The sequence below is a fragment of the Pseudomonas sp. NFACC16-2 genome (assembly GCF_900119205.1).
GTDB lineage: Bacteria > Pseudomonadota > Gammaproteobacteria > Pseudomonadales > Pseudomonadaceae > Aquipseudomonas > Aquipseudomonas fluorescens_Q.
Window position 1 is genome coordinate 1 of sequence record NZ_FPIX01000019.1, and the last position, 107,733, is coordinate 107,733.

At 59.4% G+C, this 107,733-nt stretch carries 101 protein-coding genes, 4 tRNA genes and 2 pseudogenes; 68 read left to right on the plus strand and 39 right to left on the minus strand.

Going from position 1 to position 107,733, the window contains the following annotated elements:
* Positions 1–225: 225 nt before the first annotated feature.
* Complete coding sequence (locus BT116_RS16570) at positions 226–1,014, minus strand: hypothetical protein (protein WP_063324822.1); 789 nt, start codon at positions 1,012–1,014, stop codon at positions 226–228.
* Positions 1,015–1,120: 106 nt separating this feature from the next.
* Positions 1,121–2,086: an alpha/beta hydrolase gene (locus BT116_RS16575; protein ID WP_072345632.1), complete on the minus strand. Its 966-nt coding sequence runs from the start codon at positions 2,084–2,086 to the stop codon at positions 1,121–1,123.
* A gap of 142 nt (positions 2,087–2,228) precedes the next feature.
* Between BT116_RS16575 and aroC the strand changes: the two genes are divergently transcribed.
* From aroC to BT116_RS16590, 3 genes are read left to right on the plus strand one after another with little or no spacing between them, the layout of a single operon-like run.
* Complete coding sequence (aroC, locus tag BT116_RS16580; protein ID WP_003204486.1) at positions 2,229–3,320, plus strand: chorismate synthase; 1,092 nt, start codon at positions 2,229–2,231, stop codon at positions 3,318–3,320.
* Positions 3,321–3,354: 34 nt separating this feature from the next.
* Positions 3,355–4,500, plus strand: coding sequence for an MFS transporter (locus BT116_RS16585; protein ID WP_072345633.1), 1,146 nt, complete (start codon positions 3,355–3,357; stop codon positions 4,498–4,500).
* A 34-nt stretch (positions 4,501–4,534) separates the two neighbouring features.
* Positions 4,535–5,068, plus strand: coding sequence for a 1,2-dihydroxy-3-keto-5-methylthiopentene dioxygenase (locus BT116_RS16590; RefSeq protein WP_072345634.1), 534 nt, complete (start codon positions 4,535–4,537; stop codon positions 5,066–5,068).
* 204 nt (positions 5,069–5,272) lie between these two features.
* On the opposite strand, the gene BT116_RS16595 is transcribed toward BT116_RS16590, so the two are convergent.
* Positions 5,273–5,551: a DUF3509 domain-containing protein gene (locus BT116_RS16595; protein ID WP_003204481.1), complete on the minus strand. Its 279-nt coding sequence runs from the start codon at positions 5,549–5,551 to the stop codon at positions 5,273–5,275.
* A 353-nt stretch (positions 5,552–5,904) separates the two neighbouring features.
* On the opposite strand from BT116_RS16595, the gene BT116_RS16600 reads away from it, so the two are divergent.
* The 4 genes from BT116_RS16600 to BT116_RS16615 all read left to right on the plus strand — a co-directional run bounded on the left by BT116_RS16600 (position 5,905) and on the right by BT116_RS16615 (position 9,399).
* Positions 5,905–7,743 carry a long-chain-acyl-CoA synthetase gene (locus BT116_RS16600; protein WP_072345647.1) on the plus strand — a complete coding sequence of 613 codons (1,839 nt, stop codon included), beginning with the start codon at positions 5,905–5,907 and terminating at the stop codon, positions 7,741–7,743.
* A gap of 94 nt (positions 7,744–7,837) precedes the next feature.
* Positions 7,838–8,356, plus strand: coding sequence for an ankyrin repeat domain-containing protein (locus BT116_RS16605; RefSeq protein WP_060741139.1), 519 nt, complete (start codon positions 7,838–7,840; stop codon positions 8,354–8,356).
* 249 nt (positions 8,357–8,605) lie between these two features.
* Positions 8,606–9,136: a hypothetical protein gene (locus tag BT116_RS16610; protein ID WP_063324827.1), complete on the plus strand. Its 531-nt coding sequence runs from the start codon at positions 8,606–8,608 to the stop codon at positions 9,134–9,136.
* 71 nt (positions 9,137–9,207) lie between these two features.
* The gene (locus BT116_RS16615; protein ID WP_003204476.1) at positions 9,208–9,399 is read left to right on the plus strand and encodes a PLDc N-terminal domain-containing protein; all 192 of its coding nucleotides are present in this window, start codon (positions 9,208–9,210) and stop codon (positions 9,397–9,399) included.
* Positions 9,400–9,459: 60 nt separating this feature from the next.
* Here the strand turns inward: BT116_RS16615 and BT116_RS16620 are convergent, their stop codons facing one another.
* The 8 genes from BT116_RS16620 to gcl all read right to left on the minus strand — a co-directional run bounded on the left by BT116_RS16620 (position 9,460) and on the right by gcl (position 19,135).
* On the minus strand, positions 9,460–10,662 hold the full coding sequence (locus BT116_RS16620; RefSeq protein WP_072345649.1) for an MFS transporter: 1,203 nt from the start codon (positions 10,660–10,662) through the stop codon (positions 9,460–9,462).
* A gap of 294 nt (positions 10,663–10,956) precedes the next feature.
* The gene (locus BT116_RS16625) at positions 10,957–11,955 is read right to left on the minus strand and encodes a sulfate ABC transporter substrate-binding protein (protein WP_072345651.1); all 999 of its coding nucleotides are present in this window, start codon (positions 11,953–11,955) and stop codon (positions 10,957–10,959) included.
* Between the two features lie 93 nt (positions 11,956–12,048).
* On the minus strand, positions 12,049–12,873 hold the full coding sequence (locus BT116_RS16630) for an ion transporter (RefSeq protein ID WP_072345655.1): 825 nt from the start codon (positions 12,871–12,873) through the stop codon (positions 12,049–12,051).
* A gap of 20 nt (positions 12,874–12,893) precedes the next feature.
* A complete protein-coding gene (locus tag BT116_RS16635) occupies positions 12,894–13,808 on the minus strand; it encodes an urea transporter (protein ID WP_072345657.1) in 915 nt (304 codons plus the stop codon).
* 178 nt (positions 13,809–13,986) lie between these two features.
* Entirely contained in the window at positions 13,987–15,267 is a 1,281-nt protein-coding gene (locus tag BT116_RS16640) for a glycerate kinase type-2 family protein (RefSeq protein ID WP_072345658.1), read from the minus strand.
* 92 nt (positions 15,268–15,359) lie between these two features.
* Positions 15,360–16,250, minus strand: a complete 891-nt coding sequence (locus BT116_RS16645; protein ID WP_072345659.1) for a 2-hydroxy-3-oxopropionate reductase — start codon at positions 16,248–16,250, stop codon at positions 15,360–15,362.
* A gap of 177 nt (positions 16,251–16,427) precedes the next feature.
* Positions 16,428–17,210, minus strand: coding sequence for a hydroxypyruvate isomerase (gene hyi / locus BT116_RS16650; protein WP_072345660.1), 783 nt, complete (start codon positions 17,208–17,210; stop codon positions 16,428–16,430).
* Positions 17,211–17,359: 149 nt separating this feature from the next.
* Positions 17,360–19,135, minus strand: coding sequence for a glyoxylate carboligase (gcl, locus tag BT116_RS16655; RefSeq protein WP_072345661.1), 1,776 nt, complete (start codon positions 19,133–19,135; stop codon positions 17,360–17,362).
* 268 nt (positions 19,136–19,403) lie between these two features.
* Between gcl and BT116_RS16660 the strand changes: the two genes are divergently transcribed.
* Positions 19,404–19,844, plus strand: a complete 441-nt coding sequence (locus tag BT116_RS16660) for a GlcG/HbpS family heme-binding protein (RefSeq protein ID WP_072345662.1) — start codon at positions 19,404–19,406, stop codon at positions 19,842–19,844.
* Positions 19,845–19,976: 132 nt separating this feature from the next.
* Here the strand turns inward: BT116_RS16660 and BT116_RS16665 are convergent, their stop codons facing one another.
* A complete protein-coding gene (locus BT116_RS16665) occupies positions 19,977–20,582 on the minus strand; it encodes a TetR/AcrR family transcriptional regulator (RefSeq protein ID WP_014339596.1) in 606 nt (201 codons plus the stop codon).
* Positions 20,583–20,712: 130 nt separating this feature from the next.
* On the opposite strand from BT116_RS16665, the gene BT116_RS16670 reads away from it, so the two are divergent.
* The 3 genes from BT116_RS16670 (at position 20,713) to BT116_RS16680 (ending at position 23,928) form a co-directional block, all read left to right on the plus strand.
* Positions 20,713–21,627: a DUF808 domain-containing protein gene (locus BT116_RS16670; RefSeq protein WP_072345672.1), complete on the plus strand. Its 915-nt coding sequence runs from the start codon at positions 20,713–20,715 to the stop codon at positions 21,625–21,627.
* Positions 21,628–21,694: 67 nt separating this feature from the next.
* Positions 21,695–22,837, plus strand: coding sequence for an acyltransferase family protein (locus tag BT116_RS16675; RefSeq protein WP_072345674.1), 1,143 nt, complete (start codon positions 21,695–21,697; stop codon positions 22,835–22,837).
* Positions 22,838–22,962: 125 nt separating this feature from the next.
* A complete protein-coding gene (locus BT116_RS16680) occupies positions 22,963–23,928 on the plus strand; it encodes a WaaS/CpsH family glycosyltransferase (RefSeq protein WP_072345676.1) in 966 nt (321 codons plus the stop codon).
* Between the two features lie 178 nt (positions 23,929–24,106).
* On the opposite strand, the gene BT116_RS16685 is transcribed toward BT116_RS16680, so the two are convergent.
* Positions 24,107–24,895, minus strand: coding sequence for an MlaA family lipoprotein (locus tag BT116_RS16685; protein WP_072345678.1), 789 nt, complete (start codon positions 24,893–24,895; stop codon positions 24,107–24,109).
* Positions 24,888–26,186 carry an alpha/beta fold hydrolase gene (locus BT116_RS16690; RefSeq protein WP_072345680.1) on the minus strand — a complete coding sequence of 433 codons (1,299 nt, stop codon included), beginning with the start codon at positions 26,184–26,186 and terminating at the stop codon, positions 24,888–24,890. Before BT116_RS16690 ends, BT116_RS16685 begins: the two co-directional genes overlap by 8 nt.
* Positions 26,187–26,609: 423 nt before the next feature.
* Between BT116_RS16690 and BT116_RS16695 the strand changes: the two genes are divergently transcribed.
* The 3 genes from BT116_RS16695 (at position 26,610) to BT116_RS16705 (ending at position 29,658) form a co-directional block, all read left to right on the plus strand.
* Positions 26,610–27,464 (plus strand): glycine betaine ABC transporter substrate-binding protein, encoded by an 855-nt coding sequence (locus BT116_RS16695; RefSeq protein WP_072345682.1) that lies wholly within the window; start codon positions 26,610–26,612, stop codon positions 27,462–27,464.
* Positions 27,465–27,691: 227 nt separating this feature from the next.
* The gene (locus BT116_RS16700) at positions 27,692–28,003 is read left to right on the plus strand and encodes a DUF485 domain-containing protein (RefSeq protein ID WP_072345684.1); all 312 of its coding nucleotides are present in this window, start codon (positions 27,692–27,694) and stop codon (positions 28,001–28,003) included.
* Entirely contained in the window at positions 28,000–29,658 is a 1,659-nt protein-coding gene (locus tag BT116_RS16705) for a cation acetate symporter (RefSeq protein ID WP_072345686.1), read from the plus strand. Before BT116_RS16700 ends, BT116_RS16705 begins: the two co-directional genes overlap by 4 nt.
* 281 nt (positions 29,659–29,939) lie before the next feature.
* Here the strand turns inward: BT116_RS16705 and gltA are convergent, their stop codons facing one another.
* A complete protein-coding gene (gene gltA / locus BT116_RS16710) occupies positions 29,940–31,229 on the minus strand; it encodes a citrate synthase (protein ID WP_014339589.1) in 1,290 nt (429 codons plus the stop codon).
* Positions 31,230–31,594: 365 nt separating this feature from the next.
* On the opposite strand from gltA, the gene sdhC reads away from it, so the two are divergent.
* The 11 genes from sdhC (at position 31,595) to BT116_RS16765 (ending at position 45,957) form a co-directional block, all read left to right on the plus strand.
* On the plus strand, positions 31,595–31,969 hold the full coding sequence (gene sdhC / locus BT116_RS16715) for a succinate dehydrogenase, cytochrome b556 subunit (RefSeq protein ID WP_003179220.1): 375 nt from the start codon (positions 31,595–31,597) through the stop codon (positions 31,967–31,969).
* Positions 31,963–32,331 (plus strand): succinate dehydrogenase, hydrophobic membrane anchor protein, encoded by a 369-nt coding sequence (sdhD, locus tag BT116_RS16720; RefSeq protein WP_003204438.1) that lies wholly within the window; start codon positions 31,963–31,965, stop codon positions 32,329–32,331. Before sdhC ends, sdhD begins: the two co-directional genes overlap by 7 nt.
* Before the next feature lie 3 nt (positions 32,332–32,334).
* Entirely contained in the window at positions 32,335–34,107 is a 1,773-nt protein-coding gene (gene sdhA / locus BT116_RS16725; protein WP_063324841.1) for a succinate dehydrogenase flavoprotein subunit, read from the plus strand.
* Between the two features lie 11 nt (positions 34,108–34,118).
* Positions 34,119–34,823, plus strand: a complete 705-nt coding sequence (locus BT116_RS16730; RefSeq protein WP_003204434.1) for a succinate dehydrogenase iron-sulfur subunit — start codon at positions 34,119–34,121, stop codon at positions 34,821–34,823.
* Between the two features lie 262 nt (positions 34,824–35,085).
* A complete protein-coding gene (locus tag BT116_RS16735) occupies positions 35,086–37,917 on the plus strand; it encodes a 2-oxoglutarate dehydrogenase E1 component (protein WP_072345688.1) in 2,832 nt (943 codons plus the stop codon).
* A 43-nt stretch (positions 37,918–37,960) separates the two neighbouring features.
* Positions 37,961–39,184, plus strand: a complete 1,224-nt coding sequence (gene odhB, locus BT116_RS16740; RefSeq protein WP_072345690.1) for a 2-oxoglutarate dehydrogenase complex dihydrolipoyllysine-residue succinyltransferase — start codon at positions 37,961–37,963, stop codon at positions 39,182–39,184.
* A 113-nt stretch (positions 39,185–39,297) separates the two neighbouring features.
* On the plus strand, positions 39,298–40,743 hold the full coding sequence (gene lpdA, locus BT116_RS16745; RefSeq protein ID WP_072345692.1) for a dihydrolipoyl dehydrogenase: 1,446 nt from the start codon (positions 39,298–39,300) through the stop codon (positions 40,741–40,743).
* 196 nt (positions 40,744–40,939) lie between these two features.
* On the plus strand, positions 40,940–42,106 hold the full coding sequence (gene sucC / locus BT116_RS16750; RefSeq protein ID WP_003179235.1) for an ADP-forming succinate--CoA ligase subunit beta: 1,167 nt from the start codon (positions 40,940–40,942) through the stop codon (positions 42,104–42,106).
* Positions 42,106–42,990, plus strand: a complete 885-nt coding sequence (sucD, locus tag BT116_RS16755; RefSeq protein WP_003179236.1) for a succinate--CoA ligase subunit alpha — start codon at positions 42,106–42,108, stop codon at positions 42,988–42,990. Before sucC ends, sucD begins: the two co-directional genes overlap by 1 nt.
* A gap of 701 nt (positions 42,991–43,691) precedes the next feature.
* Positions 43,692–45,005, plus strand: a complete 1,314-nt coding sequence (gene brnQ, locus BT116_RS16760) for a branched-chain amino acid transport system II carrier protein (protein WP_072345694.1) — start codon at positions 43,692–43,694, stop codon at positions 45,003–45,005.
* Positions 45,006–45,219: 214 nt separating this feature from the next.
* Positions 45,220–45,957, plus strand: a complete 738-nt coding sequence (locus tag BT116_RS16765) for a DUF599 domain-containing protein (RefSeq protein WP_063324846.1) — start codon at positions 45,220–45,222, stop codon at positions 45,955–45,957.
* A 73-nt stretch (positions 45,958–46,030) separates the two neighbouring features.
* On the opposite strand, the gene BT116_RS16770 is transcribed toward BT116_RS16765, so the two are convergent.
* The gene (locus BT116_RS16770; RefSeq protein WP_072345696.1) at positions 46,031–46,279 is read right to left on the minus strand and encodes a hypothetical protein; all 249 of its coding nucleotides are present in this window, start codon (positions 46,277–46,279) and stop codon (positions 46,031–46,033) included.
* A 157-nt stretch (positions 46,280–46,436) separates the two neighbouring features.
* Here BT116_RS16770 and BT116_RS16775 point away from each other — a divergent pair, with 157 nt between their 5' ends.
* The 7 genes from BT116_RS16775 (at position 46,437) to BT116_RS16805 (ending at position 52,140) form a co-directional block, all read left to right on the plus strand.
* Positions 46,437–46,913 carry a PaaI family thioesterase gene (locus BT116_RS16775; RefSeq protein ID WP_072345698.1) on the plus strand — a complete coding sequence of 159 codons (477 nt, stop codon included), beginning with the start codon at positions 46,437–46,439 and terminating at the stop codon, positions 46,911–46,913.
* Positions 46,910–47,371, plus strand: a complete 462-nt coding sequence (locus BT116_RS16780) for a PaaI family thioesterase (RefSeq protein WP_063324849.1) — start codon at positions 46,910–46,912, stop codon at positions 47,369–47,371. Before BT116_RS16775 ends, BT116_RS16780 begins: the two co-directional genes overlap by 4 nt.
* Positions 47,372–47,791: 420 nt before the next feature.
* Complete coding sequence (locus tag BT116_RS16785; RefSeq protein WP_072345700.1) at positions 47,792–48,553, plus strand: 2OG-Fe dioxygenase family protein; 762 nt, start codon at positions 47,792–47,794, stop codon at positions 48,551–48,553.
* 33 nt (positions 48,554–48,586) lie between these two features.
* Positions 48,587–48,988 carry an adenosylmethionine decarboxylase gene (speD, locus tag BT116_RS16790; RefSeq protein ID WP_083569160.1) on the plus strand — a complete coding sequence of 134 codons (402 nt, stop codon included), beginning with the start codon at positions 48,587–48,589 and terminating at the stop codon, positions 48,986–48,988.
* Between the two features lie 11 nt (positions 48,989–48,999).
* On the plus strand, positions 49,000–49,449 hold the full coding sequence (locus BT116_RS16795) for an ester cyclase (RefSeq protein WP_072345704.1): 450 nt from the start codon (positions 49,000–49,002) through the stop codon (positions 49,447–49,449).
* Positions 49,450–49,480: 31 nt separating this feature from the next.
* Positions 49,481–50,659, plus strand: a complete 1,179-nt coding sequence (locus BT116_RS16800; RefSeq protein ID WP_072345706.1) for an aminotransferase class V-fold PLP-dependent enzyme — start codon at positions 49,481–49,483, stop codon at positions 50,657–50,659.
* A gap of 26 nt (positions 50,660–50,685) precedes the next feature.
* Complete coding sequence (locus BT116_RS16805) at positions 50,686–52,140, plus strand: glutamine synthetase family protein (protein WP_072345708.1); 1,455 nt, start codon at positions 50,686–50,688, stop codon at positions 52,138–52,140.
* Between the two features lie 40 nt (positions 52,141–52,180).
* On the opposite strand, the gene BT116_RS16810 is transcribed toward BT116_RS16805, so the two are convergent.
* Both BT116_RS16810 and BT116_RS16815 read right to left on the minus strand, forming a co-directional pair.
* Positions 52,181–53,038, minus strand: coding sequence for a DMT family transporter (locus BT116_RS16810; RefSeq protein WP_072345710.1), 858 nt, complete (start codon positions 53,036–53,038; stop codon positions 52,181–52,183).
* 20 nt (positions 53,039–53,058) lie between these two features.
* Positions 53,059–53,970, minus strand: coding sequence for a LysR family transcriptional regulator (locus BT116_RS16815; RefSeq protein WP_072345712.1), 912 nt, complete (start codon positions 53,968–53,970; stop codon positions 53,059–53,061).
* 170 nt (positions 53,971–54,140) lie between these two features.
* Here BT116_RS16815 and BT116_RS31845 point away from each other — a divergent pair.
* The 3 genes and pseudogenes from BT116_RS31845 to BT116_RS16830 all read left to right on the plus strand — a co-directional run.
* A pseudogene (locus BT116_RS31845) lies at positions 54,141–54,434 on the plus strand (PaaI family thioesterase); the annotation flags it as partial.
* Between the two features lie 87 nt (positions 54,435–54,521).
* Complete coding sequence (gene htpG / locus BT116_RS16825) at positions 54,522–56,426, plus strand: molecular chaperone HtpG (RefSeq protein ID WP_072345800.1); 1,905 nt, start codon at positions 54,522–54,524, stop codon at positions 56,424–56,426.
* A 70-nt stretch (positions 56,427–56,496) separates the two neighbouring features.
* Positions 56,497–57,225 carry a dienelactone hydrolase family protein gene (locus BT116_RS16830; protein ID WP_072345716.1) on the plus strand — a complete coding sequence of 243 codons (729 nt, stop codon included), beginning with the start codon at positions 56,497–56,499 and terminating at the stop codon, positions 57,223–57,225.
* A gap of 160 nt (positions 57,226–57,385) precedes the next feature.
* Here BT116_RS16830 and BT116_RS16835 read toward each other — a convergent pair whose 3' ends face one another.
* Positions 57,386–58,246, minus strand: a complete 861-nt coding sequence (locus BT116_RS16835; protein WP_072345802.1) for a pirin family protein — start codon at positions 58,244–58,246, stop codon at positions 57,386–57,388.
* Positions 58,247–58,372: 126 nt separating this feature from the next.
* Here BT116_RS16835 and BT116_RS16840 point away from each other — a divergent pair, with 126 nt between their 5' ends.
* Together BT116_RS16840 and BT116_RS16845 are read left to right on the plus strand one after the other, a co-directional pair.
* Positions 58,373–59,383, plus strand: coding sequence for an amidohydrolase family protein (locus tag BT116_RS16840; protein ID WP_072345718.1), 1,011 nt, complete (start codon positions 58,373–58,375; stop codon positions 59,381–59,383).
* A 236-nt stretch (positions 59,384–59,619) separates the two neighbouring features.
* Positions 59,620–60,084 carry a DUF3859 domain-containing protein gene (locus tag BT116_RS16845; RefSeq protein ID WP_063324852.1) on the plus strand — a complete coding sequence of 155 codons (465 nt, stop codon included), beginning with the start codon at positions 59,620–59,622 and terminating at the stop codon, positions 60,082–60,084.
* 95 nt (positions 60,085–60,179) lie between these two features.
* Here the strand turns inward: BT116_RS16845 and fabB are convergent, their stop codons facing one another.
* The 5 genes from fabB to BT116_RS16870 all read right to left on the minus strand — a co-directional run bounded on the left by fabB (position 60,180) and on the right by BT116_RS16870 (position 67,130).
* The gene (gene fabB, locus BT116_RS16850; RefSeq protein ID WP_063324853.1) at positions 60,180–61,400 is read right to left on the minus strand and encodes a beta-ketoacyl-ACP synthase I; all 1,221 of its coding nucleotides are present in this window, start codon (positions 61,398–61,400) and stop codon (positions 60,180–60,182) included.
* 11 nt (positions 61,401–61,411) lie between these two features.
* A complete protein-coding gene (gene fabA / locus BT116_RS16855; RefSeq protein ID WP_003204400.1) occupies positions 61,412–61,927 on the minus strand; it encodes a 3-hydroxyacyl-[acyl-carrier-protein] dehydratase FabA in 516 nt (171 codons plus the stop codon).
* A gap of 248 nt (positions 61,928–62,175) precedes the next feature.
* Positions 62,176–64,077, minus strand: a complete 1,902-nt coding sequence (locus BT116_RS16860; RefSeq protein ID WP_072345720.1) for an ATP-binding protein — start codon at positions 64,075–64,077, stop codon at positions 62,176–62,178.
* The gene (locus tag BT116_RS16865) at positions 64,074–65,006 is read right to left on the minus strand and encodes an ABC transporter substrate-binding protein (protein WP_072345722.1); all 933 of its coding nucleotides are present in this window, start codon (positions 65,004–65,006) and stop codon (positions 64,074–64,076) included. The genes BT116_RS16860 and BT116_RS16865 overlap by 4 nt, the downstream gene beginning before the upstream one ends.
* Positions 65,007–67,130 (minus strand): TonB-dependent receptor plug domain-containing protein, encoded by a 2,124-nt coding sequence (locus BT116_RS16870; RefSeq protein WP_072345724.1) that lies wholly within the window; start codon positions 67,128–67,130, stop codon positions 65,007–65,009.
* A 199-nt stretch (positions 67,131–67,329) separates the two neighbouring features.
* Here BT116_RS16870 and BT116_RS16875 point away from each other — a divergent pair, with 199 nt between their 5' ends.
* The 8 genes from BT116_RS16875 to BT116_RS16910 all read left to right on the plus strand — a co-directional run bounded on the left by BT116_RS16875 (position 67,330) and on the right by BT116_RS16910 (position 73,651).
* On the plus strand, positions 67,330–68,355 hold the full coding sequence (locus tag BT116_RS16875; protein WP_072345726.1) for an NAD(P)H-dependent glycerol-3-phosphate dehydrogenase: 1,026 nt from the start codon (positions 67,330–67,332) through the stop codon (positions 68,353–68,355).
* 25 nt (positions 68,356–68,380) lie between these two features.
* Positions 68,381–68,728: a DUF4389 domain-containing protein gene (locus BT116_RS16880; protein ID WP_072345728.1), complete on the plus strand. Its 348-nt coding sequence runs from the start codon at positions 68,381–68,383 to the stop codon at positions 68,726–68,728.
* Positions 68,725–69,177: a phosphohistidine phosphatase SixA gene (sixA, locus tag BT116_RS16885; protein ID WP_072345730.1), complete on the plus strand. Its 453-nt coding sequence runs from the start codon at positions 68,725–68,727 to the stop codon at positions 69,175–69,177. The genes BT116_RS16880 and sixA overlap by 4 nt, the downstream gene beginning before the upstream one ends.
* Before the next feature lie 52 nt (positions 69,178–69,229).
* Positions 69,230–69,673, plus strand: coding sequence for a hotdog fold thioesterase (locus tag BT116_RS16890; protein ID WP_072345732.1), 444 nt, complete (start codon positions 69,230–69,232; stop codon positions 69,671–69,673).
* Between the two features lie 285 nt (positions 69,674–69,958).
* Positions 69,959–70,753: an alpha/beta fold hydrolase gene (locus tag BT116_RS16895; protein WP_072345734.1), complete on the plus strand. Its 795-nt coding sequence runs from the start codon at positions 69,959–69,961 to the stop codon at positions 70,751–70,753.
* A complete protein-coding gene (locus BT116_RS16900; protein WP_072345736.1) occupies positions 70,750–71,601 on the plus strand; it encodes an alpha/beta hydrolase in 852 nt (283 codons plus the stop codon). The genes BT116_RS16895 and BT116_RS16900 overlap by 4 nt, the downstream gene beginning before the upstream one ends.
* Before the next feature lie 129 nt (positions 71,602–71,730).
* A complete protein-coding gene (locus BT116_RS16905) occupies positions 71,731–72,549 on the plus strand; it encodes a DUF4892 domain-containing protein (RefSeq protein ID WP_072345738.1) in 819 nt (272 codons plus the stop codon).
* Between the two features lie 64 nt (positions 72,550–72,613).
* Positions 72,614–73,651, plus strand: a complete 1,038-nt coding sequence (locus tag BT116_RS16910) for an AI-2E family transporter (protein WP_003204378.1) — start codon at positions 72,614–72,616, stop codon at positions 73,649–73,651.
* A gap of 190 nt (positions 73,652–73,841) precedes the next feature.
* Here the strand turns inward: BT116_RS16910 and xopAW are convergent, their stop codons facing one another.
* The 3 genes from xopAW to BT116_RS16925 form a co-directional block, all read right to left on the minus strand.
* Positions 73,842–74,570, minus strand: coding sequence for an EF-hand domain-containing protein (xopAW, locus tag BT116_RS16915; RefSeq protein ID WP_072345740.1), 729 nt, complete (start codon positions 74,568–74,570; stop codon positions 73,842–73,844).
* 174 nt (positions 74,571–74,744) lie between these two features.
* Positions 74,745–75,788 (minus strand): sensor histidine kinase, encoded by a 1,044-nt coding sequence (locus BT116_RS16920; RefSeq protein WP_072345742.1) that lies wholly within the window; start codon positions 75,786–75,788, stop codon positions 74,745–74,747.
* Positions 75,788–76,546, minus strand: a complete 759-nt coding sequence (locus BT116_RS16925) for a response regulator (RefSeq protein WP_072345744.1) — start codon at positions 76,544–76,546, stop codon at positions 75,788–75,790. Before BT116_RS16925 ends, BT116_RS16920 begins: the two co-directional genes overlap by 1 nt.
* Positions 76,547–76,835: 289 nt before the next feature.
* On the opposite strand from BT116_RS16925, the gene pyrF reads away from it, so the two are divergent.
* The gene (pyrF, locus tag BT116_RS16930) at positions 76,836–77,534 is read left to right on the plus strand and encodes an orotidine-5'-phosphate decarboxylase (protein ID WP_063324865.1); all 699 of its coding nucleotides are present in this window, start codon (positions 76,836–76,838) and stop codon (positions 77,532–77,534) included.
* 56 nt (positions 77,535–77,590) lie between these two features.
* On the opposite strand, the gene BT116_RS16935 is transcribed toward pyrF, so the two are convergent.
* On the minus strand, positions 77,591–78,595 hold the full coding sequence (locus BT116_RS16935; protein WP_063324866.1) for an NADP-dependent oxidoreductase: 1,005 nt from the start codon (positions 78,593–78,595) through the stop codon (positions 77,591–77,593).
* Positions 78,596–78,821: 226 nt separating this feature from the next.
* Between BT116_RS16935 and BT116_RS16940 the strand changes: the two genes are divergently transcribed.
* The 4 genes and pseudogenes from BT116_RS16940 (at position 78,822) to BT116_RS31855 (ending at position 83,255) form a co-directional block, all read left to right on the plus strand.
* The gene (locus tag BT116_RS16940; RefSeq protein ID WP_072345748.1) at positions 78,822–79,583 is read left to right on the plus strand and encodes an SDR family oxidoreductase; all 762 of its coding nucleotides are present in this window, start codon (positions 78,822–78,824) and stop codon (positions 79,581–79,583) included.
* A 205-nt stretch (positions 79,584–79,788) separates the two neighbouring features.
* The gene (locus BT116_RS16945) at positions 79,789–81,177 is read left to right on the plus strand and encodes an aminotransferase-like domain-containing protein (RefSeq protein ID WP_072345750.1); all 1,389 of its coding nucleotides are present in this window, start codon (positions 79,789–79,791) and stop codon (positions 81,175–81,177) included.
* Between the two features lie 992 nt (positions 81,178–82,169).
* Positions 82,170–82,346, plus strand: a pseudogene (locus BT116_RS31850) (HAMP domain-containing protein); the annotation flags it as partial.
* 204 nt (positions 82,347–82,550) lie between these two features.
* Complete coding sequence (locus tag BT116_RS31855; protein ID WP_371914357.1) at positions 82,551–83,255, plus strand: methyl-accepting chemotaxis protein; 705 nt, start codon at positions 82,551–82,553, stop codon at positions 83,253–83,255.
* A gap of 196 nt (positions 83,256–83,451) precedes the next feature.
* On the opposite strand, the gene BT116_RS16955 is transcribed toward BT116_RS31855, so the two are convergent.
* Positions 83,452–84,210, minus strand: a complete 759-nt coding sequence (locus BT116_RS16955) for a hypothetical protein (RefSeq protein WP_072345754.1) — start codon at positions 84,208–84,210, stop codon at positions 83,452–83,454.
* A 371-nt stretch (positions 84,211–84,581) separates the two neighbouring features.
* Here BT116_RS16955 and BT116_RS16960 point away from each other — a divergent pair.
* From BT116_RS16960 to BT116_RS16980, 5 genes are all read left to right on the plus strand, one after another.
* Positions 84,582–84,657 (plus strand) — tRNA-Glu (locus BT116_RS16960).
* Positions 84,658–84,659: 2 nt separating this feature from the next.
* A tRNA-Gly gene (locus tag BT116_RS16965) sits at positions 84,660–84,735 on the plus strand.
* Between the two features lie 105 nt (positions 84,736–84,840).
* A tRNA-Glu gene (locus BT116_RS16970) sits at positions 84,841–84,916 on the plus strand.
* A 3-nt stretch (positions 84,917–84,919) separates the two neighbouring features.
* Positions 84,920–84,995 (plus strand) — tRNA-Gly (locus tag BT116_RS16975).
* A gap of 271 nt (positions 84,996–85,266) precedes the next feature.
* A complete protein-coding gene (locus BT116_RS16980; RefSeq protein WP_072345756.1) occupies positions 85,267–85,899 on the plus strand; it encodes a LysE family translocator in 633 nt (210 codons plus the stop codon).
* A 67-nt stretch (positions 85,900–85,966) separates the two neighbouring features.
* Here the strand turns inward: BT116_RS16980 and BT116_RS16985 are convergent, their stop codons facing one another.
* From BT116_RS16985 to BT116_RS17000, 4 genes are all read right to left on the minus strand, one after another.
* Positions 85,967–87,223 carry an aminotransferase-like domain-containing protein gene (locus BT116_RS16985; protein ID WP_072345758.1) on the minus strand — a complete coding sequence of 419 codons (1,257 nt, stop codon included), beginning with the start codon at positions 87,221–87,223 and terminating at the stop codon, positions 85,967–85,969.
* 62 nt (positions 87,224–87,285) lie between these two features.
* Entirely contained in the window at positions 87,286–88,431 is a 1,146-nt protein-coding gene (locus BT116_RS16990; protein WP_072345760.1) for a PLP-dependent transferase, read from the minus strand.
* On the minus strand, positions 88,428–89,912 hold the full coding sequence (amrS, locus tag BT116_RS16995; protein ID WP_072345762.1) for an AmmeMemoRadiSam system radical SAM enzyme: 1,485 nt from the start codon (positions 89,910–89,912) through the stop codon (positions 88,428–88,430). Before amrS ends, BT116_RS16990 begins: the two co-directional genes overlap by 4 nt.
* A 103-nt stretch (positions 89,913–90,015) precedes the next feature.
* Positions 90,016–90,729, minus strand: coding sequence for a YczE/YyaS/YitT family protein (locus tag BT116_RS17000; protein WP_072345764.1), 714 nt, complete (start codon positions 90,727–90,729; stop codon positions 90,016–90,018).
* A gap of 188 nt (positions 90,730–90,917) precedes the next feature.
* Here BT116_RS17000 and BT116_RS17005 point away from each other — a divergent pair, with 188 nt between their 5' ends.
* Entirely contained in the window at positions 90,918–91,349 is a 432-nt protein-coding gene (locus BT116_RS17005) for an Lrp/AsnC family transcriptional regulator (RefSeq protein ID WP_063324875.1), read from the plus strand.
* A gap of 71 nt (positions 91,350–91,420) precedes the next feature.
* Here BT116_RS17005 and BT116_RS17010 read toward each other — a convergent pair whose 3' ends face one another.
* From BT116_RS17010 to BT116_RS17035, 6 genes are all read right to left on the minus strand, one after another.
* On the minus strand, positions 91,421–92,671 hold the full coding sequence (locus BT116_RS17010; RefSeq protein ID WP_256572612.1) for an MFS transporter: 1,251 nt from the start codon (positions 92,669–92,671) through the stop codon (positions 91,421–91,423).
* Positions 92,635–93,237, minus strand: coding sequence for a DUF1349 domain-containing protein (locus BT116_RS17015; protein WP_072345768.1), 603 nt, complete (start codon positions 93,235–93,237; stop codon positions 92,635–92,637). Before BT116_RS17015 ends, BT116_RS17010 begins: the two co-directional genes overlap by 37 nt.
* A 7-nt stretch (positions 93,238–93,244) precedes the next feature.
* Complete coding sequence (locus tag BT116_RS17020; protein WP_072345770.1) at positions 93,245–93,895, minus strand: HAD family hydrolase; 651 nt, start codon at positions 93,893–93,895, stop codon at positions 93,245–93,247.
* Entirely contained in the window at positions 93,895–94,569 is a 675-nt protein-coding gene (locus BT116_RS17025) for a dihydrofolate reductase family protein (RefSeq protein WP_072345772.1), read from the minus strand. Before BT116_RS17025 ends, BT116_RS17020 begins: the two co-directional genes overlap by 1 nt.
* 29 nt (positions 94,570–94,598) lie before the next feature.
* The gene (locus tag BT116_RS17030; RefSeq protein WP_072345774.1) at positions 94,599–95,627 is read right to left on the minus strand and encodes an alcohol dehydrogenase catalytic domain-containing protein; all 1,029 of its coding nucleotides are present in this window, start codon (positions 95,625–95,627) and stop codon (positions 94,599–94,601) included.
* A gap of 324 nt (positions 95,628–95,951) precedes the next feature.
* Positions 95,952–96,821 (minus strand): response regulator transcription factor, encoded by an 870-nt coding sequence (locus BT116_RS17035; RefSeq protein ID WP_072345776.1) that lies wholly within the window; start codon positions 96,819–96,821, stop codon positions 95,952–95,954.
* 311 nt (positions 96,822–97,132) lie between these two features.
* Here BT116_RS17035 and BT116_RS17040 point away from each other — a divergent pair, with 311 nt between their 5' ends.
* From BT116_RS17040 to BT116_RS17095, 12 genes are all read left to right on the plus strand, one after another.
* Complete coding sequence (locus BT116_RS17040; RefSeq protein ID WP_024616550.1) at positions 97,133–97,330, plus strand: Flp family type IVb pilin; 198 nt, start codon at positions 97,133–97,135, stop codon at positions 97,328–97,330.
* Between the two features lie 151 nt (positions 97,331–97,481).
* A complete protein-coding gene (locus BT116_RS17045) occupies positions 97,482–97,679 on the plus strand; it encodes a Flp family type IVb pilin (protein WP_072345778.1) in 198 nt (65 codons plus the stop codon).
* Positions 97,680–97,705: 26 nt separating this feature from the next.
* Entirely contained in the window at positions 97,706–98,236 is a 531-nt protein-coding gene (locus tag BT116_RS17050) for an A24 family peptidase (RefSeq protein WP_072345780.1), read from the plus strand.
* Positions 98,237–98,238: 2 nt separating this feature from the next.
* Positions 98,239–99,567 carry a P-loop NTPase family protein gene (locus tag BT116_RS17055; RefSeq protein ID WP_072345782.1) on the plus strand — a complete coding sequence of 443 codons (1,329 nt, stop codon included), beginning with the start codon at positions 98,239–98,241 and terminating at the stop codon, positions 99,565–99,567.
* A 15-nt stretch (positions 99,568–99,582) separates the two neighbouring features.
* Entirely contained in the window at positions 99,583–100,398 is an 816-nt protein-coding gene (gene cpaB / locus BT116_RS17060; protein ID WP_072345784.1) for a Flp pilus assembly protein CpaB, read from the plus strand.
* Between the two features lie 69 nt (positions 100,399–100,467).
* Positions 100,468–101,784: a TadE/TadG family type IV pilus assembly protein gene (locus tag BT116_RS17065; protein WP_072345786.1), complete on the plus strand. Its 1,317-nt coding sequence runs from the start codon at positions 100,468–100,470 to the stop codon at positions 101,782–101,784.
* 8 nt (positions 101,785–101,792) lie between these two features.
* Positions 101,793–102,272 (plus strand): TadE/TadG family type IV pilus assembly protein, encoded by a 480-nt coding sequence (locus tag BT116_RS17070; protein ID WP_072345788.1) that lies wholly within the window; start codon positions 101,793–101,795, stop codon positions 102,270–102,272.
* Positions 102,272–102,766 (plus strand): TadE family protein, encoded by a 495-nt coding sequence (locus BT116_RS17075; RefSeq protein WP_072345790.1) that lies wholly within the window; start codon positions 102,272–102,274, stop codon positions 102,764–102,766. The genes BT116_RS17070 and BT116_RS17075 overlap by 1 nt, the downstream gene beginning before the upstream one ends.
* The gene (locus BT116_RS17080) at positions 102,760–103,980 is read left to right on the plus strand and encodes an AAA family ATPase (protein ID WP_072345792.1); all 1,221 of its coding nucleotides are present in this window, start codon (positions 102,760–102,762) and stop codon (positions 103,978–103,980) included. Before BT116_RS17075 ends, BT116_RS17080 begins: the two co-directional genes overlap by 7 nt.
* Before the next feature lie 3 nt (positions 103,981–103,983).
* Positions 103,984–105,426 carry a TadA family conjugal transfer-associated ATPase gene (locus BT116_RS17085; protein ID WP_072345794.1) on the plus strand — a complete coding sequence of 481 codons (1,443 nt, stop codon included), beginning with the start codon at positions 103,984–103,986 and terminating at the stop codon, positions 105,424–105,426.
* Positions 105,423–106,409, plus strand: coding sequence for a type II secretion system F family protein (locus BT116_RS17090; protein WP_072345796.1), 987 nt, complete (start codon positions 105,423–105,425; stop codon positions 106,407–106,409). The genes BT116_RS17085 and BT116_RS17090 overlap by 4 nt, the downstream gene beginning before the upstream one ends.
* Before the next feature lie 27 nt (positions 106,410–106,436).
* Positions 106,437–107,402 (plus strand): type II secretion system F family protein, encoded by a 966-nt coding sequence (locus BT116_RS17095; protein ID WP_072345798.1) that lies wholly within the window; start codon positions 106,437–106,439, stop codon positions 107,400–107,402.
* Positions 107,403–107,733 lie beyond the last annotated feature (331 nt).

Consider the following 107,733-nt stretch of genomic DNA (forward strand, 5'->3'; position numbering starts at 1 on the left):
TCAGCGCCGAGCAGTGCCGCCAGCACCAGGGGTTGTTTGCTTCGCGGGTTTGACCCGAGTGAGCTGACGGAACTGTCCTTGTGGCGAGGGGATTTATCCCCGTTGGGCTGCGCAGCAGCCCCCGCCACTTTCCTGATACACCGCGTGGGCAGGTTTGGGGGCGCTTCGCACCCCAGCGGGGATAAATCCCCTCGCCACAGGGTTATGGGTCAAGCAGCCCTCAATTCAGTGCCGCGTCGCAATCCAGATCAGCAACCCCGCCTGGAACATGGCAAAGGCCACCAGGCAGGTGATGGTGAAGCGCAGGCCGGCGTCTTCGCGCTTGAACTTGGTGACCTTTTCTTCCTGCTGCTTGAGTTTGACTTCCTGTTCCGCCAGGTTCTGCTCGGCCTGTTGCAGCATCTGCGCCGCTTCAAGGATTTCCACGAACTGCAGCTTCTCGGTGTTCCAATCCCCGAGCAGATCGCCAACGTGGGTTGGCTTGACGCTGCCCTTGAGGTGCTGGGCGTCGGCATAGACCACCTCGAAACCCTGGGCCTTGAGAAAGCGGTCGCGGCGCAGGCGAGTGTCTTCGTTCAGGGCGTCCTTGTTATCCAGGTCGGTGCCGTGCACCTGGTAGGCCGACCAGCGTTTCTTGGCCCAGGTAATGCCCTGGGCCGCCAGGAAACGGCCGATGCCACGGTTGGACGGCTCGACTTGCAGGTTGTCCGGGGAAAAAAACAAGCGTTTCTCGACGTGGTCCGCCCAGACGTCCAAGTGGTTCTGTTCCTTGCGCACGCGCTGGTTCGGCAACTGGATGCTCATGCGCAGCAGGCTGCGTTCCTTGCTGTGGCGCTCGGCATAGCTGAACTCGACAAACCGCAATGGCCGCGCACCGGTGGCGCGGTCGGTCTTGAGCGGCGCCAGGCGGAGCATCTTGTGATGCTCGGTATGCACGTCGGCCCACGGCAGTTCCACCGCAGACGAGGCGGGGGCTTCGGCAGCGGTGTCGGGGGAAGCTTGAGTTTCAGTCATAACGGCAAAATCCTGTCCAGGCCGGCGGGTCGGTAGCCATTGCGCTATCCGACACCGGGTTATCGGCTGTTTTTGCCAGTACTGAAGCTAAATCGACTAAAACCGCCTAACGGGCGGCTAACGAGTCAATAAAACGCAAAATCCGCGTACCCAGCTCGGCCGCCAGGGGCAGGTTGGGATCCTTGTAGGAGGCCAGTTGCTGTTTCACGTCGTTGGGCACGATGCGCATCACGTGGTTCATACCCTCGATCAGCGCCAATTCAGCGTCGGGCTTGGCGGCTTTCAACTGCCTGGCGTCATCGACGCTGACCTGGATATCGTTGCTGCCCTGGATGATCAAGGCAGGCATCTTCAATGCCGCAAAGGCCCGGGCCGGGTCCTGGCGGAACAACGAGATCAGGTAGGGCTGTACGCTGGGGCGGAAAATGACCAGCAACTGCGCCGGCACGTTATCGTCGGGCCGACCGGCCTTGAGGCTGTCGAGCAGCTCGTTGCTGCGCAACATCAGCGGCGGTGGCAAGCGGTTGCTCAATTGTTGACGCAGCACCTGGTCGATCGGCCTGGCGCTGCCAGACAACGAAATCACCGCCGCCGCGTTGGCCTGGGGCGCGGCGAGGCTGGCGATCAACGCGCCTTCGCTGTGGCCCAGCAAGATCAATGGGCCAAGGCGCGGATCGGCGGCGAGCTTGTGGCTCCAGGCCACGGCATCGGCCACATAGGCCTCGACGCTCAGGTTGCGCTCGTCCGGGGTCGCCGCGAGGCTGGCGGCCACCCCACGCTTGTCATAGCGTACGCTGGCGATGTTGTGCCTGGCCAGGACCCAGGCCAGGCGCTTGAGGCTGTCGTTGCGTCCGCCGTCGGGGTTGTTTCCGTCGCGATCCGTAGGACCTGACCCGGAGATGATCAGGACAACCGGCACCGGCGTGTCGGACTTGGGCAGCAACAAGGTACCGAAAAGCTCACCGCTGCCTGTATCGAGGCTGATGGGGCGTTGCAGCACCGTGGCCTGGACTAGGCCGGGAAGCAGGCCGGTAAACAGGGTAAGACTCAAGGCAAGCACTCTTAACATCATCACGCCATTAGTTGCGAAGGTGCCGGTTGGACTGGTGGCCGCCGATAAGGTTCGAGGATGAACTACGCGGGGAGCCTGCGTATACTGGCGCCCATTACGAATCCAAGGTTGAGTCTCTCAGCGATTTCACGGAGCACCCTGCATGTCCGGCAATACCTACGGCAAGCTGTTCACTGTCACCACAGCGGGCGAAAGCCATGGCCCGGCGTTGGTCGCCATTGTCGACGGCTGCCCGCCGGGCCTGGAGATTTCCCTGGACGACCTGCAGCGTGACCTGGACCGCCGCAAGCCCGGCACCAGCCGCCACACCACCCAGCGCCAGGAAGCCGATGAAGTCGAAATCCTCTCTGGCGTGTTCGAAGGGCGCACCACCGGCTGCGCCATCGGCCTGTTGATCCGCAACACCGACCAGAAGTCCAAGGACTACTCGGCCATCAAGGATCTGTTCCGCCCGGCCCACGCCGACTACACCTACCATCACAAATACGGTGAGCGCGACTACCGTGGCGGCGGTCGCAGCTCGGCGCGGGAAACCGCCATGCGCGTGGCGGCCGGGGCGATTGCCAAGAAGTACCTGGCCAGCCAGGGCATCGTCATCCGTGGCTACATGAGCCAGTTGGGCCCCATCGAAATCCCGTTCAAGACCTGGGACTCGGTGGAGCAGAACGCCTTCTTCTGCCCCGACCCGGACAAGGTGCCGGAACTCGAGGCCTACATGGATCAACTGCGCCGGGACCAGGATTCGGTCGGTGCGAAGATCACCGTGGTCGCCGAAGGGGTGATGCCGGGCCTGGGCGAGCCGATCTTCGACCGCCTCGACGCCGAACTGGCCCACGCGCTGATGAGCATCAACGCAGTGAAGGGCGTGGAGATCGGCGCCGGTTTCGCCTGTGTCGCCCAGCGCGGCACCGAGCACCGTGACGAACTGACTCCGCAAGGTTTCCTCAGCAACAATGCCGGCGGCATCCTCGGCGGCATTTCCTCGGGCCAGCCAATCGTGGCGCACCTGGCCTTGAAACCGACGTCCAGCATCACCACGCCGGGCCGCTCCATCGACATCCATGGCAACCCGGTGGACGTCATCACCAAGGGCCGTCATGACCCGTGCGTCGGCATCCGTGCCACGCCCATCGCCGAGGCGATGATGGCCATCGTGCTGATGGATCACCTGCTGCGTCATCGCGGCCAGAACGCCGACGTTCGCGTCAGCACCCCGGTGCTGGGGCAGCTTTGATGGTCTGCCTGCCAGCCGCCGTGGCCTGACGACCATGGCGGCACTGCCGTACTGGCGGCTCTCCAGTTTCTATCTGTTCTATTTCGCGCTGCTCGGTTCGACGGCGCCGTTCCTGGCGCTGTATTTCGATCACCTGGGGTTCAATGCGGCGCGCATCGGCGAGCTGGTGGCGATTCCCATGCTGATGCGCTGTGTGGCGCCGAACATCTGGGGCTGGCTGGGGGATTACACCGGCCGGCGCCTGGCGATCGTGCGGTTTGGCGCGATCTGCACGCTGCTGGCCTTCTCGCTGATCTTCATCGATAAAAGCTACGCCTGGCTGGCGATGGTCATGGCGCTGCATGCGTTCTTCTGGCACGCGGTGTTGCCGCAGTTCGAAGTCATCACCCTGGCCCATCTGGGCGGGCAGGCCTCGCGCTACAGCCAGATCCGCCTGTGGGGTTCCATCGGCTTTATCATCACCGTGGTCGTGCTCGGCCGCTTGTTCGAATGGCTGAGCCTGGACATCTATCCGGTGGCGCTGGTGCTGATCATGGCCGGCATCGTGCTCGCCAGCTTCTGGGTGCCCAATGCCCAGCCATTGCAGGGGCCGCGCATCGTGGGGGAGGGGTTCCTACGGCAACTGCGCAACCCTGGCGTGCTGGCGTTCTATACCTGTGTGGGCCTGATGCAGGTGAGTCACGGGCCGTATTACACCTTCCTGACCTTGCACCTCGAACACCTGGGCTACAGTCGCGGGTTGATCGGCCTGCTCTGGGCCCTCGGCGTGGTGGCGGAAGTTCTGGTCTTCCTGCTGATGAGCCGGATCCTGACGCGGTTTTCCGTGCGCCGGGTGCTGCTGGCGAGCTTCCTGCTGGCGGCGTTGCGCTGGTTGTTGTTGGGCTCGCTGGCCGAATTCCTCTGGGTATTGTTGTTCGCCCAGGTGCTGCACGCGGCGACCTTCGGCAGCTTTCACGCCGCTGCCATCCATTTCGTGCAACGCAGCTTCGGGCCTCGCCAGCAAGGCCAGGGGCAGGCGCTGTATGCGGCGTTGGCCGGCACGGGTGGGGCCCTGGGCGCATTGTATTCCGGCTATAGCTGGAACGCCTTGGGTGCCAGTTGGACGTTCAGTCTCGCCAGCCTCGCGGCTTTCGCGGCAGCCGTTATCATTGCCACACGTATGCAAGAGGACCGGCCATGAGCCTTCGAACCGTTAATTTGCTGGAGCCTTTGTCATGAGCAGCCTGTCCGTCTATCACGTTTCGAGCCCTGACATCCCGAACAAGGTGTTGACCCACGTCGAGGACATTGCCGCGACCCTGGCCGAACAAGGTATTCACTTTGCCCGTTGGGAGGCGGCGGTGAAAATCCAGCCGGGTGCCAGTGAAGAAGACATCATTGCGGCTTACCAGGCTCAGATCGATGGGTTGATGACTGAGCGGGGTTATGTTGAGGTCGATGTTGTCAGTGTCAGCAGCGATCACCCGGAACAGGCTGGGGAGCTCGATGAGTATCGCCATAGCCAGGATGAAGTGCGATTTTTCGTTGCTGGTCGTGGCTTGTTTAACCTGCACGTTGGGGATTATGTCTATGCGGTGCTGTGTGAAAGGAGCGACTTGATAACGGTGCCGGCTGGTATGCCGCATTGGTTTGACATGGGGGAGCGGCCGCATTTCGTTACGATTCGTTTGTCTGGTGATTTGCAGGGGTTGGTGGCTGAGGTTACGGGGGATGATATTGCTCGCCGGTTTCCTCGCTTGGAAGACTGACCTGCGTGGGTGGTGCCGTGAGGTTTTTGGGGTGTGTATATCCATTGCTGCGCAACCGTCAGCAGCCATTACCGAAGAAACGGATATAACGACCAAAACCAAAAGCGGACTCGCCCAAAAGAAGCCCCAAAAAAAACGGCGCTTCCCATTTCTGAAAGAAGCGCCGTTTTTTCAAGCAAGCAGCCCCGCGTTTTTCCAGCAGGCTCAAGCGCTATGATAAGTCGGCAAAGCAAACCGATGTTGGCTCTGCAGCAAGGTGATCTGTGGCAACTCGCTAGCCTGTTCAGCCAGGTCACGACGAATCGCGCTGATCGCCCAGGACAACTGATCCCCAGCGTGCAACTGAGCATAGGAAATCGTGCGTTTGAACAGCTTGCCGTCGCTATTACGCAAGGTCAGCAGAATGCCGCCATCGGGGCGGGGCTGGGTGGTCACTTCGTAGTTGGAAAACAGGGACGCAAACTTTTCTTGAATCATGTTCATAGTTGACTGCTCCATGGTATGGCAAACCGTGGAGGGGAGGTTGCACTGTCTGTGCCAGCATTTGGATTTGTATAAAATCCTTTAAAAACAAGTAGTTATGTTTTTACTGTATTTTTTATTTCGTGCATCTTGCATGAATAGCCATCGTGCATCCTGCATTTTGCGTGGTCGGGCAATGATTTTTGGAACCAAATCGTTTTGCGGCGCTCACGCTTCGCCTGTCTCGGGCAGCGGATACAAAACATTGCAAAAACCGCATGTACAGCGCCGCAATCGCCGGCGTACTTTCGAGCCCAATCATCTGCTGCCCATAACAAGAACCGAGACCACGAGGTCGAACGGGGAAGATCACCATGAGTCGTACACCCAGCGACGCGATTACCTGGGGCATGATGCTGCGCAAGCTGCCTGCCATTGCCAAAGCCGTCCCCCGGATCGTCAAAGGCATGAAGCAGGCCAACGTCCAGGACCCGACCCAGCCTTGCGGCCTGGGCTGGTGTTTCGAACAGGCCACGCAACGCAATCCCCAGGGCCCGGCACTGCTGTACGGCGAGACGGTGTTGAGTTATGCACAGGTCAACGCGCAGGCCAATCGCATCGCCCATTACCTGCTGGCCCAAGGCATCGGCAAGGGCGATTGCGTGGCGATGTTCATCGAGAACCGGCCGCAGCTGCTGATCAGCGTGCTGGCGATGGCCAAGGTTGGCGCGGTCAGTGCCATGCTCAACACCTCGCAAACCGGCGATGCGCTGGTGCACAGCCTGGCCTTGGTCAACCCGGTCGCGGTGGTGGTCGGGGATGAACGGGGCGCGGCCTTCAACGACATACGCGCGCGAACCACTCTGTCGAGCAGCAGGACCTGGTGGCTGGCGGATCAGGACTGCGCCGATACCCCGTCCCATGCACCGTCCGGTTTCATCGACCTGATGGCTGGCAGCGAGGATTACCCAAGCGATAATCCGGCATGCAGCCAACAGGTGTTCTGCAACGACCCGTGTTTTTATCTCTACACCTCGGGTACCACCGGCCTGCCCAAGGCTGGGGTGTTTCGCCATGGTCGCTGGATGCGCACGTCCACCAGCTTCGGCCTGATCGCCTTGGACATGCAGCCCGACGATGTCGTGTATTGCACGTTGCCGCTGTACCACGCCACCGGCCTGTGCGTGTGCTGGGGCGCGGCGATCTGTGGGGCATCGGGGTTCGCGATTCGGCGCAAGTTCAGCGCCAGTCAGTTCTGGAGCGACGTGCGCCGTTACCGGGCGACCACGCTGGGGTATGTCGGTGAGTTGTGCCGCTACCTGATCGACCAGCCTGCCGCGGCCGATGACCGTCACCACGGCGTGAAGAAAATGATCGGCAACGGTCTGCGGCCCGGGGCCTGGTCGACCTTCAAGACCCGGTTTGGCATCGACCATATCTGTGAGCTGTATGCCGCCAGCGACGGCAATATCGGTTTCACCAACATCCTGAATTTCGACAACACCATCGGGTTTTCCCTGATGGGCTGGGAGCTGGTGCAGTACGACCATGCCAGCGGCCTGCCGCTGCGCAACCTGCAAGGTCGCATGCAAAAAGTGCCCAGGGGCCAACCGGGCCTGTTGCTGGCGCGCATCGACGAGAAGGCGCCGCTGGATGGCTACACCGATCAGGCCTTGACCGAAAAAGCCATCTGCCGGGATGTCTTTGTCCCGGGCGACCGTTACTTCAATACCGGAGACCTGTTGCGCAACATTGGTTTCGGGCATGGGCAGTTCGTTGATCGCCTCGGCGACACCTATCGCTGGAAAGGCGAAAACGTCTCCACCACGGAAGTCGAAAATGTGCTGCTGCAGCATCCGCAGGTGGCCGAGGCGGTGGCTTATGGCGTGGAGATCAACGGCACCAATGGCCGTGCCGGCATGGCGGCAATCACCCCGTCCGAATCCCTGGCGACCCTGGACTTCAGCGAGTTGTTGCAGTTTTTGCAAGGCAAGCTGCCTGCCTATGCCGTGCCACTGTTCCTGCGCATCAAGGTGAAAATGGACACCACCGGCACCTTCAAGTACCAGAAGACCCGACTCAAGGCCGAAGCATTCGATCCATGCGTTACCGGGGATGAGCCGGTCTACGCCTGGCTGCCGGGCACCGATACTTACGTGCGGGTGGATCGGCAGCTGGCAGTTCGAATTCAGGGCGGACAATTGCGTTATTGATTCTGGCTATGACAGGCACAGTGAAAAAAGGGATGACAGCGCCCGGGTCCCTCGGGAAACTAGCCGCTTTGCGAAGAGCCGAGTGGAGTTTCCCATGTCCGATACAAGCCGCCAGATGACCCCGGAAGAGGCTGCGGAGTTTGCCGAGCAAGTGTTCAACGTCGCACGCCAGGGCGATGCGGCCATGATGGCTGCGTTGCTGAGCAAGGGCCTGCCGCCCAATCTGCGTAACCACAAGGGCGACACCTTGTTGATGCTGGCCGCTTACCACGGTCATGTGGAAACGGTGAAAGTATTGCTGGAGCACAAGGCCGATCCGGAAATCCGCAACGACAACGGCCAGAGCCCGATTGCCGGCGCGGCGTTCAAGGGCGACCTGGCCGTGGTTTCGGCGTTGGTGGATGGCGGCGCGCAAGTGGAAGGTGCCTCCTTCGATGGTCGTACTGCGCTGATGATGGCCGCGATGTTCAACCGCGTGGAAATCGTCGACTACCTGATCGGTAAAGGCGCCGACCCGAAAGCCAAGGATGCCAACGGCGTCTCGGCTCTGGATGCCGCCAGGACCATGGGCGCGGTGGACACCACGGCGCAGTTGGAAAAGATGTTGGGCTGATCTTCCTCCGGGGCCGTGATCCTGGAGTGACATTGCTCTTGTGGCGAGGGGATTTATCCCCGCTGGGGCGCGAAGCGGCCCTAAAACCTGACAACTCGGTGTGGCAAGCTGTCTTTAGGGCTGCTTCGCAGCCCAGCGGGGATAAATCCCCTCGCCACAAAAGCTCCGGGGCCACAGGTTCCTGACTCGACCGATGTGATGCGTTATCCTGCCCGCCCTCAAGACACCCTTCGCCACAGGATCCACCCCATGAAAGCCGCACTCGTCGAACTCATCAGCAAAATCAGCTCCGGCTGCCTCGGCGAGGCGGACATTGCGAAAATCGCTGACGAGGCGGCCCAGGCTTACGCCGATCCGACGGCTTTCCTGGGGGCCAACCCCGATATCAACTACGACGACACGTTCCCGATCCCGTTGGGTGAGTGGGTAGTGGTGGGCAGCCTGCCGGACACCGTGCTGTTCCAGGCCGACACCTACGTGGACCTGTTCGAACAGATCGTCGCCTCGTTCGGCCCCGGCGTGGCGTTCAACCTCAAGCCCAAGCAGCTGGCGAAAACCGAAGCCCTGACCGCGCTAAACCGCATCCAGATCCAGATGAGCAGCCTGAACAAGGAAAACGGCGGCTACGTACTGATGAACTTCAGCCAATTGCTCGACGATGAATTGCAAATGGTGTTGGTGTACGGCAACGATGTACCGCGTGTGCTGGAACTGTGTGCTGAAGTCGGCATCGCCGCGGCGCCCTCCCTGGAAGCCCTCAAGGTCGCGGTCCACGTCTGAAGCAATAAAACGGAACCCTTGCCAGGGGCCCGCTATCCTAAGTGTGCACACCACCATTTGGGAGCGACACCATGGGTTCCACTTTCAACGGCCTGGTCGGCCTGATCATCCTGGCGCTCGATATCTGGGCGATCATCAACGTACTCAAGAGTGGCGCGGAAACCGGGATGAAAATCCTCTGGGTGTTGCTGATCCTGCTGTTGCCGGTACTGGGCCTGATCATCTGGGCGATTGCCGGGCCGCGTGGCAACGTGCGGATTTGACACGCTCCACCAAAAAGCCCGGGCGCTGAAGGCGACCGGGCTTTTTCATGCGTGGGGTATTCAGGCCGTAGCCAGGGACGGCTTGCGCGAGGTACTCAAGAAGCGCAGCAAGGCCAACAGCGGGAAGGCGCTGCCGACGATCACCACCCACAACCAGCCGCCGTTTTCGTACACCGCACTGGCAATCGATGAGCCGAAAGCGCCACCGACGAAGATGCTGGTCATGTACAGCGCATTCAGCCGGCTGCGACTCTTGGCATCGAGGGCATAGATGGTGCGTTGACCCAGGACCATGTTCATCTGCACACAGAAATCCAGGACCACGCCGGTCACCGCCAGGCCGATCACGCTGTAGAACGGATGGATGAATGTCGGCAGGAAACTCAGGCTGGCGAACAGCATCGCCAGCAGCGAGGCGATGCGGGTATGGCCGGCATCCGCCAGGCGACCGGCGATGGGCGCGGCGATGGCGCCAATGGCACCGACCAGGGCGAACAAGGCGATTTCAGTCTGGGACAGGCCATGGTTGCGTGACAGTTCCAGCGGCACGGCGGTCCAGAACAGACTGAACGTGGCGAACATGCAGGCCTGGTAGAACGCCCGTTGCCGCAACAGCGGTTGTTGACGCAGCAGGGTGCCGAGCGAGCCCAGCAGTTGGCCATAAGAGGCGCTATGGTCGGGCTGGCGCTTGGGCACGGTCAGTGCCAGGACGACGCTGATGGCGGCCATCAACGCGGCGGCGATGATGAACATGGCCCGCCAGCCGAAGTGATCGGCCACGATGCTGGAGACCGGCCGCGCCAGCAGGATTCCCAGCAACAGGCCACCCATGATCCCACCCACGACCCGCCCCCGGGATTCCTCTGGAGCCAGGTGCGCGGCCAGCGGAATCAGGACTTGCACCGACACCGAGCTAAACCCCACCAACAGCGAAACCAGCAGGAATACGTTCGGTTGATCGGTGAACGCTGCCCCTAACAAACTGGCGATCGCCACCATGGTAGTGATGATCATCAGCCGACGGTTTTCCAGCAAGTCCCCCAGTGGCACCAGGAAAAACAGGCCCAAGGCATAACCGATCTGTGTCAGCGAGACGATCAGGCTGGCCATGGTGCTGCTCAAGCCGACGTCGGGTGCGATCAGTTCGATGATGGGTTGGGCGTAGTAGATGTTGGCGACGATGGCGCCGCAGCAGAAGGCGAAGAGCAGGACCATGCCGCGGGTCAGGGCGCTGCCGGGCGAGGTAGGTGAATGAGCACTCATGGCAATCTCGTCGATCAATTGAAAGGATGGCGTGAGGCTAAAGACTTGCAGGGCTCAGGAACAGGCTTTGCGGCTGATATCAGACATGCTTGCGGTTGATGATGAACTCATCGGGAGCGCGCTGGCGCTGTCTTTGTGGCGAGGGGATTTATCCCCGTTGGGCTGCGAAGCAGCCCCCAAATGCAGCCGACGCGATTTGTCTGAAACACAGCAGTGTCCGATTTTAGGACTGCTGCGCAGCCCAGCGGGGATAAATCCCCTCGCCACAGGACCGCGCATGACTCATTTGTTTTCTTACTGGCCGCTATAGACCTGGTCGAAAATCCCACCGTCATTGAAGTGAGTCTTCTGCACCGTGCGCCAGTCGCCGAAGGTTTTTTCCACCGACAGGAAGTCCACTTTCGGGAAGCGGTCGGTGTATTTGGCCAGTACCGCCGGGTCCCGTGGGCGCAGATAGTTGGCGGCGGCGATTTCCTGGCCTTCGGGCGACCACAGGTACTTGAGGTAGGCCTCGGCGGCTTCGCGGGAGCCTTTTTTCTCGACAACCTTGTCGACCACGCTGACCGGCGGCTCGGCCTCGGCGGAAACGCTCGGGTAGATCACTTCGAACTGGTCGCGGCCGAATTCGCGGGCGATCATTTCTGCTTCGTTTTCAAAGGTCACCAGCACGTCGCCGATCTGGTTGGTCATGAACGTGGTCGTCGCGGCGCGGCCGCCGGTGTCCAGTACCGGCGCCTGCTTGAACAGTTTGCCGACGAAGGCCTTGGCCTTGTTCTCGTCACCGCCATTTTTCAGCACGTAACCCCAGGCCGACAGGTAGGTGTAGCGACCGTTGCCGGAGGTTTTCGGGTTGGGCACGATCACCTGTACACGGTCCTTGAGCAGGTCGGGCCAGTCTTTCAAGGCTTTCGGGTTGCCTTTGCGCACGATGAACACCGTGGCCGAGGTGAACGGCGCGCTGTTGTTCGGCAGGCGGGTGGCCCAGTTCTCGGGCACCAGTTTGCCGTTGTCCGCCAGGGCATTGATGTCGGTGGCCATGTTCATGGTGATGACATCCGCTGGCAGCCCGTCGATCACCGAGCGTGCCTGCTTGCTGGAGCCGCCGAACGACATCTGCACGGTGATGTTTTCGTTGTGCTCGGCCTGCCAGTGTTTCTGGAAGGCAGCGTTGTAGTCCTTGTAGAAATCGCGCATCACGTCGTAGGAAACGTTGAGCAGGGTCGGGGCGGCGTGGGCCAGGCTGCCAAAGGTCAGGCCGGCGGCGAGAAGGGAGGCGCCAAAGAAGTTCTTCACTGCGAATTCCTTTTTATCAACGGGGGTTCCGGGCAATTAGCCAGCACACTAGCTGCAAGCCTATAGACCTTCAAGCATCAAAAAGTGCTTTGCTTATTCCAATTTCTTAAACAGCGCATTGCCACAACGGGAGCAGAAAGCGGCGCCGTGTTCGTGGTTGTTTTTGCTGCACACCGGGCAATCGTGCTGGAGCTGGTCACCGCGCATGGCGGTGGCCAGTTCAGCCGTGAAAATACCCGTCGGCACAGCGATGATCGAATAGCCGGTAATCATTACCAGGGATGACACCACCTGGCCCAGCGGCGTCTTGGGCACGATGTCGCCGAAGCCCACAGTGGTGAGTGTCACGATCGCCCAATAGATGCCCTTGGGAATGCTGGTAAAGCCATGCTCGGGGCCTTCGATGACGTACATCAGCGTGCCGAAGACGGTCACCAGGGTCGAGACGCTGACCAGGAACACGATGATTTTCTGCTTGCTCCCCCGCAGCGCCGCCATCAGGTAGTTGGCTTGCTTGAGGTAAGGACTGAGCTTGAGCACGCGGAAAATCCGTAGCATGCGGATGATCCGAATGATCAGCAGGTATTGGGCATCGCTGTAGTACAGCGCCAGGATCCCCGGCACGATCGCCAGCAGGTCCACCAGCCCGTAGAAACTAAAGGCATAGCGTAGCGGCTTGGGCGAGCAGTACAGGCGCAGGCCGTACTCGACGATGAAGACGAAGGTGAAGCCCCACTCGATACCGGCCAGCAGGGCCGCGTAGTTTTTATGCACGCTGTCGATGCTGTCGAGCATCACGATCACCAGGCTGGCGAGGATGATCAACAGCAAGGTGCTATCGAAGCGCCGACCGGCGACGGTGTCGGACTGGAAAATGATTACGTAGAGGCGTTCGCGCCAGTTGTTGCTGCTTTGCATAATCGTCGCCTGAACCGGAATCAGCGAAGCCTAGGGCGATTGCCCTGCAGAGCGCAAGGCGTGCTGTCGAGGCTGGCCTGGCGCCACGCCCGGTCGGTGGCCTGGATCAACCAGCACGCGAGGATGAACGGTGCCGTCAGGGGAGGCAGGCCGAGGGCGATAAAACCTGGGGTAAGCATGACCGTCAGGAGAATGCCCGCCAGTGGCAGCCAGGCTTGGCGGCGCTGTTGGCTGAGGGCCAGCGCCACCAACACCGGGTTGTAGCCACCCAGCCCGCAAAGGGCGGTTGCGTTGTCATGTTGCGACAAGGTGAAGGCCAGGCCGACGGCGGAAGCGAACAATGCCCAAGCGCCGGCGCGCCGGTTGGCCAGCAGCAGGCCGGCTGCGATCAGCGCCCCCGCCGCTGGGTGGCCGAGAAACATGACCTGGCCCAGCCCACTCAAATGCGCGGCCAGCAGGTTGGGTACTGTCATTTCAATCGAGGTGGTTGAGAGCGGCGGCGGGGTGAAACTCATCAGCAGCCAAGCCAACCCTACAAAAGGCGCAGTGTAGGCGGGCAGGCATCGAGGGCCTCGGCTGCGCTTGAGCCACTGCTGGGTCAACATTGCGCTGAGACCGCCTGCGGCGATGATCAACGGCGGCAACAGGACGGACCAGGGCAACGCGAGGCTCAGTAGCAAGCCCAGCAGGATGCCGTTGTAACTGAACAGCCCGGCTTGCCGGTCGGCCTTGGCGTAACCGCGTCGCTGGGCCGTGAGCAATCCGGCCACCCCGCCCAGTAACGCGCCGCCGAACAGGGCCGGCGCAGTGAGCAGGATCGCCAGCAGGCACAGCAGGCCGCACAACGGATGGCGTTGGAGGAAGACTTGACTGAAGCCGTTGAGCAGGGCGGTGGCCCAGTCGGGGCAGTGGGTGTTGGAGAAAGGGTTGGGCATGATGGATCGCAGATAAGAGAGCACTGTGGCGAGGGAGCTTGCTCCCGCTCGGTTGCGTCGCAACCGTCAAAAAGAGGGGCCGCTGCGCAGCCCAGCGGGAGCAAGCTCCCTCGCCACAGAAAATTAGATCAACGTCTCAATGCGCAGCGAATCGACCGACCCGCAGCTTCGGGCCTTATCAGGCGTCATGTTTGGGGTTCTCGAGGATCAGGATGGCGCGAAAGTCGTTGACGTTGGTGCGGGTTGGTTCGGTGACGATCAGCGCATCCAGGGCGGCGAAGTAGCCGTAGCCATTGTTGTTGTCCAACTCGTCGCTGGCGCACAGGCCCAGCGCGGCGGCGCGGCGATAACTGTCCGGGGTCATGAGGGCGCCGGCGTTGTCTTCGGAACCGTCGATGCCGTCGGTGTCGCCGGCCAGCGCATAGATGCCAGGATGACCCTTGAGGCTGTCGGTCAGGCTCAGCAGGAATTCTGCATTGCGCCCGCCACGACCGTCGCCGCGCACGGTGACGGTGGTTTCGCCACCGGAGAGGATCACGCACGGTGCTGCCAGCGGCTGGCCGTGCAGGGCGATTTGCCGGGCAATGCCGGCGTGGACTTTCGCCACCTCCCGGGATTCGCCTTCCAGGTCGCCGAGGATCAATGGGCTGAAACCGGCCTGGCGCGCCTTCACCGCAGCGGCTTCCAGGGATTGCTGGGGACGGGCGATCAATTGGAAGTGGTTGCGGGCCAGGCTCGGGTCGCCGGGCTTGACGGTTTCTGACGCGGGGTTGTGCAACCAGTTGCGCACCGAGGGCGGCACCTCGATCTGGTAGCGCTGGAGAATCGCCAGGGCTTCGGCCGAGGTGCTGGGGTCGGCCACGGTGGGGCCGGAGGCGATGACCGTGGCAAGATCGCCGGGCACATCTGATATCGCGTAGGTGTACACCGTCGCCGGCCAGCAGGCCTTGCCCAGGCGCCCGCCCTTGATCGCCGAGAGGTGCTTGCGCACGCAATTCATCTCGCCGATGGTCGCGCCGGATTTGAGCAGGGCTTTGTTGATCGATTGCTTGTCGGCCAGGGTGATGCCTTCGGCGGGCAGGGCCAGCAGGGCAGAACCGCCGCCGGACAGCAGGAAGATTACCCGGTCGTCTTTGCTGAGGTTGCTGACCATTTCCAGCACCCGCTGGGCCACGGCCAAGCCGGCGGCGTCAGGCACCGGGTGGGCGGCTTCCACTACTTCGATTTTCTGGCAGGGCGCGCCATGGCCGTAGCGGGTCACCACCAGGCCAGACACTTCGCCTTGCCAGCAGCGCTCGACCACTTGCGCCATGGCTGCCGCGGCCTTGCCAGCACCGATGACGATCACCCGGCCGCTGCGATCGCCGGGCAGGTAGCGTTCAAGGACGTGTTGCGGATGGGCCGCGTCGATGGCTGTGGCAAACAGCTCGCGCAGCAGTTGTTGCGGATCGACCGACATGGCGGGCTCCCGGTTTTTATTATTGGCTGAAGCGACTCGGTTATCTGTGGGAGCGAGCAAGCACGCTCCCACATGGGGAGTGCAGGGCTTACTTATTTGTCGCGAATGGAGAAATTGGCCATATGCTCCAACCCCTTGATCAACGCCGAGTGATCCCAGTTGCTGCCACCGATGGCCGCGCAGGTGCTGAATACTTGTTGGGCGTTGGCGGTATTGGGCAGGTTGATGTTCAGTTCCTTGGCGCCTTGCAGGGCCAGGTTCAGGTCCTTCTGGTGCAGGCTGATGCAAAAGCCCGGGTCGAAGGTGCCCTTGATCATGCGTTCGCCGTGCACTTCGAGGATCTTCGACGAAGCGAAACCGCCCATCAGCGCTTCACGGACCTTGGCCGGGTCGGCTCCGTTTTTCGAGGCGAACAGCAACGCTTCGGCCACCGCCTGGATGTTCAGGGCGACGATGATCTGGTTCGCCACTTTGGCGGTCTGGCCATCGCCGTTGCCGCCCACCAGGGTGATGTTCTTGCCCATGGCCTGGAACAGCGGCAAGGCGCGCTCGAAGGCGGCGCTATCGCCACCGACCATGATGCTCAGGGTTGCGGCCTTGGCACCGACTTCACCACCGGAGACCGGGGCATCGAGGTATTGCGCGCCTTTTTCATTGATCTTCGCCGCGAAGGCCTTGGTGGCTGTGGGGGAGATCGAGCTCATGTCGATCACCACCTTGCCCGCGCCCACGCCCGCCGCCACGCCATCGGCTCGGAACAGCACGTCGTCGACCTGCGGCGTATCCGGGACCATGACGATGATGAACTCGGCTTCCTGGGCCACTTCCTTCGGGTTGGCCAACGCCACCGAGCCACCGGCCAGCAGGTCGGCTGGAGCCACGTCGTGGTGCTGGGACAGGAACAGGCTGTGCCCGGCCTTTTGCAGGTTCAGTGCCATGGGGTGGCCCATGATGCCGGTGCCGATGAATCCGATTTTAGCCATGGAAAAATCCTCTTGTTGTTGGATGTCCCGGTGTCTCTGGGTTCGGTGTCCCTGTGGCGAGGGAGCTTGCTCCCGCTGGGTCGCGAAGCGGCCCCAGAAATCGTGCCGGGTGAAATCATGCGTCTGCTTCGCAGCCGAGCGGGAGCAAGCTCCCTCGCCACAAAAGCTCGCGCGGGATCAGATCGCGTTATGGGTTTTAAGCCAGCCCAGGCCGGCTTCGGTGGTGGTCAGCGGCTTGTATTCACAGCCGATCCAACCCGTGTAGCCGATGCGGTCCAGGTGTTCGAACAGGAAGCGGTAGTTGATCTCGCCCGTACCTGGCTCGTTGCGCCCCGGGTTGTCCGCCAGTTGCACGTGGTTGATCTCGCCCAGGTGCGCCGACAGGGTCCGGGCCAGGTCACCTTCCATGATCTGCATGTGGTAGATGTCGTATTGCAGGAACAGGTTGGCGCTGCCCACCTGCTCGCGGATCGACAGGGCCTGGGTGGTGTTGTTCAGGTAGAAGCCGGGAATGTCGCGGGTGTTGATGGCTTCCATCACCAGCTTGATGCCTTTGGCCTGCAGCTTCTCGGCGGCGTATTTCAGGTTGGCGACGAAGGTTTTTTCCACCAGGGTTTCACTGCAGTCCTGCGGGCGAATCCCCGACAGGCAGTTGACCTGGGTGTTGCCCAGCACCTGGGCGTAGGCGATTGCCAGGTCGACACCGGCGCGGAATTCCTCGACCCGGTCCGGCAGGCAGGCAATGCCGCGCTCGCCCTTGGCCCAGTCACCGGCCGGCAGGTTGAACAGCACCTGGGTCAGGCCGTTGGCGTCGAGCAGGGCCTTGAGTTCGGCGCAGCTGTAGTCGTAGGGGAACAGGTATTCGACGCCACTGAACCCGGCCTTGGCGGCGGCTTCGAAACGGGCGAGGAAATCCTGCTCGGTGAACAGCATGGACAGGTTGGCGGCGAAACGCGGCATGGTGGTCTCCTGTAAATATAAGGTTGGTTCTGATTGTTCCCTCGCTCTGCGTGGGAATGCCTCTGGGGACGCTCCGCGTTCCGCTTTGGGACGCAGAGCGTCCCAGGCTGCATTCCCACGCAGAGCGTGGGAACGATCAACGTCAGCACTCAATCGAGCAACGAAATGGCGGTCGGTGCATCGTTGCCCACCAGCGCCAGATCTTCAAACTCATTGACGGCGTTGATCTCGGTGCCCATGGAAATGTTGGTTACCCGTTCCAGGATAATCTCGACGATCACCGGCACCTTGAACTCCTCGATCATTTTCTCGGCCTGGCGCAGTGCCGGCGCGATCTGACTCGGTTCGAACACCCGCAGCGCCTTGCACCCCAGGCCCTCGGCCACGGCAATGTGGTCCACGCCATAGCCGTTGAGCTCCGGGGCGTTGAGGTTGTCGAAGGACAGTTGCACGCAGTAGTCCATGTCGAACCCGCGTTGGGCCTGGCGAATCAAGCCCAGGTAGGAGTTGTTCACCACGACGTGGATGTAGGGCAGCTTGAACTGCGCACCCACCGCCAGCTCTTCGATCATGAACTGGAAGTCATAGTCGCCCGACAGCGCCACGACCTTGCGGCTCGGATCGGCCTTGACCACCCCCAGCGCGGCCGGAATGGTCCAGCCCAAAGGACCTGCCTGGCCGCAGTTGATCCAGTGGCGTGGCTTGTAGACGTGGAGGAACTGCGCCCCGGCGATCTGTGACAGGCCAATGGTGCTGACGTAGCAGGTGTCCTTGCCGAATACCTGGTTCATTTCTTCGTACACACGCTGTGGCTTGACCGGCACGTTGTCGAAGTGCGTCTTGCGTTGCAGGCTGGCCTTGCGTTGCTGGCAGTCTTGCAACCAGGCGTCGCGGTTTTTCAGCTTGCCGGCGGCTTGCCATTCACGGGCCACTTCGATGAGCACCGTCAGGGCCGAGGCGGCATCGGAAACGATGCCCAGGTCGGGGGTGAACACACGGCCGATCTGGGTCGGCTCGATGTCCACGTGAATGAACGTGCGGCCTTCGGTATAGACATCCACCGAACCGGTGTGACGGTTGGCCCAGCGGTTGCCGATGCCCAGCACCACGTCCGACTTGAGCAAGGTTGCGTTGCCATAGCGATGGGAGGTTTGCAGGCCGACCATGCCGACCATCAGCGGGTGATCGTCGGGGATGGTGCCCCAGCCCATCAAGGTTGGGATGACGGGGATGCCAGTCAGTTCGGCGAACTCCACCAGCAGTTCGCTGGCCTCGGCGTTGATGATGCCGCCGCCAGCCACCAGCAATGGACGCTCAGCCTGATTGAGCATGGCCAGGGCTTTTTCGATCTGTACGCGGTTGGCCGCGGGTTTGGCCAGCGGAAGCGGTTGATAGGCGTCGATGTCGAACTCGATCTCGGCCATCTGCACGTCGAACGGTAGGTCGATCAGTACCGGGCCCGGACGGCCGGAGCGCATCTCGAAGAACGCCTTCTGGAAGGCATACGGCACCTGGCCCGGCTCCAGCACGGTGGTTGCCCATTTGGTCACCGGTTTGACGATGCTGGTGATGTCCACAGCCTGGAAGTCTTCCTTGTGCAGACGGGCGCGAGGGGCTTGCCCGGTGATGCACAGGATCGGAATCGAATCGGCCGAGGCGCTGTAGAGCCCTGTCACCATGTCGGTGCCGGCCGGGCCCGAGGTGCCGATGCACACACCGATATTGCCGGCCTTGGTACGGGTGTAGCCCTCGGCCATGTGGGAGGCGCCTTCAACATGGCGAGCAAGGACGTGATCGATGCCACCCACCTTCTGCAGGGCGGAGTACAGCGGGTTGATCGCGGCACCCGGGATACCGAAGGCGGTGTCCACGCCTTCACGGCGCATTACCAGAACGGCGGCTTCGATTGCTCTCATTTTGCTCATTGTTTGTGCCTCTTACGTTTTGTAATTGTATACAAGTGGCGGTGTTAAGAGTGTATTCACGGTAAGTGGCGCAGGTCAATCCATTTCCTCAAGCACCTGTTTCACTCGTCGGAAGGCCAGGTTTTGCTGCAGTCATTCATCGAGTGAGGCGTCTTGTGCAAAATTATTGTATACAAAAATGTGGATTGTTGTGTTCTATTTGTTGTGTTCGGTTTTGCTGAAAGTGAAGCCCGCAAGGCTCTCCCATAACAAAAGAAGGACAGCACCCATGAGCGTTCTAACCTTGAAAATCGCCGTTAACCTGGCCGGGCAAGCCCTTGCCATCGGTCGTGAAATCAGCGCTGCACCCCTGACCGTCGCGGTCCTGGACAGCGGCGGGCACCTGGTTGCCTTGCAGCGCGAAGACAGCGCCAGCTTGCTTCGCCCGCAGATCGCCATCGGCAAGGCCTGGGGCGCCATCGCCCTGGGTAAAGGTTCGCGCCTGCTCGCCCAGGACGCCCAGCAACGCCCGGCGTTCTATGCCGCTTTGAATGGGTTGGGACAGGACAACGTCGTACCGGCCCCGGGTGGGGTATTGATCAGGGATCAGGACGGGAAGGTGCTGGGGGCGATGGGGGTCAGTGGTGATGTTTCGGATGTGGATGAGCAGGTGGCGGTCAGGGCGGTGGAGGCGCTGCGGTTGAGGGCGGATGTGGGGGTGGTTGCTTGATTTTTTGGTGAATTGACTGGCGCCATCGTGAGCAAGCGCGCTCCCACAGGTTTGATGCTGGACAGATAATGTCTAGACACCGCAAACCCAGTGTAGGAGCGGGCTTGCTCGCGATTGGAGGCGACTCGGTCTTCAGTCTGGCTCACACCCCTTTAACACCAACCGAATGATCGTCTGCGCCGCCGCTTCGTAATCCGCCTCATCGAGCTTGGCCTTGCCGGTCACGGCGCTGATCTGCCAGTCGAAATCGGCATAGGTCTGGGTGGCGGCCCAGATGCTGAACATCAGGTGGTTGGGGTCGATGGGGGCGATCTGGCCACGGTCGATCCAGGTCTGGATGCAGTCGATGTTGTGCCGGGCCTGGGCGTTGAGTTGTTCCACCAGGTCGGGGCTCAGGTGGGGGGCGCCGTGCATGATTTCGCTGGCGAAGACTTTCGAGGCGAAGGGCAGGTCGCGGGAAATGCGGATCTTGGAGCGGATGTAATGACTCAGTACCTCGCCGGGCACACCGTCGGCATTGAACGGTGTCGAAGCCTGGAGAATCGGCTCGATAATGCTTTCCAGTACCTCGCGGTAGAGGTTTTCCTTGGATTTGAAGTAGTAGTAGACGTTGGGTTTGGGCAGGCCTGCCTTGGCCGCGATGTCGCTGGTCTTGGTCGCGGCGAAGCCCTTGTCGGCAAACTCTTCGCTGGCGGCACGCAGGATCAATTCTTTGTTGCGCTCGCGGATCGTGCTCATAAACCCAGGGGTTCCTTGCCTGTTCTGGCGGTGGCGCATGGTAGCACCGGCCTCGCGCGGCGCTCAAGAATGCCCAAGGCGCCGCGGCTCGCGGTATGCTGCGCGGCATTATTATTCAAGGAGCCCCTCCATGGCCGGAAGCAGTTTGCTGGTACTGATCGACGATATCGCCACCGTGCTTGACGATGTCGCGCTGATGACCAAGATGGCCGCCAAGAAAACCGCCGGCGTGCTCGGCGATGACCTGGCGCTCAATGCCCAGCAAGTCTCGGGTGTGCGTGCCGAGCGGGAGCTGCCGGTAGTCTGGGCAGTGGCCAAGGGATCGTTCATCAACAAGTTGATCCTGGTGCCGTCGGCGCTGGCGATCAGCGCCTTCGTGCCCTGGCTGGTGACGCCACTGTTGATGGTGGGCGGCGCCTACCTGTGTTTCGAAGGGTTCGAAAAGCTGGTCCACAAGTTCCTCCACAGCCCGGCCGAAGACCAGGCTGAACATGCGCAACTGGTCGAGGCCGTGGCGGATCCGGCGGTCGATCTGGTGGCCTTTGAAAAGGACAAGATCAAGGGCGCGGTCCGCACCGACTTCATCCTGTCGGCGGAAATCATCGCCATCACCCTCGGCACCGTTGCCGACGCCGCACTGACCCAGCAGGTGATCGTCCTGTCGGGCATCGCCATCGTCATGACCATTGGGGTCTATGGCTTGGTGGCCGGGATCGTCAAGCTCGATGACCTGGGGCTCTGGTTGACGCAAAAGCCAGGGCAGGCCGCCAAAAGCATCGGCGGCGCCATCCTGAGTGCAGCGCCCTATATGATGAAAAGCCTGTCGGTGATCGGCACGGCAGCCATGTTCCTGGTGGGCGGTGGCATCCTGACCCATGGCGTGCCGGTGGTGCATCACTGGATCGAAAGCGTGACGGCCAGCGCCGGCGGCGCCGGGTTTATCGTGCCGATGTTGCTCAACGCGGTGGCGGGGATCGTTGCTGGGGCGGCGGTGTTGGCGGGGGTGATGCTTGTGGGCAAGGTCTGGAAAACGCTGAAAGGTTGAAGTTGGCAACCGTCAGCAAAGCCCCCACCGCAGGTCGTGAGCCAGCGAATACATTTGGAAAAAATCAATGATCGAAACCTTTCAATTGCTGGCGCTATATGTCCTTTCCGTCAGCGCGTTCTGCTTGATTGCCGGGCGCTTCCCTTTGCTCGCCCCTGAAGCACAACACCGGGTGTCGTCGTTGGACGGTCTGCGTGGAATTCTCGCAACAGCGGTGATGGTTCACCACTTCGCCATCACCTTTGTGTGGCACAGCACCGGAACCTGGCAAGTCACTGATAGCCGCGTGATCAACAATATGGGGGCCGTACCGGTGTCCTTGTTCTTTATGATCACGGGCTATCTTTTTACGCAAAAAGTGATCAGGGGGCAGCCCAATTGGGGCTCGCTGCTTTCCTCCCGACTACGCCGCATTTTCCCAATGTACATCGTGTCTATTCTCTTGGTTGCCGTTATCAGTTTCTACCAGGCAAGGGGGGAACCAAGCCCACTGCTCGATAATTTCGTCGCGCTCGGTCGCTGGTTAATCTTCCTGGGAGGATCAATCAATGGATTTCCAGACAGCAAGTTGATCAACGCTTCTGTGCAGTGGACACTGATGTACGAGGCGCTTTTCTATCTCTCGCTCCCGCTCATGTATTGCCTGTTCCGTCGCCAACTGCCGATCCTCGCCCTGGTGGTGTCCATCGGCGCGATTGCGATCTTATGGCCGGAGTATCACCCCGTATTTCACAAGCGGTTCGTTAAGCTATTTCTGGTGGGTATGGCTGTCGCCTTTCTTGAACCTCGGCTGCGCAAGACGTCAATCAACTTTTCAACTCTCTGGTGTTGCCTCATTGCTGTCGGGGCCCTGCTCGCGAGTCTGAACATGCGCTCATACTCAACGGGGCAGATGTTGATTCTCGGTATCCCGTTCGGGCTATTCGTTCTAGGCAACAGCCTGTACGGACTCCTGGAACACAAGGGGCTAAAGGTTCTCGGAGAAGCAAGCTTCAGTATCTATCTGCTGCACGGTATCGTGATCTACAGCGTGTTCAGTCTGCTGAAAATATATAATTTCACAGAAGGCACACTCGCTGGCTATGCATGGTATTTGCCGCTTATCATTCTGGCGGTGAGCGCGTTGAGCGTTTTGACCTACTGGTCAATCGAGCGACCATTCCTCAGTGCGCCCCGCAGGCGGCTCGATAAGGCAGCCGAAGAAATATGATTCCAAATAACTGCCGAGTGCCCAGATCCAAGCGATCGGTCTGGATTCTGCGTGGCTGATATTCGCAGTTCAGCTACTAATTTTGGAAAGACGCCGCTATCTTCAACCCTTTTTACGAGAACGACATGGCTTATCTGCCTTCCGACATCACATCGAAAAAGCTCCTGATCGTTTGTCGAGATGTCGGCGGTTATATAAAGCGGCTCAGCGATTACTTGGCCCAAAATAATGAGGTCACGTTCGTTGATCTTTCTGCACAGCGCGACGAGATCCGGTTTCTACCTGGAAAGCTGCGACGATGGCTGAAGAAATTCCTGACCGTTCGTGCAGCACACCGCCAGATTCAAAAGGCCGGGAAAGTCGACTCCGTACTCATCATAAATCCCGCACAAATCGACATCGCTCTTGTCGATCAGGCAATGGTTGCAGCACAACAGACCATCGCATTCCTGTCTGACGGCGTTGCAAGACTTGCCATGCCGGTTGCTCAATTGGCCCGTTTCGATAAGGTCTACACCTTCGATGATGCGGACGCCCGGGAATACGGATTCCGGAAGCTCAGCAACTACATTTACGAGCTCGACACTGAGCTTGAAACCACTCGTGAGTACATAGCGTTTGTAGTGATGGCGGGCAAGAATCGCATTGACGTACTGGGCAGAATTGCAGCGGAATTCGATCGTCTTGGCCACACGAATTACAAGTTCCTGGTACAAAGCAAAGTGGTCGAAAATGCCAGTCCGGGTATCACTTTTTTCAGGGAAAGGATGTCGCTCGATGAAGTTGGCGATCTGATTAGACGCTCGGAAATCCTGATCGATATCGTCCGGCCGGGCCATGCAGGCCTGAGCTTTCGCTTCTTCGACGCGTTGTTCTACCGGAAGAAGATCATTACCAACAATCCGTCGGTAATGAATTACGATTTTTATGATGCGCGAAACATTTTGGTCATTGACAGTGACCACCCTGTTATCCCGACGTCATTTCTCGTTGAGGAATATATTGATCCACCCGTGGATGTGGTCCAGAAGTACAGCATGAACCGTTGGGCTGGCGAAGTGTTCGCTCCACTTGCCGATGACCAGCGATAGGTCGCATTGGACAAGCACGCAATGCAACCTATCAAGGTGAGCTGATGATGCTTATCCCATACGCTGAAAAGCCCTCCGTCATCGAGCATGCCGGGGGGCTTTTTGTTTGTGAACGCACATCAAGGGGATCGGTTATTAAGCCAACCCCCATTGGTCACAACCTGCTCTTTCTGCAGGATTACTCGGCAATCTGCAACTTGCGCGATTCGGTGTACACGTAGCGCACCTTCTCATACTCGAACGGCGAGTTCAGTTGCCCGTAGCGGAAGCTGGTCTGGTAGCGTTTGTCGACGCCGCGCAGAAGCAGCAGCTCCGGGTGGTTGGAACTGACTTCGGAGACGTTCAGGAAGTTGATCGCCGATTCGGCTGTGTAGTCCACCAGCAGGCCCGAGGTGTCGCGCAGGTTCGACGGACCGAAGATCGGCAGCACGAAATACGCGCCGCCCGGCACGCCATAGAAGCCCAGGGTCTGGCCGAAGTCTTCGCTCTGGCGCGGCAGGCCCATGGCGGTAGCCGGGTCCCACAGGCCGGCGATGCCGACGGTGGTATTGAGCAGCAGGCGCGCCGTGGTTTCCATCGAACGCTTGCCCTTGAATTGCAGCAGGCTGTTCATCAGGTTCGGCACATCCCCTAGGTTGTTGAAGAAGTTGCTGACGCCGGTGCGCACGAAGCTGGGCGTGACGTAGCGGTAGCCATCGACCACCGGCAGGAAGACCCATTGGTCGAAGCGGTAGTTGAAGTGGTAGACGCGGCGGTTCCAGGATTCCAGCGGGTCATAGACGTTCAAGGCGTTGAGCGTCGAGCGCTCGAACTCACGCTGGTCCAGCCCCGGGTTGAACTTGAGCTTGCTCAACGGCTCCTTGAAGCCATCGGAGTCCACCACCACAGGCGCATTGGCCTTGCTGTTATCGGCCTGGGCCAGGCCAGCACTCATTAACGCAGCGATAAGCAGGAGATATTTAGCCACGGAAGAACTCCAGCATCGCGTCGCTGTTGACGCGGTAATTAATGTTGCCGCAATGGCCGCCCAGTGGATAAACCGTCAGGCGATCGCCAAAGGTCTTGCGCAGGAAGCCCAGGTCGCCCGGGCCGAGAATGACGTCGTCGGCATTGTGCATGACGGCAATCTTCGGGCTGTCGTGCAGGTAATCCTTCAGCGCGTACAGGCTGACCTGGTCGACCAGTTGCAACAGGCTGCCGCCGTCAGTGCGCGCGCGCCACATCGGAATCACCTGCTCGGTGAGGTAACAGTCGAAATCGCATTGCAGCGCACGCTTGAGGAACGGCGTCAGGCTGGTGCTTTCGGTAATCGGGAACTTGGGCGGGATGATCAGCCCGCGCCGATTGATCAGGTCCGAAGTGAACGCGATGTCGGCCGCCGAGAAACGGAACGAGGTGCCGATCAACATGGCCATCTGCTCGTTGCTCAGGTGTTGCTTGGACTGCTGGAAGTCGTAGAGCAGGGCATCGTTGAGGTCGATGTAGCCTTTTTGCTGGAAGTAGCGCGTCAGCTTGTTCAGCACCAACTCATAGAAAGTGGTGGTGTTGTTGATGCCCTTGACCTCGGTCTGGACCAGTTTGTCCAGGTTGGTGATTGAGGTATAGAGGTTCACCGGTGGGTTGAGCAGCAGCACCTTCTTGAAATTGAAGCTGCGCCGGGTTTCGTCCAGGTGTGCGACGAAGGCCGCGTCCAGGGCGCCGAGGCTGTAGCCGGTCAGGTAATACTCGGTCACTGGCAGCTTGGGGTTCTGCGCGCGCACGGCTTGCATCACCCGGTACATGTCTTCGGCATCTTCCTTGGAAATGCCTGGCGTGGCGAAGCGCGAAGCGGCGCTCATGAAGTCGAAGCTGGTGGGCGAGGACAACTGCACCACGTGGTAGCCGGCCTTGTAGTAGAGGCGCTTGAGGTATTCATTAATGCTGCTGTCAAAGCGCGCACCGGTGCCGGCGATGAGGAAGATCAGCGGCGCGGGTTTGTCCTGGGTGGCCATGCGGTAGGTGAGGCTTTTCACCGGCCAGAAGTTGTCCGGCAGGATGAACTCGCGTTCCGGGCGCAGGGTCAGGCTGTGGTCCGCCTGGTCGATGTCTTCGATCAGCGGCAACTCCGGACGCAGGTCCGGTGGCGTGGTGGCGATGGTCGCCTCGAACGGGTTGGTCAAGGGGTAGCCATAGCTGGCGGCGTCAATGTCTGCAGCCAGCGCGGACGCACTCAGGATAAGGCCGCCGAGAAGGGCAGCGAAGCGCAAGGAACGGAGCATGACTGGATCCCTTAGAGGAAGGTGCCGAATGAGGTTCGCAGGCTATGACCACCGAAGCAGAGCCAAGTGCCATGACGGGCACAAAACAGGCACGGACGGGGGTGCGATAGTAGCGGGACGATACACGGTCGTGCGTGCTGGCGGCTAGTTATCTGGCGTTTGCTGGATTTGACTGCTAAATCTCATGTGTGACGGAGCTACAAATGCCCGGAACTGAGAGCTGGCGTTCTGATGTCGTTTCTCGTTGTCTCGACGTCGCAGGCAGAGCAGGTTCCAGATCGGCGCGGGTTGATGATCGACAGGTCAGTACTCCACTGACGTTCGAGCCGGTTTCTAAGCGGGCGTGATGGGGGCGCTGCCACCATAACTATACGTTGACGCCGCTCGGCATCCGCCGGGCGCAGCACTTTCGGGGAAGTAACGATGAAGATGCGACGACTCTTGGGCGCAGGTGCCGCACTGGTACTGGCGATCAGCTCCACACTGGCTAGTGCCGAAACCAAAACCCTGAGCATCGGTTACGTTGACGGCTGGTCTGACAGCGTCGCGACCACTCACGTGGCGGCCGAAGTCATCCAGCAAAAACTCGGTTATGACGTGAAGCTGCAAGCTGTTGCGACCGGGATCATGTGGCAGGGCGTGGCCACCGGTAAACTCGACGCAATGCTCTCGGCCTGGTTGCCCGTGACCCATGGCGACTACTGGACCAAGAACAAGGACCAGGTGGTTGACTACGGCCCCAACTTCAAGGACGCAAAAATCGGCCTGATCGTGCCGGAGTACGTCAAGGCCAAGTCGATCGAGGATCTGAAAACCGACGAGTCCTTCAAAAAACGCATCGTTGGCATCGACGCCGGTTCAGGCGTGATGCTCAAGACCGAACAGGCCATCAAGGATTACGACCTGACCGGTTATCAACTCAAGGCCAGTTCCGGCGCCGGTATGATTGCCGAGCTGACCCGTGCCGAGAAGAAAAACGAATCCATTGCCGTCACTGGTTGGGTGCCGCACTGGATGTTCGCCAAGTGGAAACTGCGCTTCCTGGAAGACCCGAAAGGCGTCTACGGCGCGGCTGAAACCGTGAACAGCATCGGCAGCAAGGAACTGGAGGCCAAGGCGCCGGAAGTGGTCGCGTTCCTGAAGAAATTCCAATGGGCTTCGAAAGACGAGATCGGCGAAGTCATGCTGGCGATCCAGGAAGGCGCCAAGCCTGACGCCGCCGCCAAGGACTGGGTTGCCAAGCACCCGGACCGTGTAAAAGAGTGGACCGGCAAGTAACTCGCCTGGTTTAGCTGGCTCGAAAAACCGCATGACGTTGAGTCATGCGGTTTTTTTGTGCGTGCAATTCTTCGATTGGCTTCGCTCCCACAGGGGGATTACCAGTAATGTGCGGAAAACTGGCAAAACCGTCATGTCGTTCTAATACTAAGGTCGTCTGGAACCTGGCCTTGAGCCGCATAGAGTAGGGCTGTTCCAATTAAATCTGTGCTGCGAGGATAAAAACAATGAACGACAGCATTTACCTCTCGATTCAAAACAGCCCGCGCTTCAAGGAGCTGGTGAGAAAAAGGGAAAGATTCGCCTGGATTCTCTCGGCGATCATGCTTGGGTTGTATTCCGGCTTCATTCTTCTGATCGCCTACGGGCCACACATTCTCGGGGCCAAGATCACGCCTGAGTCCACCATGACCTGGGGTATTCCCATCGGTGTCGGCCTGATTCTCTCGGCCTTCGTTCTGACTGCAATCTACGTGCGGCGCGCCAATGGCGAGTTCGACGACCTGAATAATGCGATTCTCAAGGAGGCTCAGCAATGATCCGGCGTCTACTAGCCCTATTGAGCATCGCAGCGTTCGCCCCGGGGGCCTGGGCGGCTGAAGCCCTGACCGGTGCCGTGCAGAAGCAACCCCTTAACGTCGCGGCGATCCTGATGTTCGTTGCCTTCGTCGGCGCGACTTTATACATCACCTACTGGGCGTCCAAGAAAAACAACTCGGCGTCCGACTACTATGCGGCCGGCGGCAAGATCACCGGCTTCCAGAACGGCCTGGCGATCGCTGGCGACTACATGTCGGCGGCGTCTTTCCTGGGCATTTCCGCGCTGGTTTTCGCCTCCGGTTATGACGGTCTGATCTACTCCATCGGCTTCCTGGTGGGCTGGCCGATCATTCTGTTCCTGATCGCTGAACGCCTGCGTAACCTGGGTAAGTACACCTTTGCCGACGTGGCGTCCTATCGCCTTGGGCAAACCCAGATCCGCAGTCTGTCCGCCTGTGGTTCGCTGGTCGTGGTGGCGTTCTACCTGATCGCGCAAATGGTTGGTGCCGGCAAGCTGATCCAGCTGCTGTTCGGCCTGGACTACCACGTTGCGGTGATCTTGGTGGGCATCCTGATGTGCCTCTATGTGTTGTTCGGCGGCATGCTGGCCACCACCTGGGTACAGATCATCAAGGCGGTGTTGTTGTTGTCGGGTGCTTCGTTCATGGCCCTGATGGTCATGAAGCACGTCAACTTTGACTTCAACATGCTGTTTGCCGAAGCGGTCAAGGTTCACCCTAAGGGTGAGGCGATCATGAGCCCTGGCGGCCTGGTGAAGGATCCGGTCTCGGCCTTCTCCCTGGGCCTGGCGCTGATGTTCGGTACCGCTGGCCTGCCGCACATCCTGATGCGCTTCTTCACCGTGAGCGACGCCAAGGAAGCGCGCAAGAGCGTGCTGTATGCCACCGGCTTCATCGGTTACTTCTACATCCTGACCTTCATCATCGGCTTCGGCGCGATCCTGCTGGTCAGCACCAACCCGGCCTTCAAGGACGCGGCGGGTGCCTTGCTCGGCGGTAACAACATGGCGGCGGTGCACCTGGCCAACGCCGTGGGCGGCAGCATCTTCCTGGGCTTCATCTCGGCGGTAGCCTTTGCCACCATCCTGGCGGTAGTGGCGGGCCTGACCCTGGCCGGTGCCTCGGCGGTGTCCCATGACCTGTATGCCAGCGTGATCAGGAAAGGCAGGGTCAACGAGAAGGATGAGATCCGCGTCTCGAAAATCACCACCATCGCCCTGGCGGTGCTGGCGATCACCCTGGGGATCCTGTTCGAGAAGCAGAATATCGCGTTCATGGTGGGCCTGGCGTTCTCCATCGCGGCGAGCTGCAACTTCCCGGTATTGCTGCTTTCGATGTACTGGAAGAAGCTGACCACCCGTGGCGCCATGATCGGCGGCTGGCTGGGCCTGGTCAGTGCCGTGGGCCTGATGATCCTCGGCCCGACCATTTGGGTGCAGATCATGGGGCACGAGAAGGCGATCTTCCCGTATGAATACCCAGCGCTGTTCTCGATGGCCATTGCCTTCGTCGGCATCTGGTTCTTCTCCATCACCGACAAGTCGCCTGAAGGCGCCAACGAGCGGGCGCTGTTCTTCCCGCAGTTCGTGCGTTCGCAGACTGGCCTGGGGGCGAGCGGGGCGGTTAATCACTGATGCGGTAAGCGTCGTGATTGAAGAAATACCCCGGTCGAGAGGCTGGGGTATTTTTTTGTGCCGGGTTTATGAGGAGTGCCAGGTCTGCCGCCATCGCGAGCAAGCTCGCTCCCACATTGGAGCGCGTTCATCCTGTGGGAGCGAGCTTGCTCGCGATGATGTCGGGTCTGTCAATGCGGTTCTGGACCAGATAAAAAGAGGCACAAACAAAACAGCCCCTGCTCTTATATAAGAAGCAGGGGCTGTTTCAGTGCAGCGTGGGACCTATGGCAAGGCAGGCCTTACTTGCGGTCTTCCAGCTGGGTGATGTCACGCGACTCGTAGCCGGTGTACAGCTGGCGTGGACGGCCGATCTTGTACGGGCTGGAGAGCATTTCCTTCCAGTGGGAGATCCAGCCGACGGTCCGCGCCAGGGCGAAGATCACGGTGAACATGCTGGTTGGAATGCCGATCGCCTTGAGGATGATCCCCGAGTAGAAGTCGACGTTCGGGTACAGCGAGCGTTCGATGAAGTATGGGTCGGTCAGGGCGATCTCTTCCAGGCGCATGGCCAGTTCGAGTTGCGGATCGTTCGTGATCCCCAGTTCCTTGAGCACTTCGTCGCAGGTCTGCTTCATGACGGTGGCGCGCGGGTCGCGGTTCTTGTAGACCCGGTGACCGAAGCCCATCAGCTTGAACGGATCGTTCTTGTCCTTGGCCTTGGCGATGAACTTGTCGATGTTCGAGACATCGCCGATTTCATCGAGCATGGTCAGTACCGCTTCGTTGGCACCGCCGTGGGCTGGGCCCCAGAGAGCGGCGATACCGGCGGCGATACAGGCGAACGGGTTGGCACCCGAGGAGCCGGCCAGGCGCACGGTGGACGTGGAGGCGTTCTGCTCGTGGTCGGCATGGAGGATGAAGATCCGGTCCATGGCCTTGGCGAGCACCGGGCTGATCGGTTTGATCTCGCACGGGGTGTTGAACATCATATGCAGGAAGTTCTCTGCATAGGTCAGGTCGTTGCGCGGGTACATCATGGGCTGGCCCATGGAGTACTTGTAGACCATGGCTGCCAGGGTCGGCATCTTCGCCACCAGGCGGATCGCGGAGATTTCGCGATGCTGGGGGTTATTGATGTCCAGGGAGTCGTGGTAGAAGGCCGAGAGGGCGCCGACAACGCCGCACATGACGGCCATCGGATGGGCATCGCGACGGAAGCCGTTGAAGAAGGTCTTCAACTGTTCGTGAACCATGGTGTGGTTCTTCACGGTGCTGACGAACTGAGCCTTTTGCTCTGCGGTTGGCAGCTCGCCATTGAGCAGCAGGTAGCAGGTTTCCAGGTAGTCCGATTTTTCAGCCAGTTGCTCGATCGGGTAGCCGCGGTGCAGCAGGATGCCGTTGTCGCCGTCGATATAGGTGATTTTCGACTCGCACGAGGCGGTCGACATGAAACCTGGGTCAAAGGTGAAACGGCCCGTGGCCGTCAGGCCCCGTACGTCGATTACATCGGGACCAACGGTGCCGGTTAAAATGGGCAGCTCGACGGGGGCTGCGCCCTCGATGATCAACTGCGCTTTTTTGTCAGCCATGTGGCCTCCTATTAATGCTTGGAATCATCAGACAGACCCCCCACGCAGGGCCCGCACCACTATAGTGAGATAAATCCGAATGTCAATTTGCCTAAAGTCTTGCTCCAGAAGGCTTTAACCGGACTTTTTCCGCGAAATTACCTGCCGTTTACGCCTTTTGCGCCGTATGTGCAATGCGCTATTAGGGGAAGGTGAACGCGTTGTCATTAGTAGCCTAACTGTCTATACTCGGCCACCGACCGCCAGGGGCTTTTGGGCCTGCTTTCTTGGGGGTCGTCACTCCCTGGGTGGTGAGTACCTGACCAGTGCGCGCCCCAACAACTTTGCCCTGATTGTTAGGGGCTCTTCAGTGTGAAAAAAAAGCCGTGAAAAGCCAACGACCTGTAAACCTAGACCTAAGGACCATCAAACTCCCAGTCACTGCTTACACGTCCATTCTTCACCGTATTTCCGGTGTCATCCTCTTCGTCAGCCTGGCCATCATGCTTTATGCATTGGACAAGTCGCTCGATTCGGAAGAAGGCTTCGGTCAGGTGAAAGCGTGTCTGACCAGTCCGCTAGCCAAGCTAGTGATTTGGGGCATCCTGTCCGCCTTGCTGTATCACTTGGTTGCCGGTGTGCGCCACTTGATCATGGACATGGGCATCGGTGAGACGCTGGAAGGCGGCAAGCTGGGCTCGAAAATCATTATCGCCGTGTCTGCGGTGCTGATCGTTCTGGCAGGAGTCTGGATATGGTAACCAACGTCACGAACCTTTCGCGTTCGGGCCTCTATGACTGGATGGCGCAGCGTGTGTCTGCGGTCGTTCTCGCGGCTTACTTCATCTTCCTGATCGGATATGTCGTAGCAAACCCAGGCCTGGGCTACGCCCAATGGCATGAACTGTTCGCAAACAACTGGATGCGTATCTTCAGTCTGCTGGCACTTGTCGCACTGGGCGCTCACGCCTGGGTCGGCATGTGGACCATCGCGACCGACTACCTGACGCCAATGGCGTTCGGCAAGTCGGCGACTGCCGTACGTTTCCTCTTCCAGGCAGTATGCGGCGTTGCGATGTTCGCTTACTTCGTCTGGGGTGTGCAGATTCTCTGGGGTATCTGATCCATGGCTAACATTCCAACGATTTCTTTCGACGCTATCATTATTGGTGGCGGCGGTGCCGGCATGCGCGCAGCGCTGCAACTGGCACAGGGCGGTCACAAGACTGCCGTGATCACCAAGGTTTTCCCTACCCGTTCGCACACTGTTTCCGCCCAGGGCGGCATCACCTGCGCCATCGCTTCGGCCGACCCGAACGATGACTGGCGCTGGCACATGTACGATACCGTCAAGGGTTCCGACTACATCGGTGACCAGGACGCTATCGAATACATGTGTCAGGAAGGCCCGGCCGCGGTGTTCGAGCTGGACCACATGGGTATGCCATTCTCGCGTACCGAGCAAGGTCGTATCTACCAGCGTCCGTTCGGTGGCCAGTCCAAGGACTACGGCAAGGGCGGCCAGGCCGCGCGTACTTGCGCGGCGTCCGACCGTACCGGTCACGCGCTGCTGCACACCCTGTACCAGGGCAACCTGAAAGCCGGTACCACGTTCCTGAACGAGTACTACGCCGTTGACCTGGTGAAGAACCAGGACGGCGCCTTCGTCGGTGTGATCGCGATCTGCATCGAAACCGGCGAAACCACCTACATCCGCGCCAAGGCCACCGTACTGGCGACCGGCGGTGCAGGCCGTATCTACGCATCCACCACCAATGCCCTGATCAACACCGGTGACGGCGTCGGCATGGCCCTGCGTGCTGGCGTGCCGGTGCAAGACATCGAAATGTGGCAGTTCCACCCAACCGGCATCGCCGGCGCCGGTGTACTGGTGACCGAAGGTTGCCGTGGCGAAGGTGGTTACCTGATCAACAAGCACGGCGAGCGTTTCATGGAGCGCTATGCTCCGAACGCCAAGGACCTTGCCGGTCGTGACGTGGTTGCCCGTTCGATGGTTAAAGAGATCATCGCTGGCAACGGTTGCGGTCCGAATGGCGACCACGTGATGCTCAAGCTCGACCACCTGGGCGAGGAAGTGCTGCACAGCCGCCTGCCAGGCATCTGCGAACTGTCCAAGACCTTCGCTCACGTCGATCCAGTCGTTGCGCCGGTTCCAGTGGTTCCAACCTGCCACTATATGATGGGCGGCGTTGCCACCAACATTCATGGCCAGGCAATCACCCAGAACGCCGAAGGCGTGGACGAAATCATCCCTGGCCTGTTCGCAGTGGGTGAAGTGGCGTGCGTATCGGTCCACGGTGCCAACCGCCTGGGCGGCAACTCGTTGCTCGACCTGGTGGTCTTCGGTCGCGCTGCCGGCCTGCACCTGGAAAAAGCCCTGTCCGACGGTATCGAATATGACGATGCCACCGACGCCAACATCGAAGCCGCCCTGGCGCGTCTGTCCGCCCTGAACGAGCGTACCGAAGGCGAAGACGTGGCGACCCTGCGTCGCGAGTTGCAAAACTGCATGCAGAACTACTTCGGTGTATTCCGTACCGGCGAATACATGCAGAAGGGTATTGCCCAGCTGGCGCAATTGCGTGAACGAATCGCCAACGTGAAGATCAACGATAAGTCGCAGGCGTTCAACACTGCCCGTATCGAAGCGCTGGAGTTGCAGAACCTGCTGGAAGTGGCCGAAGCCACCGCCATCGCCGCAGAAGTGCGTAAAGAGTCCCGTGGCGCCCACGCCCGCGAAGACTTCGAAGACCGTGACGACGAAAACTGGCTGTGCCACACCTTGTACTTCCCGGGTGAAAAACGCGTCGCCAAGCGTGCCGTGAACTTCTCGCCGAAGACTGTTCCGACTTTCGAACCAAAAGTCCGGACTTATTAAGGGTGACCGCTATGTTGCAAGTCAGTGTTTATCGCTACAACCCTGATCAGGACGCTGCGCCGTTCATGCAGGACTTCCAGGTCGATACCGGTGGTAAAGACCTGATGGTGCTGGACGTGCTGGCCCTGATCAAAGAACAGGACGAAGGTTTCTCCTACCGTCGTTCCTGCCGTGAGGGCGTTTGCGGCTCCGACGGCATGAACATCAACGGCAAGAACGGCCTGGCCTGCATCACGCCGCTGTCGGCCGTGGTCAAGGGCAACAAGCTGATCGTTCGTCCGCTGCCAGGTTTGCCGGTTATCCGTGACCTGGTCGTCGATATGAGCATCTTCTACAAGCAATACGAGAAGGTGAAGCCATTCCTGCAGAACGACACGCCGGCTCCGGCCATCGAGCGTCTGCAGACTCCTGAAGAGCGTGAGAAGCTCGACGGTCTGTACGAGTGCATCCTGTGCGCTTGCTGCTCGACCTCGTGCCCATCGTTCTGGTGGAACCCGGACAAGTTCCTGGGCCCGGCCGCCCTGCTGCAAGCGTACCGCTTCCTGGCAGACAGCCGTGACACCAAGACGTCCGAGCGTCTGGCTTCGCTGGATGACCCGTTCAGCGTATTCCGCTGCCGCGGGATCATGAACTGCGTCAACGTCTGCCCGAAAGGCCTGAACCCGACTAAGGCCATCGGTCACATTCGTAACATGCTGCTGCAAAGCGGCGTGTGATTCAGCTGCTGTACCCGTAGGACCGTTGTACCCGTAAAGGCCAGGGCGCGGGCTTCAACCCGCGTCATGGCTATAACCAGAACAGCCGCTCACAAAGCGGCAGTTCTTATTTTGAAGAAATGAGACAAGCAGGGGCATCCGGGCTGGTACCCGGACTATCAGCGTGATCCTAAGTGGCTTGTTTTAGTCGCTGCACTCGGACTTCTGCAAGTTTGCTCGGTGTTTTCGCCGGTGGTGTTCCCCTAATCGAGGGTGACCAAGCATGCAAGAAAGCGTGATGCAGCGCATGTGGAACAGTGCCCACCTTTCCGGTGGTAACGCTGCCTATGTGGAAGAGCTTTACGAGCTCTACCTGCACGACCCTAACGCTGTGCCAGAAGAATGGCGCACCTACTTTCAGAAGCTACCGGCCGACGGTAATTCTGCCACTGATGTTTCGCACTCGACGATTCGCGATCATTTCGTGTTGCTGGCAAAGAACCAGCGCCGCGCTCAACCGGTGTCTGCCGGCAGCGTGAGCTCCGAACACGAGAAGAAGCAAGTTGAAGTATTGCGACTGATCCAGGCCTACCGGATGCGTGGCCACCAGGCAGCCCAGCTTGACCCGCTGGGGCTGTGGCAGCGTCCTGCACCTGCAGACCTGTCGATCACTCACTACGGCTTGACCAATGCCGATCTTGATACGACCTTCCGTGCCGGCGACCTGTTCATCGGCAAAGAGGAAGCGAGCCTACGCGAAATTCACGAAGCGTTGCAGCAGACATATTGCCGCACCATCGGCGCTGAATTTACGCACATCACCGATTCCGAGCAGCGCCAGTGGTTCCAGCAGCGTCTGGAAAGCGTTCGTGGCCGTCCGACGTACTCCGCCGACATCAAGAGCCACTTGCTCGAGCGCGTTACCGCCGGTGAAGGCCTGGAGAAATACCTGGGCACCAAATACCCAGGTACCAAGCGTTTCGGCCTGGAAGGCGGCGAAAGCCTGATTCCGATGCTCGACGAGCTGATCCAGCGTTCCGGTTCCTACGGCACCAAGGAAGTCGTCATCGGCATGGCCCACCGTGGCCGCTTGAACGTACTGGTCAACACCTTCGGCAAGAACCCGCGCGAGCTGTTCGACGAGTTTGAAGGCAAGAAGAAGGTCGAGTTGGGTTCCGGTGACGTGAAATACCACCAGGGCTTCTCGTCCAACGTGATGACCACAGGTGGCGAAGTCCACCTGGCCATGGCGTTCAACCCGTCTCACCTGGAAATCGTTTCGCCGGTGGTCGAGGGTTCGGTCCGCGCTCGCCAGGATCGTCGCAACGATCCGACCGGCGAGAAGGTGCTGCCGATTTCCATCCACGGTGACGCGGCATTCGCCGGTCAGGGCGTGGTCATGGAAACCTTCCAGATGTCGCAGACCCGCGGTTTCAAGACCGGCGGCACCGTGCACATCGTGATCAACAACCAGGTCGGTTTCACCATCAGCAACCCGGAAGACTCGCGTTCCACCGAGTACGCGACCGACGTTGCGAAAATGATCCAGGCGCCGATTCTCCATGTGAATGGCGATGACCCGGAAGCCGTGCTGTTCGTGACCCAGTTGGCCATCGACTACCGCATGCAGTACAAGCGCGACGTGGTGATCGACCTGGTCTGCTACCGTCGTCGCGGCCACAACGAGGCCGACGAGCCAAGCGGCACCCAGCCGTTGATGTACCAGCAGATCGCCAAGCAGCGCACCACCCGTGAGCTGTATGCCGAGCGCTTGACCCAGGGCGGTGTTCTGGATGCCGAGCGCGTCCAGGAAAAAGTCGACGAATACCGCAACGCCCTGGACAACGGCCTGCACGTGGTAAAAAGCCTGGTCAAGGAACCGAACAAAGAGCTGTTCGTGGATTGGCGTCCGTATCTGGGCCATGCCTGGACCGCGCGTCACGACACCCGCTTCGACCTCAAGACCCTGCAGGAACTGTCCGCCAAGCTGCTGGAAATCCCGGAAGGCTTCGTGGTTCAGCGCCAAGTCGCGAAAATCTACGAAGACCGGCAGAAGATGCAAGCCGGCGGCCTGCCGATCAACTGGGGTTACGCTGAAACCATGGCGTACGCGACCCTGGCGTTCGAAGGCCACCCGGTTCGCATCACCGGCCAGGACGTAGGCCGCGGCACTTTCTCGCACCGCCACGCGGCGCTGCACAACCAGAAAGACGCCAGCACCTACATCCCGCTGCAACACCTGTACAAAGGCCAGCCACGTTTCGACCTGTACGATTCGCTGCTGTCCGAGGAAGCCGTCCTGGCGTTCGAATATGGCTACTCCACCACCGAGCCGAATGCGCTGGTGATCTGGGAAGCCCAGTTCGGCGACTTCGCCAACGGTGCCCAGGTGGTTGTCGACCAGTTCATCACCAGCGGCGAGCACAAGTGGGGCCGTCTCTGCGGTCTGACCATGCTGTTGCCACACGGTTATGAAGGGCAGGGGCCGGAGCACTCTTCGGCACGTCTGGAGCGCTACCTGCAATTGTGCGCCGAGCACAACGTCCAGGTGTGTGTACCAACGACCCCGGCACAGATCTACCACCTGCTGCGTCGTCAGGTCATCCGTCCGCTGCGCAAGCCGCTGATCGTGCTGACACCGAAGTCGCTGCTGCGTCACAAGCTGGCGATCTCCACGCTCGAGGATCTGGCCGAAGGCTCGTTCCAGACCGTTATTTCGGAAATCGACACGCTGGACGCGGCGAAGGTGACTCGCCTGGTCCTGTGCAGCGGCAAGGTCTACTACGACCTGCTGGAAAAACGTCGTGCCGAAGGCCGCGAAGACATCGCCATCGTGCGTATCGAGCAGCTTTACCCGTTCCCGGAAGAAGACCTGATGGAGGCCATCGCGCCTTACACCAACCTCACCCATGTGGTGTGGTGTCAGGAAGAACCGATGAACCAAGGCGCGTGGTACAGCAGCCAGCATCACCTGCGTCGCAGCATCGGCAACCATAACAAGGCCCTGGGTCTTGAATATGCCGGCCGTGATGCGTCCGCTGCACCTGCGTGTGGTTATGCGTCGATGCACGCCGAGCAGCAGGAAAAACTGCTGCAAGATGCTTTCACTGTTTAAGCCTTCGTGCTGACTGAAACCGAATTTTAAGGACCCACAGATAATGGCTATCGAAATCAAAGCCCCGTCATTCCCGGAATCGGTTGCCGATGGCACCGTTGCCACCTGGCACAAGAAACCAGGCGAAGCTGTAAAGCGTGACGACCTGATCGTCGACATCGAGACCGACAAAGTCGTTCTGGAAGTGTTGGCCGAAGCTGACGGCGTGCTTGGCGCAATCGTTGCCGAAGAGGGCGCTACCGTCCTGTCCAACCAGGTACTGGGCTCGATCGAAGAGGGCGGCGCTGCTGCCGCTGCTCCGGCCGCCGCCGCTGCGCCTGCCGCTGCCCAGGCCGCTGCTCCAGCTGCCGATGGCGAAGACGATCCAGTCGCTGCCCCGGCCGCGCGCAAGATCGCCGAAGAGAACGGCATCAACATCGCCTCCGTTGCCGGCACCGGCAAGGGTGGTCGCGTGACCAAGGAAGACGTGGTTGCCGCCGTTGCCGCCAAGAAAGCCGCGCCAGCCGCTGCTCCGGCCAAGGCTGCTGCGCCTGCCGCTGCCGCGCCAGTGTTCGCTGCCGGTGACCGTGTTGAAAAACGCGTTCCGATGACCCGCGTTCGCGCTACCGTGGCCAAGCGTCTGGTCGAAGCCCAGTCGAACATGGCCATGCTGACCACCTTCAACGAAGTCGACATGACCGAAGTCATGGCCCTGCGTTCGAAGTACAAGGATCTGTTCGAGAAGTCCCACAACGGCGTACGCCTGGGCTTCATGTCGTTCTTCGTCAAGGCTGCCACCGAAGCGCTGAAACGCTTCCCGGCCGTCAACGCGTCGATCGACGGTTCGGACATCGTCTACCACGGCTACGCCGATATCGGTGTTGCTGTTTCCAGCGACCGTGGCCTGGTGGTTCCAGTACTGCGTAACGCCGAACTGATGAGCCTGGCCGAAATCGAAGGCGGCATCGCCACCTTCGGCAAGAAGGCCCGTGACGGCAAGCTGTCCATCGAAGAGATGACCGGCGGTACGTTCACCATCACCAACGGTGGTACATTCGGTTCGATGATGTCGACCCCGATCGTCAACCCGCCGCAAGCGGCTATCCTGGGCATGCACAACATTCTGCAGCGTCCTATGGCGATCAATGGTCAGGTCGTGATTCGTCCGATGATGTACCTGGCACTGTCCTACGATCACCGCCTGATCGACGGTAAAGAAGCCGTGACGTTCCTGGTAACCATCAAGAACCTGCTTGAAGATCCGGCTCGTCTGTTGCTGGATATCTGATTTTCGCCGCGAGGGCCGGTCTGTTGTGACCGGCCTCTTGCTGAAACAACCGGTTTCGTCCCACGACGGTCACCACAAGTGACCGTTCGGTTTGATTCGAAAAGGAATGACTCATGACTCAGAAATTCGACGTGGTAGTGATTGGTGCGGGCCCTGGCGGCTACGTAGCGGCCATCAAGGCTGCGCAACTGGGCCTCACCACTGCCTGCATCGAGAAATACACCGACAAAGAGGGCAAGCTGGCCCTTGGCGGTACTTGCCTGAACGTCGGTTGCATTCCTTCCAAGGCGCTGCTGGACAGCTCCTGGAAGTTCCACGAAGCGCAAGACGGCTTGGCCATTCACGGTATTGGTGGTGTCAACCGCGAAAATGTCACCATTGACGTGCCTGCCATGGTTGGCCGCAAAGCCAACATCGTCAAAGGCCTGACCTCGGGTGTTGCCACCCTGTTCAAGGCCAACGGCGTGACTTCGATCCAGGGCCACGGCAAGCTGCTGATGGGCAAGAAAGTCGAAGTGACCAAGCCAGACGGCTCGGTTGAAGTGATCGAAGCCGAGAACGTCATCCTGGCGCCAGGCTCGCGTCCGATCGACATTCCGCCGGCTCCGGTCGACCAGAACGTGATCGTCGATTCCACCGGTGCCCTGGAATTCCAGAGCGTGCCAAAACGTCTGGGCGTGATCGGCGCCGGCGTGATCGGCCTCGAGCTGGGTTCGGTATGGTCGCGCCTGGGTGCGCAAGTGACCGTACTGGAAGCCCTCGACACCTTCCTGATGGCTGCCGATGCCGCGGTCTCCAAGGAAGCGCTGAAAACCCTGACCAAACAGGGCCTGGACATCAAGCTGGGCGCTCGCGTGACCGGTTCGAAGGTCAACGGCGAAGAAGTCGTGGTGACCTACACCGACGCCAACGGCGAACAGACCATCACTTTCGACAAGCTGATCGTTGCGGTCGGCCGTCGTCCAGTGACCACCGACCTGCTGGCTGCCGATAGCGGCGTGGAAATCGACGAGCGCGGCTTCATTGCGGTCGACGACCAGTGCGCAACCGCAGTACCGGGCGTTTTCGCCATCGGTGACGTGGTTCGCGGCATGATGCTGGCGCACAAGGCGTCCGAGGAAGGCATCATGGTCGTCGAGCGCATCAAGGGCCACAAAGCCCAGATGAACTACGACCTGATCCCTTCGGTTATCTACACCCACCCGGAAATCGCATGGGTCGGCAAGACCGAGCAGGCCTTGAAAGCCGAAGGCGTTGAAGTTAACGTCGGCACCTTCCCGTTTGCAGCCAGTGGCCGTGCCATGGCAGCCAACGATACCGGTGGTTTCGTGAAAGTCATCGCCGATGCCAAGACGGATCGCGTATTGGGCGTTCACGTCATTGGCCCGAGCGCTGCCGAGCTGGTACAGCAAGGCGCGATCGGCATGGAATTCGGCACCAGCGCTGAAGATCTGGGCATGATGGTCTTCTCCCATCCGACCCTGTCCGAAGCCTTGCACGAAGCGGCCCTGGCCGTAAATGGCGGCGCCATCCACGTGGCCAACCGCAAGAAGCGTTAATAGACAATAAGAAACCACGGCGGTATGGCCCGTCGTGAGCCTTGCGAGCAAGACTCACCGCGGAATATCCGCTGGACGCAGCCTTGCGTAGCCGAACCGGTTAACCGGAACGCTACGCAAGCAGCAGTCACAGGTGGTGCGGCACCAGAACGGTGCAGCACCGAATGCGCAGTACCTAACGAAGACGGTAATAAGCATGAATCTTCACGAGTATCAGGGTAAGCAGCTGTTCGCTGAGTACGGCCTGCCAGTATCCACCGGTTACGCGGTAGACACCCCGGAAGCGGCAGCAGAAGCTTGCGACAAAATCGGCGGCAGCGAATGGGTTGTCAAAGCCCAGGTTCACGCCGGTGGTCGCGGTAAAGCGGGCGGCGTCAAGCTGGTTCGCAGCAAAGAAGACGCCAAAGCCTTCGCACAGCAGTGGCTGGGCAAGCGTCTGGTGACTTACCAGACTGACGCCAATGGTCAGCCAGTCACCAAGATCCTGGTTGAATCGTGCACTGATATCGCTAAAGAGCTGTACCTGGGCGCTGTCGTTGACCGTTCGAGCCGCCGCATCGTGTTCATGGCTTCCACCGAAGGTGGCGTGGACATCGAGAAAATCGCTCACGACACCCCTGAGAAAATCCTCAAGGCCACTATCGATCCACTGGTTGGCGCCCAGCCATTCCAGGGTCGCGAGCTGGCATTCCAGCTGGGCCTGGAAGGCAAGCAGGTCACTCAATTCGCCAAGATCTTCGTAGGTCTGGCCAAGCTGTTCCAGGACCACGACCTGGCACTGCTGGAAGTGAACCCGCTGGTGATCAAGGCCGACGGCGACCTGCACTGCCTCGATGCCAAGATCAACATCGACGCCAACGCCATGTACCGTCAGCCTAAGCTGAAGACTTTCCACGATCCGTCGCAAGACGATCCGCGCGAAGCGCACGCTGCCAAGTTCGAACTGAACTACGTAGCCCTGGAAGGCAACATCGGCTGCATGGTCAACGGTGCCGGCCTGGCCATGGGTACCATGGACATCGTCAACCTGCATGGCGGCAAGCCAGCCAACTTCCTCGACGTGGGCGGTGGTGCTACCAAGGAACGCGTAACCGAAGCGTTCAAGATCATCCTGTCCGACACTAACGTCGCTGCAGTACTGGTCAACATCTTCGGCGGCATCGTTCGCTGCGACATGATTGCCGAAGGCATCATCGGCGCCGTGAAAGAAGTTGGCGTGAAAATCCCGGTTGTTGTTCGCCTCGAAGGCAACAACGCTGAGCTGGGCGCTAAAGTACTGGCAGAAAGCGGTTTGAACATCATCGCTGCTACCAGCCTGACCGACGCTGCTCAACAAGTCGTTAAAGCTGCGGAGGGCAAATAATGAGCGTCCTGATCAATAAAGACACCAAGGTTATCTGCCAGGGTATTACCGGTTCGCAAGGTAGTTTCCACACCCAGCAAGCCATCGAATACGGCACCAAGATGGTTGGCGGCGTAACACCGGGCAAGGGCGGCACCGAGCACCTGGGCCTGCCAGTGTTCAACACCGTGAAAGACGCTGTAGCCGCCACTGGCGCCACCGCCAGCGTGATCTACGTTCCAGCTCCTTTCTGCAAGGACTCCATCCTTGAAGCAGCGTTCGGCGGCATCAAGCTGATCGTCTGCATCACCGAAGGCATCCCGACCATCGACATGCTGGAAGCCAAGGTCAAGTGCGACGAGCTGGGTATCACCCTGATCGGCCCTAACTGCCCAGGCGTGATCACTCCAGGCGAATGCAAGATCGGCATCATGCCAGGTCACATTCACTTGCCAGGCAAGGTCGGTATCGTTTCCCGTTCCGGCACCCTGACCTACGAAGCTGTGAAGCAGACCACTGACGCCGGTTTCGGTCAGTCGACTTGCGTCGGCATCGGCGGTGACCCGATCCCAGGCTCGAACTTCATCGACATCCTGAAGTTGTTCCAGGAAGACCCGAAGACCGAAGCGATCGTCATGATCGGTGAGATCGGCGGTTCGGCTGAAGAAGAAGCGGCAGCCTACATCAAGGCCAACGTGACCAAGCCGGTTGTTTCCTACATCGCTGGTGTGACTGCTCCTCCGGGCAAGCGCATGGGCCATGCTGGCGCAATCATCTCTGGCGGCAAAGGCACTGCAGACGAGAAATTCGCTGCACTGCAAGACGCAGGCGTGAAAACCGTGCGTTCGCTGGCAGACATCGGCAAGGCCCTGGCCGAGCTGACTGGCTGGGAAATGAAGAAGTAAGCTTCGGCTGACTTTTTTGTTCCAAGCAACAAAGGCCACCTTCGGGTGGCCTTTGTCGTTTCTGGTCCTTGAGAATTCATGTGGCGGCTCCTGTGGCGAGGGAGCTTGCTCCCGCTCGGCTGCGAAGCAGTCGTAAACCAGGCAACGCGTTTCGTCTGTATTGATCGTTCCCACGCGTGGGAATGCATCCCATGACGCTCTGCGTCACCTTCTAGAAGCGGAACGCGGAGCGTCCCTGGCGGCATCCCCACGCGGGAGCGTGGGAACGATCATTCACCCCTGTGGCGAGGGAATTTATCCCCGCTGGGCTGCGAAGCGGCCCCAGTAGACTGCTGAATTCCTTCAGGCTAATCGTGCTCGATGATCTTGGGGGCGCTCCGCGCCCCAGCGGGGATAAATCCCCTCGCCACAGGGTTCAACATGTGCCCGGCCCAAACAGGATCCTGTTGCTCCCTATGCAACAAGCGCGAGTCGGAAAAATAGATATGTAAACGCGACACGCGAACGTCGTGCATCGGATAGTTCGCCCCTTAACAGTGCGTTTTCTCGCTAAATTCGTTAGGCTAGCAGCCATTTTTGCGACCGCTGCCCACAAGGAAGCGCCGCGCTAAACGGGTCGGTCCCATACGGATCGGCAGCATTTCCCTCACCCATAAGGGAAATCCCTCTCTAAATTCCGATTCAGTAGTGTGGTTTCCTTAATGAAAGTGTTGAAAGGCCAGGACATCCTGGCGCTTGGTTTCATGACATTTGCCCTGTTCGTCGGGGCCGGCAACATCATCTTCCCGCCTATCGTCGGTTTGCAGTCCGGGCCTCATGTCTGGATGGCGGCGCTGGGCTTTTTGATCACGGCGGTCGGTCTGCCGGTCATCACGGTGGTTGCATTGGCCAAGGTCGGTGGCGCGATGGACGCCTTGAGCAGCCCCATCGGCAAGGTCGCCGGCGGGTTGCTGGCGGCGGTGTGCTACCTGGCCGTTGGCCCGTTGTTCGCCACACCGCGTACCGCCACCGTTTCGTTCGAAGTCGGCTTGGCGCCATTGACTGGCGAAAGCCCGCTGGCGCTGTTCCTGTATAGCGCCGCGTATTTCCTGCTGGTGTTTTTCATTTCGCTCTACCCGGGCCGCCTGCTGGACACCGTCGGGCGCTTCCTCGCGCCACTGAAGATCATCGCCCTGGCCGTGCTCGGCATCGCGGCGTTTGCCTTGCCCGCGGGTGATATCGGCGTGGCGACCCCCGAGTACATCGCGGCGCCGTTCTCCCAAGGGTTCATCAACGGCTACCTGACCATGGATACCCTGGGCGCCTTGGTGTTCGGCATTGTCATCGTCAACGCGATCCGTTCCCGGGGCGTCGAGTCGCCGGCCTTGATCACCCGCTACGCGATCATCGCCGGGCTGATCGCCGGGGTGGGCCTGGCGCTGGTCTACGTCAGCCTGTTCCGCCTCGGTTCCGGCAGCCATGAGGTGGCCGCAGGGGCGACCAACGGCGCCGCTGTGCTGCATGCCTACGTGCAACACACCTTCGGCAGCCTGGGCAGCGGTTTCCTTGCCGTGTTGATCTCCCTGGCGTGCCTGGTGACCGCGGTTGGCCTGACCTGCGCCTGCGCCGAATACTTCAGCCGTGTCCTGCCGCTGTCCTACAAGACTTTGGTCGTGATCCTGGCCGCCTTTTCGCTGCTGGTGTCCAACTTGGGCCTGACCAAGCTGATCGCGTTCTCGATTCCGGTTCTCACCGCGATCTATCCGCCGTGCATCGCCCTGGTGGCCCTGAGCTTCTGCAAGGACTTCTGGCACGAGCAGGGGCGCATCGTTGGCCCGGTGATGCTGGTGTCGTTCCTGTTTGGCCTGATCGATGCGCTCAAGGGCGCCGGCCTGGCAGACTGGATGCCAGCGCAACTGGCCCACCTGCCGTTGAGCGAGCAGGGCCTGGCCTGGCTGGTGCCTTCGGTGATGACCCTGGCGGTCGCGGTGGTGTGCGATCGCCTGCTGGGCAAGCGCAGCGAAGCGTTGGCTTAAGCGCTACAGGCAGATTCATCGGCAAGAACCAAAATGCCCCGTATCAATCGATACGGGGCATTTTTTTGAGTGCAGTGTCTTTTTCCGTGGGCTAACGTCGAAGCAGTGTCTTGAAAGGCTTGCACAAAACCTTGTGGGAGCTCGCTCCCACAGGTCGGCATTTCAAGGCAAGTCTGGCTTTAGACGTCATGTTTTTAGACATACAGGAAATCGAATGTCATTCATCCAAGCCAACCTGATCCACCTGCTTGCCGCCGCCTGGTTCATTATCTGCTGGGCGGGCTACACCCGTTATGCCACCTGGAAGGCGCGCGACACGGCGTGCCTGGCCAGCGTGATGCACCTGTACCGCGAAGACTGGATGCGCCGCATGCTGCTGCGTGAGAACCGTATCGCCGATGCCAGCGTGATCGGCAACCTGGAGCGCAACGCATCCTTCTTCGCCTCCAGCACATTGATCATCCTGGCCGGTATCCTGACGGTACTCGGGGCGTCCGATCGAGCGGTGTCGTTGCTGGCGGACATACCCTTGGTGCAGCAGGCGTCCCAGGGCATGGCGGAGGTCAAGTTGCTGTGCCTGGCACTGGTGTTCGTGTATGCGTTCTTCACCTTCAGTTGGTGCATGCGCCAGTACAACTTCGCGGCGGTGCTGATTGGCTCAGCGCCGATGATTGGTGAGCGGCATGTGTCGGAGCAGGAGCGCAAGGCCTTTGCACTAAGGGCTGCGCGGGTCATTTCCATGGCCGCCAACCAGTTCAACTTCGGCCTGCGTTCCTATTACTTCGGCATGACCATGTTGGCGTGGTTCGTCAGCCCCTGGTTATTCATGTTGATGAGTGCTGGCGTGGTGTTCGTGCTGTATCAGCGCGAGTTTCACTCCGATGTACTGGACGTGATGGTCTATACCCCCACCGAAGCACCAGTGTCCGAGGTGGGCAAGGAGGCGGCCTGACAGGCGGTGCCGCCAAATCGCAGGCAAAAGAAAACCCGCATCAGGCGGGTTTTCCTTTACTGCTAAAACCGTATCAGTTGGATTTGGGCGCGGTAGCAGGTGCTTCCTGCTGGGCGGCACTGTTCGATTCAGACTGAGCTTTGGCGGCTTCGGCGTTTTCTTTCGCCGCGTCGTTCACTTTATCCTGTGCTTTGTTCATGTCTTGCTGAGCTTGCTCAGCGTGTTGTTGGGCATCTTGAGCTTTGTCCTCGGATTTTTTATCGCAGGCAGCGAGGCCGAGGGAAGCGGCCAACATCAAGGCAATAGCAAAAGTCTTACGCATGGGGTGTTTCTCCTTATGGAAATAACTACTGGCCTTTTGAACGCCAGCCCTCGGATTAAGTTCCTGTTGCGTAACAGATATATAACTTTGCCCTGCAATGGAACTTTGTGCATCGCGCCTGTTGCCAGGTCTCGTCACTCATTGGAGCGTTGATCGAATGGCCGAAGACCCCGTTTTTGAGCGCGCGACACGTTTTTTATCCGCACTCAGGCATTGCCAGGTGCTGGGCTTGAAGTTGCACAGTGCCAGTCGTGACGGGCTGACGGTCATCCTGCCGTTCAGCCCGCAAATCGTCGGCAATCCCCTGAGGGGCATCATCCATGGCGGGGCGTTGACCTCATTGATGGACACCGCCTGTGGTATGTCGACCCTGTGTGTGCTGCCGCAATTCGAAGTCTGTCCCACCCTCGACCTGCGGATCGACTACATGCACGCCGCCGAGCCCCACAAGGATGTCTACGGCTTCGCCCAATGCTATCGGGTGACCCCGGACGTGATCTTCACCCGGGGTTTCGCCTACCAGGACGATCCCGAGCAACCCATCGCCCATGCGGTGGGCACCTTCATGCGTCTGGGCCAGCATGCCAGGGGAATGGGGAAGGGCGGTCCGATGACCGCTGTGGGCCAGCCATGACCGATATCCTCCAGGAACAACTGCGCCGCGCCTGCGAGCAGGGCGACTACGCGCTGCTGCTCGCCTCGATTCCCTATGCCCAACTCATCGGTGTCGAATGCACGCGCCAGGGCGACGACTTGTTGTTTCGCTTGCCGGCCAACAAAGACAACATTGGTAACCCTTTACTGCCGGCCATCCACGGTGGGGTCATTGCCGGTTTCATGGAACTGGCCGCTGCCGTGCATCTGTTGATCGCCACGGGTACGCCGGGCATACCGAAAATCATCGATTTCTCCCTGGATTACCTGCGCACCGGACAGTTTCGCGATACCTACGCCAAATGCCAGGTCTGGCGCCAGGGCCGGCGAGTCGCCAACGTCGCGATCACCGCCTGGCAAGACGTCGAGGCCGAACCCATCGCCACTGCCCGGGCCCATTTCAAGATCCAGGAGCCGTCGAAACCGGATCGCCCTTGAGTCATCCTCCACAAGGTATGCCGCAACGGCTACAGCGTGTTCTCTCAGGACTTCCTTATAGGCTTTGGTCAATACAGGGGGGGCGCGATTTGATCTCACTGCATGGAAAACAGAGGGCGCAAGTATGCTCGGCTTGTGGTGTTCATTAGCAGATAAATAATTCATTGCGCGGAGCAAAGACTAAAAACTCAATTTAATGCTATTAAAAAATTATAGTTCGTTGTTTTTATGAGATTTTTGTTCGATGCGATTGTTTTGGGAGCGCTTTCTTGGCTGTGGGTGTTGACCGGGTGGTTGCCGGTTGGTCAGGATTGTTCCTATTGAGGTGTCTAATTTCGGGGCGTTGAGCGTTAGTTACGGACTGGGTTTCTACGCCGCCAGACTCTCATCAATTGATAAAACTGGCAAAAGGACTTAAGAATGGATCTTAAGGTATTCGATAAGGTTGTCGTACCCGCTCGCCTTGGTATATATGATTCGTCGATCTCGTTCCTGCATGCGCAAGTTGCACTGAAACAGCATGCCCTGGATAAGCGGGACTCGCTGTACCAAGATTTTATAAGGTTTCAAGCGGCGTTTGGTAACTTGCCCCTCGACGAATATATGAAAGAGGGAGATACCTATCGCCGACGTCGTTTTAACGAAATGCTCCTTCAGGACGAGGGGGAGTGCATTTCACTGACCTTGAAACCGTCAAGAGGTTTCTATCAAGCCGCCACAGTCAATGGCTATTCGGGTGGGATCGATCGGGTCTACCAACCTCTAGAACCCTCGACGTTGAGTAATCCGTTTTTGCATCAACTGATCGTCGATATGTATTTGCTTTTACCTGCCGAACGCCGAGGCATTTCGCGGGTATGGGATATCGGTATCCACCTCTACCGGATTACTGCGCAGCCCCATGTACCAGGCCACCCCGTACCGGAGGGACCGCACCGTGACGGTCACGAGTTCACCTCCATTACCTTGGTCAACCGGCACAATGTAGAGGGTGGCGAGAGTCTGTTTTGCGACACGGCATCCGCCGTGCGGTTACGGCATACCTTGAAGCAACCACTTGAAACTGCGCTGTTTGATGATGCGCAAGGCTTGCACGATGTTACGCCCATTTACTGTCAGGACGCTGCGAGGGATGGGTACAGGGATGTTTGTGGTTTCTCCCTGAACCCGGTCATGGAATAACGTTGGCCTTTATTATTGTTTTGGGGGGAAGTTATGCAGAGTAACGAGTGTGTCGCCGCGAACGTGTATGTGTTGTCGGATCAACAAGGTGTCTATGCGGGTAAACATCTGCTGGTTGATTTCTACGGTGCAAAAAATATCGACAGTGTCGAACATGTCAGTCAAGCATTGGTTGCCGGGGTCAAGGCTGCCGGCGCGACTTTGCTTCATCAGTACTTTCACTACTTTACGCCTAACGGTGGGGTGTCCGGCGTGTGTGTACTTGCCGAGTCCCATGTTTCTATCCACAGCTGGCCGGAGTTAAACTATGCGGCGGTGGATATTTTTATGTGTGGTGATGCCGATCCTCACCGGGCTGTGGAAGTGCTTAAACAATCATTTTTGCCGTCGAGCGTACTCGTTGATGAGGTTCGTCGCGGTAAGAATATCATTTAAGGAGTTGCAGTATGTCCGTTGATCTGGCTCAGGAAGAAATGCGTAACGCTTATGTAAATATCTGGATTGGTGAAGTCTGGAATAAGGGGAATGTTAATTTTGTGGATTCGATTTTTCACCCTGACTTTGAAGACCATCGTCCCATTCCCCAGTTTCCCGGTAATGTAGATGGCCATAAGTTGATGGCTGCCGACTGGCATCAGGCGTTCCCGGACGTGATCTTCAATATCGAAGACATCATTATTCAGGGGAATCTCCTTGCCGCACGTTATGTCGCAGAAGGCACCCACACAGGGGTGATTCTTGGCATCCAGGGCACGGGCGTTCCGGTGAGCTTGACCGGGATAGACATCTTTGGTTTCGAGAACGGTCTGGTGCGCCATTGGTGGCATGAAGAAGATTTCGACACGTTTATCAAACCGATCCTGGCAGCCGACGCCGAACGAAAGAAAGCAATTTAGGCTGCAGAGGACTCTGGGCAGGAGAAACATCATGGGTAATGAAGACAGGTATCGTGCAGCGGAAAAAGCTTATCGACGTGAGAAATTCGTCATGCCCAAGGAGCTCACTTATTTGGCCGGCAATTCATTGGGCCCCGCGGTGGCCTCAGTCGCGGATCGCCTAGTGCGCACCAGTAACGATCAATGGGGACAGCACTTGGCAGGTGCCTGGAAGAAAAACGGGTGGTTAAGCGCCCCGGAGGAAATTGGGGATAGGATTTCCTTGTTATTGGGTGCAGACCAAGGCACGACCCTGGTGTGCGATAGCACCTCCATCAATTTATTCAAACTCTTGAATGCGGCGCTGGCCGTTGATCCCCAACGCAAGGTGATACTGACGGATCAAGGCAATTTTTCCACCGATCTCTACATCGCCAAGAGTGTCGGGCTGATCCATCAGGATGTCACGGTTTGTATAGTGCCACGTTCAGCGCTGATCGAGAGCCTCGACCCGTCTGTTGCCGTGTTGATGTTATCCCATGTCGACTATCGCTCGGGACAAGCCCATGACATGGCCTCATTCAATGAAAAGGCTAGGTCTGTGGGGGCGTTAACGCTCTGGGACGTGTCCCACAGCGTGGGCATTATGGCCTTGGACTTCAACGCAAGTGGCGTCGATATGGCGGTGGGCTGTGGCTATAAATACTTGAACGGCGGTCCGGGTGCCCCGGCCTTCGTTTACGTCAAATCTGATCTTCAGAACACACTGAGCAACCCGATTCAGGGGTGGTTAGGACATGCTGAACCCTTTGTGTTCAGTGAAAATTACATGCCGGCCAGTGGGATCAAACGCTTGCAGGTCGGAACGCCCACGACCTTTTCCCTGGCCGCCTTGGCGGAGGGTGTGGATTTGCTTCTGGAAGCTGGAATACAGCTTGTCGAGCACGACAGCCGGGAGTTGTTTGATGCCTTTATGGCGGGGCTCGAACCCATAGTGCGCAAAGGACACGTCCACTTCTTGCACGATGTTCAACGCAGCAACGTCAGTGGCCATATCGGTTTTAAAGTCAATGACGCCGAGGCGCTGCACCATCGCTTGATGGCGGAAAATATCGTGACGGAATATCGCTATCCGGACTTGCTACGTATTGCCTTCAATCCGCTCTACACGACAGTGGATGAGATCGAGCAAACCGCTGCAAAACTAAAGCATTTGCTGGGCCAGCACTGAAAATTCAGCTAGGGGAGAATGGATCAATGGAGCATGAAATATTCAGGGACTCGCCCGAGCGAAAAGACAAACTGCTCAAGGCCTGGGAATACATCGAGAAAAGCGGAATCGAGTACGTTTATATGCAGTTTCCCTCTCTCACCGGCCGTCTGCAGGGCAAGGGGATTCCGGCCAAGCATTTTGTCGACATGTGCGAGAAGGGCTTCTCAATGGTGTACGGAGCCACAGTGAATGTGGCGCAGGATCGATTCGGCCAGTACCTGGGCTATCCGTCCAACGCCTCGGAACTGCTGGCTTACCCTGAACCTGAAACGTTGGTTCAGTTACCGTGGGATAAGCGCGTTGCACGGGTGTTCTGCACCCTGTTTCGCAACCCCAAGGACCGGGAATTTCCGGGCCAGCGACTCGACGCTGATTGCCGGGGTAACCTGCGGACTATTCACCAAGCCTTTCAAGCCAGGCATGGCCTGCAACTGCGAGCCGGGATGGAACCGGAAATGATGTGGCTACGCAAACTGGAGGGTGAACACCAGTATGTGGGCGTGACCGATCCGCGCTGTTATCACATTGGTCAGTTTGAGACGTTGCGTCCGGTGTATATGAAAGTCCTGGAGTACGCGCAGGCCATGGGTTTGGACATGATTCAAGGTGATCATGAAGATGCACCGGGTCAACTGGAGCTTAATTTTGCTTTTGACGATGTGCTTGGCAGTTGTGACCGACTGATGACTTACCGGCAAATCTGTCATCAGGTTGCGCAAGAGTTCAACTTGGTGGCCTGCTTTTTACCCAAGCCGTTTGCTGGCGTATCCGGCTCCGGATGCCACTTTAACTTGTCGTTATGGGACGGTGGGCGGGCGGTGTTTCGCGAGGATGTGTTTCCCCGGAGGTATGGGATGGAGGATGTTTATTGCCACTATGAAGGCGGCAATAACATGTTTCTGCCGAGCGCAAGCGATTCGGGTCTCACCGATATTGGAAGATACGCAATTGGCGGCATTCAGAAACACCTTAAGGCTTTGACCGTGATTGCTGCACCCACAGTCAACTCATACAAGCGTCTGTGGGAAACCGGTTTCTGGGCGCCGGTACGGGCTAATTGGGGATACCAGAATCGTACCTGCGCGATCCGGGTCTCCGCTCCGGGTAGAGTGGAGTACCGAACCGCTGACTCCCTGGTCAACCCTTACTTAATGGCTGCTTCATTGTTAAAGGCAATGGATGATGGCCTGTCCAACCGACATGAACCGGGCCCGGCAACGGAAGCCGACAGCTATTCGGATCATCCTGCGGCCACGGCCTTCGTTCCCCGAAACCTCGGACAAGCCTTGGAAGCACTGGATAACGACCCTGTTGTTTTATCGGCGCTTCCTGGCGACATGAGTGATTTGTTCCGAAAGATCAAAATGAATGAGTGGGAGGAGTTCTTGGCCACCGTCACCCATTGGGATTTCGACACCTACCTGAATCACACGCCCTAGCAACCTCTCCCGGGATGGGCCATTGTTCATCCTGGGATGCTCAGTTCTTTTGTTCTATTCGAAAGGACAGATAGTTTGAGGCGAAGATAATCAACGCGCCGACTAATACCCAGATTTCAAGGCTCTCGCCGTAGAGAAAAAAACCAACCACGGCAATGAGCGGCACCCTGAAAAAATCAATCGGTATGGCAATGGATGCTTCCATGACGCTCAGTGCTTTGGCCATGGCGAAGTGTGCGCTTAAGCCCGTTATGCCTAACATTAGAATCCATGGGATGCATTCGAGTGTAGGGGTACGCCATTGTGCCAGGGACAGACCAAAACCCAGGGGCAGCTGTAGCAACACCATCCAGATCACGATGAGGGTGGGACTGCTGGTCAACGTCAGTTTCTTAACCATGATGATGGATGTTGCATACCCCACGGCGGCCAGCAGAACGATAAGTGCGGCGGGTTCAATGCTGTCAAGGCCGGGCCTTAGAACGACTAGGACGCCGATAAAACCGCCGATAGCAGCGAGTATCCTGGCGGTGGAGAGTTTTTCTTTCAAGAATAAGAACGCTAGCAGGGAAACCCATATCGGGGTGGTGAATTCCAGCGCAAAAACCTTAACCAATGGAAGCGATGCTACACCAACGGTCCAAGCATATTGTCCTGCGAAATGAATTGCGTTCCTGCCAATCTGCAGGTTTAGATCTGGTGCTTGCCAGAGCTTGATACGTTGTTTGTAAATGATCGGAAAAATAATGATCAATCCGATAAAGGATCTGAAAAAGAGGATCTCAAAGATTGACATGAACATGGACAGCTCTCTGGCCGCGACGGCCATGCCAATGAACGAGAGCAAGCTTGCAGCCATCCATAGTAGCCCGCCTAATGGCAGTTTGACCTGATGCATTTGCTATCCTCTTTGTTTATTCATTGTTCTTGTATTTCATGATGGGTAGTACCCAGTTTAGCGACTAGATAATCAATAAAGCGGCGAGCTTTTATCGGTAATCTTATGCAGTTGGGATAAAGAATGTTTATGGGTGTTGTGCTGAGTTCGTAATTTGGAAATAATCGAACAAGTTTGTTGGTTTTGATGTCGTCGTTGAGCATCCAGGCTGGCAGGATGGCTATCCCAAGGGAAAATAGAGCCATTTGGTGAGTTAGAGTCAACGAGTTGGAGCTGTAACGAATAATAGGTTTTATGGTGAGCTGTTCTGTTTGATCTTTTCTTAGAGATATCTTCCCGTCTTTATGAAGTTTCTCATTTGCAATCCAGGGTAAAGTGTTAAGGCAGGTAATGTTTTTCAGGGAGTGCCGTTCGATGAATTCCGGGCTTGCAATTAGATAATTCCGGAATTCCGATATTTTTCGACACCTGAATGAAGAGTCTTGCAGGATTCCAAGGCAGATTGCTAAGTCATGCTTGCCCTTGGCTAACTTGGAAAACGGTGCGCCAACATCATGAACGATTTTTAACTGAGGGTATAAATTCGCGAACTCTGCGATGATCGGTACAATAAGTCGTGAGCCAACATCTCTGGGTGATACAATTCGCAGTACGCCACAGACGTGCTCCGCTTCGCTTTTTAAGGTTTCAAGAGCACAGTCGATTCGTTGCTTTATGTCGATAAAGTCATCATAGAAGCGCTGCCCTGCTTCTGTTAGGACCAACGATCGAGTTGTTCTGCTGATTAAAGTTGTGCCCAAAGAGCGCTCAAGCTCTTTTATATGGATGCTGACCATTCCGGTGCTAATATTGAGATGTACCGCTGCGCCGGAAAATGATTTGAATTCGGCGACTTTTAGGTAAGCAATAACTCTGTTGTAATTAAAGTCCATTGATGTTCCAGCTCCTGGGGTGTTGAGCTTGAATAGTTGATCAGAGCTCGACACGATATGCCGTAAGATACATGTCGACAATAGGTATGGCAATACCAAGTGATACTGCCAGAAAAAAGTGTTGGATATCTGAAATCTCTGACAGATATCGATGAAGTCCTATTGAGCTACTGTTGTTTTTTCGCTCGTCGACAGTTACAACATTTGGTAACCCTTTACCGCCAAAGACCCATAGTGAGGTCATCGTCATTTTCATGGCCGCTTTCGGCTGCTATTTGTTTTTTGATCGTTACTGGCGCACCGGACAGTTTCGCGACACCTACGCCAAATGCCAGGTCTGGCGCCAGGGCCGGCGGGTCGCCAACGTCGCGATCACCGCCTGGCAAGATGTCGAGGTCGAACTCATCGCCACTGCCCGGGCCCATTTCAAGATCCAGGAACCGTCAAAACCGGATCGCCCTTGAAATCATCCGCGTTGCCCCCACCTTGAGGACATCCCGCCGCCAATCTCAGCGAGGCGGACACCACCATCCACTTGGAGTTTGATGACCATGAGCGTGGAAACTCAAAAGGAAACCCTGGGCTTCCAGACCGAGGTGAAGCAACTGCTGCACCTGATGATTCACTCGCTGTATTCCAATAAGGAAATTTTCCTTCGCGAGTTGATTTCGAACGCCTCTGACGCTGTCGACAAATTACGTTTCGAAGCCCTTTCCAAGCCTGAATTGCTGGAAGGCGGCGCTGAGCTGAAAATCCGTGTGAGCTTCGACAAGGACGCGAAAACCGTCACCCTCGAAGACAACGGCATCGGCATGAGCCGCGAAGAGGTGATCACGCACCTGGGCACCATCGCCAAGTCCGGCACCGCCGACTTCATGAAGAACCTGTCAGGCGACCAGAAGAAGGATTCCCACCTGATCGGTCAGTTCGGCGTTGGTTTCTATTCCGCGTTCATCGTGGCCGAGCAAGTCGAAGTGTTCAGCCGCCGTGCCGGCCTCGCTGCGAGCGAAGGCGTGCACTGGTCGTCCAAGGGCGAGGGCGAGTTTGAAGTCGCCACCGTCGACAAGGCCGATCGCGGCACCCGCATCGTGCTGCACCTCAAGTCCGGCGAAGACGAGTTCGCCGATGGCTGGCGCCTGCGCAACATCATCAAGAAGTACTCCGACCATATTGCGCTGCCAATCGAGCTGCCGAAGGAAGTCACCGCTGCCGAAGGCGAAGAAAAGCCTGAAGTGGAATGGGAAACCGTCAACCGCGCCAGTGCCCTGTGGACCCGTCCGCGCACCGAAGTGAAAGACGAGGAATACCAGGAGTTCTACAAGCACATCGCCCACGACTTCGAGAACCCGCTGAGCTGGAGCCACAACAAGGTCGAAGGCAAGCTGGAATACAACTCGCTGCTGTACGTGCCGGCCCGTGCGCCGTTCGACCTGTACCAGCGCGAAGCGCCACGCGGGCTGAAGCTGTATGTCCAGCGTGTGTTCGTGATGGACCAGGCCGAGTCGTTCCTTCCGCTGTACCTGCGTTTCATCAAGGGTGTGGTGGATTCCAATGACCTGTCGCTGAACGTGTCGCGGGAAATCCTGCAGAAAGATCCGATCATCGACTCCATGAAGTCGGCGCTGACCAAGCGTGTGTTGGACATGCTGGAAAAACTGGCGAAGAACGAGCCCGAGCAGTACAAGAGCTTCTGGAAAAACTTCGGCCAGGTGATGAAAGAAGGTCCGGCCGAGGACTTCGCCAACAAGGAAAAAATCGCCGGCCTGCTGCGCTTTGCGTCGACCCAGGGTGACGATGGCGAACAAGTCGTAGGTCTGGCCGATTACCTGGCCCGCGCCAAGGAAGGCCAGGACAAGATCTACTACCTGACCGGTGAAACGTATGCACAGGTCAAGAACAGCCCGCACCTGGAAGTTTTCCGCAAGAAAGGCATCGAAGTGCTGCTGCTGACCGACCGCATCGACGAGTGGCTGATGAGCTACCTCAACGAGTTCGACGGCAAGAGCTTTGTCGACGTGGCCCGTGGTGACCTGGACCTCGGCAACCTGGATTCGGAAGAAGACAAGAAAGCCGCCGAAGAAGTCGCCAAGAGCAAGGAAGGCCTGGTCGAGCGGATCAAGACGGCCCTGGGCGATGCTGTCAGCGAAGTGCGTGTCTCGCACCGCCTGACCGATTCCCCGGCGATCCTGGCCATCGGTGAGCAGGACCTGGGCCTGCAAATGCGCCAGATCCTCGAAGCCAGCGGCCAGAAAGTCCCGGACTCCAAGCCGATCTTCGAATTCAACCCGGCCCACCCGCTGGTGGAAAAACTCGACAACGAGCAGAGCGAAGAGCGTTTCGGCGACCTGTCGCACATCCTGTTTGACCAAGCGGCCCTGGCGGCTGGCGACAGCCTGAAGGACCCGGCGGCGTATGTGCGTCGCCTGAACAAGCTGTTGGTTGAACTGTCAGCTTAATCAGGTGCAGGAAAAACCCGCTTCGGCGGGTTTTTTCATTTCTGGTGTTCCGATTGAAGAGGAGTCCGTCATGAGTCAGGTTACGGTTCGTTCGCTGGTCTATCAGATTGAAGGTCAAACCTATGAAGGCCGCCTGGCCTTCGACATTAGCCAGCAGGGCTCGCGCCCGGGGTTGCTGATGGCGCCGAATTGGATGGGCGTAGGGGCGGGGGCCGAGGACATCGCCAGATCGGTGGCGGCCAACGGTTATGTCGTGTTGATCGCCGACCTGTACGGGCAGACGGTCCGCCCGAGCAATGCCGATGAGGCGGGAGCGGCGATGATGCCCCTCAAGAACGACCGGGCGTTGTTGCGCAAGCGCATGCAGGCGGCGTTCGAGCAACTGCAGAGCCAGGACGAAGCGCAGGTCGACGCTTCCAGGCTGGCCACGTTCGGCTTTTGCTTCGGTGGCTGCTGCGCCCTGGAACTGGCCCGTAGCGGTGCGCCGCTGAAGGCCGCCATTTCCTTCCACGGCACCCTGGATACACCGAACCCGGCCGATGCCCAGAACATCAAGGGTGCGGTGTTGGTCATGCATGGCGCCTCGGATCCGTTGGTGCCCAAAGAGCAGTTACCGGCCTTCGAAGACGAAATGAACGCCGCCGGGGTGGATTGGCAACTGCTCAGCTACGGTGGTGCGGTGCACTCGTTTACCGACCCACAAGCCAATATGCCGGGCAAGATGATGTACAACGCCAAGGTCGCCGGGCGGGCGTTCCGGTCGATGCATAACCTGTTGGATGAAGTGTTCAAGGGCTGAGGTTGGGTTCTGGATTTGAACCTCTTGTTGTCTGACATAAAGCCATCGCGAGCAAGCTCGCTCCCACAGTGATCCACTGTGAACGCACATTCTGTGGTCACTCAAATCCAATGTGGGAGCGAGCTTGCTCGCGATGGCGGCCTGACAAGCAATCCTGAAATCAGGGCAACTCGATCCGTTCACTTTCCCCTGGCACGGTTGGCCAGTCTCCGGCTGCCCAGCGTCGACGGGCATCATCAATCCGTGCCGGGTCGCTGGAGACGAAATTCCAGTTCATCCGTCGCGGCCCGTCCAACGGTGCGCCGCCGAACAGCACGGCATGGCAGTCGCTCTCTGCAAACAGCGTCATTTCTTCCCCGCTTGGCAGTATCACCAACGAGTGGGGTTCCACCGGCTCGCCGTCCAGCGACGCCTCGCCGCTCAACACATACAGCGCCCGTTCTTCATGTTCGGTAGGAATCAGCAAGGTCGTCGCGGTCTGCAGGTTCAGTTCGGCGTAAAGCGTCGGCGACAGCACCGGCACCGGCGATTCCAGGCAAAAGCCTGACCCGGCGATCATCCGGATGCTGACCCCCAGGTTCTCGCTGACCGGCAGGCTGTGTGCCGGGTGATGGCTGTAGTGCCCGGGGCCTTGTTCGTGGGCCTTGGGCGAGGCCAGCCAGACTTGCAACCCATGCATAACGAATGCGCTGCCCAGCAATGACTCGGGGGTGCGCTCGACATGGGCGATGGCGCTGCCTGCGGTCATCCAACTGACCTCCCCGGCGTCCACCACCTGGTCGGAACCCAGGCTGTCCTTGTGCTGGAGTTTTCCTTCGAACAGGTAGGTGAGGGTGGACAGGCCGATATGCGGATGTTGGCGGATGTTCATGCCTTTGCCCGCTGGGTAGGTGGTTTGCAGCATGTGATCGAAGAACACGAAAGGCCCGACGCTGCGGCATTTGGCGGACGGCAGCGGGCGAAGAATCGGCTGGCCTTCGACATCTTCGGCGCGGGGGCGAACGGTCAGGGGAGTGGTCATGTTGTTTTCCAGGTTGAACAACGGTTGCATGAAGCATAACCCGTCGTCGGCAGGCGCGGCAGATACGCCTTGAACCCAGGCGGGACGGTTGGGGTCTACGCTGTTCAAGGCTTCCGGAGACTGCCCGTGCCCCTGACCCGTTTGATCTGCGCCTGGCTACTGGTCGTTTCCAGCGGCGGCGCCATGGCGCGTGAATATGCCTACAGCGATGCGCACCTGCATTACGTCGATTTCTTCCAGGAAACCGCCGGCATGCCCAAGCTGCTTCAGGCGATGGCGGACAATCGCATCGAGCATGTGATGATCTCCGGCATTCCGGTGGCCAAGAAATGGCATGAGGACGAACCCAAGCGCCCACGTTATTACGCCGGTGACGATGCGGATGCCTATTGGTACAGCGCCACCGACGTGATTGTCGCTGCCGCGGTGAGCAAGCTGACCACCGAGCAACGCCAGCGCTTTCATCCATTCCTGTCGGGCTTCAATCCCAACGACAAGAACTCCGTCGCCCATATCCAGCGCATGCTCGACCTGTACCCGGGGCTGTGGCAAGGCATCGGTGAGGTGTTCACCCGCCATGACGACCTGACTGCGCTGACCTCGGGCGATACCCCGCGGGCCAACAACGAAGCCATGACGCGGATCTATCACTTGGCGGCCGAGAACGACCTGCCGGTGATGTTGCATTCCAACATCACGTCCAAGCGTGAGAAAAATCCGCTGTACCTGGCGGAAATCGAGGAGCCGTTGCGCAATCATCCGCACACGCGCTTCATCTGGGCCCACGCCGGTACCAGCATGGAAATCCATCGCCACCAGACCCGCTTGGATTTTCTGTTGCCGACCCTGACCCGCATGCTCGAGGCCTATCCCAATCTGTACATAGACCTGTCCTGGAGCCTGCTCACGCCGTACTTGCTGGACGAGGCGGGTAAGCCTCGGCAGGAGTGGGTAAGCCTGGTAGAGCGCTTTCCGGAGCGCTTCATGGTGGGGTCGGACGTGGTAGGACGTTTCAACAAGCTTGGTAAGGAGTTGCGCGGTTTCGATCCGTTCCTCGATGCCTTGCCCGAAGACGTGGCGCGGAAGGTGGCGCGGGATAACTTTCTGGCGGTGTTACCTCGTTCTGTCCCGCGATAGGTAAGTACCTTGTGGCGAGGGGATTTATCCCCGCTGGACTGCGCAGCAGGCCCAAAACTTCGACGGTGATCGGTCTGACACTCCCCAGATATCAGGTTTTGGGCCCGCTTCGCGAGCCAACGGGGATAAATCCCCTCGCCACTGAGGACTCTTGGTGTGTGGGCGAATGCTGGTTTGTCATCAGCCTGTCACTCCCGCGTCATACCCTCGCGCTCATCTCAATCAAGGAGCGCACTATGCATCTCACCCGTTCAAGCGCACTGGTCGCGCTGTGGTTGACCTGCGGCCTGGCACAAGCCGAAGTCCGTGTCGAAGGCCCGGTGGAATACGGCGTTTTCGAAGGGCCGCAAGCCGAGTTGCAATCAGGGGAGCGGGTCCTGCGTCGCAGCAACGAGCAGATCCGCCAGACCGAGAGCGTGCCGGCGAAGCTGGGCACCAAGTTCGGCATGCGCTACCAGTTGGCCGGCAAGGTCGCGGATGACCAGCCGTTGACCCTGTTGTACTTCACTCCCGGTATCCGCACCCCCGATGGCGTGCGCCACGACAAGTTCGAAGTCATCCAGAAACTGGTGCCCGGCGCGCCTCAGGATGTCATGGCCTACGAATTCACCGAAAGCCACGAAGTGGTGCCGGGAGAGTGGCGGTTCATGGTGTTCCAGGGCGATCGGCTGCTGACGCAGCAGCGGTTTGTGGTGCGCTGAATCCCATTCACCACAGACCCCATGCGGTGTAATTGAGCAGGCGCAAAAAAGCCCCGAACCAGTCGGGGCTTTTTGTGTGCGGCTGTCGGCGGGGCTTACTTGCCCTGCCAGCGCTTCAGTACCAGGGTGGCGTTGGTGCCGCCGAAGCCGAAGCTGTTGCTCATCACGGTATTGATGGTGGCGTTTTCGCGAGTCTTGGTCAGGATTGGCAGATCGGCCACTTCTGGGTCCAGCTCGTCGATGTTGGCGGAACCGGCCATGAAGTTGCCTTCCATCATCAGGATGCAGTAGATCGCTTCGTGAACACCGGCGGCGCCCAGGGAGTGACCCGACAGGCTCTTGGTGGAGCTGATGGCTGGCGCCTTGTCGCCGAACACTTCCCGTACGCCCTTCATTTCCATCACGTCGCCCACTGGGGTCGAGGTGCCGTGGGTGTTCAGGTAGTCGATCGGGGCATCGACAGTGGCCATGGCCATCTGCATGCAACGCACAGCGCCTTCACCGCTTGGCGCGACCATGTCGTAACCGTCGGATGTGGCGCCGTAGCCAACGATTTCGGCGTAGATTTTCGCACCGCGGGCCAGGGCGTGTTCCAGTTCCTCGACCACCACCATGCCGCCACCGCCGGCGATGACGAAGCCGTCACGGTCGGCGTCGTAGGCACGGGAAGCTTTTTCCGGCGTGTCGTTGCGCTTGCTGGACAAGGCGCCCATGGCGTCGAACAGGAACGACTGGCTCCAATGTTCTTCTTCGCCGCCACCGGCGAACACGATGTCCTGCTTGCCCAACTGGATCTGCTCGACCGCGTTCCCGATGCAGTGGGCACTGGTGGCGCAGGCGGAGGAGATCGAGTAGTTGATGCCCTTGATCTTGAAGGGGGTAGCCAGGCAGGCCGAAACGGTGCTGCCCATGGTCCGCGTGACGCGGTACGGGCCAACGCGCTTGACGCCTTTTTCGCGCAGGATGTCCAGCGCTTCCATCTGGTTCAGGGTCGAGGCGCCGCCGGAACCGGCGATCAGGCCGGTACGTACGTTGGACACTTGCTCTTCGGTCAGGCCGGAGTCAGCAATGGCGTCCTTCATGGCCAGGTAGGCATAAGCCGCTGCGTGGCCGACGAAACGGTAGATCTTGCGATCGATCAGCTCTTCGAGGGGAAGGTCAATGGAGCCGGAAACCTGGCTACGCAGACCCATTTCGGCATATTCCGGGTTGAACCGGATGCCAGGGCGACTTGCACGCAGGTTAGCGGAGACGGTCTCTTTGTCATTGCCCAGGCACGAAACGATGCCCAGACCAGTGATAACGACGCGGCGCATGCGGATAACCCTTAGAAGTTGTCAGTGGAGGTGAAAACGCCGACCCGGAGGCCTTCGGCGGTGTAGATCTCGCGACCATCCACGGCAACCGAACCATCGGCAATGGCCATGTTCAGCTTGCCCTTGAGGACGCGTTTGATATGAATGTTATAGGTGATTTTCTTGGCGGTCGGCAGGACCTGACCAAAGAACTTCACTTCGCCCGAACCCAGGGCGCGACCGCGACCCGGCAGGCCTTGCCAGCCGAGGAAGAAACCGACCAGTTGCCACATGGCGTCCAGGCCCAGGCAGCCCGGCATGACCGGATCACCTTCGAAATGGCAGGCGAAGAACCACAGGTCCGGAGTGATATCCAGCTCGGCGACCAATTCACCTTTGCCGTACTTGCCACCCTCTTCGCTGATATGGGTGATGCGATCCACCATCAGCATGTTCGGGGCGGGCAGTTGCGCGTTACCTGGGCCGAACAGCTCACCGCGACTGCAGCGCAGCAGATCTTCCCGGGTAAAGGCGTTTTGTTTGGTCATGCGAGCTCCTCAATAGTCCCATGCGGCAGGGTGGGGCAAATCTTCCCGGCCGACCGAAGCGTTCATGCCTCGAATCGACAGCCTACTCATAGACTATTGCGTTGTAGTGAAAGTCACAGCACACGGGAAATGAATGTACACCTGTGCACTGAAATTTTTATTCAAGCCCCAATCGAGGCTTGTTCGGGTGCCTAAGACTGCCGCACTTTCGCCTTTCACGCCAGTCACAGATGGTCCAGTGACCTGTTCTAATTCACCCAGCGCTGCAGAATCTGCTGCAGGTCGTTCCTTTTGAACGGCTTGGCCAGGTAATCGTTCATGCCCGCCGCGAGGCAGGCTTCGCGGTCACCCTGCAAGGCGTTGGCCGTCAGGGCGATGATCGGCACCTCGCCGCAGCCCGGCAACTGACGGATCTGCCGCGTGGCTTCGTAGCCATCGATGATGGGCAATCGGCAATCCATGAGGATCGCTTCGAAAATCAGGCTTTCGGCGCTGCGTACAGCCTGGGCGCCATCGGTGGCGATGCTGACGGTGAAGCCCAGGCTGCGCAGCATGGCTTCGACCACTGTCTGGTTGACCGGATTGTCTTCCACCAGCAATACGTTGCGGCCTTCACCATCGCCGCTGCCGGTGGGCAGGCGCGGCGTCAGGGTCGGTGGCGTCTGGCGCGACAGGGCCAGCGGGATTTCGAGGGTGAACACCGAGCCCTGGCCTTCTTCGCTCTGGGCCCGCAGCGTCCCGCCCATGCGCTCGGCCAGGGTGCGGGCGATCGGCAGACCCAGGCCGGTACCGCCGTAGCGCCGGGAGATCGAATTGTCGGCCTGCTGGAAGGCGTCGAACATGCGCTCCAGGCTCTCGGCCGGGATTCCGATGCCACTGTCGCGCACCGCGCAGGTGAACCACAGCAGTTCGTGGTCCAGGGCCTGCCACTGGCATTGCACGGTGACACGGCCTTGCTCGGTGAATTTCAGTGCATTGCCGATCAGGTTGACCAGGATCTGCCGTATCCGCGTCGGATCGCCCTGGACCTGCAAGGCCTGCATGTCGTCCGGGACCAGCAGGTCCAGGCCCAGCTTGCGTTGCGCGGCGCTGTGCTGGAACGATTGCGCGCAACTGCCCACCAGTTCTGCCAGGTTGAACGGGATGTGCTCCAGCTCCAGGGCCGAGCGTTCGATGCGCGAGAAATCGAGAATGTCGTTGATCACCTTCAGCAGGTGTTCGGTGGATTCCGAGGCCAGCGCCGTGTACTCGTGCTGCTCGTCGGTCAGGCGGGTGGTTTCCAACAACTGCAGCATGCCCAGTACGCCGTTCATGGGCGTGCGCAGTTCATGGCTCATCATCGCCAGGAATTCGGACTTGGCGCTGTTGGCTTTTTCCGCTTCTTCGCGGGTCTTGATCAATTGCGCCATGGCCTGGTGCTGTTCGCGGCTGGCTTGCCCCAAACCATCGGCCAGGTTGTTGATGTGCCGCGACAAGGCCCCCAATTCGGCATCATCGACGATGGGTAGCGGGGTGCTGTAGTCGCCTTGCTGGATGGCCTTGACCGCGTTGCCGATGTCGCGGATCGGCCGGGACAGATTGGTCGCCAGCCGGCGCGCCACCAGGAAGGTGAACAGCAGGGCGAACAGCGCCAGGATCGCGGCCTTGAACAGAATCTCCTGTTGCCGCTGACTGAAGGCGTCATTGGACATGCCGACGATCACGCGGCCCAGGTAATCTTCGCCGGAGGCCTCCACGGATGGGCTGTTGCCCTGCAGGAAATCATTGTTCAGGGCGATGCGCTGCAAGCGCACCGGGGCCTGGAAGACTTCGACCTGCTGGGCATGGCTGCGGGTTTGCTCGGGTTGTTCGACGTACACCAAGACCTTGTCGGTGCTGTCCTGGACCTCCAGGAAGCGCACGTGTGGGGTCGCCAGGGTGGCGGTGAGCAGGCTTTCCAACACTTCTTTGTTGCCGGAAATTACCCCGTATTCCGTGGCGGGGGCCAGTTGGTTGGCGATCAGTTGCCCGGTGTGATTGAGTTCCTGGCGCAAGTCCTGGATCCGCACGAAGGTAAAGAAACTGATCAGCAGCACAGTCAGCAGCAACGCCGGGCCGAGGGCGATGAGCTGGGTTCGGGTGTTGATGTCCCAACGGCGACGCAAGGTCATGGGCGGTGTTCTCCTTCGGCCAACGTTGCCGCGACGGATTCGGCATCAATCGGTTCGATCCCCAGTGAACGGGAGACCTGCCGGTTGCCCAGGACCTTGAAACGGTCCGGATACAGGGTGCGCGGCCAAGTGGTGGCGGGGCGGTCGAGCAACTCGTCGAGAATCGCCAGCCAGTCTTGTTGGTCGCTATAGGTGCTGGCCAGGCTGCCGGCCTTGACGAATGCGGCGCTGGGCCCGATCAGGGCGCGTTGCCGGGCGTAGCTGCTGAGCAACAGGTTCTTCACGGTCTTGGGGTTGTACAAGTCGGGGTCATCGAGACCCAGCAGCACGTCGCTCTGGCCCAGCAGGTTTTGCAGGGGACGGCTGTCGTTGGTGTCGTCCCAGCGTTCGCTGACGATGGTCAGGCCCAGCGGTGCCGCGGCCTGTTGAATGTCCTTGAGCAGGAATTCGCTGTGGGTGTCGTAGAGCACGCCGACCCGTCGCACCTGCGGCAGGATGGCGCGGATCAGCCGCAATTGCCGCGCCATCGGTGGATCGCTCCACAGCAGGCTCAGGTGCGCAGGCGTTGCTTCGCCCAGGCGATCGCGGGCTTGCTGGCGGCTGATGCGCAGCACCAGGGTGGCCGGGCCCCGGGCGTCCTGTAGGCGCCAGTCGAGGCTGGGCAGGTCAAGCAGGATCAGGCGGACATTGCCCGGCAGCTTGTCTGGCGCTGGCAGGTCGGCCAGCGGCGTAAACCGCACGCTGTCTTCAGGGCGCAGGGTTTTCAGGGCCTGGGTAAAGGATTGCACGCCGGGGCTGTCCTCGGTGCCGGTCAGCAGGATTTCGGCGCCGCGGGCCTCGATGGTCGCCAGCCATCCGGCAAACACCAGGCATAGGGCTAGCGTCAGGCGGCCATGAAATGGCGTCTTGCGGGGTGGACGTCGAAACATCTAGAAAGACAACTCCGCGCTGAAGTACACGACATGGCGGGAGTCGTAGCGATTGTCGGTAAACGTAGTGGGCTGGTTGTCCAAGCGCTGTTGCAGGACTCCCGCCAGTTCCAGGCTGGCCTTGCCCAGGGAAATGCGCCGGGCGAGGCGGGTGTCTACCCGTTCGTAGCGATAGCCATTGAGGGCGTCGGCGGCGTAATAGAACAGCGCACTGTTCCAGCCTTGGCCCCAGTCCCGTAGCCAGCCGGCCGAACCGCTGTTGCGGGCGGTCAGTTGTTCGTCGAGGGGGTTGCTGGCCCGGGCGTCGACATAGGCGTAGGTCAGGCGCAGGCGGTCGGCGCTGGTCACGCGCCAGTCGACCTGGGTTTCGGCCCCGGAGAATTGCGATTCGTTGCTGTTGCTGGCGATGTACTGATTGTTGCGCAACGGTTCGCTGATCATGCCGGTGATTTCGTCATGGAACAGTTTTACGTCCACCGCCAGCGCCAGGTCCACGAAATAACCGTTGTAGCCCAGCTCCCGGGAGCGCATGTGCTCTTGTTCCAGGTTACCCGGGCCGCGGGTCTGGACGAAGTAACGGGCACTGCTCTGGCCGAAGGCGGCGGGTTGCAGGTTGGTGACTTGATAGCTCCAGTTGACGTTGTTCTCGAACATGTCCGGGGAGCGCACGGCTTCGGAGTACACCGCGCGCAGGCCGTGGCGTGGGGTGATCAGGTAGTTGACCGCGACCCGTGGGGTCAGCGAACTGCCGGTCAGGCGGGTGTCCTCGAACATCGCGCCGCCTTGCAACAACCAATGCTCGGTGGCCCGCCATTCGAGCTGGCCGAACAGGCGCCAGGTGGTGTCGTCCAGGGTGCCGTTGAAGTATGTCTGCGAATCGGCCCGGTCATAGCGATAGTTGGCGCCGGTGACCAGTCGCAGGCTGTCGGACAGGCTCAGCGTGTCCTGGATCTCCAGGTCGTAGCGCGATTCCCGGGCGCTCTGGTCGATATCGCCGCACAGGGTTTGCGAGGCGCCGTTGCGCCACTGGTCGAGCACCTGATTGGCCAACGCCTGTTCCTGTGGAGTGCCGGCTGGCGCGCCGCCGCTGATGTAGCTGGGGATATTGCGCGCCAGCTTCTCGGCATAGTAGGGATTGAGCTGCCACAGGTCGGTCAATTGCGGGCTGAAGGACACCTCGGCGTCGCAGGCGCGCCAGGTCTGCTGGCGATCCCAATGCTGGATCGAGCCCTGTACATAAAGACTGTGGTCGGCGTCCAGGTCCAGGTTCCAGCGCAGTGAGCCGGCGTAGTCCTTGGCGATGACGTCGGAGTTATCCCCAGCGGCGGTAATCCCGGCGAACACCGGGTGGTAGGTGTAGGGCCGCTGATTGGTCCCGTCCTTGGCGTTCAATTGCCAGTCGATACTTTGTTGCTCGTTCAACGTCTGGCTGACGGACAGGTTGAAGCGGTTCAGGCGGCGGCTGTCGCGGTAATCGGCGCCGTTGCGGTCGCTGTCAAAGCCATCGTCTTCCTGGCCGGACAACGACAACCGCAGGTCGCCGCCGTCCCAACCGCTGCCCTGGCTGGCGTACCAGTCGCTGATGCCGCGCTGGCCTCGGGTGATTTTCAGCCGGGTGCCGTGGCTGTTGGCCGGCGCGCGGGTGATGATGTTGACCACCGCCATCAGCGCATTGGCGCCGTAGCTGACGGTGTTGGGGCCGCGGAAGACTTCGATCCGCTCGATGTCTTCCATGGCCACTGGAATATCGCTCCAGTCCACCGTGGCCAGGCCGGCGCGGTACACCGAGCGCCCGTCGATCAGTACTTGCATGCGGCGGGCTTCGCTGGCGTTGGTGCCATGGTAGTTCACGGCAGCCTGGTTGCCGCTGATGTTGCCGACCATCATGCCCGGCACCAGGCGCAGCAGTTCGCTGATGTCGCGGGCGCCGCTGGCCTTGATCAACTCGCTGTCGAGCACGGTCATGCTGCCTGGCACTGCCGCTGGTGATTGCTTGAGGCGCGTGGCCGTCAGCACCTGAGGCAGGGGCTGGCTGTCCACGAACAGGTCGTCGCCCAGCACTGGCGGGCTGATGATCAATGCCAATAGCAGGGACGAGCCTGGACGGGAAGGGCCAACGGACACGGCACAGCCTTTGCGATGGGGTGGATGGCGGGCATGTTAACCGAGCTGAACGACTTTTCCATTCGCGTTGACAGCATTTTCCTAGGAATTGATGGTCAGCTTCCTACAGCTGGTGGTAATTGTTGCCGGGGCTGGTCGCGCTCTGGCCGCTCCGTATAATGCCCCGCATTGCCACTTGGTATGGATGAACGGATTGCATATGACTGAACAGCGCCCGATTGCGGTCCTGGGAGGCGGGAGTTTCGGCACCGCCGTGGCTAACCTGCTGGCCGAGAATGGTCACCCGGTGCGCCAGTGGATGCGTGACCCGGAGCAGGCCGAGGCCATCCGGGTCAATCGTGAGAACCCGCGTTACCTCAAGGGCATCAAGATCCGCCCGGAAGTGGAACCGGTGACTGACTTGCAGGCAACCCTGGAGGGCAGTGACCTGTTCTTCGTCGCCTTGCCGTCCAGCGCCTTGCGTTCGGTGCTGGCGCCCTACGCGGAACGCTTGAGCGGCAAGCTGTTGGTGAGCCTGACCAAGGGTATCGAAGCCAAGACCTTCAAGCTGATGAGCGAGATTCTCGAAGAAATCGCGCCCAAGGCTCGGATCGGTGTGATCTCCGGGCCGAATCTGGCGCGGGAAATCGCCGAGCATGCGCTGACCGCCACGGTGGTCGCCAGTGAGGATGACGAGCTGTGCCAACGGGTCCAGGCGGCCTTGCATGGCCGCACCTTTCGGGTCTATGCCAGTGCCGACCGTTTCGGTGTGGAGCTGGGCGGGGCGTTGAAGAATGTCTATGCCATCATCGCCGGCATGGCGGTGGCGCTGGGCATGGGCGAGAACACCAAGAGCATGCTGATCACCCGTGCGCTGGCGGAAATGACCCGCTTTGCCGTCAGTCAGGGCGCCAATCCTATGACCTTCCTGGGGTTGGCCGGCGTGGGCGACCTGATCGTCACCTGTTCATCGCCCAAGAGTCGCAACTACCAGGTCGGTTTTGCCCTCGGCCAAGGCTTGAGCCTCGACGAGGCCGTGTCGCGCCTGGGTGAAGTGGCCGAAGGGGTCAATACCCTCAAGGTGCTCAAGGCCAAGTCCCAGGAGGCGGGGGTGTACATGCCGCTGGTCGCCGGGCTGCACGCGATTCTGTTCGAAGGGCGCACGCTTGAACAGGTGATCGAGCTGTTGATGCGTGGCGAACCGAAGACCGACGTCGATTTCATTTCCACCAGCGGTTTCAACTGATATTGACCGCAAGCAGGAGCGAGCCATGAACGATCCGCAAGGGCAACCCCAATACGAATCCATCCTGCTGCGTGTGCTGTGGATGGTGATTTACCTGCTGGTCTGGCAGGTGGCGCAATTCATCCTCGGCGCCGTGGTGCTGGTGCAATTGATCTATCGGCTGGTCTACGGCGCACCCAGCGCCAGCCTGATGAATTTCGGCGACAGCCTGAGCCAGTTCCTGGCGCAGATTGGCCGCTTCGGCACCTTCCACAGCGACCAGAAACCTTGGCCGTTCGCCGACTGGCCGACCCCACGCACGCCGGAAGGCGAAGCGCCACACACCGTGGCACCGGCGCCGCATCCCGCCCGGGACGAGGAGCCAAAGCTATGAAACTGTGGGTATTGCGTCACGGTGAGGCAGAGCCCCATGGTGTCCGTCCCGATCCGGAACGGGTCTTGACGGTGCATGGCCGCGAGGAGGTGTTGCTCAGCGCCGGGCGGTTGATGGGCGAGCCGTTGCGGGCCATCTACGCCAGCCCTTATGTGCGGGCCCAGCAGACCGCACAACTGGTGTGCGAAGCACTGGGGTTCGAACCTGAACTGATCACCGTCGATTGGCTCACGCCGGAGACCCGGCCGACGGAGGTGCTAAGGCATCTGGAGGATCAGGACGATGTACTGCTGGTCAGCCATAACCCATTGGTGGGCAGCCTGCTGGGCTTGTTGCAGCACGGCCATCTGCAAAAACCCGAGCAAGTGCAAACGGCTGGCCTGGCTGAACTGGAAGGTGACCTGCCCCTGGCCGGAGCGATGACGCTCAAGGGCATCCGGCACCCATAGGCAGGTTGGCAGCAAGGGTTGAGCACGGTAAAACCATAAAGGAACGACAACCATGAGTCTGTGGCGCACCACCCCCAACATCGAGCAATTGAACGCCGCCGGTAAAAACACCATCAGTGAGGTGCTGGACATCCGGTTCGAGTCTTTCGACGACGAATCCCTGACCGCCAGCATGGTGGTCGATCAGCGCACCCACCAGCCGTTCGGCCTGCTGCATGGCGGTGCTTCGGTGGTGTTGGCCGAAACGGTCGGGTCCATGGCGGCCTATCTCTGTGTCGATGCCAGCAAGTTCTATTGCGTGGGCCTGGAGATCAATGCCAACCATCTGCGCGGTGTGCGCAGCGGACGGGTGACCGCCACGGCCCGGATGGTCCACCTGGGCCGCACTACCCAGGTCTGGGACATCCGCCTGGTCAACGACGAGGGCAAGGTCAACTGCGTGTCGCGCCTGACCATGGCCGTGGTGCCGCTGGGCGAGCAACCGCCGGCGCGTTGAAACCCGAGGTTGATGCGATCCTCTGTGGCGAGGGGATTTATCCCCGCTAGGCTGCGAAGCAGCCCTGAAATCAGCCAACTCGGTGCATCAGACTGATCGAGTAGACCGGTTTGGGGGCGCTTCGCACCCCAGCGGGGATAAATCCCCTCGCCACAGAGGCCGATGTTCACAGTTCCATCCCCCATAGCCCAAGCCCGACTGTCATCATTCCTGTCAGTTACGGTCATTGCCGTGCCGTCGGGTTCTGCGGACAATCTGCCCCAGTTCCCCAATGGATCGGCTGTCATGTCGCAACAGATTTTTTTCGCCCACGCCAACGGTTTTCCCTCGGCCACCTACGGCAAGCTGTTCGCCGCGCTGGCGCCGCAGTACCAGGTTGCGCACTTGGAATTGCACGGCCATGACCCGCGTTTTCCGGTGGACGATAATTGGCACAACCTGGTGGACGAACTGATCCATCACCTGGAGCAGCAACCGGCGCCGGTGTGGGGCGTCGGTCACTCCCTGGGCGGCGTGCTGCACCTGCACGCGGCGCTGCGCTGCCCCGAGCTGTATCGTGGCGTGGTCATGCTCGATTCGCCGCTGCTGACCCGTACCGACCAGTGGGTGATCCTGGCCGCCAAGCGCCTGGGCTTCATTGACCGCCTGACGCCAGCGGGCCGGACCCTGGGGCGGCGTGAGGAGTTCGCTGACCTGGCGTCGGCCCGGCAGTATTTTGCCGGCAAGAGCCTGTTCCGCGGCTTTGATCCGGATTGCTTCGACGCCTACCTGCAACACGGCCTGCAACAAGTCGGCGACCGGTTGCGGCTGCGCTTCGACCCGGCCACCGAAATCAGCATTTACCGCGGCGTGCCGCACACCAGCCCCGGGCGGCCCCGTAAGCTCAAGGTGCCGCTGGCCGTGGTGCGCGGTCGGCAGAGTCGCGTGGTGATGCGTCATCACACCCGTTCGGTGGGACGTATGCTCCATGGCGAATCCCTGAGCATGCCCGGCGGCCATATGTTCCCCCTCGAACGTCCACAGGACACGGCCAACCTGCTCAAGAACCTGTTCCAGCGTTGGGAAGGGCGCAGCGCATGAGTGTGGTCGAGGAAGTCCGCCTGAGCCTGCCGCACATCGAACTGGCGGCCCACCTGTTCGGGCCGGAAGATGGACTGCCGGTCATTGCCCTGCATGGCTGGCTGGACAACGCCAACAGTTTCGCCCGCCTGGCGCCCAGGCTCGAGGGCCTGCGGGTGATTGCCCTGGACATGGCCGGCCACGGTCACTCCGGCCATCGGCCACTCGGTGCCGGTTATGCCCTCTGGGACTACGCCCACGACGTGCTGCAAGTCGCCGGGCAACTGGGCTTGAAGCGTTTCGCCCTGCTGGGGCACTCCATGGGCGCCATTGTCTCGCTGGTGCTGGCCGGCTCCCTGCCGGAGCGGGTGACGCACCTGGGGTTGATCGACGGGGTCATTCCTCCGACAGCCAAAGGCGATAACGCGGCCGAGCGCATGGGCATGGCCCTGCAAGCCCAGTTGGACCTGCTGCAGAAACGCAAGCCGGTCTACAAGACCCTCGAGCGTGCCATCGAAGCACGGATGAAGGGGCTGGTGGCGGTCAGTCGCGAGGCCGCCGAATTGCTGGCCCAGCGCGGCCTGATGCCAGTGCCCGGGGGATATACCTGGCGCACCGACAATCGCCTGACCTTACCATCGCCTTTGCGCCTGACCGAGGAGCAGGCCATGGCGTTCGTGGCGCGGGTCGCTTGTCCGGCGCATCTGGTGGTGGCCGCCGACGGCATGCTGGCCCAGCACCCGGAGCTGCTGGAGCGTCTACCCTTCAGTCATGAGCAGTTGCCCGGCGGCCATCATCTACACCTGAACGACGAGGTCGGTGCCACGCTTGTAGCAGACTGTTTCAATCGGTTCTTCACCGTTCCTTGACTTGCGGCGGGCAACTGTCGAGGCTGGGCGGGTTGAAAGGGAGACAACCATGACAGACCTCTGTTTATCAGCCTCGCGGTGTATCGACGACTTCCGTTGCGTCCAAGCGTCCCAGGCCAAGCCGACCCGATGAAATTATCCGTTCACTCACTCGTCCTGCTGGTGCTGGCCTGCTTCAGCCCGGCGTCGTTCGCCGTCGATGTGCCAGGCAGTCGCGACCTGGAGCGTGTGCCGCGCATACCCGACGCGCAGATTGTCGATTACCGGCAAACCAGCGACCTGGAACGCGTCTATCCCATGGGCTCGATCCGCAAGATCAGCGGCCAGTTGCGCTTCGACGGCCAGGTCGATGCCCGTGGGAACGCCACCTCTGTTACTTACGAACTGCCGCCGGAACATTCCGCCACCCAGGCCTTTACTGCCGCGCGCGAAGCGTTGCAGAAACAGGACGCCGAGCTGTTGTTCTGGTGCCAGGCCCGCGATTGCGGCGAAAGCAGCCTGTGGGCCAATGACGTCTTCGGCAACGCCAAGCTCTATGGCGCCGACAACGGCCAGGCCTTCCTGCTGCTGCGCCTGGCTCCACCGGCGGACAACACGCTGATTGCGCTGTATGCCATCACCCGTGGCAATCGCAAGGCCTACCTGCATGTCGAGCAGTTCGAGGCGAATGCACCGCTGGGGGACTTGCTGCCGACGTCGGCCACGCTGCTGCGCCAGCTCAAGGACACTGGGGTCCTGGATTTGCCGCGTCTTGCCGGTGAGCCAGACGACACCTGGTTGCGGCTGTTGTCCCGGGCGCTGAACCTGGACACGGGCTTGCGGGTCAGTATCGCCGGTCCCCGGGCCGAGGATTGGATTGAGGCTCTGGCGGGCCAGGGCGTTCGGGCGGCGCGCATGGAGGCCGCCAGCGGCGAGGCGGCGGGATTGCACCTGGAGTTGCTGCGCTAAGCTGTCTCGGGGCCGCGGGTTTCACGCCGTTGCCTCGCTCCTGTTCATTTTTTCGAGACCCTACATGATCAATAACGATCGGCTGTTGGTGCAGATCCTGCTCCTGGTGTTGTTCGGCGCAAGCCTCTGGGTCATGGCGCCGTTCTGGTCGGCGCTGTTCTGGGGGGCGGTGCTGGCGTTCGCCAGTTGGCCGCTGATGCGCCTGCTGACCCGCTGGGTCAATGGCCGCGAATCCCTGGCGGCGGCGCTGCTGACAGTAGGCTGGATGTTGTTGGTGGCGGTGCCGCTGGTGTGGCTGGGTTTCAACCTGGCCGACCATGTGCGTGATGCCACTGCGTTCATCAAGGACGCACAGGTCGACGGCCTGCCCGAAGCCCCGACCTGGTTGGCCGGTGTACCGCTGGTGGGCGAACGGTTGGTCGGCATCTGGAACAGCATCGACCAGCAGGGGGCCGCGCTGATGGTGTCCGCCAGGCCTTACCTGGGGCAGGTCGGCAACTGGCTGCTGGCGCGCAGTGCACAGATTGGTGGTGGCATACTCGAGCTGACCCTGAGTATCGTGTTCGTGTTCTTTTTCTATCGCGACGGCCCGCGCCTGGCGGTATTCGTCCACGGGTTGCTGGAGCGCCTGATCGGCGACCGTGCCGGTTACTACATCGAGCTGGTGGCTGGTACGGTGCAACGGGTGGTCAACGGCGTGATTGGCACCGCGGCGGCCCAGGCCGTGCTGGCGCTGATCGGCTTCCTGATCGCCGGAGTCCCGGGGGCGCTGGTGCTGGGTATCGTCACGTTCCTGTTGAGCCTGATTCCCATGGGGCCGCCGCTGGTGTGGATCCCCGCAACGGCGTGGCTGGCGTGGAAGGGTGAGTACGGGATGGCGGTGTTCCTGGGCATTTGGGGCACGTTCATCATCAGTGGCGTGGACAACGTGCTCAAGCCCTACCTGATCAGCCGTGGCGGAAACCTGCCCTTGGTCATCGTGCTGCTGGGGGTGTTCGGTGGGTTGATTGCCTTCGGTTTCATCGGCCTGTTCATCGGCCCGACCCTGCTGGCGGTGGCGTATAGCCTGTTGACGGACTGGAGCAAAAGCCAGGCGCGGTAACCCATCCCAGAGGCAAGCACAAACCTTTGTGGTGAGGGGATTTATCCCCGCTGGGTTGCGAAGCGACCCCCAAAACTGCCGGCTCGGTCAGCCTGACACTCCGGGTCGTCTTATTTTAGGGCTGCTGCGCAACCCAGCGGGGATAAATCCCCTCGCCACAAGTGAGTTTCAATCCAGGCTTGCCGGTGAATCAGGTCGCCACGTTCAGGTGTTTCCCTACAGTGGCGACGTTATCCAGCGAATATTGCCGGCTGAGGTTGGCGATCATTCTGTTCAACGCTTCGCTGACATTGGCCTGTTCGGTGGAGCTGTCGCTGCGGCGACCGGCCTGCAAGGCGCTGCTCAGTTCGCTGGCGGTGACGGTGGCGTCGCCATCGGCATCGAGCTGGCTGAACAGCTCTTCACTGGAGTCCTGTTGCGGTGGTGGCGGTGGTGCAAGGCTGGCGGCGAGTTCGTCGAGGCTGACAGTGCCGTCTTCATTCTTGTCCAACGCCGAGAACACTTGCTGGCTGTCGGCATCGCTGTCCGTGGTGGCCAGGCCGTTGCTCAACTCATCGCTGCTGACCGAGCCATCACCGTCGCTGTCCAGGACGCTGAGCAGCGCATCGGCCAGTTCGGTATTTGGCGCCTGGTTCCGTGGCGGCGGAGGTGGTGGCGCCATTGCGGCCATTTCCTCGCTGCTCAGGTCACCACTACCGTCACTGTCCAGGTCACCGAAGTTGTCGCTCAGGCTGACCAGGATGCCATCGTCGTTTTTTTGCGACAGGGCGGTGCTCAACTCTTGCTGATTGACCGAACCGTCGCCGTCACTGTCGAGCTTGCTCAGCAGTTCCTTTTGAAACTGCTGGCTGCGGGCACTGCTGGTTGCGGTACTGCTGGTGCTGGTATAGGTGGAGTAACTGCTGACGCTACCGATCATGGGCGCTCTCCTTGGGCTGGGATAGCCGGTGGGTGCACCGGCTTATGCAGCCTCTGCGAGGGAGTTGTCTGGGGTGTGTGGAGTTTGTACCGGTGGGGGTACAAACTCAGTCCCGGCGCAGTGTCGAGTGTGGGAGCGAGCAAGCCCGCTCCCACAGAGGGACATCGGTGGGATTCAGGTGCGAGGCAGGCTGATCACCGCTGTCAAACCGCCCCCTGGCGTCTCTTCCAGGGTCAATTGCCCGCCCAGGCGTTCGGTGGCTTCCCGGGCGATGGTCATGCCCAGGCCGACGCCGCCGGAGTTGCGGTTGCGCGAGCCTTCCAGGCGAAAGAACGGCTCGAACACCGCCTCGCGTTTGCCCGCCGCAATACCGGGACCATGGTCGATGACTCGAATCAGCACCTGCTTATGTTGGTCCTCCAGGCTGATCAAGGCATGGCCGGCGTAGCGAAGGGCATTGTCGATGAGGTTGTTGAGGCACGAACGCAGCGCCATCGGTTGCACTTGCAGCGGTGCACAGGTACCGCTGACCTGCACATCGGCGCCCTGGTCCTGGGCGTTTTCGCTCAACGATTCCACCAAGGCCTGCACGTCCATCCATTGCAGCGCTTCACTGGTGCGCTGTTCGTGCAAGTAGGTGAGGGTGGCATCGAGCATGCCGATCATGTCGTCCAGGTCCTGGCGCATCTGGCCTTGCAGCTTGATGTCATCGATCTGCTCCAGGCGCAGCTTGAGCCGCGAAAGCGGCGTGCGCAGGTCATGGGACACCGCGCCGAGCATGCGCGAACGCTGCTGCACTTGCTCAAGAATCCGTTGCTGCATCAGGTTGAACGTATGGGCTGCCTGTCGCGCCTCACGGGGGCCGTTTTCATCCAGCGGCGGGCTGTCGAGGTTTTCGCTCAGGCGCTCGGCCGCATCGCTCAGGCGCTGGATGGGTCGGGTCAGGAGCTTGGCGCCGTACCAGGCCGCGACGATCAGGCACACGAATTGAAAGGTCAGCGGCACCAGCGGGCCGCCGAACCAGGGGCGCGCATGGCGGTTAGGGGGCGGGCCGAAGCGCGGGGGGCCTTCGGCTTGTCGGGAAAATTCCGGCGGTGGCCCGGGAGGCCGCCTGTCGTATTGAGAAAACCAGGCAAACGCCAACAGGTGCGCCAGGACAATCGCCAGCAACAGCACGCCAAACAGGCGACCGAACAGGGAGTCGAGGCGCAGTTGCATCAACCGATGTCCCGTGCGTCGAACAAGTAGCCCTCACCGCGCACGGTCTTGATCAGTTGCGGGGCCTTGGGGTCGTCACCCAGCTTCTGGCGCAGGCGTGATACAAGCAGGTCGATGCTGCGGTCGAAGGCCTCGATGGAGCGCCCGCGAGCCGCGTCCAGCAGTTGTTCGCGGCTGAGCACCCGGCGCGGTCGTTCGATGAAGACCCACAACAGGCGGAACTCGGCATTGGACAGCGGCACCACCAGCCCATTGGCGGAGATCAGTTGGCGCAGCACGCTGTTGAGCCGCCAGTTGTCGAAACGGATATTGGCCCGATGCTCGCTGCGGTCGTCGCGCACCCGGCGCAGGATGGTCTGGATACGCGCCACCAGCTCCCTGGGTTCGAACGGTTTGGCCATGTAGTCATCGGCGCCCAGCTCCAGGCCGATGATGCGGTCGGTGGGCTCGCAGCGGGCGGTGAGCATCAGGATCGGGATGTCCGATTCGGCGCGCAGCCAGCGGCACAACTGCAAGCCATCCTCACCCGGTAGCATCAGGTCGAGCACGATCACGTCGAAGTGCTCGGCCCGCATTGCCTGGCGCATGGCCGCGCCATCGGTCACGCCGCTGGCTCGTATGCTGAAGCGGGCCAGGTAATCGATCAACAGCTCGCGGATCGGCAGGTCGTCATCGACGATCAGCGCGCGGGTGGTCCAGCGCTTGTCATCGTCGGGTACTTTTTGATCGTCAGAATTTGCAACAGGGGTGTTCTGCATGGATGCATCATCTGCCAGATAGGCTGCCAACCGCAAAGAAGGCGGCGAGGTTGAGCCCTCAGCATAGGCTTCGTGCCGCGAGGCGTGAAGCGCTGAAAGGACGGGTTGCGGCGGCGGACGGTAGCGTGTCGACGTGTTGTACGCATGTCATGAATGTATCGGCTTCGACACAAAGGCCGGTATCGTCCATGCTGCTGGGGGACGATGATATTTACCGATCATCGGGTCCCGCACGGGCGCTCGTTCCGCTACAATGCGCGCCGATTTCGACTTGCCTGAGAGCCCGCTCATGTCCGCCTGCCAGACGCCCATTATCGTCGCCCTGGATTTCCCCTCCCGTGACGCCGCCCTGAAGCTGGCCGATCAGTTGGACCCCAAGCTTTGCCGGGTCAAAGTCGGCAAGGAACTGTTCACCAGTTGTGCTTCGGAAATTGTCGGGACCCTGCGCGACAAGGGTTTCGAAGTGTTCCTGGACCTGAAGTTCCACGATATTCCCAACACCACCGCCATGGCCGTCAAGGCCGCTGCGGAGATGGGTGTGTGGATGGTCAACGTGCACTGCTCCGGTGGCCTGCGCATGATGGCGGCCTGCCGTGAAGTGCTGGATCAGCGCAGCGGCCCGAAACCGTTGCTGATCGGCGTGACCGTGCTGACCAGCATGGAGCGCGAGGATCTGGCCGGGATCGGCCTGGACGTCGAGCCTCAGGAGCAGGTGCTGCGGTTGGCGGCGCTGGCGCAGAAGGCCGGCCTGGACGGTCTGGTCTGTTCGGCCCTGGAGGCCAGCGCCTTGAAAGCGGCTCACCCGTCGCTGCAATTGGTGACCCCGGGGATTCGTCCGGCGGGCAGCGCCCAGGACGACCAGCGTCGCATCCTGACTCCGCGCCAGGCACTGGACGCCGGTTCCGATTACCTGGTAATCGGCCGTCCGATCAGCCAGGCCGCCGACCCGGCTCAGGCGCTGGCGGCGGTCGTGGCCGAGTTGGCCTGACCTGACACCGAAGATCCCTAATGTGGGAGCAAGCTCGCTCCCACAGTTGTTTTGTGTCAGACCTTCAATACCAACTTCCCGAAGTTTTCCCCACTGAACAATTTGGTCAGCGTCTCGGGGAAGGTCTCCAGCCCTTCGACAATGTCCTCCTTGCTCTTGAGTTGTCCCTTGGCCATCCAGCCGGCCATTTCCTGCCCGGCGGCGGCAAACTGCGCGGCGTAGTCCATGACCACGAAACCTTCCATGCGCGCCCGGTTGACCAGCAGCGACAGGTAGTTGGCGGGGCCCTTCACCGCGTCCTTGTTGTTGTACTGGCTGATGGCGCCGCAGATCACCACGCGGGCCTTGAGGTTCAAGCGGCTGAGCACGGCATCCAGGATGTCGCCCCCGACGTTGTCGAAATACACATCCACGCCCTTGGGGCATTCGCGCTTGAGGCCGGCATGAACGTCTTCGTTCTTGTAGTCGATGGCGCCGTCGAAACCCAGTTCATCGACCAGGAACTTGCATTTATCGGCCCCGCCGGCGATGCCCACCACGCGACAGCCTTTGATTTTGGCGATCTGCCCGGCGATGCTGCCCACCGCACCGGCGGCGCCTGAGAGCACCACGGTCTCGCCAGCCTTGGGCGCGCCGACGTCCAGCAGGGCGAAATAGGCAGTCATGCCCGTCATGCCCAGTGCGGACAAATAACGTGGCAGCGGTGCCAGTTTCGGGTCGACCTTGTAGAAACCTCTTGGCTCGCCGAGGAAATAATCCTGCACCCCCAACGCACCGTTTACGTAGTCCCCGACCGCGAACCCCGGGTTGTTCGAGGCAATTACCTGGCCGACACCCAATGCCCGCATCACCTCGCCGATGCCGACCGGCGGGATATAGGACTTGCCCTCGTTCATCCAGCCGCGCATGGCTGGGTCGAGGGACAGGTATTCGTTTTTCACCAGGATCTGGCCGGCTGCCGGTTCGCCGACCGGTACTTGCTGATAGGTGAAAGTCTCGCGGGTCGCCGCGCCTACCGGGCGTTTGGCGAGCAGGAACTGGCGATTGGTCTGGGCAGTCATGGCGGGCACTCAAGATGAATGAAGCCTTGTTGATAGACCTTCGAAGCATTTGCCGCAAGGTCTGCTGATACAGCGAATGCAGTTCGATCCAACACAGTGATAGTTCGCCCAGGGGCTTTATCACTGGCGCCCATGAGTGCTCAAACGGCACTTGGATAGTGCTGCCGCGTCCTCGGGACCTGTGGCTAGACTGGCGGCATCTCCCGCATCCTTCGAGGAACAGACAATGAGCATGACGTTTTCCGGACAGGTCGCCGTGGTTACCGGCGCTGCCGCTGGCATCGGCCGGGCCACTGCCTTGGCGTTCGCGGCAGAGGGCCTGAAAGTGGTGGTGGCCGACCTCGACGTGGCGGGCGGCGAGGGCACGGTGCAGTCGATTCGTGATGCGGGCGGCGAAGCGGTGTTCGTGCGCTGCAACGTGACGCTGGAACACGATGTGCAGCAGCTGATGAACGAAGTGATCAAGACCTACGGTCGCCTTGACTACGCCTTCAACAACGCCGGGATCGAGATCGAGAAGGGCAAGCTGGCCGACGGTACCCTCGATGAGTTCGACGCGATCATGGGGGTCAATGTGAAGGGCGTCTGGCTGTGCATGAAATATCAACTGCCATTGCTGCTGGCCCAGGGTGGCGGCGCGATCGTCAACACGGCCTCGGTGGCGGGCCTGGGTGCGGCGCCGAAGATGAGCATCTATGCAGCGTCCAAGCATGCCGTGATCGGCCTGACCAAATCGGCCGCCATCGAATACGCCAAGAAAAAAATCCGCGTGAATGCGGTCTGTCCGGCGGTGATCGACACCGACATGTTCCGTCGTGCCTATGAGGCGGACCCGAAAAAAGGTGAGTTCGCCAATGCCATGCACCCGGTGGGGCGTATTGGCAAAGTCGAGGAAATCGCCAGCGCCGTGCTGTATTTGTGCAGCGACGGCGCGGCCTTCACCACGGGCCATTCCCTGGCGGTGGACGGCGGCGTCACGGCGTTCTGAGGACTTGCCCTTCGGCTTGTAGGACAAAGCCCGCACTGGTTGCGGGCTTTTTCGTGGGCGTTCGAAAAAACCTCGGAGCGGCCCTTCAATGTGTTTCAAAGGGTGAGAATCGGCGGTTTTGGCGACGTTGTCGTACATCGTCCCGTTGCGGCCTGTGCTTAACTGTTTCCGGAAATAAAACAAATGCTTAGGAGCTTGGTTACTCATGGAGTTGAGAATCGACCGACAGGCCTTGGTGCCTGTCGTGCAGCAAATCGTTGACGCGCTGACCGGCTGGATCCGACAGGATGCGGTACAACCGGGAACTCGGCTGCCATCCGTCCGCCAACTGGCGCGGGAGAACCTGCTCAGCCAGTCCAGCGTCAATGAAGCGTGTGAACGCCTGGTCGCCCAAGGCCTGTTGGCTTCCCGCCATGGTTCCAGCTTTTTTGTCGCACCACCCCCGTCGTCCGGGCCCGAGCCCACCGATCGGAATCGACCGCAAGACGCGTTCGCCGACGGGGGCGACAGCTCGCAATGGGAATTGAAGCTGGGGTGTGGCGGGCTGCCCGAGAGTTGGCGTGAAAGCGATGACCTGGGCTATGCGATCCGCCAGGTCACTCGCACCGACATGGCGGGATTGTTCAACTACAGCACGTCGTTAGGGCTGCCTGCCCTGCGTGAGCAACTGTCCAGGCGCTTGAAACAATTCAATATCGAGGTCGATAAAGACCTGATCCTGACCACCACCGGGGCGACCCACGGGCTGGACCTGATCGTACGGACACTGTTGTCGCCGGGTTCCTGCGTGGTCGTGGAGAGCCCCGGTTATTCCAGCCTGTTCGACCTGCTCAGGTTGCACGACATCGACATGATCGAGCTGCCCAGGACCCCGCGCGGCCCGGACGTCGAGGCGCTGCAAGACCTGCTGGCGATGCACCGGCCCACTGCGCTATTCGTCAACAGCGCCTGCCATAACCCGACCGGCACCAGCCTGGCTCCGGCCGTTGCTCAACGGCTGCTGCAATTGACGAGAAAGCACGGCGTACTGGTGATCGAAGACGATGCCTATGGCGATTTCCAGAGCTCGGCGCGGACCCGGCTCGCGGCACTGGATCCCGAGGTGGTCTACGTGGGCAGCTTTTCGAAAACCCTGAGCAGTTCGTTGCGCGTCGGTTTCGTGGTGGCCGGGCCTTCCATCATCGCGCGCCTGAGCGAGGTCAAGGGCATTACCAGCATGGGGGGATCGCGGTTCTGTGAGTCGGTCCTTGCCTGCCTCCTGGCCAATGGCGCCTATCGCAAGCTGGTCCAGCGCCAACGGCAGCGTCTGGGGGCTGATATGGCGGCGCTGTTGCAGATACTGGAAGACGCCGACTGGGAGGTCTTTGGCAAACCGGCCGGCGGGCTTTTCATCTGGGCAAGACCGCCATTGTGTGACTACGCTGGAGTACAACGCCTGGCCAGGCGTTTTGGCGTGCTGCTGTCTTCGCGTAGCGCATTCAGCCCGTCGGGCGCCGACAGTGACTGGCTACGGATCAACGTGGCGTATGCCCGTGACCCCAGGGCGCTGGCGTTCTTCCGGGCAGCGGCTCTGGATCGACCTCTAGTGTCCTGAAAACGACGCAGCTGTAGCTTTTTGCCATTATTCCGACGCCAGCATCTTGTGTTGCAGGGCGTCTCGTTGCGAATCTGCAATCAACACACACTGGCAGAGGACTGAGCGCAATGATTTCCGCCGTGCAAGGAGGTTTTGCCAACCTGGGTATGGCAAAGAAACTGGGTATCGGATTTGTCCTGGTGCTGTTGCTGACCGCAGTGGTCGCGGCCATCGGCGTCTGGTCCCTGCAGACCATCAGCCTTCGCTTCGATGGCCTGAAACAGATGTCGTCCCTCAACAGCGGGTTGCTCAAGGTCCGCCTGCTGGAGCAGGAATACGCCTCGCGCTCCGACCCCAAGACCGCCGATGCCTTGCGCCAGGGGGTCGACGCTCTGGTGGCCCAGGCGAACGAACTCAAGGTGCAGTCGGCTGCCAACGTGCCGGTGATGAACGACGTGGAGCAGGCGCTGGGCGCGTATCGCAAGGCGTTCGACGAATTTGTCGGGTTGAGCCAGAGCAAGGACCTGGCGCTGGAAATGGCCAGTTGGTCGGTGTCCAGCGTCGCCAATAACCTGGATGTGTTGCAGGCCGGGCTGGCGGATGATGGCGCCTATACCTTGAAAGATTCCGAGGGCAAGGAGGGAGCCGAGTTCATCGAGCAGGCCAACCAGGTCAGCGAAGTATCCCGTTTGATGTTGCAGGCCATGAACGAAGCGCGGGTCCGCCTGGACCAGAGCCGCAAAGGCAATGTCGAGGGCGCCGGAGAAGGCAGCATCGAACAGGCCGAGCAGGCGATGAAACAGGCCGAAGTGCTCAAGACCACGGTCAAGGACCCGGGTTACCAGACCGTGCTGAATGAAGTGGCCGGGCATATCGCCGGGTTCAATGAACAATTGGCCGAATACACCGGCCTGCTGGCGAAGGAAAAAGTCGTCTATCAGCAACTGCACGAGCGGGCCGACCAGGTGGTGGCGCGGGTTGACCAGGCCTTCAGTGCCGAAGACCAGGCCATGCAGACTGAACTGAAGAAAAATTCGCTGCTGATCATCGGTTCGTCGGCCTTGGCGTTGCTGGTGGGATTGATCGCGGCGTGGGTCATAACCCGGCTGATCGTGACGCCGCTGCGCAGTGTCATTCGCGTGGCCCAGCAGATTGCGTCGGGTGACTTGAGCGCCACGGTGGAAGTGACGCGCCGGGACGAAATTGGTCAGTTGATGCAGGCGATGCAACAGATGGGAGCGGGGCTGAGCGGTATCGTCAGTGGCTTGCAGGCGGGTATCGAGCAATTGGCCAATTCGGCCCAATCGCTGTCAACCGTGACTGAACAGACCAACCTGGAAGTCAGTAGCCAGAAAGAAGAAACCGAGCAGGTCGCCACGGCGATGAACCAGATGACGGCCACGGTGCATGACGTGGCACGCAATGCCGAAGAAGCCGCACAAGCGGCCCAGACTGCCGACGACAAGGTCGAAAGCGGCCAGCAGGTGGTGCGTCAGAGTATGGTGCGCATCGAACAACTGGCCGATTCGGCCACATCGGCCAGTTCCAGCATCGAAAGCCTCAGTGCCGAGATCCAGAACATCGGTACGGTGCTGAGTGTGATCAAGAGCGTGGCCGAGCAAACCAACCTGTTGGCGCTCAATGCCGCTATCGAGGCGGCCCGGGCCGGGGAGCAGGGCCGGGGCTTTGCGGTCGTGGCCGATGAGGTGCGGGCGTTGGCCAAGCGCACGCAACAGTCCACCGAGGAGATCGAGCGACTGGTGAGCGCCCTGCGTTCAGCGGCCCAGGCTTCCGTGCAGCAGATCCAGAGCAGCGGCGAGTTGGTGAAGATGGCGGTCAGCGATGCACTGCAGACCGAAAGCGCCTTGGGCAGTATTGCGGCGGCGGTGTCGCTGATCCAACAGATGAACCAACAGATCGCAGCGGCGGCCGAGCAGCAGAGTTCGGTGGCCGAGGAGATCAATCGCAGTGTCACCAGCATTCGCGCCAGCGCCGATCAATCGTCCCTGGCGATGCGCGGCAATGCCGCTTCCAGCATCGAGCTGGCGCAGTTGGGGGTTGAGCTTAAGGGGATGGTGGGGCATTTCAAGTTGTGAGTCCGCGATAGCAGGTCCAACATTCCAACAGTTTTGCCTGCCTGGCGGGGTACGGGCATAGTTTACAGGCCCGTGGCGAGGGCACTTGCTCCCGCTGGGCTGCGAAGCAGACCCGAAATTCGTGGGAGCGCTGCGCGCTCCAGCGGGAGCAAGCTCCCTCGCCACAAAAGCTCCACCTGCACAGGGAGGAGCCGTATCAGTCGTAGACTTTCTTCTTCTTCCACTCGTCGTTTATTTCGTCGTCCTTCAGCCCTTCGGTCAACTGGTTGACTTCGCCTTCGACCGGCTGGGTGCTGGCCAGGACCTGGGCATTGGCGCGGGCCAGGAGTTTTTCCAGGTAGGCCAGTTGTTCGGCGTAGACCTGGGGTTCCTGTTGCTTGCGCAGGTACTGCACGCCGCGCTCGAAGGCCAGGCGGGCCTGCCCGGGTTGTTCTTGCTGCAGGGCTTGCTGGCCGAGGTTGTTAAAGAACTCGATGTGCAGCAGCACCAGGATGTGTCGCACTTCGCGAATCCAGCGCTTGGCTTCGTTAGGCGGCAGGAAACCGTCCTGGGCGGCGCGGGTGATCTGGCCGTGCAAGGCCTCGAGCAGAAAACGTACGTCCTTGGCCTTGGCTTCGGTCTGGATCGGTGCCGGTGGATTGTTCACCGGGATCGATTCACCTTGGGCGGCCAGTGCGCTCAATTCGTCCAGGCGTGCCTTGACCGCAGAATTGGTTTTCTCCAGGTTCAGCAGGCGCTGACAGACGTTCATCTCAAGGCGCGTCATCAACAACTTCAGGGCAGGGGTCATCAACTGCCCGGGGAAGGTTTCGGTGAGCTCCCCACAGCGACGCATGCGGTCGTTGAGTTCTACCTTGGTGCGGGCCTTTTCCAGCTTGTTGTTTTCCACCACGTGGTTCATGTAGCCAATGGCGATCAACAGGGCGATCCCGGCTACGACGAGCAGGGTGATCATGAGTGGTGTCACCGGTAAGACCTCTTTATTGTGGTACGCATGTCATGAGTGTAGTGGCTTGGCTTTTAAGCGCATAGGTCCGAGCGACGCGATTAGACGGGCGTCGTGCTGTTTATGGGAAGCATAACCGGATGGGTGCACATTGCCATCATTTGCCGGGCGCGACTATAGCGTCTCGGCGGGTGACAGAATATAGGCGTCAGAGACCGGGCGGGTAAAATGTCCGGATCGCCCCCAAACCGGGCGAAGTCATTGATTTAAATAAATTTATATCTGGGGGTTGACGACCCTTCAATCCATCCATAGAATGCGCGCCACTTACAGCGTAAAGCACTCAGCCAAACGCTATAAGCAGTGAATGTTGTACGTGTGTCCCCTTCGTCTAGTGGCCTAGGACACCGCCCTTTCACGGCGGTAACAGGGGTTCGAGTCCCCTAGGGGACGCCAATGCGGGAATAGCTCAGTTGGTAGAGCACGACCTTGCCAAGGTCGGGGTCGCGAGTTCGAGTCTCGTTTCCCGCTCCAATTTTAAACAGTGTTGCTTTCGAGCAGGGCTGAGTGAAGCCAGAGCCGACATCTTCGGATGCGGATTTGGGCACTGAAATACACACCATGTGTTTCAGTTAGTGTGTCCCCTTCGTCTAGTGGCCTAGGACACCGCCCTTTCACGGCGGTAACAGGGGTTCGAGTCCCCTAGGGGACGCCATTTGCGGGAATAGCTCAGTTGGTAGAGCACGACCTTGCCAAGGTCGGGGTCGCGAGTTCGAGTCTCGTTTCCCGCTCCAAATTCAAAAAAACGCCGCTCATTTGAGCGGCGTTTTTTTTCGCGTAAAAAAGGCCATCTCAATGCCCAAGGTTATGTTTCCGGCGCTCAAGGGGCTTTGACCAGCGATTCGTCTTGTCTGAGGGGGCTGACGACGATTTTCCTTAATATTGAAGGGGAGTGGAGAATACTTCCTGCAAAATTCAAGGGAAAACGCCTAGGAAGATTAATAGTTCATTCCTAAAGAAATGCACTTCTCCTAACCTTCCAGTACCCATTCTGGAGATGCATTTATGCTGATTTTCGTTAAATCGATGGTCATTGGGCTGTGCATTGCAGCCCCTGTAGGACCCATTGGGCTGTTGTGCATACAGCGAAGTCTGATGCTTGGGTGGAGAGCCGGTTTCGCGACGGGATTGGGCGCGGCCACAGCCGATTCGATCTATGGATTCATCGGTGCCCTGGGTGTTACCGCCGTCATTGCGACGCTCATCAGCTTCAAACCCTGGTTGTGCATCTTTGGAGGATTGTTCCTCGCCTACATTGGCTATCAGACAATACGATCGAAGGGTGGCGCGACGGCCATGGCGGGGGAGCGTGCCAACATGTTCAAAGCCTACTCGACCACGCTGTTCCTGACGCTTTCCAACCCCATGACCATCTTGTCGTTTATCGCGATATTTGCTGCGTTGAGTGATGGCATGGCCAGTGACCAAGGCGGCCAGCACGCCTTGCTGCCGATGGTGACCGGTATCTTCCTGGGCTCGGCTGCCTGGTGGCTGGGGTTGAGTGGGTTCTCCTCCATTTTCAAGGCGCGGATTGCCGAATCGAAACTAAGGCTGATCAACTACTTTTCAGGGGCAACCATCGCCCTCCTGGGGGCCTACCAGGTCGCCACTGGCGTCATGCTGGCCACGGCAATCTGACCCAAGCTTTTATGCCTCGCTGAGCGGGGCATAAAAGCTTGGTGTTCCCTACGTGCACGCAGGACGTTTATTGCAGCCTGAACTCGACGTACGCCCTGAAACGGCCTATCGCCTGGGTGATTTGCGAGGTGGTTGCATTGCTGAACGACAGCCTGGCCTGGGTGGTGGCCTCATTCATCAGTGAAAACAAGGTGGCGGGAAATACAATCACCTTGAACAGCCTGGCGCATTCGCGCATTTCAAAATATCCAAAGACGAAAGGCAGCTGCACATTGATGAAGAAGCCGCCTGCCGGATGATTCCAGCTGACTGCTCTTTGAGCGCCGGCTTTGAGTGGAAATTCGCGCTCAAGGCATTCAAGCATGTGATTTCTTTTCTTTGTATAAGACAGCACCCTGGGTTGGTTCAGCTTTCTCAACGAGTAGTTGTGCTCGATCAGCAAGCCTGCGACAACCGCTTGGCACAGGGCGGGGGTGTTCACCGTGATCAGGCTTTTGGCTTTGCACAATCGACCGCTGAAGGACATGACCCCAGTGCCCTCAGGGGCGACCACGTAGCCCATGCGCAAGCCCGGGAAAATCGATTTGGCAAAGGAGCCCAGCAAGAACACCCGACGGCTGTCGATGGACTTCATCGACGCAATGGCATCGCCTTCGTACCTGAAGTAACGGTAGGCAGTGTCTTCGAGGATGAAAAAATTCTTTTCATCGGCCAGAGAGAGCATGGCTCTCCTGTCGTTATGGGAAAGGCTGTCGGCGGTAGGATTGCTAAAGTCCGGAATCGCATAAAGCGCCTTGATTCTTTCACCTCTGGATTCCAGTGCTTCGATGAGCCTGCGCAGGGCAATCGGATCAAGAAAGGCAGCCATGGGGACGGGGACTATTTTTATACCCAGCAGTTTTGCGATACCCGTGATCCCGGAAAACACCGGATCAGGTACCAATAAAACCCCACCGCCTTCAAAAATGGACAGGAGCGTCAAGGTGCAGGCTTCTTGAAAGCCCATGCACACCACAATGCTTTCAGGGTTGGCAACGTTGATCGCTTCATCCACCTGCAGATGGCTGGCGATTATTTCATTGATGATTCCAGCGGTTTTTCCATATTGGCAAAGCAGCGTCGCAAGTGACTGTTCGGTGCCGGCAACGTGATCTTTGTATTGGGTCAGGCCCCTGTCGATGAGCGAAGGGTCGCACTGCTCATCATCGGGTCGACCGGAGGCCAGTGAAATGGCCTCCGGGTTTTCTTGGGCAATCGAGTTTAGTAGGTGAATGACGTTCAGGATGGGGTCGTCGAATATCGTGCTTTCGAGTGCGCTGGACACTTTCGCTTCTCCATAAAAAAGCAACGAGCCATTGAAGGCCCGTTGCTCATGATCAACACCCGCTACGCAGGATCGAGTGAGCTTTCTTGATCGACCTTGCGCTCCATGGCTTCGAATGCCTGCAGCAGGTCTTCCTTGAGGTCATCCAGGTCCTCCAGGCCAAAGCACAATCGAACCAGGCCTTTCTCGATGCCCATGTCCGCTTTTTCCTGATCCGTCATCGAGGCATGGCTGCCACTGAAGGGTTGGGCAACCATCGACGTCACGCAGGCCATTCCCGTGCCCGTGCCAAACCATTTGAGCGTGCTGGTGAACGTTTTGTAGAAGGGAACCAGGTCGGGTCGAATATCAACAAACACGATGCCGCCGTAACCGGTCAGTTGTTTGCCATCGACGCGTGGGTAATAGACATGCTCGATAAAAGGCAGCTCGCGCAGATAGTTGAGCATGCTGGCTGTGGTCTGGCTGTGCTTTTCCATGCGCAGGTTGAACGTCTGCATGCTTCTGCGAAGCAACCATGCGCTATTGGGCGTTAATATCGTGCCTGAATAAAAGCGACCCTCGAGCAGGCGGTTGTAAATCATTTCACTGTTGATCAGAACCAGGCCGCCCATGACGTCGCTATGCCCGGAGAAGTATTTGGTGGCGCTGTACAGTGAAATGTCGGCGCCAAAGTTCAACGGCTTCTGAAATATCGGCGTGGCCCAAGTATTGTCAACCACCACCAGCGCTTGTGGGTTGTTTTGCTTGACGGCCCGGCTGACCGCATGAATATCAATGTCTTTCAGGAACGGGTTGGTCGGTGTTTCGAAAATGACCATGTCGACGTTCGCCGGCAAGGCATTCAACCCGTCTTGCGTGGTGAGATCCAGAATCGTCAGGTGTGCGCCGATGCGTGCTGCATACCGCTGGAACAATTTATAAGAGCAGCCATAAATGTATTTGTTGATGACCAGTGAAGCTCCCGGCTTCAACAGTTCCAACACCATGTAGATGGCGCTCATCCCGGTGCTGTACGCCAGGGCATATTCGCTGCCCTCCAGGGACGCGACAACCTGTTCCAATTCACTCACGTTGGGATTGGCCTTCCTTGAGTAGAAGAAGGCCGAGTCGGCGCTGAAGGCGCTGCACTGATAAATAGGCGTGACCGAAGGACGCGCGTCCCGGTCATCGACCTTGATATGAAGTATTTCAGTAGACACTTTCATGCTTGGCTGACCAGTTTGATGACCTGTTCATACATGTTCTGCTTGCCCTCGTAACCAATGGTCGGGGTAATGTCGTTTTGCGAAATACCAATTTCTTCAATCGATTCCGTGGGGAAGTGAGCCCTGTCGAATACTTCATGAAGGTTCGAGTTCACCCCGTTGGGGAGCCAGACCTCAGGACCGGTTTCGTCGATGCGTGCCTTGGCAATAATGAATCGATAGCTTTCATGTGGCCGCAGCGTCAGTGATTTCCAATCGCTGTTGTGCCCGTCCGTATAGTTGCGCCGCAGGTAGACGGTCTGTTCGAAGTCTTCGGTATTCAGCACTTGAGCGTGCAGCGACACGATATCCCCATGCCACTCGAACTTGCGTTTCTCATAAGCGCTCAGCGCCTCCTCGCGCAGCTCGACAGGAACGTTCGCCTGGTGTTCACCCAGCAATTTGAAATGCGCATCGTGCCCGCATTGAGAGCAGCAACCCTTGCTGTCCAGCCCGATGATTTCAGCGTTCAAACCGTAGCGGGTGACGAGCAGGGCGTTACAGTTGTTGCAACTGGTGTTGGTGCCCTCAACGTCATTCACGTTGCCCAGATAGACATGCTCTACGCCCATGCTCCGAGCAACGTCCCGAGCCTTCAGCAGCCGGTCCACAGGGGTGCGGATGCTGTTGCTCATTTTGTAATCGGGATGGAACCTGACGAAGTGCAACGGCACATTCGGGCCCAGCTCATCCAATACCCACTGGCTGATTTTCCGGGCCGTTTCCTCGTCGTCGCTGATGTCGGTCACCATCAAGGTGCTGACCTCGACATATTTGCCGGCGTCGTAGACCTTCTTGATACCCGCCAGGACTGGCTCTACCCAGCCGGTGGTGACCTTGCGGTAGTATTCCGGGGAAATGGATTTCAGCGAAATCGAGAAAATATCGATGACCGGCAGTAATTCATCAATGGCTTCTTCACTGATAAAGAACGCCGATTTATATAGGTTGATCAGGCCCGCTTCCTTGGCCAGCTTTGCCGTGTCGAGGATGAACTCATGCCAGACAACGGGATCGTTATACGTCCAGGAAATGACGCGTATGCCGTGCTTGAGTGCGGTTTCCACAACTTGTTCAGGGGTGTAGTAGTAAACGTCTTTGTCGGTGACGTACTTGGCTTGCGAGGTCTTCCAGTTGTGGCAATAACCGCAGTTGAGCATGCAGCCGATATTGCCCAGGGACAGGATCCGCTCTCCAGGGGCAAAGTGGAAAACGGCTTCGGTCTCAATCGTTTCTTCCGTGCTGTGAACGCCTTTGCCGTAGTTCAATGTAACGAGCCTGCCGCCTCGGTTTCCGCGCACTTTGCAAAAACCTACCTTGCCCTCCTGTATGACACAGTTTCGCGGGGAGAGATGACACTTGACGACGCCCCCAGGGAGTATTTCTTCCAGTTTTGCCGGGCTGCTTTCCAAGGTCCAGTTTTTATTTTTTGTAGTGTCCATCTTTCTCACTCCTCATCACGGAAGTTGTTATCAATATCATCGGTTGGAAAAAGTCGAGGCGAAACAATCCCGCTGCCATGGATGGCAACTATCTTTATGGGTATTAGTAAGCGGATGAAGCGCGAATCAATCCATAGTTCTTGAGAGAAAAGCGCTTGGCATTCATGTTCATGAAGGGTTGAATAAGCGGGCCGATCACCAGCAGGAATGCAATCGTTCCCACGCCGAACGGACCGCCTAAAAGCCATCCGCTCGAAAAGATGCCGATTTCAATGATCATTTTGGCTCTGGTGAATGACCAGCCCCACTTGGAGACCATGGTCAGGACCACGAGGTCCATGATTCTGATTCCAATACCGCTCATGATGATCAGCGCGGAGGAGTAGGCACATAACATCAGCCCCGTCGCCAATAACATGTACTCATTCATTCTCGCGATCAAATACTCTCCGAGCCCCAACCATGACCAGAGATCAATCAACAGGCCGGTCAGTGTTGTTGTAATAAAGGGACTTATCGGCGGGTATTTTTTGTTCCAGAGCATCCACCATGTCAGGAAGAAGAGCGACACGATAGCCGAGCAAATGCCCATGCCAAGCACAAGTATTTTATCGATGGAAATGATCAAGACGTCTAATGGGTCGGTACCCAGTTGACTGATGATGAAGCACTTGGCGCCCAGTGAAAAGAAACCCACACCCGTCAAGTACATCAGGAGCTGGTCCTTCTTGAAGTGGTGAAAACTTAGTACTTGCGTGCCAATGTACTGAGCGAATGAGTATGACTTTTTTCCACACTTTATCTTCTCATCTTCCATGCGAGCACCATCCCTGGAGAGAATATTTTATTATGAGTGCGTCACGCTAAAGAGCAGGGCTATTGATTGCCCTCAGGCTTTCAGGCTGGAAATAGACTAGCGCTCTGCTTTATTTTGGTGCATGCTTTTTTTAATGAAAAACGCGGGCTTTTCATTAAAATTTATACTTTTAACCGGGGAAAACGCACATGGATCGTATAGACGTCAAAATCCTGGGTAAGGTACAGGACTGTGGTCGCATTTCCATCACAGAGCTTTCCAAGCACGCAGGTCTTTCTATTCCTGCCACCAATGACAGGTTGCGCAAACTTGAAGACTCAGGGGTCATCAAGGGCTATCACGCCCAGTTAGATCCAACCAAATTGGGGTACGGCATATCAGCTGTCGTCGGCATCACCACCCTCAAGCCGGCGAAATCCAAATTAATAGCAACGCTCACCGACATACCTGAAGTCGTTGAATGCCTGCATATCACGGGAAACGATTCCTATCTGATCCGGATCTACGCCAGATCCATGGCTGAAATCGAGGACATCATTGCGAAAATCAACGCATACGGAGAGACGCGTACCAGCATTGTCCTGTCCATTCCCATCGAGAGAAGAAAACTCGCCCCGTGAGTCAGGGGCCTGTCAGGCAGGGCGGGGAGTGCTCGATCGAAGAGGTCGCTCCCCGGCCATGGGCGTGCGGTCTAGCTCTGGCATGGCTGGGGATGCTTATGTGGCCAGCGAGACATCCACACGAGTAATAGCATCATGGCGGCAGGGCAGAGGGTGACCGCCAGTAAGCCGATGTGCAAATCCGAATGCGCTGAAATAATCCCCACAAGCCATGGAATCAGACTGCATCCGGCATTACCCGAGGCTGTCAGTACAGAGAACATGGTTGCTCCACCTTGAGGGTACGCATCTGCGGTAATGGCGAGCATCGTGGGCCATAGGCAACTGCCTGAGAACCCTGCGGCGATGGCAGCGGTTAACGCCAATGCGGGGCTGGGGGTGAAGCTGATCACGAAAAACAGGACGACGGTCACGGCGCAGCAGCCTAGCATCAGTGAAACGGCGGGTATCCGTTCTTGCAGCAGAGCGGCGGCCATGCGCCCGAGGGCCATGCCCACTGAAAAACCGGCGAGCGCAAACCCCCCCACTTCTTTCGAGTAGCCCAATCCTTGTTCAGCGAAGGCGGGCAGCCATTGAGACAGTCCCGTTTCCGTAGCTCCTCCTAGAAAGATGGCGATCATGCAGGCGATGAAATAGGGTTGTCTGATAAGCGCGGGCATGGATTCGCGTTGCACGTGCTCCTGTATCAGCGGTGGCAGGGGCAATCGCAGGAACAATAGAAAGGTTGCAAGCGGGGCAACGATCAAGCCCAAGGCGACCATGCGCCAGGAAACGTCCCATCTCAGCGCGATGCTTGCGATCAGCACGGCACTTACCGCGCCAATGCAGAAATACGAATGCAGCCAGTTCATGGCGGCGCTTCGGCGCTCGGGTTGCAGGGCTGCGACAATGGGGCTGAGGATCATATCCAGCACACCCGCACCGAAACCCATGATGGCAACCGCGAAGAGCAGGAAGGTATAGGAAGGGGCAAAAGCCACAAGGGCCAGACCTGCTGAAGTGGTCATCAGCCCAAAGAGAATGATCCGCCTGGCGTCCCCTCGGTCTGCCAATGGCCCGGTGATCAGAATGGCCACTATAAAGCTGAGGAACATGACCGCCGGAATCCGTCCCAGTTGCTCCGTGGTCAGCCCTGACGAGGGGCCAAAGGCATCACTGAATGTCGTCAGGTACACCGGTAGAAAGTTGAGTGCCATGGCCAGGCACAGCATGGCTGCATAACAAGCGTAAAGCGCGTGTCGATGGGGATTGGGCGCAGACAGCATCAGGTATAAAACTCTTGAAATTAGAAACGTGGGGCGCTGTGCGCTTTCCAACAGCATTCAGTCCATTCAATCTCTGAAAAATGAGCTGCGAAAGATGAATCGCCCGGGCTACTGGCAAAGAACCCGAACCGGACGAGTTCTTCTGCATGGAACAGGTGGAACATACGCATCATGCAGAACTGTGCCCCGTCAACCGAGTTTTCCAGGAGGAAGTCGCTGCCTCTTCGGCTCAGACGGTAATACATGGTCTGGGTGACGCGATCGAAATCAGCCATGGACCAGTCTGAAAAACCATTGTTGGTCACGACAGAGAACAGCTGCTGGAAACCATTGTTCTGGTATTCGATGCCGCTTTTCATCCAGTGGTTTTTATCTTGGTAGATAAACAGGCCGCATTGGTCAAAGTAGGTACTTGAGGCAAAAGATACCTTGGCCTTCAATGTCCAGTATTGTTCCTCGCTGGCAACCACAATGGCCGGCGCATTGTCATACTCCAGGCCGTAATAGGTGCCTCGCCAGAAATCGGTGTCGGGTGTGGTGTGGATAATGATTTCCTGATCGTTGATGGACGATCGCTCGGGTACGTTAATCCAGGTCCAATCTGAAATACTCAGTTTTTTCATGCTTTTATTACCCGAAAAACCAATGGTTTATTTCCCTGTGCTGGTGAACACGTAAGTCCGCCGCGCTCAGGTCCTGCTGCCCTGAATTGGGGTTGAGCAAACCCGCGCAAAACATGCTGGCGGCTTTTGCTGCCGCCACACCATGAGCGGAGTCTTCAATCACCACACAGGATGACGGTGGGATACCCAGGCGTTGGGCGGCCGTGAGAAAAATCTCGGGATCTGGCTTGCTGTGCGTAACGTCATCGCCACACACGATCTCACTGAAAAAAAGCTGTAGCCCAGCGTTACGTAAAATCAGCTCAACGAGTGCTCGCGGTGAAGAGGAGGCGACTGCACAAGGTATTCCCGCTCTCTTTAAGGCGCCGAGAAGTTCTGTCACGCCTGGCATGGGAGGCAGGGGGGCGGAACTCAATACTTCCATCAACTGCCGGTGATGCTCCGCCATGAGGCAGTCCAGATCGTCTGCGAGTCCGTATTCGGTTTTGATGGCGCTCCACATATGACGCTGCGTGGTGCCTACAAAACGAGACAGTTCTGCCTCATCAAGCACCACGCCATGGCGTGCATAGGAATGTCTTTCCTGTTTCATATAGACCGGTTCACTGTCCACCAGCACACCGTCCATATCGAAAATGAACCCCTGGAAAGCCAGCATCAATGCGCACGCCGCTGTTGAGGGTCACGCTTGAAGTGCAGGAAGTTATAGTGTGAGCGTGCTTCAAACTCATGCAGCTTGAAGGCTTTGGTCATTTCAATATCCTGGAATCCTTCGCCATCTATTAGCGTGGTAGTGTCTGAGCCGCCAATGATGATAGGCAATTGCATGAGCATGATTTCGTCGACTAGATCAAGATTGAATACCTGCCAGTTCAGGTAGCCACCCCCTTCAACCATGATGTGATTTATTCCGCGAGCTTCAAGCATCGGGAAGAGCTGTTTGAAGTCGACTCGTGCGGTTCCTGCAAAAAGAACCTCTTTACCCTGCGCGCGGATTTGCTCGACCATCTCGTGGTCACGTGCTTCTTCTGTCGTTGCGATGATAGTGTGTTCGGGAGAACTGAAGATTTTCGCAGAAGCTGGGAAGTTGAGCGATGTCGTAGGAATGATACGCACAGGATTACGACCGGACTCATAGCGATTGGTCAATTGAGGATCGTCGGTGATAATCGTATTGCGACCGACCATGATGGCATCGACTTCACCGCGGAATTTATGAATGAAGCGCATGTCCTCATCGTCAAAATGCTGAAAAAGCGGTTTGCTGGAGGCTTCATTGCCGAGCGTCAGTTTGCCATCGATGGAAATCTGGCTGAATACAGTAACTTTCATAAGGGGTCTACTTGAAGGGCTGGTTAGCTTTAGCGTGACAAGTGCTTGGGATTGGGGGTGAAGACGCTTTTTATCGTGGGTGCGCAAGGATCATTCAACAAACTGTCAAATGCTGTTGAATAAGCTTCAAGGGGATAACGGTGGGTGACTAGCTTTCCAAGTTCAGGAAGCCTGTGGGCAATGCGCAGCGCCCGGGGGAAGTGCTGGTTGTACTCGCCTGCGGCAATGATACTTATGGCATTGACCAGGAAGTGTTTTGCAGGGAGTGAATATTCATAATTCCCGTTGAATCCGAACAGGACAATCCTGCCACCTCGGGCAACCCGGCTGGCGGCTGTCTCGAGCTGATTACCCACGGTATCGATGACAACATCGTATTTTTCCTGGTTTTGCCCAAGGCACTCAAGTTCCTCAGGGCGCACGATGTTCAAACCCAGGGAGTGTCCGAATTCGATTCGAAAGGTATTCAAATCGGTAGCACATGTATGGACGCCCATCGCGCGCAAAAGTAGTTGTGCGACCAGGCTCATGGGGCCCGATCCTAGAAGCAGCACACGTTCCCCCGCTTTGATGGAGGCTTGTTCAATGTTGTTCAAAATACAGGCTACGGGTTCAACCAAGACGGCTGTTTCCCAACTCATGTCGTCTGGGATGCTATGTACAAAGCGCTCGCGTGTTATGAATCGCTCCGCAAATGTACCGTGCTTGTTGACGCCAGCGATGTCTAGGCCCGCATTTGAACCGCCATTGCATAGATGGGTTCTAGCGGTGTTGCAATGTTCGCAGTTACCGCAGTATTCGTTGGGGTCTATCACCACACGCATCCCTTTACGCGTGCGTTTGACGCCTGCCCCTACATTGACAACGACGCCGACCGCTTCGTGACCACGGACGATGCCCACCTGTCCCTCTTCACGCCCGGACAATACCGCCAGGTCTGTTCCGCAAATGCCGGAGAGTACAATGTCTATTTCTATACCATCGGCGGGTAGCGTTTCGGACACTTCGTGACTCACCAAGCTCAACGTTCGTGCGCTCGCTAAACTGATTGCTTTCATATACCCATCAGCGCTCTATTCGATTTTTTTGGATGAAGCATGCCAACTAGAGAACCCGCTCTGCTGTATCTGGAGCGGCCTACGGACGTGAAGCACGGTTCACCCATTTGGAAACGGCTGGCATTATGCAAGGCTGACAGAGTTGGTTTCAGTCGAAAAAGAATTACCGATAACGACATGATGATTCATGTTGTTTCAGCTTGGCCCGCCAGGCGCCGTAAAGACAGACCTTGCATGGTCTTTTTCTAAGTTGGCAGGGGGGCGAATATTATTATTTGGACACAACTTGCGATGTGCAATTAATCAATAACGGTAAAAAACCTTTTACCCTTCAAGGCTGTGCACCAGGTTTTCAATCGCTTCCAGGGCGGCCTCATCCGGTGGCTCCGGTGTCGGATGTGCACTGCGCATCTGGTACGCAAGACGGTACTCACTGGGGGTGCAACTGGCGTATTGCTTGAAGGCGCGGGCGAAGTAGGACGGGTCCTTGAAGCCGGCCTCGTAACCGATGCTGGTGATGGGCATCTGGCTGTTATCGAGCAGTTCCTTGGCGAAGCTCATGCGTTTGTTCAGCACGTAGTCGGTGAAGCCGAGCCCGTTGGCTTCCTTGAACACCCGGCTGAAGCGAAATGTGGTCATGCCACAGCGCTTGGCCAGGTCGCGCTGATCGATGCTGTCGCGAAAATGCTGGTCGATGTACAGCATGATGTGGCTGAGGGCCTGATGTTTCTGGTGCCCGGCGGTCAGGCGGATACTGTCCGGCAGGGTCGGGGAGTGGTCGATCTGCGAGGTCTTTCCCCGGCCATGGGTATTGCGCCGCAACTCGCACAGTTGCACCACGGCCGTGAGGTAGCGCTTTTTCTCGGCGGCGGACAAGGGCAGCACCATGTATTCCCAGACGCTGGAGCGCATGGCCCACACCGCCAGTTCTTCGGAGTGCTGCACGGTGAACATGGTGATGGGGGTGGCAGGAACGGCCCGCTTGATCTCCAACAGGCGCCGCAGGCCCGGCGTGTCCGGGCGATCGAAGTGGATGCAGATCATGTCGACCTGTTCCCCACTGGGCAGCATGGCGGTTTTTGCCAGCGTGCAGTCGCACGTGTCCTGGAATTGGGAGACGAGTTCCTGGGTGGACCGATCGTGAGTCAGATCGAACCATAACAGCTTTGGTTTTTCAGTCAGACTTGGCGCCATAGGACGACTACCCAGAGGTTCTTCCTGCCCTTTAGCTAGCAGTATTGTCACAGTGCTATCACTTCGCCGAATAAATTTTTATAAAAAACCGGTCTTTTAGCGCCGTCCCACCACGAGACGCTCGCGAGCGCCCGTCCGCGCTGCGGTACGGATGGATTTTCCGACCCAGCAGGCCCTTTCCCACCCGCCGCAAAAAAATCCTAGCGATGTGCAAAATCCTCCTAACGGCTATGACCACCTGCTGACTAGGGTTGCATCAGGCAGTTCGCAATGTACTGCCCTTGAAAAACAACCCCGATGAGGTGTGCGAAATGACTCTTCAAACAATCAAGGCTTCGGTACTGAAGTTCGCCAAAGATGAAGATGGCCTGACCATTGTGGAATACGCCGTGGCCGGTGGGTTGATCACCGTATTGGTGGCAGCCGCGTTTGTGCTTCTGGGCGGTGCCGTGAATACCAAGATCCGTGCGCTGTGCCAGGCGGTCAACGGCAACGTTGCCTGCGCATAAGCGATCACTTGCTTGGGGACACGGTAACTATCAAGGAAAACCGCTTGCGACTCTTTTGCAGTGAGTACAACGAATCAATCAAATGGACTTCGCGCTGTCCCCTCCGACCAAGTTCGTAGCATGACTTCTTAACGCTCGTGAGGTTCATGAAATGACTCTCCAGACAATAAGAACTTCGATCAGCAAGTTCGCCAAAGATGAAGACGGTCTGACCATTGTGGAATACGCGGTGGCGGGTGGCCTGATCACGGTGTTGGTGGCGGCGGCATTCGTGCTGCTGGGTGGTGCCGTGGATACCAAGATCCGGGCGCTGTGCCAGGCCGTGAACGGCAACGTTGCCTGCACATAACGATAATCACACTAGGGAGACGCATCATGTCCATGGAATTGCTGGTATCGACGGTGCTGCTGCTGGGACTGCTGGGTGTGGCGGTGGTGAGCGATCTGCTTCGCCACCGCATCCCCAACACACTGGTCCTGTTGGGCCTTGCCCTGGGCTTGGCCGGTCAGGTGTACGCCGATGGAATCGGTGGCCTGGGCGACAGCCTGCTGGGCATGCTGATCTGTTTCGGGTTGTTCCTGCCTATGTACGCGGTGGGTGGCATGGCCGCTGGTGACGTCAAGCTGATGACCATGGTCGGCAGCTTCCTGCCTTTTCATTACGCACTGTGGGCGGCGCTGTTCAGCCTGATCGCCGGCGGTGTGTGCGGTTTCCTGATCGTCCTGGCCCGCGGCCAACTGCTCCAGACCCTGGGGCGCTACTGGTTGATGGTGCGAGCCCAGGCCTATCTGGCGCCGACTTCCGATGAAGTAGCCGGTAAACCCTTTCCTTATTCGATCGCGATCCTGATCGGCACCTTGAACAGCGTCTACTGGCAATTGGTTGCCGGCGGCTGGGGAGTCTAGTCATGCACGTCATCAATGATAGCGATGCCTATCCCAGCGAAAGGGAAGCGGTGCAACGCCTGGCGCCACAACCCTGCACCATTCGCGACACCGGCCTGACCGACAGTTTCCTGGGTGAGCTGGTGTGCAAGCACCTGCAAGACGCCGGTGTGCTGGACATGTCGCGGCTGGTGGAGCGCCTGGCCCTGACCGGCGCGGTGCTGGAAGAAGTCCTGGCGTTCCTGCGCAAGGACGGTCGTGTCGAAGTGCTCGGCCAATTGGGCCAGACCGGCGTGCAGACGCTGCGCTATGGCCTGACCGAACGCGGCCGCAGCTCGGCCCGTGACGCCCTGGCCCGTAGCGGCTACATCGGCGCCGCGCCGTTCCCGGTGAGCACCTATCGCTCGCTGATCAAGATCCAGACCATTCACCATGGCCGCATCACCGCCAAGGACATGCACCAGGCCTTGGCCGGCCTGGTGCTGAGCCAAGGCATGCTCGACCAGTTGGGCGTCGCCCTGAATTCCGGGCGGGCGATCATGATCTACGGCCCGGCGGGCACCGGCAAAACCTACGTCAGCAGCCGGTTGATCCGGTTGTTTGCCGAAGCCATCTGGGTGCCCCATGCCATTGTCATCAACGAGTCGGTGATCGAGATCTACGACCCGCAGGTGCACCAGCGTCTGGATGACAACGGCCAATCGAACCACCTGATGCTCAACGAAGGCATTGACCGCCGGCTGCTGTGCTGCAAACGCCCGATCGTCATTACCGGCGGCGAGCTGAACATGGAACAGCTGGACGTGCGCTACGACCCGTTCACCCGGCAATACCAGGCGGCGTTGCAGCTCAAGGCCAGCAACGGCCTGTTCATCATCGATGACATGGGCCGCCAGCGCATGGCCCCGGCCGAGTTGCTCAATCGCTGGATCGTGCCCATGGAGGAGAAGCGCGACTTCATCAACCTGGGCGGCGGCCGGCATTGCGAGCTGCCGTTCGACCTGGTGCTGGTGTTTTCCACCAACCTCAATCCCCTCGAACTGGCCGACGAGGCCTTCCTGCGGCGCATTGGCTACAAGGTGCAGTTCGGCTACCTCAAGCCCGAGGAATACGAACAGATCTGGCGCCAGGAGTGCGAACGCCTGGGCATCCCGTATGACCCCTTGTTGGTGCGCTATGTCCTGCAGCGGCTGTATGCAGGCGAAGGCATGCCGCTGGTGCCTTGCCATCCCCGTGACCTGTTGAACATGGCGCTTGACCGCCAGCGCTACCTGGGCGGTACCGGGCCCCTGTCGCCGCAAGAGCTGGAATGGGCCTGGCACAACTATTTCGTTCAGCTCGACTTCCTTTGATCTGGAGATACCGACATGAGCTCTCGTACGCTTCCCCTGATAGGCGTTTCCCTGGTAATGGGCCTTGGTGCCGCATGGATGGCCGACTCCTGGCTGAGCGCACGGCTCAATGCGACCCCCGATGACCACTTGCGAAGCGTGGTGGTCGCCACGGTGGAAATCCCCTTCGGGCAAATGGTCGAGGCCCAGCAGGTCACCACCGTACGCATGCCCATGGACACGATCCCGGACGACGCCTTCGATTCCAGCGAGCAGGCCGTAGGCAAGATCGCCACCTTCGACATCCTGCGTGGCGACATCGTGCGGGGCGCGCGGTTGAGTGAGCACCTGGGTGGCAGCACCCTGGCTTCGCTGATCGCACCGGACAAACGCGCCATTTCGGTAAGGGTGGATGATGTGGTCGGCGTGGGTGGCTTCCTCTTGCCGGGCAACCGGGTCGATGTCTTGGCGACCAAGACCACCAGTGCCGGCAGCAACAGTGCGACGTCCCGGACCCTCCTGGAAAACCTGCGGGTACTGGCCGTGGACCAGACCGCAGGCACGGACAAGACCCAACCCGTAGTGGTGCGTGCGGTGACGTTGGAAATGTCGGCCACCGAAGCGGAATTGCTGGTCACTGCGCAGACCGAGGGCAAGTTGCAATTGGCCTTGCGCAACCCGTTGAACCTGGAGAAGAAGGCTGTGGCCGTTGCGCCGCCAGCCCCTGCGCCGGTCATGGCGGTGGCGGCGGCCCCAGTGCCAAAACCTGTGGTTCAGCGCAGTGCCAAGCCACAAGGCGGGGCGATCACGTTGATCCGTGGGATTGAAAGCAGCGTGATCAATGTTCGCTGAGTGACGCCTCCATGCCGGGCCGTTACGGGCCGTGGCGATGCCGATCCTCAAACGTTGTATGAGGGCTCGATGATGAATGCCAATATCCGGCGCCAGGGAGGGGCGGTGAGTGTACTGATGGTGATCGCGCTGGTAGCGATTTCCATGATGGCGGCGTTGGCCCTGGATGGCGGGCACATGCTGCTGAATAAAACGCGTCTGCAAAATGCGGTGGATGCCGCCGCCCTGGGCGGGGCCAAGACCCTGAGCCAGGTGAGTGGCAGCATCAACATGGCCAGCACCACTCGCGCGGCGGCCCTGGACACGCTCAACAGAAACGCCAACGCCGCCGGCAACACCGAACTGGCAACCGCCGTTGCCGGCAACCCGGGTGCGTTTGCCGAGGTGGAACTGTCCAGCAGCGTCTACGGCCCGTTCTCCTATCCGGGGCCTACCGATGCCAAATACGTACGGGTGTCGGTGTCCAGCTATCAGTTGAGCGGGTTCTTCTGGAGTTTCGTGCAAACGATGGGCAGCGCCGGCTTGGGCGCCAAGCGCGTGGCGGCGATTGCAACGGCAGGTCCCAGCCCCACTTCTCCTTGTGACATGGCGCCCCTGATGGTCTGCGGCGACCCCGCTCAATACGACCCTGGCGCCGGCAACTTCTGGAGCTATCGCTTTGGCGACCTGGTGGTCTTGAAGACGGCGGCGGGGAACACCTCACCGATCGGGCCGGGCAACTTCCAACTGCTTGATTTCGGCTCGGGCGGTAGCTCGGTCCGTGACGACCTGGCGGGTGGCGGCGCGGTCTGCCGCACGGTGGGGGACAATGTCCAGACTTCGCCTGGTAACACCGTCGGTCCGGCGTCCCAGGGCTTGAACACACGCTTTGGCATCTACAACGGTCCGGTCAGTGCATCCAACTATCCGCCGGACCTGGTGACGACTTCGAGCTCACCGGCGATGACCTACAACGACTCGCTCGCGCAAGCGCAATACAAAGGGCAGCCCGTCACCTCCAATGGTGGCGATCTCTCGGCGGGCGGCGAGGCGATACAGGACTACAACGACTGGCGGACCCAGGTCGCCGCCTGTGTGGCGGGAAGCGGCAGTGGCTGCCAAAGCAACGGGGTCTTCGAGCGCCGGATGCTGAAAATCGTGATTGGTAACTGCACCGGCAAACAGGGCGGCTCGACTTCAATCCCGGTGCTGGGGTTCGGCTGCTATTTCGTCGTGCAACCCATGAACGGCGGCGGTACCCAGGCGCAGATATTCGGCCAGTTCGTCCATGAGTGCGAGGGTGACAACGTCCCCGGCCCGACGCCCTACAACGACGCCGGCCCGCAGATCATCCAGCTCTACAAAACCTATCTCAACGGCAGCGGCACTCCGAGCACCGACTCGTAGGAGGCGTCATGAGACTTGCCCGATTCAAGCCACCACAAGCCCAGCAAGGCGTGGCGCTGGTGGAGTTCACCCTGGTGCTGCCGTTGCTGCTGTTGTTGCTGCTGGCCTTCGGTGAGTTCGGTCGCATGCTCTACCAGTACAACGTGCTGTTGCAGGCCAGTCGCGATGCCGACCGCTTCGTCGCCAGCCAGGCGTGGAATTCCACCCTCGGCGCCGTCGCCTTGGGCAGCACGCTCCTGACCCAGACGAAGAACGTTGCGGTGTATGGCGTGCCCAGCGCTACCGGAACCGCCGTGGTGTCCGGGTTGACCACGGCTAACGTGCAGGTCGCCGCCGTGGGCGTCGATCATGTGCGCGTCACCATTACCTACACCTTCTGCCCGGTGATTGGTGCGGGCAGCTGCAATGGATCGATCCCCGGGTTTTTTGGCAACGCCATTCCGCTGGGCATCCAGTTGGTGGCGACCACTGTCATGAGGGCGCTCTGATGAACAATAAGCACATGCGCGGCACTTACGTCGTGGAGTTCGCCTTCGTTGGGCTGTTGGTGTTTACCCTGCTGTTCGGTGTGGTGGAGATGGGCCGGTTGTATTTCACCGTCAACGCCCTGGATGAAGCCGCGCGGCGCGGTGCGCGCCTGGCAGCGGTGTGCAATATCAGCGACCCGGTGGTGTTGCGTCGGGCCATCTTCAACGCGGCGACGGATTCAGGCACCAGTCAACTGATCAGCAGCCTGGCGACCACGAACCTGGCGCTGACTTATCTGGACGTCAATGGCGCCGTGGTGGCAAACCCCGGCGATACGTCCGGCGTCACTGGGTTTCGTGCCATCCGCTACGTCCAGTTGAGCGTACAGGGCTTCGTTTTCAACCTGTTCATTCCCGGGTTGGGGGTATCCATCACCTTGCCCGCATTCAAGGCAACCCTGCCACGCGAAAGCCTTGGGCGTCATACCGATTCAGGGGAGATCACACCATGCTGAATACTCGGGAAACTCCGCTTGTGAGCACCACCGGCAAGGCCGGCCTGCGGCTGCTGATCAGCAGCCGCGACGCCACATCGCTGCGCGACTTGCAATGCGTCTGCCAGCGCATGCCCGGCCTTGAGGTGAGCACGCGCCTGGTGAGCAACGGGCACGTCGATCCACTCTATGGCCTGGACCGCATGCCCGATCTGCTGTTGCTGCGCGTCAGCCACCTGTGGCGCGAAGAATTGTCGGCCTTGCTGCAACGTCCGGCCCATGAGCGCCCCCCCATGTTGGTGTGCGGTCTGCTGAGTGAGCAGGAGAGCATGCGCCTGGCCATGCAGGCCGGTGCTCGCGACGTGCTGCCCGAACCCATTGCCGATACCGAATTGGTGGCGGCGTTGAATCGCCTGGTCGCGGATGTGCGCCTGGGCAGTGGCAACGAAGGCAAGCTGGTTGCCGTGATCAGCGCCAAGGGCGGCTCCGGTGGAACCCTGGTGGCGTGCAACCTGGCCCAGCAGCTCAGCGCCCGGGCAGGCAATACCTTGCTGCTGGACATGGACCTGCAATTTGGCAGCGTGACCCATTACCTGGACGTGGCGCAGTCCCACAGCCATCTGGAAGTGCTGCAGCAGATCGATGACATGGACAGCGTCGCGCTGCGAGGCTTTTGCAGCCACTTCAGTCCGACCCTGCATGTACTGGGTGGCCGGGCTGGCGAATTGTGCCTGCCCCAGGACGCCCAACCGGAACAGCTTGACGCCCTATTGCAACTGGCCCGCGCCAGTTATGACTGGGTGGTGGTGGACCTGCCGCGGCAGATCGATCACCTCACCGGCTCGGTGCTGGAGCAGGTGGACCGGGTGTACGTGGTGGTGCAACAGAGCGTCAGCCACCTGCGCGATGCCAGCGCCCTGGTGCGGATCCTGCGTGAAGACCTGGGCGTGCGCGGGGACCAGTTGCAGATCGTGGTCAACCGCTATGACAAATCCGCCGCCGTCAGCCTCAAGGACATCGGCGAGGCCCTGCGTTGCACGAACCTGTCGAAATTGCCCAATGACTTCAACCTGGTCAGCCAGAGTCAGAACACTGGCGTGCCGTTGGGACTGCATGCGCCGAAGGCGGCCATCACCGCCGCCCTGCGCGATTTGACCGAAGACCTGGTCGGTCACCAGATGGCCACCGACAAGGGCCTGCTTAAACGTGCCTTCAACCGTTTTTTCGGGGGATGACCCATGATCAGCGACTTTCGTAACCGCTTGCGCAAACAGCCCGCCAAACCTGGCGCTTCAGTGGGCGCCCAGCCCGGCGCCGGCCTGCCTGACCCGACAGACGCCTTGATGGCCTGGGAGCAGGCCATCCCGGACGTGCTGTATGAGACCCGCAGCCAGGTCACGCCGGTGGAGGCCGAGTGGCGGGAAAAGATCTACCAGCAACTGCTCAAGGTCATGGACCTGTCGTTGCTCGATGCCCTTGAACAAGTCGAGGCCGCGCGGCAGATCCGCGATATCTGCCAGCGTTTGCTCGAGGAGCATTCGGCTCCGGTGAGTACCGTCAGCCGGCAACTGATCATCAAGCAGATCACCGATGAAGTCCTCGGCCTCGGGCCGCTGGAACCGCTGTTGGCCGACCATAGCGTATCGGACATCCTGGTCAACGGGTTTGCCTCGGTTTATGTCGAGCGCTTCGGCAAGCTGCAACGCACGGACGTGCGTTTTCGCGACGACCAGCATTTGCTGAACATCATCGACCGCATCGTTTCCAGCCTGGGGCGACGTATCGACGAATCCTCGCCCTTGGTGGACGCCCGGCTCAAGGACGGTTCGCGGGTCAACGCGATCATTCCACCGCTGGCCATCGACGGTCCGAGCATGTCGATCCGGCGTTTCGCCGTGGACCTGCTCAACACCGAGAGCCTGATCCAGGTCGGCACCATGACCCCGGCCATTGCCTTGCTGCTCAAGGCCATCGTTCGCGGGCGTCTGAACGTGCTGATCTCCGGCGGGACCGGCAGCGGCAAGACCACCATGCTCAACGTGCTGTCGAGTTTCATTCCCCATAACGAACGCATCGTCACCATCGAGGATTCGGCCGAGTTGCAGCTGCAGCAACCTCACGTGGTACGCCTGGAAACCCGGCCGTCGAACATCGAGGGGCGCGGCGAGGTGAGCCAGCGGGAGTTGGTGCGCAACAGCCTGCGGATGCGTCCGGACCGCATTGTCATTGGCGAGGTGCGCGGTGCGGAGGCGATGGACATGCTCACGGCGATGAACACTGGCCACGACGGTTCGCTGACCACCATTCACGCCAACACGGCACGGGATGCGTTGGGACGAGTCGAGAACATGGTGTCGATGACCGGGGCGACGTTTCCGATCAAGGCCATGCGTCAACAAATTGCCTCGGCCATCGATGTGGTGATCCAACTGGAGCGTCAAGAAGACGGCAAGCGGCGTGTGGTGAGCATGCAAGAGATCAACGGGATGGAAGGGGAGGTCATCACCATGACCGAAATTTTCTCCTTCGTGCGCCAGGGCATGGGTGAACATGGCGAGGTGCTTGGGGAATATCGGCCCAGTGGCATGATCCCGGCGTTCCGCGATGTGCTGGCCAAGCGCGGCATCGAACTGCCACTGACCCTGTTTCGCCCTGAGTGGATGGAGGGCCGGACGTCATGAGCAATATCCCCAGTGAGTTCATTCTGATTTTCCTTGGCATGGTGTTCATCGCCGTATTCCTGCTGTCCCAGGGCGTGGTGGTGCCGGTGTTCGGTGAAGCCGGCAAGATGCGCAAGCGCATTCGCGGGCGCTTGCATGTGCTGGAGAAGGCCAACCACTTGCCCAACATGCAGACCGTGTTGCGGCAGAAATACCTGACGCGCCTGTCACCCTTGGAAGCCCGCCTGGAACAGCTGCCATTCATGGCCAACCTGACCCAACTGATCGAGCAGTCCGGTCATGAATACCGGGCCTATCGGGTCATGCTGCTGGGTCTGGTCCTGGGGACGGCGGCCGGTGCCTTGGTGCTGATGGTCTCGCCGGTCTGGTGGATGGCGCTGCTGGCGGCGTTTGCACTGACCTGGGCGCCGGTGTTGAAAATCCTGCGTGACCGCAACAAGCGCTTCGCCGCGTTCGAGGAAGGTTTGCCGGATGCGCTGGACGCCATGTGCCGGGCCTTGCGCGCCGGGCATCCGTTCAACGAAACCCTGCGTCTGGTCGCCGAGGAGCACAAGGGGCCGGTCGCCCAAGAGTTCGGCATGACGTTTTCCGACATCAACTACGGCAACGACGTGCGCCGGGCCATGCTCGGCCTGCTGGAGCGGATGCCGAGCATGACGGTGATGATGCTGGTGACTTCGATCCTCATCCACCGCGAGACTGGCGGCAACCTGACCGAAGTGCTGGAGCGCTTGAGTCGCTTGATACGCGGGCGTTTCCGGTTCCAGCGCAAGATCAGGACGTTGTCGGCCGAAGGGCGCATGTCGGCCTGGGTGCTGGTGGCGATCCCGTTCGTGCTGGCGATCGCCATCGTGCTCACCAGCCCCAGCTACATGCCGGTGCTGATCAATGACCCCATAGGGCACAAGCTGATCATCGGCGCGTTCTGCGCCATGTTGATCGGGATTTTCTGGATAAGAAAGATCATCCGGATCCAGGTATAAGCGCTGTTGCGCCGAGAGGTTTCAGTCATGGACTTTTTGCTCGGATTGTTGAGTCGGTTTACCGGCAACGAAGAGCTGGCACGCCTGTTGTTCGTCGCCGTGGTCGGCGTCAGTACGGTGTTGGCGGTCGTCGCGCTTATGCTCTTGATGTTGGGCTTGCAGGATCCGGTGCAGCGGCGCTTGGCATTGATCAAGCGCGGTTACGCTGGCAACACCATGGGGCAGGAGGCGCCCAGTAACCTGCAACTCTTGTTGGAACGGGTTGGCCAGCGCTTTGCCTCGACCGACCAGGCCCATACGTCCGCCACCCAGACCTTGCTGACCCATGCCGGTTACCGCTCTGCCTCGGCGGTGCAGATGTATTGGGCCGTGCGCCTGATGTTGCCGTTGTTGATGGTTGGCGTTGCGTTGTTGCTGCTGCCGATGGTCAAGGTTTCAGTGGCCATTGGTCTGCTGGCGGTGACCCTTGTGGCGGGCATTGGCTGGTTGCTGCCGGCGATCTATGTCGGCAAACGCAAGCAGGCACGGCAAGGCCGGCTGCGCGCCGCGTTCCCGGACGCGCTGGACCTGATGGTGGTTTGCGTCGAGTCGGGCCTGGCCCTGCCCACGACGATCGAGCGGGTGGCCGAAGAGATGTCAGTCAGCCAGGTTGAACTGGCCGAGGAACTGGCGCTGGTCAATGCGCAGATCCGGGCGGGCATCACCAGCACCGAGGCCCTCAAGCAACTGGCCGTGCGCACCGGCCTGGAAGATATCCAGGGTCTGGTCAGCCTGCTGGCGCAGAGCATTCGTTTCGGCACCAGCGTGGCCGATACCCTGCGGATCTACGCCGATGAGTTTCGCGACCGGCGTACCCAGGCCGCGGAAGAGATGGGGGCCAAGATTGGCACCAAGCTGATTTTCCCGCTGATCTTCTGCCTGTGGCCGAGCTTCTTCCTGGTTGCCATCGGCCCGGCCATGATCGGCGTGTTCAGGGCCTTCGGGAATATGTAGATCGGTGGGTGTCCATGAGTCTTGTGTTCACCGCAGGCCCATTGTGGGAGCGAGCTTGCTCGCGATAGTGGCTTGACAGTCAGTGACGGTGTTGAATGTCGGTCCGCTATCGCGAGCAAGCTCCCACAGATTTTTCTGACAGTCACCGATCTGTCGTCACTCGATCCTTCCAGCCAATCCCCCCCTGTGGGAAGGTGACGCAGAGCGTCACGGGATGCATTCCCACGCAGAGCGTGGGAACAATCAACACCTCGTTGTGTCAGGTTGTCTGGATTCGATCGTTCCCACGCTCCCGCGTGGTAACGCCGCCAGGGACGCTCCGCGTTCCGCT

Bases quoted from the DNA above. Each gene is read 5' to 3' on its own strand.
- BT116_RS16620 (WP_072345649.1), bottom strand. From the start codon at position 10,662: ATGAGTGCTCATTCACCTACCTCGCCCGGCAGCGCCCTGACCCGCGGC.
- BT116_RS17040 (WP_024616550.1), top strand. From the start codon at position 97,133: ATGACTCTTCAAACAATCAAGGCTTCGGTACTGAAGTTCGCCAAAGAT.
- BT116_RS16680 (WP_072345676.1), top strand. From the start codon at position 22,963: ATGGCTTATCTGCCTTCCGACATCACATCGAAAAAGCTCCTGATCGTT.
- BT116_RS16805 (WP_072345708.1), top strand. From the start codon at position 50,686: ATGGAGCATGAAATATTCAGGGACTCGCCCGAGCGAAAAGACAAACTG.
- gcl (WP_072345661.1), bottom strand. From the start codon at position 19,135: ATGAGCAAAATGAGAGCAATCGAAGCCGCCGTTCTGGTAATGCGCCGT.
- BT116_RS16785 (WP_072345700.1), top strand. From the start codon at position 47,792: ATGGATCTTAAGGTATTCGATAAGGTTGTCGTACCCGCTCGCCTTGGT.
- BT116_RS16895 (WP_072345734.1), top strand. From the start codon at position 69,959: ATGTCGCAACAGATTTTTTTCGCCCACGCCAACGGTTTTCCCTCGGCC.
- BT116_RS16645 (WP_072345659.1), bottom strand. From the start codon at position 16,250: ATGGCTAAAATCGGATTCATCGGCACCGGCATCATGGGCCACCCCATG.
- BT116_RS16735 (WP_072345688.1), top strand. From the start codon at position 35,086: ATGCAAGAAAGCGTGATGCAGCGCATGTGGAACAGTGCCCACCTTTCC.
- BT116_RS17015 (WP_072345768.1), bottom strand. From the start codon at position 93,237: ATGAAAAAACTGAGTATTTCAGATTGGACCTGGATTAACGTACCCGAG.
- BT116_RS16990 (WP_072345760.1), bottom strand. From the start codon at position 88,431: ATGAAAGTGTCTACTGAAATACTTCATATCAAGGTCGATGACCGGGAC.
- sucC (WP_003179235.1), top strand. From the start codon at position 40,940: ATGAATCTTCACGAGTATCAGGGTAAGCAGCTGTTCGCTGAGTACGGC.
- BT116_RS16665 (WP_014339596.1), bottom strand. From the start codon at position 20,582: ATGAGCACGATCCGCGAGCGCAACAAAGAATTGATCCTGCGTGCCGCC.
- BT116_RS16570 (WP_063324822.1), bottom strand. From the start codon at position 1,014: ATGACTGAAACTCAAGCTTCCCCCGACACCGCTGCCGAAGCCCCCGCC.
- BT116_RS17085 (WP_072345794.1), top strand. From the start codon at position 103,984: ATGATCAGCGACTTTCGTAACCGCTTGCGCAAACAGCCCGCCAAACCT.
- BT116_RS16880 (WP_072345728.1), top strand. From the start codon at position 68,381: ATGAACGATCCGCAAGGGCAACCCCAATACGAATCCATCCTGCTGCGT.
- BT116_RS17090 (WP_072345796.1), top strand. From the start codon at position 105,423: ATGAGCAATATCCCCAGTGAGTTCATTCTGATTTTCCTTGGCATGGTG.
- BT116_RS16615 (WP_003204476.1), top strand. From the start codon at position 9,208: ATGGGTTCCACTTTCAACGGCCTGGTCGGCCTGATCATCCTGGCGCTC.
- BT116_RS16590 (WP_072345634.1), top strand. From the start codon at position 4,535: ATGAGCAGCCTGTCCGTCTATCACGTTTCGAGCCCTGACATCCCGAAC.
- BT116_RS16890 (WP_072345732.1), top strand. From the start codon at position 69,230: ATGAGTCTGTGGCGCACCACCCCCAACATCGAGCAATTGAACGCCGCC.
- BT116_RS16875 (WP_072345726.1), top strand. From the start codon at position 67,330: ATGACTGAACAGCGCCCGATTGCGGTCCTGGGAGGCGGGAGTTTCGGC.
- BT116_RS17035 (WP_072345776.1), bottom strand. From the start codon at position 96,821: ATGGCGCCAAGTCTGACTGAAAAACCAAAGCTGTTATGGTTCGATCTG.
- sucD (WP_003179236.1), top strand. From the start codon at position 42,106: ATGAGCGTCCTGATCAATAAAGACACCAAGGTTATCTGCCAGGGTATT.
- BT116_RS16690 (WP_072345680.1), bottom strand. From the start codon at position 26,186: ATGCTCCGTTCCTTGCGCTTCGCTGCCCTTCTCGGCGGCCTTATCCTG.
- BT116_RS17070 (WP_072345788.1), top strand. From the start codon at position 101,793: ATGAGACTTGCCCGATTCAAGCCACCACAAGCCCAGCAAGGCGTGGCG.
- BT116_RS16835 (WP_072345802.1), bottom strand. From the start codon at position 58,246: ATGACCACTCCCCTGACCGTTCGCCCCCGCGCCGAAGATGTCGAAGGC.
- BT116_RS17050 (WP_072345780.1), top strand. From the start codon at position 97,706: ATGTCCATGGAATTGCTGGTATCGACGGTGCTGCTGCTGGGACTGCTG.
- sixA (WP_072345730.1), top strand. From the start codon at position 68,725: ATGAAACTGTGGGTATTGCGTCACGGTGAGGCAGAGCCCCATGGTGTC.
- BT116_RS16935 (WP_063324866.1), bottom strand. From the start codon at position 78,595: ATGACTGCCCAGACCAATCGCCAGTTCCTGCTCGCCAAACGCCCGGTA.
- BT116_RS16830 (WP_072345716.1), top strand. From the start codon at position 56,497: ATGAGTCAGGTTACGGTTCGTTCGCTGGTCTATCAGATTGAAGGTCAA.
- BT116_RS17045 (WP_072345778.1), top strand. From the start codon at position 97,482: ATGACTCTCCAGACAATAAGAACTTCGATCAGCAAGTTCGCCAAAGAT.
- BT116_RS16640 (WP_072345658.1), bottom strand. From the start codon at position 15,267: ATGTCGGTCGATCCGCAACAACTGCTGCGCGAGCTGTTTGCCACAGCC.
- odhB (WP_072345690.1), top strand. From the start codon at position 37,961: ATGGCTATCGAAATCAAAGCCCCGTCATTCCCGGAATCGGTTGCCGAT.
- xopAW (WP_072345740.1), bottom strand. From the start codon at position 74,570: ATGATCGGTAGCGTCAGCAGTTACTCCACCTATACCAGCACCAGCAGT.
- fabA (WP_003204400.1), bottom strand. From the start codon at position 61,927: ATGACCAAACAAAACGCCTTTACCCGGGAAGATCTGCTGCGCTGCAGT.
- gltA (WP_014339589.1), bottom strand. From the start codon at position 31,229: ATGGCTGACAAAAAAGCGCAGTTGATCATCGAGGGCGCAGCCCCCGTC.
- BT116_RS17005 (WP_063324875.1), top strand. From the start codon at position 90,918: ATGGATCGTATAGACGTCAAAATCCTGGGTAAGGTACAGGACTGTGGT.
- BT116_RS17075 (WP_072345790.1), top strand. From the start codon at position 102,272: ATGAACAATAAGCACATGCGCGGCACTTACGTCGTGGAGTTCGCCTTC.
- BT116_RS16770 (WP_072345696.1), bottom strand. From the start codon at position 46,279: ATGCGTAAGACTTTTGCTATTGCCTTGATGTTGGCCGCTTCCCTCGGC.
- sdhD (WP_003204438.1), top strand. From the start codon at position 31,963: ATGGTAACCAACGTCACGAACCTTTCGCGTTCGGGCCTCTATGACTGG.
- pyrF (WP_063324865.1), top strand. From the start codon at position 76,836: ATGTCCGCCTGCCAGACGCCCATTATCGTCGCCCTGGATTTCCCCTCC.
- BT116_RS16815 (WP_072345712.1), bottom strand. From the start codon at position 53,970: ATGGACTTTAATTACAACAGAGTTATTGCTTACCTAAAAGTCGCCGAA.
- BT116_RS16730 (WP_003204434.1), top strand. From the start codon at position 34,119: ATGTTGCAAGTCAGTGTTTATCGCTACAACCCTGATCAGGACGCTGCG.
- BT116_RS16910 (WP_003204378.1), top strand. From the start codon at position 72,614: ATGATCAATAACGATCGGCTGTTGGTGCAGATCCTGCTCCTGGTGTTG.
- aroC (WP_003204486.1), top strand. From the start codon at position 2,229: ATGTCCGGCAATACCTACGGCAAGCTGTTCACTGTCACCACAGCGGGC.
- BT116_RS16765 (WP_063324846.1), top strand. From the start codon at position 45,220: ATGTCATTCATCCAAGCCAACCTGATCCACCTGCTTGCCGCCGCCTGG.
- BT116_RS16600 (WP_072345647.1), top strand. From the start codon at position 5,905: ATGAGTCGTACACCCAGCGACGCGATTACCTGGGGCATGATGCTGCGC.
- BT116_RS16810 (WP_072345710.1), bottom strand. From the start codon at position 53,038: ATGCATCAGGTCAAACTGCCATTAGGCGGGCTACTATGGATGGCTGCA.
- BT116_RS16780 (WP_063324849.1), top strand. From the start codon at position 46,910: ATGACCGATATCCTCCAGGAACAACTGCGCCGCGCCTGCGAGCAGGGC.
- BT116_RS16635 (WP_072345657.1), bottom strand. From the start codon at position 13,808: ATGCCCAACCCTTTCTCCAACACCCACTGCCCCGACTGGGCCACCGCC.
- BT116_RS17095 (WP_072345798.1), top strand. From the start codon at position 106,437: ATGGACTTTTTGCTCGGATTGTTGAGTCGGTTTACCGGCAACGAAGAG.
- BT116_RS16860 (WP_072345720.1), bottom strand. From the start codon at position 64,077: ATGACCTTGCGTCGCCGTTGGGACATCAACACCCGAACCCAGCTCATC.
- brnQ (WP_072345694.1), top strand. From the start codon at position 43,692: ATGAAAGTGTTGAAAGGCCAGGACATCCTGGCGCTTGGTTTCATGACA.
- lpdA (WP_072345692.1), top strand. From the start codon at position 39,298: ATGACTCAGAAATTCGACGTGGTAGTGATTGGTGCGGGCCCTGGCGGC.
- BT116_RS16940 (WP_072345748.1), top strand. From the start codon at position 78,822: ATGAGCATGACGTTTTCCGGACAGGTCGCCGTGGTTACCGGCGCTGCC.
- BT116_RS17025 (WP_072345772.1), bottom strand. From the start codon at position 94,569: ATGAAAGTTACTGTATTCAGCCAGATTTCCATCGATGGCAAACTGACG.
- BT116_RS16865 (WP_072345722.1), bottom strand. From the start codon at position 65,006: ATGTTTCGACGTCCACCCCGCAAGACGCCATTTCATGGCCGCCTGACG.
- BT116_RS17020 (WP_072345770.1), bottom strand. From the start codon at position 93,895: ATGCTGGCTTTCCAGGGGTTCATTTTCGATATGGACGGTGTGCTGGTG.
- BT116_RS16905 (WP_072345738.1), top strand. From the start codon at position 71,731: ATGAAATTATCCGTTCACTCACTCGTCCTGCTGGTGCTGGCCTGCTTC.
- htpG (WP_072345800.1), top strand. From the start codon at position 54,522: ATGAGCGTGGAAACTCAAAAGGAAACCCTGGGCTTCCAGACCGAGGTG.
- BT116_RS17080 (WP_072345792.1), top strand. From the start codon at position 102,760: ATGCTGAATACTCGGGAAACTCCGCTTGTGAGCACCACCGGCAAGGCC.
- BT116_RS17065 (WP_072345786.1), top strand. From the start codon at position 100,468: ATGATGAATGCCAATATCCGGCGCCAGGGAGGGGCGGTGAGTGTACTG.
- hyi (WP_072345660.1), bottom strand. From the start codon at position 17,210: ATGCCGCGTTTCGCCGCCAACCTGTCCATGCTGTTCACCGAGCAGGAT.
- BT116_RS17030 (WP_072345774.1), bottom strand. From the start codon at position 95,627: ATGAAAGCAATCAGTTTAGCGAGCGCACGAACGTTGAGCTTGGTGAGT.
- BT116_RS16585 (WP_072345633.1), top strand. From the start codon at position 3,355: ATGGCGGCACTGCCGTACTGGCGGCTCTCCAGTTTCTATCTGTTCTAT.
- BT116_RS16900 (WP_072345736.1), top strand. From the start codon at position 70,750: ATGAGTGTGGTCGAGGAAGTCCGCCTGAGCCTGCCGCACATCGAACTG.
- BT116_RS16775 (WP_072345698.1), top strand. From the start codon at position 46,437: ATGGCCGAAGACCCCGTTTTTGAGCGCGCGACACGTTTTTTATCCGCA.
- BT116_RS16670 (WP_072345672.1), top strand. From the start codon at position 20,713: ATGGCCGGAAGCAGTTTGCTGGTACTGATCGACGATATCGCCACCGTG.
- speD (WP_083569160.1), top strand. From the start codon at position 48,587: ATGCAGAGTAACGAGTGTGTCGCCGCGAACGTGTATGTGTTGTCGGAT.
- BT116_RS16610 (WP_063324827.1), top strand. From the start codon at position 8,606: ATGAAAGCCGCACTCGTCGAACTCATCAGCAAAATCAGCTCCGGCTGC.
- BT116_RS16920 (WP_072345742.1), bottom strand. From the start codon at position 75,788: ATGCAACTGCGCCTCGACTCCCTGTTCGGTCGCCTGTTTGGCGTGCTG.
- amrS (WP_072345762.1), bottom strand. From the start codon at position 89,912: ATGGACACTACAAAAAATAAAAACTGGACCTTGGAAAGCAGCCCGGCA.
- BT116_RS17055 (WP_072345782.1), top strand. From the start codon at position 98,239: ATGCACGTCATCAATGATAGCGATGCCTATCCCAGCGAAAGGGAAGCG.
- BT116_RS16800 (WP_072345706.1), top strand. From the start codon at position 49,481: ATGGGTAATGAAGACAGGTATCGTGCAGCGGAAAAAGCTTATCGACGT.
- BT116_RS16630 (WP_072345655.1), bottom strand. From the start codon at position 12,873: ATGCAAAGCAGCAACAACTGGCGCGAACGCCTCTACGTAATCATTTTC.
- BT116_RS16955 (WP_072345754.1), bottom strand. From the start codon at position 84,210: ATGATCACCCTGCTCGTCGTAGCCGGGATCGCCCTGTTGATCGCCATT.
- BT116_RS16695 (WP_072345682.1), top strand. From the start codon at position 26,610: ATGAAGATGCGACGACTCTTGGGCGCAGGTGCCGCACTGGTACTGGCG.
- fabB (WP_063324853.1), bottom strand. From the start codon at position 61,400: ATGCGCCGCGTCGTTATCACTGGTCTGGGCATCGTTTCGTGCCTGGGC.
- sdhA (WP_063324841.1), top strand. From the start codon at position 32,335: ATGGCTAACATTCCAACGATTTCTTTCGACGCTATCATTATTGGTGGC.
- BT116_RS16795 (WP_072345704.1), top strand. From the start codon at position 49,000: ATGTCCGTTGATCTGGCTCAGGAAGAAATGCGTAACGCTTATGTAAAT.
- BT116_RS17010 (WP_256572612.1), bottom strand. From the start codon at position 92,671: ATGCTGTTGGAAAGCGCACAGCGCCCCACGTTTCTAATTTCAAGAGTT.
- BT116_RS17000 (WP_072345764.1), bottom strand. From the start codon at position 90,729: ATGGAAGATGAGAAGATAAAGTGTGGAAAAAAGTCATACTCATTCGCT.
- BT116_RS16945 (WP_072345750.1), top strand. From the start codon at position 79,789: ATGGAGTTGAGAATCGACCGACAGGCCTTGGTGCCTGTCGTGCAGCAA.
- BT116_RS16980 (WP_072345756.1), top strand. From the start codon at position 85,267: ATGCTGATTTTCGTTAAATCGATGGTCATTGGGCTGTGCATTGCAGCC.
- BT116_RS16705 (WP_072345686.1), top strand. From the start codon at position 28,000: ATGATCCGGCGTCTACTAGCCCTATTGAGCATCGCAGCGTTCGCCCCG.
- BT116_RS16675 (WP_072345674.1), top strand. From the start codon at position 21,695: ATGATCGAAACCTTTCAATTGCTGGCGCTATATGTCCTTTCCGTCAGC.
- cpaB (WP_072345784.1), top strand. From the start codon at position 99,583: ATGAGCTCTCGTACGCTTCCCCTGATAGGCGTTTCCCTGGTAATGGGC.
- BT116_RS16605 (WP_060741139.1), top strand. From the start codon at position 7,838: ATGTCCGATACAAGCCGCCAGATGACCCCGGAAGAGGCTGCGGAGTTT.
- BT116_RS16575 (WP_072345632.1), bottom strand. From the start codon at position 2,086: ATGATGTTAAGAGTGCTTGCCTTGAGTCTTACCCTGTTTACCGGCCTG.
- BT116_RS16925 (WP_072345744.1), bottom strand. From the start codon at position 76,546: ATGCAGAACACCCCTGTTGCAAATTCTGACGATCAAAAAGTACCCGAC.
- BT116_RS31855 (WP_371914357.1), top strand. From the start codon at position 82,551: ATGACGGCCACGGTGCATGACGTGGCACGCAATGCCGAAGAAGCCGCA.
- BT116_RS16700 (WP_072345684.1), top strand. From the start codon at position 27,692: ATGAACGACAGCATTTACCTCTCGATTCAAAACAGCCCGCGCTTCAAG.
- BT116_RS16845 (WP_063324852.1), top strand. From the start codon at position 59,620: ATGCATCTCACCCGTTCAAGCGCACTGGTCGCGCTGTGGTTGACCTGC.
- BT116_RS16660 (WP_072345662.1), top strand. From the start codon at position 19,404: ATGAGCGTTCTAACCTTGAAAATCGCCGTTAACCTGGCCGGGCAAGCC.
- BT116_RS16595 (WP_003204481.1), bottom strand. From the start codon at position 5,551: ATGAACATGATTCAAGAAAAGTTTGCGTCCCTGTTTTCCAACTACGAA.